We start from the raw sequence: 115343 nt of genomic DNA, 5'->3' as shown, positions 1-115343 counted from the left end.
CGTCCCCTCAGCCCTTGTTTAGTTAAATGTCCGAAGTTTTTGCAAAGTTGACCGAAGTTTTATGAAAGTTGGCCGAAGTTTTGGCAATTGACCGAAAGAAATTATGAAGTGTCCAAAGGTGGTTGAAAGTTGACCGAATATCGCTGCGAATTGACCGAACCCCTAGTCTTTTTCCACTTCATTTGTCCGAAGTGAGACGATAAATGTCCGAACCAAAATTCACCTACAAAAACTCAGCTATTTTCTATTAAATTTACGTGTTTTTCTATCAAAAACCCACTGTAACAAAGATTTGTTCACTATTTCTAACAAAGAACTATGGTGTGAAGATCCTTACTTAAATCTAACAAGAAATTCATTTGTGTTTTTTGTAGAAAATAGATACTTACCCTCTAAAACTATCCCACTAAACTATGCAAAAATAGTCGATATCACTCGACACCTTCCCATCCCCCACTTTTCAATATCAAAAACAAAATTAATCATACGTTTGTTTAAAAACAATTATTCTTGAATAACTTTCTGTACCTAATACCGTATTTCTTCTCTAAAGTGAAAACATGTCAACGTACCCCATCCCCTCACACCACCACCCCAAAAGAATAAACTCCACATTCCAGGAAAGAATAACCACATATAAAATACTGAAAAAGCGAGTTGAATCATTTGTACACGGAGATGTATCCCCTTGAGGTTAATCTATTATGGTTTTATGTTGCTGTCATGTTTTTAGCTGCTGTAATTTTTGCAGTAATGGGGTTTAAACGAAAAAAGTTGCCAAGGGCAGAATATCTAATTGCTTTCATTATTGTCGCTTGGTCTGGAACTGCTTATTCGGCAATGGCTTTGGGGCAAGGCCATGTCACCATAGGAGACAAGGTAACCTATTATGCACGCTACCTGGACTGGTTAGTGACGACACCGCTTTTACTTGTGGCGCTAGCTTTTACCGCAATGCATTATATGCCAAAAGATAAAGTGCTTATTGGAGGATTGATCGCTGCTGATGTGTTTATGATTTTGACAGGGCTGATTGCAGACTTATCTCCCACTCCTGTAAGGTACTTTTGGTATGGGTTAGGGTGGGTTGGCCTGATGTTTATCATGTATATCATCTGGTGGCCCCTTAGACGAAAGGCCATGGCACAAAGTAGTAAGCTACATCGCTTCTATCTCATTGTGGCTGGATACCTAACCATACTTTGGTTCGGTTACCCTACATTCTGGATTCTCGGCCCTTCTGGTGTTCATCTTTTTGGCCAAGTAACGGATACCATACTTTTTGTGTTTCTGCCCATTTTCTCCAAAGCTGGCTTTAGCCTCATTGACTTACTTGGTTTGCAGAAGTTAGGAAAGAATTCGTCAAAAGTACCCCAGCCGATTCAATAGCTGATTATAGGGGACAGGCACGACGACGCGGGTCACCATGCCTGTCCACTCACCCCACAAAAAATTTCTCTTGCAAAATTATTCAGAACATTATATGATACTCTTAATAGCACATGAGTTAGTGCTACGCTCAAGCTTTGAGCTCATATACTCCAAAGGGGAGTAGCTGACAGTTATGTCGACAATACGTGATAGCAATATCACCGGCTTAACTGGCAACGTTGACGTTGTTTGCGAGACCTTTGCCATTATGGTAAAGGGATATATTTGTGTATTTCCAAACCTTTACCATTCAGTTGGTAAAGGTTTTTTTGTATTTTTCAGGGAGGGATTGGCGATCTAAACAGCACGTTGATAGCAAAGTCAACCAACATCTAAAACTCATTTAAAAAGGAGAAAAACGAACTTAATTGAACCACCTATCTGAAAAAAATCTATTAATCTGGTTAACCTTTATTGTTACCTTGAAACTGTATGCCGTTTCGATATTAACCTTGGACCTTCACAACCCGCCAAGATCATTGGCGTTACCATCCACACCTTCCATTTAAATGAACCTTGTTTTACATGATGGACAAAAATAATAGAACGGAGGAAGATAATAATTGGATATTGGATTGTTACTTGAATACGGTTGGGTGTTGCTCATTCTGATTGGTCTGGAAGGAATTCTTGCGGCGGATAATGCGCTTGTCATTGCGACAATGGTAAGGCATTTACCTGAAAATCAACGGAAGAAAGCTTTATTTTACGGATTAGCAGGGGCATTTGTGTTCCGATTTGGATCCTTATTTCTCATCTCCTACCTTGTACACATTTGGCAGGTGCAGGCTGTAGGGGCATTATATCTGTTGGGGATTGCCGTATATCATTTACTGAAAAAGTATGTCTTAAAGCCTAAGCTCATCAAGCATGCGGAGGAAAAGAAAGGCTCCGGCTTCTGGATGACCGTGATTAAAGTAGAACTTGCTGATATTGCCTTTGCTGTTGATGCCATCCTTGCTGCAGTTGCACTTGCGGTTATGCTTCCGACAACAAATCTTCCGACAATCGGTGGTTTGGACGGTGGACATTTCGCCGTCATCCTTGCGGGGGGAATCATCGGATTAGTCATCATGAGATTTGCAGCCGGCTACTTTGTTACCTTGCTGGAAAAGCGCCCTGGGCTTGAGACCGCTGCATTCTTTGTGGTAGGTTGGGTCGGGGTGAAACTTGGAGTATACGCACTGTCCCATCCGGAACTGGCGATTCTGTCAGAAGGATTTGCTAAAGGGGCTCCTTGGAAAATTACGTTCTGGGCTGTACTTGTGTTGATTGGGGTACTGGGGTGGATTCTTTCGAAAGAGGAACCAAAGGTACAACAGTTGGAAACTTGATCGGTTGGGTTGCAGGGACACGAAGTTCTGCAACCCTTTTTTATTTAGGCAATTCAACACCTTCTATAAACTATCCCAACATACTATGCGAAAATAGTCGATATTACTCGATGTATTTTAAATCCACATTCACCAACTTCAAAAACGAAATTAATCAAACGTTTGTTTGAAAAAAGTTATTTAAGAAGAATATGATGCTTCATAAACCTTACTTTTTCACATTAAAGCAAAAGCCGGGCGGTGTGCCTGCCCCCCCGATACTCACATCTACCCGCGTTTGGTAAATGTCCAAAGATTTCGGGATTTTGACCGAAGATTTTAGAAAGTTGACCGAAGTTTTGGGAAAGTTGACCGAAGTTTTGCGGAAATTGACCGAATCAAATATTGAAGTGGCCGAAGGTGGTTGAAAGTTGACCGAACGTCGCTGGGATTTGTCCGAACCCTTACTCAAATTCAACTATATTTGTCCGAAGCAAGAGAATAATTGACCGAACCTAATTTAAGCAGCAAAAAATAAGCATTTTTTATTAAAATATCACTACTTTTCTAGCAGTCGCGACCATTAGCTTCACACAAAAGCCCCCCGTTAGTAGATTCACCATTTCCAACCAAAAAATATGGTGTGAAGATCCTTAGATCCTCACACCATACTTTATGTCGCTTTAAAGCTTAGAAGGGTCGTCGCGCCTGTCCCCTCTGCCCGCTTTAAGCAGCTCTTCTTCTATTCCAGAAGAATAATCCTCCACCAGCCAGAACGAAAACTAGTCCTGTCAGTAAAACATTAAACGTATTTGTTGCTGTTTTCGGAAGTTTATTACCTTTTCCTGGTTTGTCAACCGGCTTGTTGCCTGGTTTCTCTCCTGGCTTATGCCCTGGATTCTCTCCCGGCTTATTCCCTGGGTTCTCACCCGGTTTGTTACCTGGATTTCCTCCTGGCTCACCTGGTTCTCCTGGCTCTCCTGGTTCACCCGGTTCTTCCCCTGGATCTACACTTACATCTACAATTCTACCTTCAATTTCAGTTGGGATTCCGTCGCTTCCAACACTCACTAAGTGGTCGCGGAAGTTTTCCCAATCGGATAGACCTAGATCTGTTACACGGCCTTCTGCATAAGCATTTGCAAAGACGTCATAGCCGTCTCCACCTTTTGCTGTGAATGCGTTCGTAGTAATTGTGTATGTTTCTTCGTCTTTAATTTCAACCAGATGACTATTCTCATCCAGATATTGAATGGATACTACACGCTCCCCTGCAGGTTTCGTAGAATCAAACTCTATTACCCCTCCGGCTACATGCAAGAAACCGCCATTTTCTCCTGGATATTGGCTGAAACTTCTTTCGAATGCTTCTTTCAGCTCAGCACCAGTAAGGTCCATTGTTGCCAAAGTATTAGCAAATGGAAGAACAGTGATGACTTCACCGACAGTAATCGGACCTTTGTCAATTGCTGCACGGATACCGCCACCGTTTTGCAATGCCATGATGACATTTTTACCAGTGAAATCTTTTGCTTTTGCAAGCATTCCGTCCGTAATCAGGTTACCTAGGATTGTTTCGTTTTTACGTACGCTTGGCTTCGTATTGTCGCCATCTGTACGTGGATTTTCTAATTCGATTGGTGTTGTTACGCCAATTTCTTGATTAGCCACTTCATCAACATGTGCTTTGAATGGTGCCAATACTTCTACTGCTTCAGGGTCAGCTTCTTTGTCGCTAACTTTAATTAAGTATCCGTCATTTTCGATTACTACACCATTTTCATCGAATCTTACGTCTAACAAACCTAGATTGCTATTGGAGTTTCCAGTTTGTACAATGACAGTTGGTGTTTCGTCTTCCGCTACCACTACAGGTTTGGACAATGCTGTATGACTATGTCCACCTACGATAACGTCAATGCCTTCTACTTGTTCAGCAAGAACCAGGTCATTATCTACTGCTGCATTGTCGTCATATCCGATATGAGTTAATGCAATAATTTTGTTAACGCCTTGTTCTTCTAAGGATGCAACTGCTTTTTCTGCCTCTTCTAAATAATTTTCAAAAGTGATGGAGCCTGGGCTTGAGATGTCAGCTGTTTCTTCTGTTGTTAAACCGAAGATACCGATTTTCTCGCCGTTCACTTCTTTGATGATACCGTTATAGATTTCACCATTCTCATAAGCTGCTTCAATTGTGTCATTGAATAGTCCATCGAACTTCGCATCTTTTGAGAAATCAACGTTAGCACTTACGAATGGGAAGTTTGCTCCCTTAACAAAGTTAACCAGTGCTTGATGGCCATCTGCTGAAGAACCTAGGTCAAATTCATGGTTACCGAATGTCATAGCGTCAATGCCCATCAAGTTCATTAAGGCAAGTTCGGCTTCACCTTGGAATTCATTGAAATATAAGGTTCCAGTGAATGCATCTCCAGCATCAAGTAGAAGTGCATCTGGGTTTTCTGCTCTGATTTCTTTTACAGCTGTTACAGTCTTTGGCATGTTTTCCAAAGCTGAATGAGTGTCATTCGTATGCATAACAGTTAAGTCAAATAGACCTTTTACGTCTGTGATTCTGCCTTCTGTTTCTGTTGGGATTCCTTCACTGCCAATACTCACAAGATGATTGCTGAAGTTTTCCCAATCAGATAGACCTAAATCTGTTACACGACCTTCTTCATAAGCTTTTGCAAAAACGTCATAGCCGTCTCCGCCTTTTGCTGTGAATGCGTTCGTTGCGATTGTGTAAGTTTCACTATCTTTTACTTTTACATATTGACCGTCTTGATTTAGATACTTGACGGACACGATACGTTCGCCTGCAGGTTTCGTAGAATCAAACTCTACTTTTCCTCCGGCTACGTGTAAGAAACCGCCATTTTCTCCTGGATATTGACTTAAGCTGATTTCGAATGCTTCTTTAAGCTCCTCGCCAGTCAATTCCATCGTTGCCAGTGTGTTGGCAAAAGGAAGAACGGTGATGATTTCCCCTACCGTGATCGGACCTTCATTAATTGCTTCACGAATTCCGCCACCATTTTGTAATGCCATGATGACATTCTTGCCCGTGAAATCCTTCGCTTTTGCAAGCATTCCGTCGGTAATCAAGTTACCTAGGATTGTTTCGTTTTTACGTACACTCGGCTTAGTATTGTCGCCGCCTGTGCGCGGGTTTTCTAAAGTGTTAGTTGTAGACACGCCAATTTCTGTTTGCGCTACTTCATCTACACGTTTTTTAAATGGAGCAAGCACTTCTGCTGCTTCTGGATCTTCTTCCATGCTATCGTTGATTCGGATGATACGCCCATCATGTGTAGTGATAACACCATTTTCGTCAAAATTAACATTCAACACACCAAGGTTGTTGTTTGCATTACCCGTTTGAACGATTAACGTTGGTGTTTCATCATTAGCTACCACTACCGGCTCTTTTAATGCTGTGTGGCTATGTCCACCGACGATTACGTCAATGCCTTCCACTTCTTCCGCAAGAACCAGGTCATTATCTACTGCTGCATTGTCGTCATATCCGATATGAGTTAGTGCGACAATACGATTAACACCTTGAGATTCTAAATATTCTACTGCTTTTTCAGCTTCTTCTAGATAGTTCTGGAACTCGATGGATCCTGGGCTGGAGATATCAGCTGTTTCTTCTGTCGTTAACCCGAAGATACCAACTTTCTCACCGTTTACTTCTTTAATGATGCCATCATAAATTTGGCCATTTTCATATGCAGATTCAATGGAGTCATTAAATAGTCCATCAAACTTTGCATCTTTTGAAAAATCAACGTTTGCACTTATTAATGGGAAGTTTGCTCCCTTAACAAAGTCAACCAATGCTTGATGGCCTTCTGATGAAGAACCTAGGTCAAATTCATGGTTACCAAACGTCATCGCATCAAAGTCCATCAAATTCATCATGGCTAAGTCCGCTTTACCTTGGAACTCATTGAAGTACAATGTTCCAGTGAATGCATCACCTGCATGAAGAAGAAGTGCATCTGGATTGACAGCTCTAAGTTCTTTTAGTGCTGTAATAGTTCTTGGCATTAAATCCAATGCGGAATGTGTGTCATTTGTATGGAAAAGTGTCAGGTCTGGCCCTGCTAAATCAAGTTGAACCAACATAGGATCATGGTCGGATGCCTGTCCTTGTGCTTCTGTAAAGTTCGCATTGATATGGATCATATCCACTGCTGTATTGGATACTAGATTATTAGAAACTAAGATATGGTCTAATACTTGGTTGTTTCCTTGGTAGAAATAAGAGAAACGATCCTCAGCAGGAACTAAATCTACCATATTTGTCAGAACTCCGCCTTTAAGTGTTTCAAGTGCCGGTGTGAATTCGAAATCATTCATGTCTCCAGCAACAACAACATTTAATGCAGGATTTTTCTCAAGTCCAGCATCAATGAAAGTGTTAATTTCTTGTGCTAATTGAAGTCGCTCTGCTTCTGAACCTAATTTCGGTGGTTGGTTTGCTCCCCATAGAGATTGGTCTCCACCTTTAGAATTCAGATGAGCTCCGATTACAACGACACGCTCACCTTGGAATTCGAACTCAGCAGCGATTGGTTTACGTGTATCTGCGAATGCATCTGGATTAATGACACCTGGATTAAGCGTCAAGCTACCTTCTTCTGTCCAAGCATTTGCTTGAGTTGCGTTTCCTTCCGTAGCATCAGCTAATTCCACTCGTTCAGGGTTGTATAGGTAACCAACACGGATATTTCCGCCTGGTGCACCACCGTTTGTATTGTTTTCAGGTGCAACATCTGTCCATGCATACGTTGGACCACCAGCAGCTTTGATTGCATCAATCAAACGCTCATAGCTCTCGGATGCATCTGCATTACCAGAATCCGTCTGGCCATCATTATCCTGCACTTCTACTAGCGTAATAATGTCAGGAGATTTCATATTTTCCACAAATGAGTTTGCGATTCTTGCCACTTTCTCATCTGAAGTATTTGCTGTATTGTTTGAGAAGTTCTCGATATTGTAGTTTGCGACAGTCAATTTGTCGTCTGCAGGTTCAATATGAGTCACTTCTGGCTCAATGCTTGAAGGGATAACTTCCGGCAAAGTCTTCTTGTCTGTTACTAATTGGTAGCCTGCACTTGCATAAGAAAGAATACCAATAACATCACCGTCAAATTGATCGCCGGATTTGTAGTCATTTCCAACGTTATCTAGCATAATTTTTTCAGGGTTATAATCGTCAGCTGCGATATTTAATCCACCCATAACGTTTAGTTCGTTATTTGTTGTGCTTTCCACAATGATTGGAACATCGCCGTTATATGGCGGTCCAACTACAAGAGCATCAGGGAAAGACAGACGCATATATTCAACAGATTCCCAGAAATCAATGCCGTCTTCTTCAGGATCAAAAGATTCTAGTTTGTCGTTATCAATGATTTTGTTTGGAGGGATGATATCTTCTCCAACAACTAGAGGTGCAGGAAGGTCTGCTGTACCTGTCTTTTCTACTGTTAATCCAGTAATCTGTGTTCTGGAGAGGTTGGCGCCTCCACCGTATTCTGTAACTTTTCCATCAACAGAAACAGTATCCCCAACTAAAACGCCATGGTTTTTTAGGTATACTTCAATTGCTTCAGATGTTGCACTGTCCTCGTCTGCATTTTCAACGTCCTGCATGACAAAGCTACTTGTACCAAAAACATGTGTGACAACACCAGTGATATCCGTTACCGAAGAACCATTGTATTCAGAAGCATGGCCTTTTCCTTGGATATCATGGATAAAGATGCCTTCTGTATCAAGGATTTTGTACGTAAAGCTGTATACTTCGCTCGCCGTACCTTCCACAACTGCGATTGCTTTAATAGTTGTTTCACCAGTTTCTAAAGCAATTGGCTCTGTGTATTTTGTACTTTCTGTAGTTGGTTCTGAACCATCCGTTGTGTAGAAGATTTCAGCGCCTTCTGTACCGGATTTCAGTTCAATTTTCGTACCTGCTTCTACAACACCTTCTGGTTGAGTTACATACACGGCAGGTTTGTTCACTAAATCATAGCTATCTAGACCAGTAGTTTTCAAGTGATAGCCAGCACTGTTAATAGATCCAACACCCGTTAGATGTACTTTATCGCCTTCTTTGTAGTACTTGATAAGTTCATCGTAATTAGAGCCTGTGCGGTTATCGTGAATGACTGTTACGCTTTCTCCATTTTCGAATACAGCTTTGAACGTTGCTGTTCCATAAGAATCCTTCGTCATATCCGTAATCGTAACGTTTTCAAGCTTTAAAAATTCACCTTGTGTGCTCTCATCCACTTCTGTCACAACTTGTGCGGCAGGAAGTTCGTTTCCAGATGAAATAATTTCTAGATTAGTAGGCTTAATTTCCAATTCATTGTTATACGTTACTAGCTCACCTGTTATTTTAACTTTTTCACCGGGCTTTACACTTTTCGGACTACCATAAACAAACATTCCCGCAGTAGCGTCTTGCATATAGAATGAATCGCCGCCCCAAAGTCCAGTATTCGTTGTGGCAATACCTTCGATTGTGACCGTGTTGTTTTCACCCAGTTCGCGCGCTTCTGCAACAGTGATTGTCGGATCAACTGGTTCTGGGTCAGTAGGTTCACCAGGGTCGGAAGTTCCGAAAGTATGTTTTCCTATGTCAGTGAAAATATCTTTCCCTAAGTTATTCCATTCTGTGTTTCTATCAAAAGCGTCGTTAATGACGATGTCGCCTGTTGAAACATCGCTGTTTCTAACAAGAGAAACATCTGCAAGTACATTATCAACGGAGCCGACTTGGCCAATGGAATCCACTACTTGTCCATCTTTTTTCAGGACAATTTGGTCGTTTCCGTTGAAGTTGATGACTTGCTTGCTCGTGTCAATTTTGTCTGCGACAGCTACAATATCAGCATGTGCATCTTCGCGAGAAATAACGTATGTATCGCCATTTGCAAGCTTTCCTTCTAATGTTAATACCTTATCGGTTGTGGTTGCTCCTGTCGTGGCACTCCCACTATTATTGTAATGTTCCAGGGTATAGCCGCTAAGGTCAATTTCTGCCCCTGTTCCATTAAATAGTTCAATTGCCTTATTAAAAGATCCCCCTTCAATATATTCTGAAATAATGAGATCCGTGGCAACAACAGTTTCTGCATGTACTTTCGTATTAGCCGCTGGTGCAAATAAACTTGTAATCAAGAACACCAATGTGACAATACTAATACTTCTTTTGTGTTGTCTTTTCATTTTCTTCCTCCCATTTTCTTAAATTATGGACCCTTATGTTGACTCGTGGTGAATTCTTCACTACATTTTAGGGGAAATTGTCCTGCACCCATAAGGCTTATTACCTACATTTCTTTCATGCAGTCAAGCCTACCCAGACATTATTGTAAAGTCATATTATGAATCTAGTGTTAATTTAATGTGAAGATTTGTAGAATTACCGCAAAATATAAGAATGATAATATTCGGAAAATAACAGCTAGATTCCCAGATTTTCGACTTTTTCTAACCTTTTTAAACAAAAACCCCCTTCCCCATTATAGATTGGAGAGAATTATCTGTAAATACAAATTCTTCTTGATAGCGCTTCCTTTTCTTTCCTGAAGGGGTTTCAGGGGTTGGCTGAAGGGACAGGAACGACGACTTAAGTTGTGTCGTCTCTCCTGTCCCTTCAATGATAAAATGTCCGAAGATTTTTGATTTTTGACCAAAGTTTCGGGAAATTTGACCGAAGTTTTGGGTAAATTGACCGAAGATTGCCGCCAATTGACCGAACGAAATTTTGGAGTGTCCAAAGGTCGTTGAAAGTTGACCGAACGTCGCTGCTGAATTGACCGAACCCTAGTGTTTTTTCACTTTTTTTGTCCGAAGCAAGAGGATAAGTGTCCAAACCGAATTTTATCCATAAAAATAAGGCTATTTTCTATAAATAATATTCGTTTTTCTATTAAAAACGCACTAGCAACCTACTGGAACGATGCCTTTGTTTCTGAAACTTATCAGAGTACAAAGCGTCTACATATATTAGAAAGGAAAATATTCAGAGGGACGGTCCTTTGCTTCCTTACTTTACGATATTTTATGGAAAGAATTTGACTCGTGGGGTATTCACTCCCGGTTGTTAGTAAATTATTTAGTTGTTTCTACCTTGAGCAGTAATTCGTGAGTGCCACGGATAAAAGAAATAAAAAGAAGCAGAGGTCCGTCCCCCCGCTTCTCTTTAGATGTATCTACCTTGTGCAGTGTTTCATGAGTTCCACTGATAAAAGATAAAAAGAAGCAGAGGTCCGTCCCCTTGCCTCCCTCGTCCCCTTGCCTCCCTGGCCGGTGAAAGTGTTGCCAGATTATTATCATAAAATGTTTTAATGAAATTCATTTACTATTAAAAGGATGGATATGATGGATGCCTTTTTAAGTTTATTTATTGTAGTTAGTCTAACAATTTTAGTTGCTTATTTCATTTATTTTGTTGGGAAAAAAAAGTATCCGAAAATAAGCTTATATGTTCCCGCAATAACGTCTGCAGTCGGGATTCTATTCCTGTATATTAAACTGAAACTAGATTTATATGCCCAAGCACTTTCTGGAATATATGACATCTTAGGTATTATCTTTTTATCTGTGGTGTTCGTTATTTCCATTATAATGGCGCTTGTATTGGATTTTAGTAACAAATGGAGAAGTAATGCCTGATATAACTTTAGAACCCAAGTCATTTTTTGTGGCTTGGGTTCTTTAATACTTTATTTAGAGTTATTTGTCACTTCAGCTCAAATTAGCATTAGCATTTTTTTTAGCTTTTTTATCAAAAAACATGTTCAAATCGGTTTTGTCCACGTCATCGGCTAACGCTTGGTGTATGCTATTGCTTATTGAAACCATTTTTGATTTCTCGAAAAATGGCACACTAATGAAATATGGCGATCCTGCCTTTTCTATGACTAATAACGTTTGTATGCCATTTCCTGCGATTCCAATTCCAAGTAATAAGAGGACTAACCCAAGGAAAAAGTTTTCTCCTAAAGCATTCAATCCAATTAATAAGAGAATTAGGCCAAATAACATTGGCTTAAAGTAATACTTAGAGGATAGCATCGCACCTGAAATATTCTTCAGCGGTATGTTTTGCTGATCTTTACCTGCTGGGATAATGCCTAAGATAGTGTTTGACAAGTTTGTTTTAACAAACCTATTATCCACCTCTACCTTCCCCTTGATCCAAAAGAACAATAAGCTAATAGAAAATTTAACACTCCCCAAAACATCGCCTCCTACATAGGTTTTTTTAACCACTACCATAATATTAGTAAATTTCTAAAATATGTAATTAAATTCATTAACTTCAGGTTTGGTTTAAATCATTGAGCGATAAAACCTAGTTGGAGAAACTCTTTTACGGATAATTTCAATCCAGTCCCACTTTCAAGCTACTATGTATCAAGATCGCTTTTAATAAAATCTAAAAACTTATTTGCACTTGCCGATAGGTATCGACCATTGGAGATTACTCTTCCAAAATAAAAGCTCGCTGTGTGATAATCCCAGAGGTCCACCAGAATTATTTGACCGCTCAGGACATAAGGGTCACTTTTCATAGCGAAGTCTGTTGCAAAGCAAACAGCTAGATTATTCAGTATTGCTTCTTTAATCACATCGGTATTATTGGATGTAAATAAAACATCAACAGGACCATACTTATTGCTAAAATCACTGTGAAACCAATTAATAAAATCATTGTCGTATACAACAAACTTTTGGTTGTTTAATATTTCTTGAGGAGTGACGGCTCTACTAAGCGCTAAAGGGGAATTTTTGCTTACGCACAACTTCATTTTCCCTTCTACAAAAATATCGAAGTCTAAATTATTATTTTTCGTTTTGTAGTCTCCGTAAATGGTGATTATTCCTATATCGATTTTGTGCTCCTGAATAGAATTAATAATATCCTTGGTTCCCATCTGTAAAACTTCTATATTTATGTTCGGAAACTCATTCTTATAGTCAGATAGAGGTTTAAGTAATTGCTTCATATAGCCGGTAGTTGTAGCTACTTTTAAATTTCCAGTAATAGAGCCTGTATAGAGCTTAGCCTCTTCCTTTATCTTCCCTATGATCAGAAGCGCATCATAAGCATATTTTATTATTTTCTTTCCCTCTTCTGTAGGGGTCGTTCCTAATTTTGAACGCCTAAATATTTTAACCCCTAGTTCATTTTCTAGATTTGAAATGGCTCTACTAATTCCGGATTGGGATACATGTAAATTATCAGCTGCAACGGAAATAGATTCTGCTCTAAATACCTCTACGATATATTCAAGTTGATCAAGGGTCATATTACGTTCACCTCATATGCGCAAAACGCAAGTGTAGTTGCATAATTGTTATTATACATTACAAAAGTTTAAATGTAAGATAAATATAAATAATTAAAACATTCAAAAAATTATTCCTTTAGAGGAGGTGGTTATTAAAACATTAACCAAGAAAATATAGTTAAAATGATTGGAGAAAGGTTATGGCTGAATTAACTATTTACCAATGGCTTTGGAGTATCGTAGTGGTTATGGGAGCAGCTGGTGTCCAAGAGATTACAGGATTTGGTTTTGCACTCATTTCCATTCCTTTATTGCTGTTAATCTTTCCAAGTTATGAAGCTGTCTTAATCAGTATTATGTTAGCTATGATCACTCTTTTACTACAAGGGTGGAAAAATGTCCATCAACCTCGTTGGGATTTAATATGGCGACTAATTGTAATCGGACTTCCAGGTTTATGGTTTGGCATATTAATAGGAAAAAAGATGAATGTTGCCCATTTGGAAGGGTTTGTGGGAATATCCGTTCTGAGTTATGTCATAGCTCAACTGGTACAAGAAAGGCGAAAAAGAAGATTATCTCGAATAACAAATGTATCCAATGATACAGATTCCACAATTACCCGAAAACTTCCAAAGGGGTTTTACTTGGCTGGCCTAAGTTCAGGTGTTCTTACTGGAGCAGTAGGGTTACCCGGTCCCCCAGTAATCGCAACGTTAATTCCAATACTAAAAAAAGACTTATTTAGAGCAACCGTCCTTTACTATTTCATTTTCATCTATGCAATTGTGATCAGTGTTGCACTGTTTAGTTTTAAACAAGAATTTAACCAAGTGAAAATTATTACAGTGGTTATGATTTATATAGTTCCATTATTAATAGGATTTTATATTGGACAATTAATACAAAAGCAAGTTAATGATGTGTTATTTAAACACTTGGTTTATAGCCTCCTCATTCTCGTTGGAACCTTTTCATGTTGGAGTTGGTTTGCTAAGTTGATTTAAACTTAACGAAATTAATCAATGACCAAAATGAAAACGCTTACCTAAACTAATGAAATAAATTAAAATATAGAAAGGAAGTAACTAAATGAAAACAACATTATCTAATCATGAGAAGTTAATTATTACTTGCGCGACAACAGGAGGGTTACACGGTAAAGAAACAAATTCTATCTTGCCTGAACAACCAGAAGAAATTGTTCTTTCTATGAAAGAAGCATTTTCTTCCGGTGCTACTGTCGCACATATCCATGCACGCGATAAAGATGGGATAGTGACAGAGGATTTGGGCATTTACAGAGAAATTATCCAAGGGATCAGGGAAGTTTGCCCTGAAATGATTGTCCAGGTTGGGAATGGACTTGGTCAAAGACCTGATAGACAATTTACGTTAAAGGACAGGATGAATCTATTAAATTTAGATCCAAAGCCAGATATGTTAACTATTAATGCAGGTTCGTTTGAGTTTGGCCGCAAATACACCTTTGAAAATCCATATCGTTTCAATAAGGAATTTTACCAAGGTTGTAAAGAAAAGGACATCGAGGTTGAATTTGAGTGCTATGATTTGTCTCATATCTATAATGTTATGGATATGGCTGATAAAGGTATTATTGAAGGGAAGATCCACTTTAGTTTTGTAATAGGAGTACCAGGAGGAATTCAGCACTCTGCCGAAAATTTATTGCGAATGATTGATATAATTCCGGATAATTCTAGCTGGCAGGCAGTAAGCATTGGTAGATATCATGTTCCTACTTTAAATCTTGCAATCTGTTTAGGTGGGAATATAAGAACCGGTACTGAAGATACCATCTATTATCGCAAAGGTGAACTTGTTGGAAGCCAATCTCAATTGATTGAGAGAGCAGTAAGAATAGCTAATGAGCTGGATCGGGAGGTAGCAAGTACATCAGAAGCAAGAGAACTGTTGGGGTTAAGCTACATTACAACCTAAATCATAAGGTCCGTGGATTTATAGTCACTCTATTAAGAAGTTAATTATGTAATGCTATGTTTATGGTTAGTAAGAAATGACCTTCGCATAGCATTACAATCTCCAAAGAAACTCTCCAGTAGCACTAACTAAAATTGTAAACTCAGTATAATTTTTATACTCAAGGAGTGAATAAGTTTGCGCTATCTTTCCAATATGTTTACTAAATTAGTAGAAAGATATCTCCCTGATTCATTTATTATATTATTTGGTCTAACCATCATTGTCTTTATTCTCGGATTATTTCATGGTTCAAGTATTCAGGAGGTAATGGATTTATGGGGAAAAGGGCTTTTTGATATTCTAGCCTTTACCATGCAAGCTACACTTATGTTAGTGACAGGGTTTGCCTTAGCAAAAACACCTATTGTCAACAGAGTATTAAAAGTTTTTGCGCGCTTGCCAAAAACAGAAGTACAGGTTTATATCGTGACCATTTTAGTGCAGGTAGTATTAAGTTGGATTTCTTGGGGTTTCGGTATTATTGCAGGTGCAATCGTTGCCCGTGAGATGGGTATCATTCATCGTGGTAAGGTTCATTATCCTTTAGTTATTGCTGCCGCTTTTTCAGGAATGATTGTCTGGCATGCAGGATATGGAGGAACTATTCCACAACTAATCGCAACCCCTGGTCATTTCTTGGAACAACAGATGGGCATCATCCCCGTATCTGAAACAATTTTTGCTCCTTTCAATTTGATACTATTGATTGCTGTTGTTATTTCTGTACTCATTACCATCGTACTTATGCGGCCGAAAAATGAGAATGAAAGAATCAGTTTGCCAGCTTCTGCTGAAGAAGAAGTTTCAGCGGCTTCTGCTGAAAGAGATGTAAGAGGGGATTCGATTAATTTTGGTTCTCCTGTCACTCCTGCTGAACGTTTGGAAGAGAGTCGGCTCATTACCTTTATTTTAGGTTTATTTTGTTTCATGTACATTGTTATCTTCTTCCTAAACGGAGGTGCCATGAATATCAATATCGTTATTGTCTCCTTCTTGGCAGCCGGATTATTATTTACTTCAAACTCAAAAGAGTATCTAGGTTCTATTATGGGTGGCTCATCCGCATCCTTTGGAATAATATTGCAATTCCCCTTCTATGGTGGGCTTATGAGTATAGTGGCAGGAACAGGTATTGCAACAACGTTGGCAAATGGCTTACTGAACTTCGCTACTGCAGAAACATTGCCTTTATGGGCCTTTTTGAGTGCTGGTATCATTAACGTGCTGGTTCCTTCTGGTGGGGGACAATGGGCCGTACAAGGTCCTATTATTATTGAAGCAGCAAATCAACTGGGGGCAGATATACCAAAAGTGGCGATGGCCGTAGCTTGGGGAGATACTTGGACAAATCTCATCCAGCCATTTTGGACACTAGCTTTGCTTGCTATCACAGGTCTTGGCATTCGATATATCATGGGTTATTCAGCAGTAGTAATGATCGTAACAGGAGTAGTATTAGGAGCAGGTCTTCTTTTTATTTAGTTATAGGACGATACCCAAGAAGCAATCTTGTTTATTCAGAAAAATTACTTGTTAATCTTTGAAGATTTGGCATATAAAAAATAAACTAGGAGTAATTAGTATGGACAAAGTGATTAAGTTTCTATATGGTTCCATTACCGAACTAAATAAGTTAGATAATGAATTAAAAATTTTAGATGAAGAAGAATTACTACTGATTTCAGCGACATATCCATTTCATGATTATTTTCATGAAGTTGTTTCTAAGTTAAATACATGGAAAGAAGAAATCGAAAAGAACAGAGATTCTAGCTGATAAGATTATTAATAGTGGTCTACCACGAACGGCGTAGCAACATACCTTTCACCTTAAGCCAGGAAGCAAAGGTCCGTCCCTGTGCTTCCTTTTCTACCTTGTGCAGTATTTAGTGAGTTCCACTGATAAAAGATAAAAAGAAGCAGAGGTCCGTCCCCCTGCTTCTAAACCGTCACCTTAAAAATCTTCTCCCCACGCTTCCTTTGCATCCAATAACCTACGTGATAAGAACTCGTAGAAATTCTTGGCTGTGTAGTATTCATCTAGATCTCCTACTCTATTCCATGCGATAATTGGGCATTCATTATTCTCCATTTTAGATGTGTATAGACAATAAGCGTATTCTCCTGCACTTTCGATGACAACTAGATTCTCTTCCAACCCTAAATCTCTAAATCTTTTTATTCAGAGTATTAGAGTATTCAGAGGGACGGTCCTTTGCTTCCTTACTTTACGATATTTATCGAAAGGATTTGACTCGAGAGGTATTCATTTCGGGTTGTTAAAAAAATATTTAGTTGTTTCTACCTTGTTCAGTATTTCGTGAGTTCCACGGATAAAAGATAGAAAAGAAGCAGAGGTCCGTCCCCCTGCTTCTTGAGGTATTCACTTCGGGTTGTTGTTTCTACCTTGTGCAGTATTTCGCGAGTTCCACTGATAAAAGATAGAAAAGAAGCAGAGGTCCGTCCCACCGCTTCTCCCATTAGCTACCTCTTTTCATTTACTCGTACTTTAATGCTGACACAAAGTCAAAGTTTCCTGCAGATGTAATATTATTTTTGTACTCAAAATTGTAAATTAGAATAACTGCATTATATGATTTCTTGATATTACAGATTTCCTGTATTTTTGGTAAGATAATTTCTTCATAGGAACATCCATTTAACAAAAAACTGATTTCATTACTACTTTTGTTATAAACTGCTTTTTCTATAGTATCCTCATCCGTTTCATCCATATCAATTTTAAAGTCTTTAAAGAATTGGGAAGGGATTGATTCTCCGTCGTCATCATATCCTAAATCGACATACTCTCCTATTGAATTACCACTAAAATTTCCAAACCAAATAGATACCCATCCTTTTTTCTCCATTAAATGATCCTCCTAATTTAACCTTAGTCCTGATGGTAAAGATGAAATGCCACCCTCGAGTCTATAGTCGGCCCAATTATTAAGTCTTCTTATAAATGTATTATAGTCTATAGAAGTATCTATTATCGCTAGCAATTCATTATGTGCTCTAGTTGAACCTAATCCTCCATGTACACCATCTGGATTAACAAATTTTACATCTGATATAACAGTTCTTAATTCTTTGATCTCTTCTGCACTAATATTCCAATACTTAAATTGTGGAGCCCTTGAAACTAAGTGCCACTCATGTAAACCCCCAGGAGCTCTAAGCTGACGTTCAATTTTCTTTCTGACCTTTTTGTCTTTCCAAAGTGTATCTAACTCACTAGTTGTAAGAGAATTAAAAAATGGATTAAAATCTCCACTTTTTGCAGTTGGAATATCCTCTGCCGTTATATTCGTAGTTGGTTCATGAGCTTCACTTGAATTCTTTACCGAATTCACTTCAACTTTTGCAATAATATCCTTTTGTTTTTCCTTTAGTATATTATTTAAACCAAAACTATCAATTACATTCACTGGTCCACCCGCCAGAGAAGGAGCCATTTTATTGTTCGGGAACATGCCCCCCATCAACTCACGCACCCGCTCCAAACCAGCTGAAGAGGATCCCTTCACCGAACTTATCACTTTCTCCTGCTGATCTTTCAACTTGATATCAAGCTCTTCTTCCACCTTGGTACCAAGTTTCCCAGCAATACCCCCAACTTTGGAAAGTCCTTTATCTCCTACGACGGATGTTCCGATAATGGCGGCTGCGTAGCCTAACCACTCGCCCCGGCTTGTCGCATCGCCGTGAATGACAGATTCGTTGAAGGAGTTGTAGAGTTCGTGGCCGATTTCTAGCAATATGGCTGGATCCGAGATTACTGCGTCTAAGAATTCTATCGTTTCTTTCAGCACTTGGTCTGGTTCTGTGGCTAGGCGTTTAATGCCATCCCAGGTGTCTGAGGCGGCGTCGATGATTCCTGCTCCAAAGCCATTGGTGAAGTCCCAGAATGCTTCTCCAGCGGTTTTCTTCTTGGATTCCGGCCTCACGCAACTCGGGTTTACCCATTGATCAAACGATGTCGCATGCCCTATCGTAAAAAATACGCCAAGCTCTGGAAAATGTTCGCTGTTCCACCGCTGCATGACAGTTTGGTTGTACAGCTTTGTCTGCAGCTTTCCGTAGGCCTCTAGGTCCTGCAACATAACAGGCGAAAAGCTGGCCATTTTGATTTTATCAGAAGCGAACTGTTGGCTCATTTCTTCTATGTAACTATTAATTAGCGCCAGGTCCTCGATTAACGCTGTGAACGACTGGGTTTGTCGGTGGTCGAACTGGTGCAACTTGTCCACGGTTTGGTTTGCTGATTGTTTGGCTTGTTGGATACCTTCGTGGAATTGGTGATCCTGCAGCCTTGGGAGGTACACAATGTCACTGATACGGCTGAGCTGGGCGTTTGTCTCCCCTGTCAGCTCGGTCACCATTCGGTTAAGCTGATTTAAGCCATCCTCTAGCTCACCTGTTAGGAAACCTTCGTCGATAAACCCGTGTGAATTGCCTTCCAATCCGTCGAGTTCAAGTTGCAGTTGTTGAAGCTTAGATTGAAAGTTTGCCAGGAACCTTTGGAAGAATTGCAAGAGTGGGAGATGCGCGTATTCATAGAAACGCCTAATGGCACTGGCCCCTTTGCCGCGGAAGGAATCCTTTGAGGCAACAAAAGACCGAATTTCGTTCTCTATGTCATTTAGTTGCTTCTCGAGATCCGACAGTTGCCGGCTCATTCCCTTGATTCCATCGTGCAGGGAGGATACGTCTAAAACTTTCATGGTTCGCCTCCTTTCGATTTCAATTTACAGAAACTGTATATACATAAGTATGACGGTTCGACATTGGTGGGGAGATTCCTGCATGGGATTGGAAAATGAGAGGAATGGACTATGAGGGGATTAAAAAAAGAGACGATGATTGGTTCGTCTCTCTGATACATAAATCTACTTCATATCTATAATTACTGGTTCACTATCATTGTAAGGGTTATTTACATTAGAATCTTCTATAAAGAGTTTTCTGGCTACATTTCCAATTGTATTTGTAGAGACTGCATCTACAGTTCCACCAATTAGTCCGCCAGCTATTGGGACCATTTTACCTAAATTAATAGCCCCTTTTTCTCCAAATTTAGTTAACAACCTAAAGCCAACAGCTTGATTTATTTTCTTAATTACTTCGCCTGGAATCTTTTTTATACCACTTATAACCAGTTTCTTTCCTATTTGGATACCTGAATTTTTCAGTATGTCTTTAGCTCCATTACCTGCTAAACATGCATACACGAATGTTTTTACTTCATCGGACTTTAGATCATGTCCTCCCATATGAGCAATTGCAGCGACCATTCTAATTTGCACTAAAATTACACTTGTGATATTAGCTGGAATTGCAACAGGCATCATTATAACACCACCAAGACCTGATAAAAACCCACTTGTAGCACTCTTTGTATTTTGCCACCTAATTAAACTATTAACATTTTCTATTAAAGAGCCACTTTTTTGTTCATAATTTGTTGCCAACTCAATAGCGGTATCCATACCAGGTATGCCACCATTAACTGCTTTGTCGTAAGACCAGTCTAGCGCTTTCATAATAGTTTCTTGGGTTAGTGATTTGTTTGTCGACACTCTTATTTGACCTCCCTGAGATACAGCTTAAAAGAACTGTTAGTATGAAATTTTTAGAGTATATTAGAAATATAGACTTTATTATTACATGTGAGGCTAAAACATGGGGTACACATATGTCCTCTGAATATTATAGTATTTAAAATGACAACTCTCTAAGTTTCCCCAGAGATCCTTCCCCTGCTTCTTAATCAAACTTAACATTAACGGTATAGTTAATATTTTTAAAGAACTCTTTTAATACAATTTCTGCATTTTCCTCTGCTGTTATAAGTAAACCTTCCGAGATGGCTTCTTGGCGAGTTTGTTCTTGAGCCAAACTGGCTAGGTCAAATCCTTCTTCCCAATCCACATCATCACGGAAAATCCCACCATCAACAAAGGTTACTATTTTATCCATCTGCAGAGCTGGATCTTGAATGAGCTTTGCATGAGGAAGGGTGATATCTATTTCTCTTGTCTCTTCATTAATAATCATGTCCTTTGAAGTAACCCCCTTCAAATCAACACCGGCAATAACTGTCGAGGGTACGACTACTAGTATTTCTCGCTTTGTCCCAAATAGATTCGTAGAGATATTCTTACCGAAAACTTTATTATCTTCTTCTTGTAGAACAACTTTCATATGAGCTTTAACTGTCGCTAGTGTAGATAGCTCCTGGACACTTTCAACGTAAGTGACAGACTCTTGTTTGAAGGTATCACCGATAAACACCAAGATTACTCCCCCGATGAGAACTAATAGTATAAACATGGTTAAAATAATCTTTAACATACTAGTTTTTAAGAAGCTCTTAAATATCCCTCTATGTTGAGGAATATGGCCTGCACTTCGAGTTAACGCAGTTGTTGCAGCACTTTGTTGTTGGGCTCCCTGTAATTCATTTAGTAGTCTTTCTAGATGGGCAATCTTTTCATCCTTTTCTTCCATACTCTCTCTGTTAAGCATCATTTCTTTCTCCTTTAGTTGTTCTTGTTTATATTCATTAACAAATACTATTATCTTAGGAAAATTTATATAAATAAAGTAATATTTTTATGTAATAACATAAAAAAGGTAATTTTTTTAATTAACTAGGAAGCAGAGAAATGGATGGAATTTCAGAAGAACATCCCTGCAGCTCTGCAAGATTCTGATAGTATGGTAGGAATACGAGGAAATAATAATGAAAAAAAACAGGTCCTTTGCCATTTAGGGAGCTGGACCTGGTTTATATGGATTAAAGTTAAATGGCCTTCGCTACTGTAAAACAACCAAATCACCTATACCATAAATTTAATTTTACAGACGGGCCGCTGTGCCGAGCAGTGGGCTCGCCCCAGTGGTCGTTGGATCCATAATTACTAAGGTAAGATAAAAGTTATTGAAGATAATAATTTTTTAGTGTTGGTATTCAATATGTTCACATAAAGGGTTTACTTACAATTTTTCTTAGTAAAGCGATAAAGTATAAAAAGATGATATCCCGTATACTGGCTCAATTCTTGAAAGTATTAGCCTAATTCTTCGAAAATTGGAAGGATTGTGATTGGGCTTGTTTTTCTATTGGTAATTACTTTGATAGTAAATGGAAGTCTTATGGAATCTGGCATAGAACTAAATTTTTCGCATTGAGGAAGCAGCAGAAATCCGCCCCATTCTTCCTTGCTATACTCTATTTTGCTAAATCAGGTCGACTCACCTGAACCCTTAACAATTTATCTAGATTCGAAAGAGTTATTAGTACATTCTTTAAATCTTTCTTGAAGTTTTAGTCTTGCCTCATTGATAATTTTACTCTGTGCCGGAAAGGTTATAGTATATATACCTATCATTAGAGATAATATACTAATTCCGTTAAAGAACGTAACAAATTCTTGTCTCTTTACCCAAATAGATAGGTTTTCAATCGATCCTATTTGTTCACTATCAATGTGCTTAATTACAAGTAGCATCGCAAATAAAATAAAGAACAAGTATAAAAAAACGTTTATCAGTGACAAACTTAAAAAAATTTTTTGCGTATCAATGTCTATGTATTTAGATAATTTTTTAAGACTTATAATATTAGATTCCTTCTTGATCATTTCTCCCTCTTGAGGGAACATCATCTTTAATAAAACAATAAAAATTATGTTTAATACATAAAACAGGATTATCCCGATAATATACAAGTAAGCGAACAGGGGAATTGTCAAACCATAGCTGAAAATAATTGAATCTTTATAGAATGAAATCACAAAGACAATAATAAAAGTAATGCACAATAAATAAAGTAAAACGGGATAGTTATAAGGATAATTTCTCGTTTCACTATTGACTCTTTTCTTGAAAATTAAAAAGATTATTGAACACATTAACATTACAAAAGCTACAATTCTAAATATAGAAGAATGAAAAATTAGTAAAAACGGTCCTCCTAAAAAGGCAAGAAAAAAGATCAACGCTTCTACACCATTTAGTTTCCCTATTTCTGTAAGTCTAATAATTTTCCTCATTTATTTCCCTCTCACCCTTTCTTTTCTATAGAGGAATTTCCAGCGTTATTAATAATGCAGACAAAACCCAGTCCTTTAAACCTTTAACAGAAGCACCCGGTAGGCCAACAACCGCACTGGACTTCATACCATCCTTCACAAGCACCTCACTCGAATCCAATATCCCTCCAATCCCTTTTAACCAATACTAGTGAAGTTTGTGGACATAAAGAAGTCTCCTTTCATAGTTATATGAACTGTTTGGTTGAAATTTACAAATGTTTGCGGTTGGTGTTCTTAACAATATTAATGAAATTATGGTGAGTAGTAAAATAGATGAATTCACAGATGAGAAATACGAAAGTGGGAAAGCTGTTAAGAATTACCATACACTAATCATCATATAACTCTATTAATTTAAACTTATATATTAAGCTATAAGAAGGATATAAAGAGGAAGCAGAGGTCCGTCCCCTGCATCAATCAGGTGCCGTATCAAGCAACGTATTTAGTCAACTACCAAATAAGCAAAAGACAAGAATCGGTGGTGAAAATCGCTATGACACTCCGGCTGAAATTGCCGAGTATTTCGGTTTAGAAAATGACCATCTTGTTGTAGCTACAGGCTATGACTTTGCAGATGCTCTCTCTGGAACTGCGTATGCAGTGAAGACGGATAGCCTACTTGTCCTAACGAGAAAAGATAAGTTACCTGCAGAAACTGCTTCTATTATTAAAGATAGAGAGTTTAAGACTTCTACTATTTTAGGTGGGACAGAGGCTGTGTCGGATGAGGTAAAGCTAACGGTGAAAAGTTTATAGAAGTAAGTCCGGGGACGGAAGTTTTACTTCCTTCCTTTCCAAACCAAACGGATACCCAGCCTTGCTTTTCCCATCTCCCCCTTTACTTTAATCTAAGACCTGGGGTCAAAGGGACAGGACAAACAACCCGGCTACCCTTAAAAGCACAACCGGTTCGAATGTCCTGTCACCTCGAACCACTAGATATATTCTTGAAGCATCTGCAATATATCATTCTCCATTTCAATAATTTCCGTGCGCTTCGTTTCGTCCCAGCAATGCCAAGAGTCAGTTTTTGCTGCCATCATTTGCAATTTAAGGCTTTGTGTGCTGAAAATATTTCGCCAGTTTGCTAGTTTTGCAAGTGGATAGAGATTACTGAATGCAGAATTTTGGCTAGCAACTATTAAGCATAGATTTCCAAAGCAGTGCAGCAAATCATCAGATAATTTTGGTTTTCCTTCAGTCTCGTTTGGGTTCTGAGGATACCAATGCTCAATGGAACGTCTGTATGTAAAGCGGAAGTCATCAAACTTGATTGCAGGATAGTCTAAGCTTAACTTATCTCGATTTTTCCATAGTACATAATCGGTAAAGTTAAAAGCGTAGACAGGAACGAAATGGTTGTACCTCAATTTCTGAGCATCAATTCCGCTGCTATTGCATATTCTTTCATTCGCATATTTCTTAGATAGAGACTCCAGAAAAGCATAGAATTCATCACCAAAATCAACCTCATTTAACTTGTTTGCATTTTCAAACAAATATTGGAGTGTTGTATATAACCATCTAGTGTCTTTGTAGGCAGTGAAGGTTACAGCAAACATCGACTGCAACATAAGTACTTCGTGATTATTGGTCGGAAAAGAGTTTTTATCAAACCGCGTTTGAACATATAAACGTCCTTTCGCTTTTTCGTTTTTGTCTTCGCGATAGGCCTTTTGTAAAAACCATTCTCCCTCTTTACGCCTATAGGTAGTTTCAAGAGAGTTCCGAACAATAAAATTGTCAAAGATAAATTTCGCTTTCAGCAAGTTCTCCCCGAAATTCAATATCCATTGGCTATTTCTTGAAGATACTTTAAAAGCTGATTTCAGCTTTTTATCATCCAACTGGATAGAATCTGCATCTACGTTATCAGTCAAATACAAAACATAATAAAGGAAAGTATTAAAATTCACAATACAACGATATTTATTGGAATCTTCGTTCTCTACAGCTTCAAAGTCTGCAACGGCACCGTTTTCAACCGGTTCTTTAATGGCGCTTATTATTGATTTTTTGCTTTCCTTGTTAACGACCATTTCCGAATAGATGTTGTTAAGATTATATCCATACCTCCAAGAATTTTTCCCTGGCTCATATTCGCTCCACTCGCACTTAAATACTTTTTCTCTTTCTTCATCCGCATCTGACCCCTTTGTCTTTTTCTTAAAAAACTTTATGCAAGGGGTATCGAATTCAGAACAAGCATCCCAAACCTTAGCAAACTTTTGAATTTTGGTAAAAGCGATACCTTCAGCTACAAGGCGTTGCATAAGCTCCGCTTTTATTATTTCATGGTATTCTAATTGTTCACCGCGAGAGTTAAATCTCTCGAAATACAGATTTACATCTAAGTCTTGTGGCATTTCGCTAATGAAAATTTTCACCTTATCAAAAAGGTACCCATAGAAGTCTTCAATTGAAATATCTAAATAATCGCTCGAACCAATATGCTCGTTAATAGCGCTCAGTGTTTCATGATAACCACGACTCAACTCGTCGTCTGTAATTTTTCCAGTATTATGATCGTTTAAAAATAACCTACTTAACGTTTCATTCGACCGTTTTCTTGCCGAAAAGCTCAAGTTGATTTTTTTAACGAGCTTTGTGGAAGGAGAATATTCATTTTGAATGGCAAGAGCAATAAGTAGTATTGCAGTGAATCGCTGTTGCCCATCTATAATAGAATAGACATTTTCCTTTTTGTTTACCACGAGCGTGCCAATGAAATACTCGGGACGATCTTCTTTGATAGAATCGAGTACATCTATAATTAGTTGTGTTATTTCCACATCCGTCCAGGCAAAATTTCGTTGGTACAGCGGAATGGAATAACTATTACCGTTAAGCAAATCAAATATAGACAGAGGATTGTTCACCTTTTGACCTCCTCTTGAAGCTTGTTTATAATGTCTGCAGCAGTTAGATTGCCAAGCATATCTGTATCTATTCGAGCAACAAATTCACGTGGAGTAGCCGAAACCGCTAATTCTTGAAATAGCTTCTGACATTTTTTCTTCTGAAATGTCCCGCTTGCTGCATAGTTTGCAAGTGTTGTATTGTAAATTGCTTTTGCGGCAGTTCTCGGATAAAACGCCCAAACAAACACCTTCTCACACGTTTCTCTGTCAAGTTGATCCGCACCGAAACGATCAATAAATGTGGCCAATAAGTTCGTAAACAGATTAATGTTTCTTGCGTATTTGCTTTTCTTACTGTTCACTATTTCTTTGATTTCATCCGAAAGGAAGCCTTCTACTATACTGTTCTCATGAAAATTGTTTTTGAAATGCTCATACGAGAACTCAATAAACTGGAAGAAGGCGTTGCCATTAATGATTGGCATACAAATAGAATTAGGAAGAGCAATGTCGTTTTCAAGTAATTCTTTGTATAACTGCAAATAAGGGTATGACGCATTTTGAAGATTAACGCCCTTGAAATCTCCAATAAACCGCTCAGTGAATCTTAACTCACTACCATACCTTTTTCGATATAAACCTGTATCTCCGTTAATCCAGCGTCGTATTCTAAATAGGTGCTTGTCAAATAAATCGCTGAGTTTAAGTTCTTTGTCATCAACATATTTTTCCCAGTTTTCTACCGTTTGTTCAGACTCATCTTTAATTGCTCTTAAATGATAGGCTTTCAATAAATCATGAGGTTCTAAAGCCTTGCCACGGTTATTTTGCGAGTCAAAAAGCTGAAAAGCTTCTGACAAGCATTCTGACGGCATCTCTATAACAGAAACCTTGCAATGGTTCATCATAAAGTTGCTTATGACATCGACTTCTTCCTTCGAAATTAAACCACAAAGAAAGCGCCATTCATCATAGTTCTCTTTAGCATGAAGCCTTGAGATGCCTACGTAACTCCCATTTAATAGGTTACTAGCACCGTCAGGCAAATTGTCTTCTCCCACACAATACATGAATAATGAAATCGAAATCAAACGTTGCTGTCCATCCACTACATCTATGTTTTCATTGTCTTTATTATGCAAAATGATAGAGCCGATTCGATACTCACTAATGTTTCTGTCAATGGCTTCTCTTATATCATAAAAAAGGTTGCGAATATGCCTGCGTTCCCATTTGTATGGTCGCTGATACTCTGGAATTTTAAGACTTTCAATTTGCAGAACATCTGATATTGATTTCACTGAAAAATTAATTTTACTCATCGTTTGTCTCCATATAGCTCCGGCGTTTTCTCATAGATTTTCAATCATTTCAAGTTTTCCTATCATTTTCTAAGGCGTATACTTTATGTTTGGCAGCGATCAAGTTTGATGTGTCTCCCTGTTGGTAGTATTTGCGTACGGCCTCAAAGAATATGGAAGTATATAACATTATTATACTCTTAAATCCCTATATTGGAGAGAATATCTTGAAAAAGATAGTTTTTTTTGAATGGATTAAAAGGACAGGCCAAACCTGCTGCACTTTAAAGTACCATCGGGTCGGATGTCCATTCTAGGCGAAGTGGGATTTACTCTCCAAAAGGTGCAGCATTCACCTGCTTGTTCAATTGATTCATCTTAGAAAAACGCAATTAGTTCATTCCATAAAAAAAATGCCCACCATGATAATGTGATGAGCAAAATTTAATAAGTTCCTTCTATTAAAATTGCTTGAATCCATATTTTTTTTATCTTAAAATTGCATAATTTATGAACTGTAGTTAACCTACTCATCAATCAGAAAATAAAGAAGTGACAGCCAGTTAAACCCAATAGGGGATTACACCATTCAGAAAACTGGTTCAGGTTTAGGTCTTTTCAAATTCTCTTCATACATACTTTTCATCATAATAGCAATATCTTGATTAGATATTCTTTTTCCCTCGTACTCCGCTATTGCAACTTTTCTCATCACTTCAATATATGACATTGCTAATGAAGTTGTTAGTATAGATGCCACAGTTCCAGTAATCAATCCACCGGCTAGAGTCCCTATACCAGGAATAAATTTTAAGAGATTACCAACAATGTACCTTCCTAAAAATGTTGCCCCTCCGCTACCACCTATGGAGGCAACTATCCCACTAATTAAGGACTTATCTAGTGAGATTCCAAATATTGTCGTAATATGTGCTAGCATTCCAATTTGAATAGGAACTATAACTGTTGCTTGAGCAAAGGGAACAGGGGTAAAGCCAGCACCAAATGAACCTGCTATATAACCGGTTGACCAATTCCGTGCTTCCTTTACTTTTTTATCTATGTCTACCTTTTGTGCATTTATAAAAGATTTCCTCACCCCCTCAGGCAAAACTTCATAAGTTTTACCCACTATCCCTAATAAGCCATGTGCGGGTATCACTATATCTGAACTAACTTCATAAGGCTCTGCCAGGACAGCTTGAATCGCTCTAACATTAAGATTCATTTCTTCAATTTTCTTTTGAAAAGCTAGTCCACTTTTCCCAATAGTTTGAGTTAAAACAAGAATAACAGGAACATTGGATGCAAAAGAATTAATTAAATCAATTTCTAGATCTTCAATTCTATTTGAATTCGCATTGACACAATACCATATTGCATGAATATAGTCTTTTTCGTTACGAGCTAAATATAATTCGTTAATTTTATTATTTATTTCGTCCTTAATTTCTTCTTGAGTTTCAGATTTAAGCTCTAATCCCTTCGTATCATACAAACATATTGGAACATCTTCTTTTGAAATTTTCCTTAGATGCTGAGTAACTGGTCTACCGATTCCTGTTTCAGCTAAATTCTCTCTAAAAACACTATTGATAAGGGTACTTTTTCCAATGCCTGTCTTCCCTATAATCATAATGTTTACAGGCATCATCTTCTTTAAATCCTCTTTTGTTCTGTTAAAAATTTCTTCAACAATATTTGAATCCGCTCCGGTCAAAATACACGCCACTTTTCCACAACATGATATATTCCTATGTATTTCTATATTCTACAAATTTCACTAATTAAAGATATACTTTCGACATATATATACTAATTCCTCTTTTTTCAAAAAAACGTGACACTATCAATTGTCCTTAAAGCGCCGGGACGGTTCTTTGCTCCTTCTGCTAAGTAGCTACCAAAAACTCATGTATATCTGGTGTTTATCGAGTGTGAACTGAAAACAGAAATCTGCCCCCTTTTCTTGGTAAAAGGCCTTCGGTCCGACAATCATAAGGCCACACCTGTAAATTAATGCACTTACGTTCAGTAGACGTTTATCAACTTGCCTGTCAATCTCAATCGTGAAACAGAGGTCCGTCCCCTACTTTACGCCTTAAAAATTAAATTAGCTGATATTCCAAGTATTCTAGCAGCTTGCCTTTGGGAAATTCCTTCTATTCTTTTAATTTTTCGAAGGAGGGGTAGTCTTTTTTCTCTGGGTAGACTTTTTACTTGGGGGATCTCTATGGTGCCGAGGATTGTTTTTATGGCTGTTTTGGCGTCACGGTCGTTTAGTTTTCTTTTTATTTTTGTTGGTTCTTCTAGGCATTGGTCAGTATTGGTTTTTTCGTTGTATTCTTTGAAGCTGATTCTTGCTGTTAGTGGATCATGGGAGAATAGTTTGAGAACATAGCTTGTGTTGAGCATATTTCCATTGGGTGAATCCTGGCCGTAGTATCCACGGCAGCTACTCCATTTCCATTGATCGGGTTTTTGGACCATTCCTGCTTTGGTAGGGTTTTGGTGTATGTAGCGGGTGACTGTTAGGAGGTAGGAGTCATTTTCTACTTTTTCGCTATTAAAGCGGTCTTGAAAGAGGTGGCCGACGGTATAGTATTTTCTGTTATAGTAGAGGGCATAACTTACGCCAATGCGCTTCATTGTGACGGATATGTCTTCTATGCCTTCTTTTATTAATAGGTGTATGTGATTACTCATTAGACACCAACCAAGTATGGTTATCTTGGATTTTTGGTGATATTTCTCGAGGGTATCTTGGAATTTGATGCGGTCTTCGTCATCATGGAAGATGTCTTGTTTGTTGGCTCCTCTCCAGATGATGTGGTAAATATTGCTAGAGCTTTTTTCGCGTGGTTTTCTGGGCATGTTATTGAAGGCCCTTTTGCTGAATTTGAAGTGATTCACCTATCATGGATGATTTTCTAAATGTTGTGTTAGCCTTGATTTTTCTAAGGGACATAGCTTCTGCTAATGCTTCGTCTGTTATGTTTTTCTCTCCTGCTAAATCAGATATGGTTCGGGCTAAACGGATGATTTTCATCTGGACGCGATTACTCAAACCAAGTTTTATAGAAATGGATTGCAAGATTTCCAATTGAGATGTGGTAATCGAGTTTGTGAGTTCCTCCATGGAAGCACTACCATTACATCGTTCTTTTCCGTATCGTTCATATTGGTATTCCCTTGCTTTTTCAATTCTATTTCTGAGTGTGTCGGAAGTCTCAGATAGTTTGGGTTTATTCAAGCTAACTGGGTTAAGCGTTAGCAAAATGTCCATACGATCAAGAATTGGACCGGATATTCGAGTTTTATAGTTTTTGATTTGTTTTTCGGAACAGGTGCAGTAATGACGATCTGACCCTAAATAGCCACATGGACAGGGATTCATGGCTGCAAGAAAGATGAACTTTGCGGGATAGGTCACTGTCGAGTGGACTCTGCTGATGGTCACTTTTTCGTTTTCTAGAGGCTGGCGGAGCATCGCCGTGAGGACGTATGGATAAAAATACGCGAAATATATCCCCCCTTATAGCAATAAAAAATGCCCACCACGTATTGTGATGAGCAAGCTTAAACGAGTTTCTTCTATATATTGTTTACCATTTTCCTATTCACAAAAGATTCGTTAGTTCAGAAAGTCCTTTTTTACACTTCCCAACTCTTCCTTTAATGATTTCCTCATATCTTTTAGCATTTCCCTCATTCTTTTATTGTAATGTTTAACCTTAGTATCGTCTGAATTAAATGCAGCAATTAAAACAGGGATTAGTTCATATTGGAACTTGATAGATTCCTCGACTAGCTTATAGCATTCTTTCTCTGTTCTTTCATTAATGAATTCTTCACCTTCGACAGTTACAATATGTTCAAAAATTTTAGTGAACACAAAAACTGTAAAGAAACGAACAAGTAGTGGATAATTTTCCTTTTCAACTGTAAAACATAAATTTTTATCAAGATAAAAGTTTACTATACCAAAATTGCTATGAGCAAACGGAGATAGGAAACCATAAAACGTGTAATAATACTGCTTATCTTTACCGGTTTTAAATTCACTCGGATTTATTTGGTCTCCTACTTTTTGACCATCTCGGTTAAATATCTCCCCACCCTTTCGAACATTGTATTCATTAAAGAATACATTTAAAGGAAAGGTAATCAACTGGTCAATAAATTCCCCATTCTCGTTTAGATATCTGCTACTCAAATAATTTTCAAACATACTTCTAATTAATATTAATGCATCTTCATTATGGCCCATTTTCAATAATAATCTAATACTAATCAAGGTTTTGGTACTTTTTGTGAAATTAAAGTACTCATGATCATAAGTAAACTTTGAGTTTTTTTCTCCTGTCATCAACATCTCGGTATATCCAAAAAGATGTGCTGCATACTCTACAAAATCACGTGACCTCAAAATAAATTTATTTATTAACTTATCAAGGTTTGCTGTGTACTGGCCCTTGCTCATTATCATTCACCTCTTTGGCTACTGTCGAATAATTTTAACACCTTGCTTTTTACGTTCACGACATTGCTTTTTAAATTCTTTACTAGCTTCTTTATTCCCCATAATAGTTAGAGTCGTTGCAAACTCATCTTTATTGATAGAGCGATATAAAGCATTAATCTTTCGCTTAATATAGTTTGCAAAGTAAAAGGTAAGAATGGCTCTATCACACTCAAATTCTTTATTCTTTATAAACCAGTCAACTAGCCTTTCAACGTGAATTTCATCCGGCATAAGAAACGCACCATCTAAATATTGAGCTGAACCAATGACTGTATCGACTGTATTGGTTGCTGACATAACACAACTGGCACCTAGATGGTCATAGTGCTCTTGCCCTTTATATTGGATAGCATAATGTTTAATTAGTTTAGTTGCTTCATCTATATCAGCTTTAATATTTTGTATATCATCTTGTGTAAGTTTGATAGTTTCAATCATTATTATTCCCCTTCATAAAAACTGACCTTTTTGATAATTTTACCATATCAGTAGAAAGGCTTGTCTCATAATTAAACATTCCATAACAACAAAAAAAGAACCCACCAAGCGGCTGCATCAGCCAACTCAGTGGGTTTCATTACTTCTTCACCATATAATATTTATGCTTTCTTTGACGTTGCGGCAAGAATTTCTTCTGCAGCTTCCCCTCTTCAATTAATGGTAGTACTATGCTTTTTCGGAAATAGGATGCTGATATCGTCATCATCGTGTTCATAAACTCCAGGATTTCTCCCCACATCCGTGGTTCTTCACAAAACTGCAGTAAGGCGGTTACCTCTGGCCCTTTCAAAAATTCTGCTTGCTTTTCCTTTCGTTCAGCTTGCCTTTGTGCTTTTCTTTCCATTGAAATCTGCTGTTTATATTCTTCATACTTTTCATCGGTTGACCACTCTATCCCTAGACTTAATTGGTATACAACCTTTCCATCTTTATAGACCGTGGCTTGTTTAATAAACTGTTCATAAAGATCTGTAGGGAATGCCTGGTTCATATTATCGTCCAGCTTTCTTATTTGTTTCATCAGCTCTTTAAGTTCATTCCTGTAATGATCCGCCAGCTTTTTGCGGTCAGAGAAGTCTTTTAATTTCTGGTGTAACTTCACTATTTCTTCACTTAGCTCGTCCACCCTTTGGTGATCCTGTCCATCTTGATTCAGCTCTTCATCCACCGCCTCATATAGTGCTTGATTCAGCTGTTCCATCCTTTTCTGGATCGCTACTTCTTGTTGTAGCTCCTCAGCACTTAACTCTGTTTGAGCAATTACCTTTTCTACTTCTTGCTGAAATGCCTCATTTTGTTCAAGCCCTTTTAATAGATTAATAAAGTGCTTTTCAAGATAATCCTGATGAAACCGTTGAGAGGAGCATCCGTTCACAGCATAATACTTCTCAGCCAGCCTACACACCCACCGGTTAATTTCTCGTGTGCCCCTTGAGCCCCTTCGTTCAAAACTCCGTTCATATCCCACCCCTCTTCCACATTCTCCACATATTAACTTCTCAATGAAAGATGAGTTTTTACGTTGGTCTTTTGAATACCTTTGATGGTTCCGCTGCTCGAAAGCTTCGCTGCGTTGTTGGATAATGGTTTGGACCTTCTCCCATTCTTCTGGATCAATAATAGGTTCGTGATGTCCTTCAATATAATACTGCGGTAATTCGCCCTGATTTGTAGCTGTCTTTTCTTCTAATGTATCCAGGGTGAAATATTTTTGATAGAGGTAATCTCCCTTGTAGACCACATTCTGCAGGATACCCTTCACCGTGCTAAGGCTCCATACCTCTTTTCCTTTTGGGCTAGGTACACGATCGCTTGTTAATCCTGTAATGATTTGGGTGTAGTTTTTCCCTGCCTGAATATCAGTGTAAATGCGCCTTACGACTTTGGCTTCTTCCTCCTGGGTGATCCATTCATGATGCTCTCCAATACGATATCCATAATTGGCGTTTCCTACTTTAATGATGCCCCGCTTGGCCATACTTCTTTTTCCCCATGCGATAGAGTTGCCAATATTAATACTTTCCTCTTGAGCAATGCTACCGAAAATTGTAATCAGCAATTCGCTATCAGCATCTTCTGTATGGATGTTCTCTTTCTCGAAATATATGTGCACCGGTCGAGGGAGATACTTCAATAACCGCACAGCTTTTAACGTTTCTAAAGTGTTCCGGCTAAACCTTGAAATGCTCTTACAAAGGATCAAGTCGACATTCCCATGTGTACATTCATCCATCAGCTTTTTGAAGTCTGTTCGATTTTTAAGGGATTTTCCTGATATCCCCTCATCCGCAAATATCCCAGCAAATTCGTATCGAGGATCTTTGAGGATTAAATACGTATAGTAAGCTACCTGTGTTTTATAACTGGTTAGCTGCTCTTCACGGTCCGTTGATACCCTACAATAGGCAGCAGTTCTAAGTGGTTTTGTAACCGGCTGGTTTGGTGTTGAGGAGGGATGGTCACGCAAGTTCTTTTCTATCGTCTTCAACATGCTTTGCCCTTTTTTAGGTTCAATTTTGATGACTTCTCTTTCCATAAGTGCTTGCATGCTTTCCTCACTCCTTTCTTTCAAATGTCCTTCTGCGTCTATGAATTGATACAGTGGCTCATGCTCTTGTTGTTTTTGAAACTTTTTGTTTGGTTGTCTTTCAAGAATCTCTTCTTTCTGTAGATTATCAGGCATCTTTCCTACGATGGTTTCTGTCCCATCGACCCACTCAATGCGATAATCATCGGGAGAATAAATGACCGCTCCCATCAACCAAGCCCTAAGATGTTCAATCGTAATGGTTTCTAGAAACTCCTCTATATTTTGGACTATCTCCAGCCAGCTCAATGTTTGGTTCCGAAAGATTCGATCATCTTCAATTCTGGCGATGTGTTGCTCAAAATCTTTATAGGCTTGTTCTACTTTGGCCAGCTCACCCTTCCCTTCTTTTGCTAACTCCAGTTCAGCCATCCACCTTAATCGGTGAAACTCAAAATGATCCTTCTGATTAACCTCTTGGAGCAACGTTCTGGCCACATCAAGAACGGAAGGGTTCGTCATATCAAATTTCTGTTTGAAGCCCTCCAGCAAAATCTTTCGCAAACGATCTTCTCTAATCGATGTAAAATTACAAGCGCCGATATCACTCGCTTGGCACTTCCAATAGTTCACCCTTCTTGTTGGATAGTTGTTCAACCGATAGCCACAGCGGTGACAGTTCATTCTTCCTGAAAGACAATGTTTATTCCCTTTTGGTCCTGTGGACTTCTTCTTAGGCTTAATTTCTTCTAAGCGCCTTTGCGTCCGCTCAAATACTTCCATACTGATTATAGGAGGGTGGCAGTTTTCAATCGCAATTTCATCCCTCATATGTTTGGTGGTTTTATTCGTGAAAAGGTCTTTGGTTCGAACTCTCGTCAGTTTGTTTCCGGTATAAGTTACGTTCGTTAGAATATGTTTTACGGTCGACCCTCTCCACAGTTCTTTGCCAACTGATGTCTTTATTCCTTGACGCATCAGCTCCCGTGCTACTTCAGCCATGGTCATCCCTTGCAAAAACAAGTCAAAAATAAGGCGAACAATCGCTGCTCCTTCTTCATTAACTTGAAGGGTATTTCGTCCGTCTTTTTCTACCAAATCATAACCAAGCATTTTATTGTATCGAGGGAGGCCTTTCTTGAAGTTCTTTTCAAATCCCCACCTGGTAGATGTTGAAATGGTCTCAATTTCTTCTTGGGCAAGTGCTGCATAGGTACTTAGGAGGAACTTATTATATTGGACGGATGTATCAATATGCTCTTTTTCAAAGAAGATCCCTACTTTCAATGCATTCAGCTTTTCAACGATCGTCAGCAATTCCTCTGCATTTCGTGAAAGGCGTGAGACATTTTTAGTTAGAATAAAATCCACTCTTCCTTCTTCACAATGGCGAAGCAGCCGCTGGAGTCCTCGCTGTCCTTTAGCACTAGCTCCACTCTTCCCGTTATCGACATACACTCCAACAAACTTCCAATTCGGCTTTTCTCGAATCAGATGGGTATAGTGGCTCACCTGATTTTCAATGGAACGTAATTGTTCATCAAATGTAGTACTCACTCGACAATAAGCTGCGACTTTTACCTGCTTATCTCCAAGGAGTGGACTTTCTTCTCGAGCCTTCACTGGATCCCATAACGTCCGGACCCACATTCCTTTTTGGAGTTCATTCAACATAAAAACCCCTTTCCTATAAGTGATAATGGTTCGTGTCCATCTATCACTCACATCCCAAGAACATTCAAGTTCTTTTTACGGGTGGAAAGAGGTTAATGTTTATTCCATTAGATTTAGCTTATTTCTTCTTCGGAGTTTTACGTTCTCTTACACAAAGGGTTCGTTTCACCCCGCATTTAAACTGAAATTCAACTATTCGTTCCTTATAAATAATGCCTCGCTCGATTAATTTTTTGAAAAGCGATACATCAAAATCCTCTAGTTCTTCCGTAATTTCTAGTAAGTCTAGGAGGGACTGCAGTTGTTTTTCTAGATAAAGCTGCTCCTGCATGTTTTCCTCCAGACTGTCCCGCTCCTGTTGAAGAATCTCTTGTTCATAAATCAGATGCCTTAATGTCGCATCGTAGATGGCATCTCTTGTGGCTGATTCTTTCGCAGCCAGGTCAGTAATGCGATCGGTTATAGCTTCAATTTGTGTGTTCAACTCCTCTAACCTTTGTTGTTCCGGTGGCGAGAGGGATGCTTTTTCAATAGCTTGTTTCGCTTCTTCTATTACATCATCTATATTATATTTCATTTCCCCCATTATTTTCATAAATGCATTTTCAAGGTCAGTCTCATGGACATAGCTTGTTTTACAATTCTTGTAGTCAGGATCTCGTCCAGCGGTGACTCGGCATTGCCAAGCAGAAATATAATACTTCTCACCCTTCCTGCTTGAAGTCAGCCGCCTTCTTATCACCGGCCTTCCGCATTCTCCACAAAAGTATTGATTGGAAAATGGGCTGTGTCCACTAAAGTGCTGCCGATATTTGTTATCCGGGTCCCTCATCATCAAGCTTCGCCTTTTTATCTCTTGTTGAACTGCTTCAAAGGTTTCTTCGCTGATAATTGCTGGATGGGTATTCTTCACAAAATATTGTGGCTGAATATCACGGTTGCGAACGCGTTTATGGGTTAAATAGTCGATCGTAACAGTCTTCTGTGCTAAACAGTGGCCTTGGTACTTCTCTTGTTTTAAGATTTTATAAACCGCATCTGACGTCCACGTTTTATTCCCCTTTCCTGTCTTTAATCCGTCTCTTGTTAGGCCTTTTGCAATTCTTGGACACCCTTTACCTTCTAGGAATTCTCGAAAAATTCTCCTTACCACTTCTGCTTGTTCTTCATCTATAATGATTTCTCCATCTTCAGTTGTGTCATAACCCAGGAAGAATGTAGTCGGCATATGAACAATTCCTTGTTGGAACCTCTTTTGAACCCCCCATTTCGTGTTTTCACTTACGCTCCTGCTCTCTTCTTGTGCCATCGAAGATAAAATGGTTAAGAATAACTCTGACTTAGAATCCAGTGTGTCGATATTCTCCTTTTCAAAGTAGACACCTATCGGATTTTTCCGTCCTTTCAATTTGCGGATTACTGATATGCAGTCTAAAGTGTTTCTTGCGAAGCGACTGATTGACTTTGTTAAAATATAGTCGATCCGGCCCTCTTCACAGTCTTGAATCATCCGATTGAACTCTGTTCGGTTTTTTGTTGAGGTTCCTGATATCCCTTCATCCGCATATACATCAGCTAGTATCCATGAAGGGTTTTTACTTACATATTCTGTGTAATGAGCAACTTGTAGATCATAACTGCTTGCCTGCATTTCTGAATCTGTGGATACCCTGGCATAGACTGCAATCCGTTTTTTTTGCCCATCTGGATTTGCTTCCGTTCTGCCTGTTCTAGCTTTCGCTGGAATAATCCGTACCCTTGATGAACTTTGTCCACTCATCTTTGCTTACTCCTTTCTTAAGTCGATGTTTGTTTCCTTATCATCAATCCATTGCATACAAAAGGACATTGGTGATTTCGCTTTTACACGCACTACCCATGCCCTTAAGAATGAAATGTCTTTAATTTCTTTCTGTATTAGTTTAGCTGGAGCTCTTACTGCATCTATTTCCTTGAGCTTTGCTATCGCTTCTTCTCGAAATGTGAAATCCTGATCCAACAGCTCCCACCACTTTTCTTTTATCTTTAAATCTTTTTCAATCGATGCTCGCTGTCGTGATAGTTGTTCGAGTTTCTCATCTGTTTTATCTGCTTCATCCCCATTTGCGTTAATAAGTGCAATGTTCTCCTCTAATAAAATTTGTTCTAAGTCCAGGCGAAGTCTGTTGTAAGAAAAGTCCCTTGCCGCTACAGCCCTTGTCAAATCCTTTTGCATTCTCTCCATGTCGTACATGAATCTTGCTATCCGGTAACGCCCAAGAAATGCTTCTTGCATCGCTTCCTTTAGTACCTCTTCCTTAATGCTTCCCATGGTACACAGGTCTTTGCTTTTTACGTTGTTCTCACACCGCCATCTAACAATCCCTTTGCAAATGAATCGGTGAAAATTCCCTCCGCATTTCTCACATTGAATCCTGCTGGAAAGTGGGTATCTGTTCACCTTTGTACTTCGATTTGGTTTTCTACGTTTTTCTAGTTGTCGTTGGACCGCTTTAAATGTTTCTCTGCTGACAATTGGCTCATGATGGTTTTCTATAAAATATTGATTTCTTTCTTCATCATTGACCAATCTTTTATGTGAAAGATAACTTTCTGTATAGAACTTCTGGCAAACCACATCTCCGGTGTAGTCCCGATTGAGTAATATCAATCGAACTGTGGTGGAAGACCAGTCTGTTCGCCCGTTAATTTTCTTATATCCCTTTTTGATAAACTGCTTAGCAATTTGAGCAGGTGTCTTTCCGTTCAATGCCTCTTCAAATGCTTCTCGAACAATTTTCGCTTCTTCCTCTATGATAATCCATTCCTTTTGTTCATTCCTTTGATAGCCATGCTTTCTAACAAAGACCGGTTCTCCTCTTTCAAATCGCTTCGCTAAAGCCCAGTTTATATTTTCTGAAATACTTCGGCTCTCTTCCTGTGCTGTTGCAGATAACATGGTGAGGATAAACTCACTCGCCATATCACCTGTATCAATATTTTCTTTGTCAAAAATAATTCGAACCCCCAACTCAGTCAGCTCTCGAATTGTGTTAATGGCATCGAGTACATTCCTTGCAAATCTTGACACTGACTTGCAAAGAATAATATCAATTTTCTTCTCAGTTGCATGTCTAATCATTCGGTTAAATCCAGGTCGCTTGGCCATGGAAGTCCCTGTTCGTCCTTGGTCTGTATATATGTCTACCATTTTCCAACCCGGTGTCGATCGGATCAATTGTGTGTAATGTGTTTTTTGGTTATCAAATGACCCTTCTTGTTCATCTGAAAGGCTGCTGACTCGTACATATGCAGCCACTCTTAACTTCTTAGGTTGTTCTGTAGGTGAATCCATTAATGAAAGACCACCTGAGCTTTTTCCAAATGAACCAAATAATGCTTCTTCCATGTTTTGGCCTCCTTTCAAATTTTATCCCTTTTTCGTAACACCTGGACGCTACTATTCAATCATGGTCACCAAAAAAAGTTCTGCTGAAGCCGCTCTGTTTCAGGGTTCTTCAGCTTTTTTGGTTATTGTATATATCACTTAATTTCATCCTAATAGCAAGTAAATAAGAGGATAAAAACAGTTGTTTTTATGCAGTTTCACCGCCCTTTTGTATCTCATACAGACATTAAAAATGCACCTAAAAGTCCGCTCATAAATTTAAAAAACGGACAATTAAGTGCAAACAAATCATTCATCAATTCATTATTAATCTTGCTTAATATAACCTTCAAATCCAGCTTTCTTTACTTTCTCTAGCAATTCTTCTGCATTCTCTTTCTTAGAAAACGCCCCTACCTGCACTCGGTAGTATTTGTTGGTTACCTTTTCGCTCTTAGACGATTTAGTGATAACGGTTAAAGCACCCACGTTAATCCAACTCATAATTCCCGACGATTCTTTTCCTGTCTTCTTATCTACTTTTTTACCTAATAGAACACAGGCCTTGCCACCTTTAACAACCGGCTTTCCATTTGAGAAAATCTGAGTCACTACATGATAAGTATCTTCTTTAACCCAGTTTGGAATTTCAGCTCCACCGGGATAATACTTGTCTACCGATCCTTTGATTCCTACTAAGTCCCCCACCTTAATACCTTCTGGCAAAGTGGAAGATGGATTTGTTTCATTTAATGCTGACCTAACCGCAGCACGAAAAGTATCCATATTCTCACCATGCTTAGGGAACCAATGCATAACATCAGCATGGTTACTTGCGATTCCTTTTTTATGGCCTTCAGAGTGACAGATGATGTCCCGTTCAGTCAGACCGTAGGTTTTACAAAGAGAGACACAAAGCTCAACCGCAATTTTCCAGGCCTGTCTAAAATAGCTCTCATTCTTTTTGGTATCATAACCAACCATCGCAGATCCTCTTCCGTAAGAAAATCCACCCGGCTCACAAATTTCAATTCCAATATGAGTGTTGTTTGCCCTGCCACCAGAATGCCATCCTCGGTGATTCCATGGTAGGTACTGCCACACTTCTTTATCATCAACAAAGGCATGAACACAAACCTGCCTGCTTGTTTCACCCGCTTGATATGATTTATTCCAGCGACTAAACCAATCTGCAGCCATTACACCTGGCGTTGCTGTGGAATGTATCATAATGCCTTGGGGTGAAATCTTCCTCCCGGATTTATAACAATCGTTTTTTGTCATGAATCTAGTATTTAGTTTCATCTTTACCATCTCCCTTTTTCCCTTTCAGCTGGGCCAATATATCCTTGAGCTTTTCAGGAACAGGTAGCCCAATCCTTGAGGCATTTTCGATAATGCTAATCCCCTCATTTGAAAGATAAAAAAAGATGACTGCTGTGCGTATGGCACTACCGTCACCAATAATCTGGCTATCTATGATATGAGCCACTCCTACTAAGAAGAAAATCAGCACTTTCTTGAAGATTCCTTTAGCTCCAATTTCACTTGAAAGTCGCTTTTCTATAATTGCACTCATAAGACCGGTAATATAATCAATTACTACAAAAGCAATAAGTGCGTACAAAAACCCATCAAAGCCACCAAGAGCCCACCCAAACCAACCACCAAATGTAGCAAGTACAACTTGTAAATATGTCCATAGCTCTTTCATTCTCAAATTCCCTCCCCACTATCTAACTTCGAATCTATTAAAAAAAGAACCCCACAAGGTTCTTGAGTTTTCCATTCTAATACTGCGCATAATAAACATAACCACTAGCCTTCACATAAAAACCATCCCCAGGAACATAGATAGCACCACCAAAAGTATCGTAAGTCGATGTCGTAAATCCCGGTTGCTCTACCCCTTCCCATGTTAATCCATCAGCCGATACATGAAGCATGCTCTCATTAAAGAGTGCATATTTTCCCCAATCCTCCATCCAGATGATATTCTGCGGATTAGCAATGTTATTATTGGCTAAATCACCAACATGAGAGAGATTCGTTTCAGTAATCTCGGTAGCACTGTCATTCATCACACACAGTTTCACATCATAGATACCATTAACATATCGGTACTTCATTACAAACAACTTGTCGTTTACTGAACGGATAAACATATAAGAAGTTTCATTTAAATCTTCTGGAATGGTAGTTGTCCATGAACCGGGACTTGCAGAACTAGCAATTGCAATCGACTTGTCACCACCAACAATTCCGACAAAGTTGCCCTTGTGTGTTGTTAAGTATTTAAAGAACGGAACCGATGATCCATCAGAACCTACCAATGTCCATGCTGTTCTTTCCGTTAGTGAATCAAAGCTGTAATAAACCGGCGACTTGTAATACCACCAGCTGACAACTCCAGACCCTCTGGCCATATCATATGCACCAGTTGTCATGGCATTCTGTGCATTTTGACAGTATCCCCCGTTATGCCAAGTGATACCATCAAATGATGCCATGATATTAGCAAATCCCGTAATTTTGGCTAAAAATACACCTCCACCTGAATAGAGGATTTCTGGTTCACCGTAACTCCACCAAGATACATCTACTACTGTCCATTGGCCAGTCGCCTTATTGTAATAGGACATATAAGGCGTTTTTGCATGGTAGACGGCAATCTGTGCGTTGCCATTATCGTACACATTGATCTGCTTTTCACTTCCATACTGTGTATAGCCAAAACTACTATACGTTTTCTTTGTCCAATTCAAAGTGGGGATAGGAAGAACGAGGCCACCCCTGCCACCAAAGGCAGTCCAGATGGCTAATGTATTATTAAAATTCCGATCGTAGCTCATCCTTATCCCACCACCTTATCAATTGCCGTAATTCTTCCACTGCTATCTGTCGTGTAATTATAGCTTGCTGTTTCTCCATCTACGTAGGTGACATCAAACCTTGTTGTATCAACCGTTAATGAAGAAACTTCTTTGAGCAATAACTCTGAAAAAATATTATCCAGTGTGATACTTGTTATTCGCCCACCAGTGTCTGTAGTGTAACTGTATTGAGCGTGGTATTGATGTGTATCACCCTTTTCAACCTCATACGTCACATTAATAAAACTTGTATCTATCGAAAGGCTTTTAACGATTGTATAGGAAACTCCTAAGTCATTTACTTGAGTTTGGAGGCCATCTACTGAACTACCAACTTGTGTTAAAGACGTTTCTACTGAATTCATCGAGCTTTCAATTCGGTAAAATGTATCTGAAATACTTGGCCTGTATCGACCAACTTCTACTCGAATGTCATAACGATAGAATGGGTTATATTCCAGTGAAATAATTCTCGTTTTCACATCAATGCCAAGCGGTCTAAAAACAATGTGAACATTATCCCCAACGGAGAGGCTTAAGAGCTTAAAGAAGGAAATGTGGTAGGAAGATGCGTTCTCCCTTGAATCATGGGAAACAGAAACATCAGTAACGTTTTTAGTATCCATGACCACTTTATATTCGCTGCTCCCTCGATGACTTTTAATGTTAATTTGATAGCCATCGTACTCTATTTCACCACCCAAGATGGCAATGTACTGCATAAGAGCGGACCTTCTTGTGACCTCTTGGTTGATCTTCATGGTACAACTTTCAGTAAACTCTACAATCCCAGCTGAAAAAGGAGTCCCAGACAATAACTGGTTTAATCCAGCTGTCGGGTCTCCTGTAAAATCAAACGTATCAATTTTATAAATCTCATCATTTAAGATGTACGACACATGCTCGCAAGTTACGGAACAAACAGGAAGACTGCCTTGCAGTGACTTTGTTATTTGGACGATTTCAAAATACTGATCATTTAATTTGGCTAACTGTTTTGTCTTTAAAGCAAGGGCGGATTTGGCCAGCACCGTAAACGATAGTATAAATTCACCTTCAAGTGTTTCTCGCAAATTGGCGGACATCACTTTTCGGATGGTTTGTAATAATGTAGCTCCTGCATAAATTTCTATCATGACCCTGCAACCCCTAAGTTTCTTACTGTCACAGCATTTTGATTCCATTGTAGCTGGGCAATAATCCGAGTTAAAACAGTCCCATCAATGGTAAGTGGAATCGTAACATCTAATAATGAACCGTTAGCTCCATTTGCTGTGGCATTGATTTGACTGTTCAGATCCATATCAAAGTCAGTTGGAATTGCCCCTTCCATATCCTTTTCAACGCCACTCATGGCATCAGAGAAACCAACACCGATTCCCTCACCCATGTTCTCACCAATACCAGCAAAGACCTTTGAAGGAGACCTAATACCTAGAACACCCTTCACATTGCTTACAATTCCACCAACAAAATTACTTACTTTATCTCTTATCCAACCAATCATCGACGATATTCCATTCCATAGACCTCGGACAATATTCCGTCCAACTTCTCCTAAGGAAACTACCGCTTTTCCAAGACCAATAACAAGTGCAGACACAATCTGTGGTAATTGAGCCACTAGCTGTGGAATTGCCTGAATAAGCCCCGCTGCTAACTGAATAATTAACTTAATTCCCATCTCAACTATCTTAGGAAGGTTACTCGTTATAAAGTTAATAATCGTCGATATGATCGTAGGAAGAGCTTCTATTAATCTAGGTAATGCATTTAATAGCCCCATCGCTAAACCTTCTATAATTTTGAATGCTGCATCTAACACTAGGCCCAGATTGTCTATCAATGTTTGTACGATTAAAATGACCGCCTGAACGATCGACGGAATTAGGTTTGGCAAGGCTTCAGCAATACCAGTGGCAAGAGTAACAATCATCGTAAGTGCCGCTTCAATCAATGCTGGAAGGTTGGCAATAATGCCATCTACCAAAGTTAAAACCAGATAAAGTGCACCTTCTGTGATTTGAGGTAGAGCCTCAATCAATCCTTGAAGTAAGGTTGTTACAATTTGCATGGCTGAATCAATAATCGTTGGGAGGTTTTCAATAATTGCTCCTGCTATGGACATTACAATTTGCAGCCCTAAGGTTACTAATTGAGGCAACTGCTTTGCAATTATTTCCGTTATACCTGCAACAGTCTCCCCAATGACCTCTGAAATTTTATCGAAATCTCCATCGGCTGCATTAATACCATTAGAAAGATTTGAGAAAAGGTCCGTTATTCCTGACGACACTTCACCTACTGCCGGCAAAAACACGCCCTGCAAAGAACGTTTCACACCCTCAATACCATCAGTTAAATTGTCGTACTTCACTTCTGTTATTTGGGCTAACGCATCTCCGCTTGCCAGCGTACTATCCTTCATATTTGCGAGAACCGGTAGTACACTTGCCTCTAAATCTTCAAATTGAGTACCAAACAGCTGCACACCAACTGTATTTTTTAGCAGGGGATCCTCAATTTCCTGAAGTCTCTGAACAACACTGTAAAAAGCATCATTAGCAACGTCGCCACCCTGAGCAAACTTACTGGTCATCTCTTCAGCATTTAGGCCTAAAGCAGTGAAAGCTTCCATGCTCGTTTTGCTTCCGTCTTTTGCCCGAATATTGAACTCTTTAACGGCATCCCCGACCTTATCAATACTAAAAGCTCCACTTTCTGCACCATTTACTAAACTAGCAATGAACTCATCTGCGCTAAGCCCGAGTGCAGAATATTGAACAGAGTATTCATTAAGCGTATCTAAAAGATCACCATTCTTATCAGCACCATTTTGAGCACCTGTTGCAATAATGTTGTATGCTTCATCTGAAGATATACCGAAGTTTTTCATCAAAGAACTTGCTGCCCTGGCAGACTCCTGCATTTCAAAGCCAAAAGTATCCCTTAAAGCAAAACCGGACTCAGTAGCTTTTTCTAGTTCTTCACCCATGAGTCCAGTTATCTTTTTAACTTCTGAAATACCTCCAGCAACCTCTTCTAAGTTTTCACCGAAATTATGCTTGTACACGTTTTGGGCGATCTCACCTAACTCTTCTAATTCAGCACCCGTTGCTCCAGTTGAAGCAGAGATCTGATTAACCGCCATATTATACTCGTCACCAAGCTTGATAAGGCTAGCCCCAGTTGCAACAGCAGCTGTTCCAATAGCGGTTACTGCAGCACCTATCGTCACTCCGATTCCCTTTAGCACACCACCTACTTTTTCAAAGCGGTTAGCTGCGTCTTCTGTTTGCTTTGCTGCATTTTCAACTTCATCAGCAAACTCTTCTACTTCACCTTCTGCAGCATTAGCACTATCGCCCATTTCATCAATTGATTGATTAGTTTTATCTAATTCCCGCTCCATCTTGATTAGGTCAGACTTAGCGTTATTAAGTTGAATTTGCCAGTTTTGAGTTCGTTTGTCGGTTTCACCAAAGGAGTCTGCAGCATTTTTCAAAGCCTTTTCTAAGGTACCGATTTTGTCTTTCTGGGCATCAACTTTCTTGTTTAGCACATCACTTCTAGCCGTTAGTGCCTCCATCGACTGGTCCTGCCTATCAAACTGTGAAGTTACTAGATTCATTTCGCTTCCTAAAACTTTGAAACTGCGGTTGATATCTCTTAGGGAATTCTTAAATTCCTTCTCACCTTCAACACCGATTTTCAGACCAAAATTATCTGCCACGATTCCACCTCCTTCCCTCAAAACATAAAAAGACACCCATACACTGAGTGCCTTCTTCTATATTCCAATTGGTATTACATCATCAATAGATACATCTTTCCTTGGTTTTGCTATTCCATTAAACTGCTTGTGACATTCCCATAAATCCATCAAGTATCCTAAAGGCATCAACCAAACTTCATCTTCCCTACGGTTTAATAATGCCGTTCCATAATAAATAAGTCGGATAAACAATTCTTCATCGCTTACCCGACTTCCACGTTTTTTGATGGTTCACTCTCGATATGTCGTTTTGTACCTTTCATCATGCTAGCCATAATCGCATTCTTGTACTCTGCCAATTCAAAAGGAGTGGTCAATAGTTCGATTTCTTCTTCCGTTAACAGCTCTTTCTTTGCTTCTTTATTTCTCAAGTTATGAATAAGAATTGATTGATTCGCTAACAGAGTAATTAACCATACAACTTCATCTAAAGCCAATTCAAAGTCCTTGGTATTCATCAGTTTGTTTCCAAGATTCTCAAGACCGCCATATCGTTTCGCAATTTCCTTTGTAGCCTTCGTGGTCAATATCAACTTATAGTCTTGTCCACCTATTTCTATCACAGCACTTCGTTCATCCGCTGCGGAATCTATATCCAAAGATGTAGTTTCATTTCCCATCATTAATCCTCCTTAGCTTAAGATACGGTTACTGTAGCCACAGTCGTTGTGACATCAGAAGCACCCGTTGAGCTCAGCACACAGTAATAGTAGTATGTTCCAGCAACAAGAGTTGTCGGGATATCAAAGCTGGCAGATGTTTCACCATTGATAACCGTTCCACCGGATGCACTATCCAATGTGTTTTCATACCATTGATATGTTACTGGATAGCTTGTATTTGTTTCTGCTACAACTGATAGACTTCCAGAAATGCTACCTTCCGTTACATTTGTTACATCAGCTGGTTGTGTAGTTATTGTGATCGTTGGTGTTACTGGTGTAAAATCTGGCTCATAAACAGTAGTAAACCAGTTGGTAATCGTGTCTTGAGCAACGCCATTATCACCTTCTGTGACTTCAGCTTTCCAAGGGTGTTTACTTTCTGCATCCAGTTTATTTCGTCTAAAAACGGTGCCTTCTATGGTGGGATTACTAAAGGTAATCGAATCGCCTTTTGTCGCAAGACTCGTTGTAGGAATACTAAAAATAACTCGGTATAGCCAAAAATAGCGGTACTTTCCATTCGACTTTTTAGCACGAAAGCCAATCGCAACTGGATTCCCTCCATCCTCACTTCGTGATACGACAACATTATTGCTATCAATCTTTGAACCTGTTAAATCCTGAGCCACTATCGAACCAATATCGTCGATCCCAAGACTTAATGTTCCACTTTTAAATTCCTTTACTACTTCAGATGCTCCATCATCTGCATAAAGAATTGCTTCAATGAGCTCAACACTTAGTTCAGCCGTCATGGCTTTAGCTAGTATTTTAGGAGTCCCATAACTTTCAATACCATTTGCATCTTCTGTAATTTGGGCATAATACAATCGATCAAGTCCTATTGTAGCCATCTACATTCCCTCCATTTCATATTCTTTCATTACATCAATTGCGTAATGATGGTATTTTGTATCATTCTCAAAACCGATATATTGTCGGTCTGTAATCGTTATTTCTCCCGATAAAATCGCTCTAGTCAGTTGTTCCTTAAGAGATAAATAATTTCTCTTTGAAAACAAGGATAATCTTGCTTCAGCGATAACCGTGTGCGCTTGGTTATCCGCATAGAATTCTAATCTATCTGCCATGGGTGTAATGACTACATATTCATCAGGTGGTTTTCCCGAGAACACACCCGTTTCAATCGGAATACCGATAGGTTCGAGTAAGCTATTAAGTTCTTTTAATAGACTCATAATTTCTGTATCTCCTTATCCAGCGCTTTCTCCATCGCTTCTGCACAGACTTTTCTTGTAGCCGACTTTGTGGGCTTTAACCAGGGTTTAGGCTGTTGACCTGACTTTCCATACTCAAGCACAGCTGCCTTCAATGCATTCGAAACTCCTTTACTATCTTTCGTTGTTGGAATTCCTACTCTTAGGTTCCAATCACCTTTTGCATCTTGGATCGGCTTTGTCGTTTCAAGTGAAGCTATTAATTCACCTGTAGCCTGAGAAGGTTCTTTGGTACCCTGCCCAATTCTAGTAGCAAGATTCGTTTTAGCTTTCTGGATGACCGGCTCTGCACCTTTCTCTAACACTCTTGGTACAATGTCATCAAAGCGATTATTTAGTCTTGAGATTCTTTCTAAAAAGTCATCTGGCATTTTCACTGCTGCTCTAGCCATAACCTCACCCCTTTGACCCTGTAACTTTTTCAGCTAATACTTCTACATACATTCCACGCTCTTTGATATCCTCAACACTCAAAATGTTGTATCGTTCATTATTACAGCGAATGTTTAATTCTGTAGTCAGCTCTAGTCCCCGAGGTTTTCTAAAACGAAAAAGAGAGCTAGCCTCAGTAAAGCTGGCCCTATTTTTCCAAGCCTCACTACCATGCCGATTTTCTTTATAAGCTCGCATGGATGTTAGAATCTGTTCTTCCTTGGTGGCAAACCCTTCTGAATCCTTAATAGACTCCTCTTTGACAATTTCAATCGAGACATTCATCTTCCCAAGGCTCATATGATCACATCCTTATTAAGTCGAAGGAGCATATTGACCACATTCCATACTTGTTTACTCGCTTCCACATTGTCAGCAAAAAAGCCACCAGTACTACCATCTCGACTTTCATAAAAGTGAGACGATAGCATGATGACTGCTTGTTCGGTCGTTGGATGCATAGGGTTTTCTTTATAATAACCATCTGGCTTCTTTTGATAACTTTCTGCATAGGAAATGGCAGCAGTGATGAAGCCAGAAAGCAGAACATCGTCTTCATTATGATTTAAAATAAGGTTCTGTTTTACCTTTAATAGCAATTCCTCCATCACCACTTACCTCCCTATACAGATTTCATTAGCCCCGCTGCTTTCAGCTTTGCTAGTAGAGCATTAAAATCAGTAACAAGCCCAGCTACATCTGCAGCATTACTATTTGCTTGAAGTGTAGCTGGACTTAATGGTGTTCCATCAAAAGCTAACTTACCTTCAGGAGTGATATCTAATTCCCCACCTATGACGGTTCGATCTCCACCTTGTTCGGTATAATTTTTTACATTACTCATGAACTACCACCTACGCTTTCTGTTGAAGTACTTTGATTGCTTCAGGAAGAATTAACTTTCCATCCACCCGCTGTGTTGCCTTAAATCCAACTTGTCCTGTTGCAGCATACAGTTCGTTTAATCTTTGGAAAGAGCGTCCTTGTCGATCAGCGACCCAGTAGTACCCGAAATCACCAAATGCAATCGACTTAGCACCCGCTGCAACAGTTGGCACATAAGCTGACGTTTTCACCGGACGATTTAAAATCGTATCAGGTTGCCCCGCTTGCACTGAAGGCTGCCATAAGTATTGACCACTTCCGTCTTTTAACTTTCGAAGCAATTTAACTGTTGCATCATTCATGACAAAGACGGCCTTTTTACGGTAAGGCGATTTCAATGAGTAGAATAGATCCATAATCTCGTCGACTGAAACAGCGGTTGCTGAAGTGGCTGTAACGCCAAGTTCCGCTCCACCGGTTGCATTAAAAATGCCAGTCGGTTTTCCGGTACCATCTCCAACAAAGAAAGCTTCTTCTTCTCTGGCACCAATCCGTCTGGCAAATTCTTTTGAAATATACGATTCAAGATTAAATACACTGTCATTTAAAAGTTCTTCAGAAACTTTAATCATGGTGGCAAGCTTATAAGCCCCAATGGAAACCTGGCCAAAGCTATCATCTGATTCTGGAATCAATCCTTCTTCATCTACCCAAGAAGCAGTTCCTTTTGAAGCAACTACAGGAATTTTCCGATCTCCTGATGAAGTCGTAATGACCTTGGCTAATGAACGAAAGATATTTTCCTCTTCCAAGGATTGAATAAGTGTTCTTTCAAACTCGTCCGGAGCAAGGTAGCCCCCTTCTGAATCCGTTCCAACCTGGAGCGCATTCTTTACATCATAATTACTTTTGTTTCGCATTACCTTCCAGAACGATTCTCTGTATTCATCAGTAGCTCGTCCTGTTTTTTGCCCTTCAACACCCGTTGGTTTTGATGTAATTGGTTGATTAACCGGTTTTGAAAGTTCCAAATCGATGGCTTGTTGTCTTTCCAGCCTATCAATCTCTTTCCCTAAATTAACAACTTCCGCTTCCATCTTCTCATAGGTGGAAGTATCCTCAGCAGATAGGATCCCATCTTCCCCTCTTTTCGAATCAAGAAATGCTTTTGTTTGCTCCCATACTTTTGCTCGTTTTTCACGCAGTTCTAATACTTTACTCATCCAAATCTCCTCCTTAAAATTTCAAGAGGTCTAGCCTCTTGTCCAATATGGTGATGTCTGTTCCTATTTTCTTCTGAGGTAGTTTGTGTAAAAAGGAATTCACAACCGCCATCTTGTTATAAATAATCCCTTCATCCGATGAGTCTTGCTGGCTTTCGTTTTGGAACATGATCTCATCAGCAAAACCAAGCTCCACCGCTTTTTTTGAATTAAACCAGCTTTCATCATCCATCATGTGTGAGAGCTTAGTCCTTGAAAGACCAGTCTTCAGTTCATAAGCATTAATAATGCTTTCTTTTACCTCGCTTAACATCTGAATGGCTTTTTTCATTTCCGCTGTATCTCCAAAGGCAATTGTCATCGGATTATGGATCATCATCATGGAGACGGGTGACATGTGAACTTCCCCACCTGCCATCGCAATGACTGATGCAGCACTTGCTGCAATCCCATCAATTTTTACTTTTACATCTCCCTTGTAATCCATGAGCATGTTGTATATTTGACTTGCTGCAAACACATCTCCACCTGGTGAGTTAATCCAAATGGTAATATCCCCACCATCATTGTTTAGCTCTGATTTAAACTGTTTAGGTGTTACTTCATCGCCAAACCATGATTCTTCAGCAATCACTCCATCTAGATAGAGCGTCCTGCCATCTTCGTTCTTAACCCAATTCCAAAACTTCTTCACGGCTTATCCCTCCTTATATTTCTCTGTCCATGCGCCTGCTTTCGACATGTCGACAAAATTTCCGTTAACCAAGTATTTATCGCCACCTTGTTCCTCAGGGATCATATTTAACTCTTCAAGTTCTCGGATATCATTGGCTGACATTACCCCGTTTTGTCGCATGATTTGATAGAATTGTGCCCTTGATCCTGCATCTCCTCGGAGTCGGCCATTCAGATTAAATTTGATAAAGTACTCTTTCTTATCCGTTTCACTTAGCAATGCCTTTTTCATGGACTGCTCGATTCTTGTAACCCAAGGCATAATCGTGTTATCTATGAAACTAATAGACTGGTGTTCAATATTACTGAAGGTTGCTTTATCCAAGTTGGCTACAAGGTGAGGTGGAACACGAAAGATTCTACAAATCTCCTCTGTTTGAAACTTCCTCGTTTCCAGAAACTGCGCTTGTTCAGGTGGAATACCGATGCTTTGAAATTTCATCCCTTCTTCAAGGACTGCAATACGATGAGCATTTCCACTTCCTTGATAGACCGCATTCCAACTTTCTCGAATTTTCGCAGGATCCTTGACCACGCCAGGATGTTCTAACACACCACCGGGGTTTGCTCCATTAGCAAAAAACCTGGCCCCATATTCCTCGGTTGCAAGGGCCATTCCAATCGCATTTTTGGCCATAGCAATCGGTGAATACCCCACAAGACCATCAAAGCCAAGCCCTGGAATATGAAGAACCTCTTCACTCCGAAGGATTACCGAGCCTGTGTCTTTTCTATATTCGTAGAAAAGTTCACCAGTAGACGTTCTATCCACTGTCATCCGATCGGGCAATAGAGGGTAAAGAGAAAGCACATTGCCTCTGCCATCCCGGATAATCTGGGCATAAGCATTTCCCCATAATAAAAGATGACTCATCAGTGTTTCTCTAAACACGAACGAAGTCATCTCGGCATTTGGCTCATCATGGAGCTTATAATATAAATTGTTTTCTACTGCTTTTTCCTTCCCATTGTCAGTGTATCTGTATAGATGCAATGGAAGGCTGGCGATGGTTTCCGCGAGGATCCTCACACATGCATAAACTGCAGTGGTCTGCATCGCCGTTCTTTCATTAACTGTTTTTCCACTTGTAGTACCGCCAAAGAAGAAGCTATAAGTATTTCCTAAAAAACTATTTTTTGGACCATCTCTTGATTGAAAAAGTCTAGATATCAGTGGTATTTTCATTCACACTCCTCCTCATTTGGCAGCATTTATAAGATTAAAATCCCCCGACCATCATAAACACTATCTTTATTTTCATTTCGAATTGCCCGATCCAGCGCCATAATTAACGCAACAGCACCATCAATACGTTCTGTACTTTTCTCTTTATCAGGCTTTATGTTTCCTGCAGGGTCGGTTTTGACAAAGATGTTATCCATCATCCATCTTAAAACTGGATTTCCACCGTGAACGATTCTTTTCTCAAGTGTAATTTTCATCAACTCTTTAGATGCTGGCGACATATCCTTGTACCCTTGTCCAAAAGGAACAACAGTGAAGCCCATTCCTTCAAGGTTCTGAACCATCTGTACAGCGCCCCATCGATCAAAAGCAATTTCCTTAATGTTGTACTTCGTTCCTAGCTCTTCAATGAAAGCCTCAATGAATCCATAATGAACAACATTTCCTTCAGTCGTTTTGATATATCCTTGCTGCTCCCAAATATCGTAAGGAACATGGTCTCTCCTAACCCTTACTTTCAGGTTTTCATCTGGAATCCAGAAGTAAGGAAGAACAATAAATTTCTCATCATCTGTTCTTGGTGGGAAAACCAATACAAAAGCCGTAATATCCGTTGTGCTTGAAAGGTCAAGTCCTGCAAAACATTCTCTTCCACGGAGACTATCAAGATCGACTGGATCATCACACGCATCCCATTTCTCCATTTGCATCCAACGAGTCGATTGTTTCACCCATTGATTTAGTCTCAGTTGTCTAAAGATGTTTTCTTCAGCTGGGTTTTCCTTCGCACTAATAAATGCATTTCTAACTTTCTCTATGTCAATGGTATGGTCCAATGATGGATTGGCCTTATACCAGTTCTTTTCATTAGTCCAATCGTCATCATCTTTAATTCCGTAGATGACTGGATAAAATGTGGGATCAATCTTTCTTCCCTCCATAATGTCCACCGCTTTTTGATGAATCTCATAACAGATTGAATTTCGGTCTGTACCAGCTGTTGTAATTAAAAAGAACAGTGGCTGAAGACGAGCATCCCCAGAACCTTTTGTCATAACATCAAATAGCTCTCGGTTTGGTTGAGCATGCAATTCATCAAAGACAACCGAGTGAACATTAAGACCATGTTTCGTGTATGCTTCAGCAGATAGCACCTGATAAAAACTATTAGTAGGTTTATAGACTAGTCGTTTCATTGACATAATGGGCTTGAATCTCTTCCTAAGGGCTGGTGACTGATCCACCATCTCCACCGCAACATCAAACACAATGGAGGCCTGTTGTCGGTCAGAGGCACAGCCATAAACTTCTGCTCCCCACTCACCATCAGCACAAGTCATTAATAAAGCTACAGCAGCTGCGATTTCACTTTTACCATTTTTCTTTGGTATCTCAATATAAGCAGTGTTGTATTGACGATAACCATTTTCCTTAACCGTTCCAAATACATCTCGGATAATTTGGTCTTGCCAAGGCAACAGGTCGAACGGAACCCCTCGCCATTGACCTTTCGTATGTTTTAAGCAGTTGATAAAGTTGACGGCATGTTGGGCCTTTTTCTCGTCATACACCCTTACCACCACCTTGAAAGAGCATAAATTCCATCGGGTCATCTGCATCACTTGGTTTGTCCGCCACAATTCTAGTCCTTGATGAAGGGGTTAATCCAAACTGCTCACAGAAACGATTCATGATTTTTAAATAGCTCTGAGCAATGGAAACCTGCGGCACCTGTTGCCAATATCCTGAAGGGGTTTTGACAATGGTTCCGTGCTTGGTGATAAACTCTTCGGCCTCTTTCCATCTAGCATAGGCTTGGCAGTATCCGGCAAAGGCAGCCATATCCACTTCAGTCAAGATTCCTAATTGCTCTAGTTGTTTAACCATTCTTCGCCACTCTTTCTTAGCTTCCGGTTCCAGCCAAGATGGGCATCTTGGTGCTTTCTTCTCTGGTTTTGGTTCCTTCTTATTCAAATCTCTCTTTCCAGGATTGCCTTCCAATGCTTTCAGTGCAGTTGGCTTTGGTTTCCTTCCACGTTGAGCCACAGGCGCCACCTCCTTTCAAAATTGGCATAAGAAAAGAGCCTACCTTCTGATAGACTCCAATTGATTCATTCCTTTAGTTCTTCCATATTTCCATCTTGAACTCGCCTTCGAAAACCATCCAGCGTACTTCTCCATCTTCAAGTTGCAGGACTAGAATTCCCGGCAGAAGATATATCTCATCTTCTTGGTATCCTGCTTCTATCAATTCTCGTTTTTGCTGGAGCAGTAGTTCCATTCCCCTCACCGCATCAACGTTCCCTTGCAACGTCTGAATCATATCTCTGGTCATTCAAACAACCTCCCTGTGTTTTGGTATGTCTATACATCACTCTAAACACAGGGATTATCAAGTTAATTATCGCCCTTAATTCCTTTATAATTGTAATTGCCCTTCTTGATTTCCTCATGGTCTGCTTTGACCGCCTCGCCATAGTCGTCCCGTTTGGATTCCTTATCCTTGCAGCTTAAACAAATGCAATCCGTATTGTACATGGACATAATCCGTCCGCCTTTTAAACTGCCTCCACAGCGATCACAGTGCGTTTGTGTGAAGAACTTATCCATTCGGTTCACTCACCTTTCTAAAGGCTCCACTTCCTTCAAGGTTGGCGAGGAGCACCTTCCTTGTTGTTTTATATTCACTACCGTTCATCCCAAGGCGAATGAGCCAGGTTCTGAAGGCGTATTTTGGATTGTCATCCTGAACTTGCTTGAAAGAAGCTCGTTTCTGCTTTTGGGCATTTTTATTGATTAATGAAGCTAGGTCTTGGAAGGCTCCAATCTTCTCTGCATCTAAGCTGTCCGTTGCTAGTTTGATAGTGAATTTCTCGTTTTCAAAATCAAATGTTAAACCCGGGAGTCGCTCGAATCCAAGTTCATCTAAGGCTTCCTTGAACTCTTCGAAAGTGCTTGTTTCTTTCATACTTAAATCCTCTGCAAAGGTTCCATCCATGAGTGGTCCTTCTAAATCAAAAGCCTTCATAACCAGGTGCTGCTTACTAAAAAGCATGTTTACTAGATTCCTTAGTGTTATTCCTGTGTGGCCTTCCAATGGAAGTGTTAGCTCCATCCCATCAAGGTTTAATCCTTCTGCTGCAGGCTCTTTATTGTTCACATTCTCTAGGTCTTCCCTCGTTGCTGGCGGGTTAATAATCTCTTCGAAAGTCTGCTCTTCCCCAGTTGAAATGGTAATCTCGCCAAATCTGTCGATGGTGTAGGTTTCCTCTTCGGTTACAATTTCGTAGTTAAATGTGGGTGCATTGAGAAACTTTGGTTTTACTCCTAAAAATTCTCCTAGCTTTTTGACCATTTCTTTTCGTTCCATTTTCATAACCTCCTGTGTTTTGGTGTAGTACATATATCACTCTAAACACAGGTAATAGCAAGTCATTCCGAAAGAAATACGTATATTTATAGACCAATAGAAAAAGGCCTTTTTAGGCCCACTCTAGTTGTTTTCAATTGCTGTGTATCTTGGATAACTGTAACCTTCGCTGTTTACTAAAACTGTTTCACCAGTTTCTTTATTGATGACTCTGATGCAGCGAGCCTCTCGATTCGTATTCACTCCGCCATCTTCTCGTGTGATCCAAGGCTGGTCGTTAAAGAAGTCACTTGCAAAGTTATGAAAATCCCTATCTTCTAACTCCACTTCTTTTGTTACGATGTATGTTTGACCTCGCTGCCCTTGTTTCATAGCTTCTTCCGTGATTTCCTTTAGTTCCGCTAGACTACTAACTTTCCTTCCGAACAGTACTTTCATTCCTCATCACTCCACCTCTACGTATTCCATGATGATTTGGAGGGCTTCACCATAGGAGCTAGATGCCATTACCTGCTCCCTTACCTCTTTAGCTTGTTCCTCTTTCCCGTCTTCTTTTAGCGTTTTGCTCACACGCCCAAGGATGGAAAAGATATTGCCATCTTCGCCGATAAGTTTGCATGGTGGTTTTTGGTTTTCTACCATCGCTCTGCCTCCAATCTCTTCAAGGTAGTAGCATATTGCCATACACGTTGGAGCATAGCAACTTTCTCCATCTATAATATTTCGTCAAATACAGGTTTCGGAACATCTGAATACGCTACCTTATCTCCATCCCGTTGTAAGAACACATTGGCATCCGTTCCCCCATGCTCGATATATCTTTTGACTATTGCATCTGCATATTTTTCATCGAGTTCAATCGTATAACAAATTCGGTTTGTTTGTTCGCAAGCCATGAGCGTGGACCCACTCCCACCAAAAGGATCCAGTACGATACAATTGCTCATACTGCTATTCTGAATTGGATAGGCGCACAAGCTAACAGGTTTCATCGTTGGATGAAGCGCATTTTTGGAAGGTCTGTCGAAGTTCCAGATGGTACTTTGCTTTCGATCGGCATACCAGTTATGCTTGCCATTCTTTAACCAGCCAAATAAAACCGGTTCATGTTTCCATTGGTATGGACTTCGACCAAGTACGAGACTTTGCTTGGCCCAGATACAAACACCAGATAAGTAAAAGCCTGCATCCTTGAATGCCTTTCTGAAGTTATAACCTTCCGTGTCTGCATGGAACACATAGATGGATGCATCCTTTTCCATGCTAGCAGCCATATTTTTATAGGCTTTAAGCAGGAAGTTATAAAACTCTTCATCTTTCATGTTATCGTTTTGGATGCTACCTGCTTGAGATGAGTAGTTTACATTATAAGGCGGGTCCGTAACTACTAGATTTGCCTTTTGGCCATTCATAAGAATTTGATAAACGTCTGGATCTGTACTGTCTCCGCATACTAAACGATGCCTTCCTAATAACCACACATCACCTTTTTGGGTTATGGCTGGTTCAGCTAATTCCTTTTCCACATCAAAGTCGTCTTCCTTAATATCTTTATCATGAACCTCGTTAAAAAGCTGATCGATTTCAGGTGGATCAAAACCGGTAAATGAAACATCGTAGTCTAAGGATTGCAAATCTTGAATAAGGTCAGCTAATAGCTCTTTGTTCCACTCGCCGCTAATTTTATTTAAAGCAATATTGAGAGCCTTCTCTTTTGTCTTATCAACATCGATAACGACACAGTCGATTTCTGTAAATCCTAATGTTTTTAAAACCGATATTCTTTGATGCCCACCAACAACCGTCATATCCTTATTTACAATGACAGGTTCTACATATCCAAATTGCTCAATGCTATTTTTAATCTTTTCAAATTCACTATCTCCTGGTTTCAATTTCTTCCTGGGGTTATAACTCGCAGGAATTAATTCATCGATGGGCAGCTTTTTAAATTCCATCATCCTCACTCCTAAATCTCGATTTGATGTAACAATCATGACTGCAGAACTTCCGGTTCTTGTTTCCGTAGCAACTGAACGTTTCACCACATTGTGGACACGTATAGGTGTAAATAGCTGCTTCTCTTTTCTTCCTTGCTTGGGGATTTTCATTCCACCATTTTCTGCGGCAGTCATCAGAACAAAACTTCCGAACCCTTCCTCTTTTCTTTTGCTTAATAGGCATTCCACAGGAGGAGCAGAGTACATGATTTTTCATTTGTTCTTTCACATTTAATGCAACCACTTTTGCATCACCATCAAGTCCATTGCGTTTGCAAAAGCCACGGACATTATCTCGGGATTGCCCCAACACTGCAGCGATCGCTTGGTACCCGACTCCTTTAATGCGAAGGTCATAGATTTGTTGCTTTTCGTATTCAGTCATCACTCCCACTCCTTTCTGCGTAAACCGTGTGCAAAAGTGCAATAAAAAAGCGCATAATTCAGCTTTTCATTAGGCTAAACATGCGTTTTATTCGTATTTTTTATTTATTTAACAAGAAGGCTTTTAACCCAGTACTGACAAGGGTTGAACGCCATTTTAATCATTCCCTCAAACAAACCTTTTCGCAAAATAGTGAGTACCCCAAACCCTTACCACTATTAAGGTTAAAGGTGTTTCCAAGCTCTCAAGAGTAACCCCCCTTGTGTAATTCCGCGAAAATTCGCATGAAGGGGGCGCGCGGTCGCCATATAAAAGGTTGTAGAGATTTGACCTCCCCTATGGGTCTCTCAAAAAGAGTAAACTGGATACTGATCTTCTGTTCTTGTCTTTCTGTCATGACACTTCTTACATAATGGTTGCCAATTGCTTTCATTCCAGAACAGTCTCTGGTCTCCACGATGAGGTTTGATGTGGTCCACCACCGTTGCTTGAGTCAGCTTTCCTTTCTGTTCACAGTGTTTGCAAATAGGATGAGCGTTTAAGAATCGTTTGCTCGCTTTCCTCCATCGGTTATCATAACCACGCTCGCTTGCGTTTGCTCTATCATCAACATGAAGCTTTGCATGAAACTCACAGTACTTGTCATCCGTTAACAAAGGACAACCGTTGTGTTTGCATGGCTTCTTTGGTTTCATTGGCATCTTTCTCAACTCCGTATTTCCTTTAAATTAAAGAAAGCCCAAGAAGATATTCCTTCAAGGGCTGTTGTTTAAGCTATTTCTACAGTTTATACTTTAGCACACTTCCAACATGGCTTATAATGGCTTTTCATGGCTTCTTTTAAAAAATAAACAAAAACCCTTAAAGGACATCACCTTCAAGGGAGCTATTCAAAGACTCAAATGTATTCTATTGTGGTATCTTCTAATATCCGATTCGCTTCTTTCAATGCTTTCTTATGCAATCGGTAAATCCAACTCACCTCATAACCCATCATTGCAGCTACTTCATCCCAAGTTCTCCCACTTAAATAACGAAGTTCAAGAAGTAATCTGTAAGAAGGATTATCAATTCTAGCAATGAGACTTGCCAACTCACGCTTTAAATCTACTAAGCTATCAATATCAGTATTTATTTCTTCTTCAAGACTCATCAACTTAACTAGGGCATTTTCCATCGGGGAACGTTGCTTTGTTCCTTGAATTTTATCAGTCTGGAGAACCGATGTTGTTTTCAAAGCTAGGTCTCTTAACACTGCGACTTGTTGTAACTTACTATTTATAGTTTCATCCAACTTGGCCGACCGAGAAAAATACTCTTTTGCATCCACCATAGTTCCCTCCTGTCTAATTGCTATACTAGCTACCATCACCACCACTCACCCCACTAATTTGTTTTTCAATATCTAGCTTGTAAAGATTGATAATCTCATTCCGATTAGTAGCATCGAGTGCTTGAATATGCTCGAGTGCTTTTTGTCTATCCATTTGTAATTCGGGTAAGGTTTTGTAGAAACTGCAATTAGTTCCTTCGCATGTAAGAACTCTTAAAATCTTGCACTTTCCATTCTTGTAAGCGAAACAGTCCTGTTCACGCTTCACTACTTGTTCAATACTATCCATGAGGAGCAACCTCCTTGTATCTATTCACTCTCGCCTTCACTGCTTCAATGAGAGCAGATTGACTTGTGTCTTTATCTTTTAATGCTTTCATCACTCGTTCGTCGATTGAATCTTTCGCAATAATGTGGTGGATCACAACCGTTTGCTTTTGTCCCTGTCGCCAAAGTCTAGCATTTGCCTGCTGGTAGAGTTCGAGACTCCAAGTAAGGCCAAACCAAATGATAATGTTCCCTCCTGTTTGAAGGTTCAGCCCATGTCCAGCTGATGCTGGGTGGGCTAAAAGAACCTGAACCTTTCCTTGATTCCAGTCCTTAATGTCTTGATCTGTTTGAAGGATCCTCGGCTTTAATTTCTTTAAATGGTGTAAAAGCCTGTCCTTGTCATGTTGGTAGCCATAAAATACAAGCACTGGTTTCCCACCTGCTGCTTCCACCAATTCATCCAAAACTTTTAATTTTTCATCATGTATATGTTTCACTTCTCCATCTTCATCGTAAACAGCGCCATTAGCCACCTGTAATAATTTATTGGCTAGAACTGCAGCTGAACCTGCCAACACATCTGTCCCCTCCAGTGTTAGAATCAATTCCTTTTCCAAAACCTCATATTGTTCCTTCGTCTTCTTGGGAAGTTCCACTGTAATGACATTGTCCATTCTTTCAGGTAATTCGAGGTAATCTTTGGCCTTCATACTCACGCAGATATCGGAGAGCTTTTCATAAATGGCATCTTCCGCTCCATCTTTTAACTTCCAAGTGTAAACAATCATTTGATTACGCTTATCCGGAAGAAAGTATCTTTCTCTATAACCAGTGACTGTTTTACCTAATCGTTCTCCACCGTCGAGTAAATAAATTTGTGGCCACAAATCAATTAAACCGTTTGGTGCTGGCGTTCCTGTTAATCCAACCAATCGCTTAATAAAGGGCCTCACCTTTTTTAAGGATTTAAATCGCTGAGCCTTTGATGATTTAAAGCTAGATAACTCATCAATGACCACCATGTCAAAAGGCCAATCGGAATCAAACCAATCCACGAGCCAAGTGACATTTTCTCTATTGATAATGTAGATATCTGCTTTTTTATATAAAGCTGCTACTCGTTGTTTTTCACTACCGAGCACTTTGGAAATTCGGAGCTCATTTAGATGATCCCATTTCTCCACTTCTTCTTCCCAAGTTGTACTTGCTACTCGGAGCGGAGCAATGACCAGAACTTTCGCCACATCAAAGTAGTCATACATCAAATCTAAAATTGCCGTTAAAGTTGATACTGATTTTCCCATCCCCATTTCAAGAAAAAGAGCTGACTTCTTTTTATCAATAATCCACTGGGTGGCATAGGCCTGGTAATGATATGGTTTATAAATCAAAGGACCATCTCCTCTAGCATTCGATCGACCGCTTCATAGCTATCAATCTTATAAACTTTAAACCCTAGTGCCTCAAGCTGCTTTTTTCGTTTTCGCTGCAAGGCTCGTAGCTTTTTAGCTGGTGCCTTTAATTCCGCAAAAGCAACCTTTGAACCATTAAAGAGCACCAGCCTGTCTGGCACACCTGCAAAACCGGGTGATACAAGCTTTAATGCCAGCCCGCCATGTTCCTTTACTTTCTTGTTTAGCCTTTGTTCAATCCTCACTTCATTCATCAAAGAGCCACCCCTAATATTTAATGTTTACACCCAGACCCCTATCAGACCAAGGTTTCCACCCTTTTTGTAAACAAGTAAACAACAAAATCGTTAATTTATACTTATAAGCGTATATGGACGTATAGGTTATATGTATTATTCCCCATACTCTCTATTTCTTCTTATATAGATATATATGTTTATCATGTTTACAAAGTATATAGAGTAAGAGAGACAAGGGTTAAGGTGTAAACAATGAGAAAATTTCAAAGTTTACATGTTTACAGTTCTTCTCTTCTAAAACCTCTTTGAATTCCATAATTCGTACCAAACCGAATAGAAGTCATTCTTTTCCAACCTGATGTATGTTGGATAATCGTGTTGATTTCTTTCGCATCGTACCTTGTCATCATCGACACATCTTTTTGAAAAAGCTCTTCCCACACCATCTGAGCACACACTTTGTTGAGCTTCATAGCCTTCTCTGTTTCGTCGTTTGGTTGATCCATATGCAAATATGTTCGTCTCGTACCAAGATCTAGCTCATACCAGTTGGTTGGTACTGTCGTTTCAAGATAGCTTCTAATGCTCTCCGTGATTGGATTTTCCTGCGTATGGGCTGCTTGAAGTTCTCCTGCTTTCTCTTCGATTTCTTTGCTTAAAGCCAAGGTCTCTCCCTTTTCAAACAATACCTTTGCCTCCGCCCATATTTGGTCCACTTCCTCTTCCGTTAAATCGTCCCACATGTTTTTAGTTCCTCCACCATTCACTACTATCGGTAAAAATCGGCGGTTCCCTGTTGGGTCATTCAAAAAGTCATAATCATTTGTCGTACCAAAAAACACGCACTGCCTCTTAAACGTTTCATTATGTCTTCCATAAGCAACTCGAAAGGTATCCTCAGACTTAGAAATAAAATGCTTTACTGCTTCGATATCTGCTTTCTTTGTTGCTGTTAATTCTGCCATTTCTAAAATCCACGCTCCCTGAAGTTGCTCGTAGGCTTCTTTGCCCTTGACGGTAATCAAGGAGTCCGAGTGCCATTCCTTACCTAGAAGCTTAATAATGTAACTTTTCCCCACGCCTTGTGGACCAACGAGAACAACACAGTAATCAAACTTTGCCCCAGGACGATAAATCCTTGTAACTGCGGCTGATAAGATTATTCGGGTAAAGGTCCGCACACAATCGTTATCTTCCGCTCCAAGGTAATCGATCATGATCGTTTCAATCCGTTCTTTCCCGTCCCACTCAAGACCATTTAAATAATCTTTGATCGGGTGAAACGCATGTTTCACTGCGACTTCACTCCATGCATCCCCAATAATTCCGGCTCCCTTAATGCCATAGACAGAGTAAAGATAATTTCGTAAACTGGCGTCATCAGTATCAGACCAATAATCTCCTCGTTCCGCACTTCTCCAAGGTAAATCATCTTTGATAACTACCCGGTGGACAAAGTCATTTAAAGCAATCCGATCTTTTAATGCTGGATCGTTCTCAAGGATAAGAATGACGTTGGGTGCACTCGAGACGATATTGCCTTTTTGATCTCTTGATAAATCCGTTAACCATTCCATCTCCTCATCGTCAAAGTCTTCAGCTGCAAGGCTCAACTGCTCTTTACCGAGTGTCAATTTTACCTGCTTGTCCTTCAAAGCTTCTTCAACCATTGCTTTATAAGATGGCAGTCGATTGATAGGCGTTCCTTCTTTGGCTGTTTCATCAAGCTCACCAAATAAGTGGATACGAACCAAGTCAAAAGCGTTAGATAGCTTTCCACCGACCGGGTCAGTTGAATGATGAGAATAGGCAAAGTCTCCATTTTCATAAACCACTAACCCGCCAGAAGTTGAACCCGCTAAATATGTGTAACGGTTGGGATCCTCACAAGTACTGTAGACATCACCTAAGTACTTCTCTATTACATCCGTAACCGAGTAAGTCCGACAAAAGGCACCGACAACTCCTTCTTTGGTTTTTGGGTCACCTTGCTTATCTGCTAGCTTCTTTCGGTCTTGAACGGTTCTTGAGCTTTCCGGCCAGTAAGATGAATCCTGCCAGTCCGGATACCTTGCCAATACAATATCTGGGTCCACCCAAGGCTCGTCCAACACTTTAAAAACAAACTCACCATCTGATGGTGTTGAAGGCCAATACATCAATCGATGGACTTGGTAAGTTGTATCATCAAAGAAATCAATCCCAAGGTCAGCTGCAATCCTCCTCGCAATCGGTACATATTCATCAGCAGTAACAGGTCTTGATAAAGGAATCACTAATCGTAGCCTTGGATTTTTAGTATGATGTTTATGGGTAGAGTAGATGGCACATCCGTGGCCAAACATTGTCTCCACGGATGCCCATAAATCTCCTTTCACGAAGTCGGCATCAAGGGTGACGAGCTGACGCCAAACAACACTATCATGCTTTCTTCTGCCACCCTTTATCGTTCCACCAACAAAACCACCGACATCTTTAATTTCATCTTGCTTTGATTTAGATAGCTTTTTGTACTCTTCATAGGTTTCAGGGGTTCTTACCGTTTGGGTTAGTTTATTGACGAGTTCAATCCAAGGCATTTCACGGTTTTTCCAACCTGTCTCTTTCCTTGACCTACCAACCGCAATAGATAACATCCCATCATGTTTTAAAGTTTTCACCTTCTTTGGTTGTGCAATCATAAGCTCACCTTCCATGGCTGGTATGCATTACGCAGTTTTATTTGTTCGTTCAATTAAAGGTACTAATCCCTTTTCTCGTTTTAATAACTCATAAAGAAACAATCTTCCTTTTTGTGTCCAATAGGTATGCATGACACTTCGCTCCGCATCAATGGCATGAGTCTTTGATTGCGTATAGCCCATTTCCGCATACTTTTGATAAAGGAGCCACGTTTTACCCATTTTATATTGAACACCCAGCTCATGAAGTAGAGCATTTAACTTTCTCGCAGACAGTCCATAATCTTTCGCAATCAGGCTGATTGGTACAACCGATTTATTCTGAAGAACTAAGTCGTAATAAGATGCTTTCGGCTTTAGTTCACCAATGATTTGTTTATGTTGAGCATTTTCAAGCTCCAATTTCTTAGCTCTATCTTTTGCTTCTTTGTACTCTGTGAAAATCTTAATGCCTAAATCTGGATTTTTAAGAATATCATTAAGAAGTGACTCAGAAGCATACAGCCCATGTTTTCGGATATCAGGCAGTACTTCATCAAAAATCCAATGTTCGAATTGCTCCGCCTTTTTCTTTACCTGCTTATTCTTACTTTGAGATGCAGCACCAATAATTAAGCGATATACATCTCCTTCAGGAATAAAATTCTTTTCAATAGTCTTTCCTTCACTTTGCGGATGAGGTACCTCCCTTTTTGTTAGGTACCTACAATGATTGGTTAAAGCTTTGTGAGGGTTACTATAATTAAGCATTTTTGCCACATCTGTCGCAGGAAAATACTCTTTCCCATCAATCACCATAATTTCTAACTGACCAAATTCTGCAGAACTAAACACTCGTAAGTTATTCATCTTTTATTTCCTCCTGTTCAATTTAATCCTTCATGTAATAATCCGTTTCAAAGCTATCTGCTCCTAACGGTAAACCCGGAGCCCATTTAATCGGTTGCCCCATTACTTTCTCTACTTCTTCCTTAGATCCAGTGCCAATTGGTATATCCAATACGACTTCATCATGAACATGAAAGTTTATTCGGTAACCAACATCATTCAACTTCACCATCGCTTCAGCAAGGCAATCTCTAGCAATGGCTTGAATGATATTCTCCGTCAGCTTCCCGCCATAAGTAGGAATCCTGCCCCACTGTTTGGATCCTTGTTCCGTTCCCTCGTAGGTCAATTGCTCTTTACCAAAGCGCTCATCAATACCAATTCTCGGTCTTACATAGGCAAGTGAGCGCCCTGACGATAAAGTAATAAATAAAATTCCCTTTTTATAATGGAAGGTGAGACCGTATTGCATTTTTACAACTGCTTTTTCTTTCACTGCTTTGATTGCTGCCGCTTCAACTTTCCACCAAAGCTTCACAATCTTCGGGTTAGCCTCACGCCATGCAGAAACTAACTCTGGAAGTTCTTCTTCAGTTAAACCCATTTCTAAGGCTCCCATTTGAGTTAAAGCACCTTTTGAGCCACCGTATCCAAGAGCCAGCTCAGCAATTTTCCCTTTTTGCCTTAATGGACTTCCTTTATCAATTGTTTCTATAGGAACCTTAAACATTTGAGCTGCTGAAGCTTCATAAATCTTCCCATGAGACTGAAACACTTCCATCCGCCATCGTTCTCCTGCCAACCAAGCAATCACTCTCGCTTCAATTGCCGAGAAGTCCGCTACAATAAAACGATGACCCTTTGACGGAATAAAAGCTGTTCGAATCAGCTGAGATAACACATCTGGTACACTAGCAAATAGAATTTCCAAAGCTTCATAGTTCCCAGATTTCAAAAGTTCCCTTGCTATGTGTAAGTCACTCATACTGTTTCTTGGCAGGTTGTGAATTTGTACGAGCCTACCAGCCCAACGTCCTGTTCTATTTGCACCGTAAAATTGGAGCAACCCTCTAATTCTTTGATCCTGGCATACGGATCGTTCCATAGCTTCGTACTTCTTCACTGAGGTTTTGGACATGGCTTGTCTCAGTTCCAACAATCGTTTGACCTTAGGGTTTTCTACTTCACCTATTAACACTTCAACATTTTTCTTCGCTAAACTATCCACTTCTACACCTTGTTCAAGTAGCCAGTTCTTTAATTGTGCAGGGCTATTCGGATTTTCTAGCCCGGTTAAACGAACTGCTTCTTTTAAAAGATTGTCCTGATAGGTTGTGTCTGCCAAAATGGCGTGTTTCACTAACTCTTCATCCACTTGTACGCCCTGATCATTGATATGTTGATCCAGTTCCCATAGCTTTTGTTCTACCGTTGTTATTGGGAATGCTTCTAGTTTCTTTCGAATCTGTCTTTCCACTTCAACGTCTTGCTTACAGTAATCTTTGAATTTATTCCATTTTTCTGCATCGTGCTTCGGTAGATTACGAGTTCTTCCTCCATTCACTTTGGTAGCTTTGCACGGGATCGAAAAGTAACGGATTAAGGCTTTTCCTTCTTTCATTTTCTGTTCATGTAGCTTGAGGGACTTGGCTACTCCATCAAGATGTCCTGGTAAGCCAAGCATTAACGCATGAACGGAAGAACAACGCCACTGCTCAGGTGGCATGGCTAATTGAAAGTATTTTGACAAACAAGTACGTTCAAAATTAGCATTGTATGCTGTTTTTATAATTGCTGGATTAACTAGTGCGTCTAATATTTTACTAGGCATCTCTTCACCAGAAGCAAGGTCAATGATTTGTACTTCTTCATCATCAACTGCATATGCAAGAAGTAATATTTGAAAATCTTCTGACTCACAGTAGTTGTAAACCCCACCTTTCGTGAGGTCCACAATACTGTATGTTTCAATGTCGATGGACAAGATATTCATAAGGATTAACCTAGAATGTCATCATCGTCATCGCTATCATCAGCAAAATCATCTTCAGCACTTCTACGGCCACCAAGTGGTTCCCCATCATCCGTCTTCATAATGTTTTGAAGCCCTGCAGCAATCCCGCGATTACCATTTACATTGAACCCATAAAAGGTTAGGCTCACTCGTCCATAACAACCGGAATAAAACTCACTTTGGTCCATGATTGGATTCAACTCAGCATCGACAATCCCTGGCTTCATTTTGCTGTTGGCATTAATGAAATAGGAATCTGCATAAGCCTCGTCATCTTCACGATCCACATCACCATCACGCAGAGGTGTCTTCAGATTTGAAGGTACTTTACCACCAAACTTGTCCTTATTTTCTTGAGTGGCTTTTTGAATCGCATCTTTGATTTTTTTAATCGTCTTCTTATCTGATTTTGGGATGATAATGCTCACCGAATACTTTAGGTCACTTCCATTTACACTTACCGGTTGATGTACATTCGCATAACTAAAGCGTACTGGGTTTTCATTTGTTCCAATCGTAATTTTTACCATAATTTATTTTCCTCCTCGTTATTGAAAATCTGCTTCTGGTGAAGCTTTTATTTCCGGTCGCTTGTCCTCTTCTGGCACGAGCTTTACTTTCCCCTGTGCTTTTGTAATGAAAGACCCAAGCAACTCTTGGAATTTCTTTTTACCAAGTTCTTTTTCCAGTGTTGTAATCGTATTAAGTGATTTCTTATAAATCACATCACCGTCATATCCAGCAGCAGTAAGTGCATCAACCACTGCATTTTCATCACTATATTTACGGCTGCCTCTGCCCTCGACCAATTTCATCCCTGGCCACTGCTTGTTTTCATCCATTGCCATGTTTAAAGCATATTCTTGTACATCTTTTGCCCAGCTCATCAGCTGATCAATTGAAGTTAACACTTCCACTACTTCATCATCTGTCAGTAACGGAGGTTTCTGAAAATCCATACAAGCAAGTTTCAGGTTTTCTTCTGCTCTCGCTCTACAGGTCGCTTTCACCTTGCAAAAACGACAATGCTCGCCAGCCATGAAGTCACCTTCACCCTTAAATGCTAATTCCGCCTTTGGCTTGACTATTGTTTCTGCCCATTCCAATAATTCATCCACTTTCATTTCATCCGTGGAGATATTGTCTAATCTGGGTTGCACAACGGTCATTAGTATTTTCTGAGTATCATAGAGTACACCAAAGTTGTTTAATGCACCTAAAGCGTACAGTCGCATTTGTGGGTTTTCCACTGCAGAAACCTTGACACCTTTCCCACCCTTAAGGTCAATAACTTCTAATCTATCACCATAAATCAGAATTATGTCCCCCGTACCGAAGGCAGCTGGCACCCACGGACTAAAATCTACTTTTTCCTCAATAAGGATGAGCGGGTCCTTGCTAGTTGCCTTAGCCTCATTCATTTTTTCAGTAGCAAAATCTACATATGTTTGGACAGCTTGTTCGATTTCTGCGTTATAAAACTCATTTTGTTTCATCTGCTTCAGCCTTTTGTTGAACTGAGTTTTTGTCATTTGTTTTAGGTAATAAGACAAATAGAGTTCTGACAGCTCATGCATGAAGGTACCTTCTTTGGCAAAAACACTTGTTGTTTCTTCGTACTGCTCTGACAGTCGAACACTCGGTGGACAAGCTAACCAACGACTTGCTCCAGAAGCACTTAAACTAGCATGTGCTCTTTCAGCATGGTTCTTGGCTTTTACTGTTGTTTGATTCATGACAATTTTTCCGCCCGTTGTAAGACTTCGGGATATTGATCAGTTGGAATATCACTCAGTTTCTTTACACCAAAACTGGTAATTAACTCTTTCACTTGTGCTTGCTTCCCGTCTTGTGATAAACCAGCAAGTTTTGCTCTTACATCCTCCAAGGTAGGTGGATTTGTTTTGGCTACTTGTTGCGTTTTCTTCGGCTTTTCTTTTTCCTTCGGTTCACTTTCTTGAGGCGTTGCCGCCTTTTTTGGTGTGAGGTTTTCCATTGCCGAAATTAAAGCTTCCATACTTTCAGCAAGGTTTCGTAAATCCTGCACCACATCTAGTGCGAGCTTGGTTTTACTCATACTTTCGCTCTCCTTTCTTTTCCTTTGGTTCATGCAACTGCCTTAATTGCTTGGTTAAATTTTAAATGTCCAACAAATAGCAATTAAAAACCAATCTTGTTTGAAGTACTTCATTATTTGTAGCTACAAATTATTCTTGAATTGTTGCAAAACCTAAATGGTTCCAAAATTTTGAATGTGATAAAATAGGTAATTATAGGGAGCAATCGAAATGGCCATTTGATTTGTTCCTTACGAGTTAAAGTTTATCTGGATATGGTTATTTTGTAGTTTGGATAAAGTCAGGATGAATTTAGGGAGAAATTAGGGTCTAATGAAAGGAGAAGCTGGGAGTGATATTAAATTTTTCATCTTATGCACAAGCAATAAAGAGGGCAATTCCGAAATCCACCAATAAGGAAGTTACGAATCTATTAATTGGATTTATCATTAAAGATGAAAATGTTCTTAATAAGAATGGGGAGCCTTATAGTTTAAATAGCAACACCATATTCCAATGGTGGCACCAAAATGAGGATATTCCGAGTGGAATTAAAACAGCCGCAGCTTCTCCAGCAATTTCATCAGAAGCTATAGATTATTTTGAAAGTAACATCATCCCTAAAATAAGCCCTCAAAAGGAACTTGATTTATATCATGAAATGAGGAGCATCATTGAAGCAGACACTGAAATCTCAGGTGATACACGTAATGATTTTCTTACACTTCATGAGAATAACAATCTAACAGAATTTCTAGTAGAAGTTTTTTTATACGCTATACAAAAGGACAATAAAAAAACTGGTCAAGTTAAGCAAAACCCTAAAGCGAATGAAGCTGTTAATATAGAAGAAAATTTAGCTAATTTACAAAAACTAATTCAAAAATTCAAAAAACCTGATGCGCAAACACCTCCTAAAAATTTTGATAAAAAGGAAATGACTTACGTAAGCGAACTTCTGGCAGCTTATGCAGATGACAATGGTAAAAAAGTAATTAGAAAAGAAGACATAGTAGAACACCCTAAGTACGGTGAAAATTTTCAGAGACACAGAAAAGATTACTATGCAGCTGAAACAATTCGACAATCTGCAAGAGACATACTACTAGATACCGAAAAAGATGAGTTTAGCATTTTAACAGAAGAGACTTACGATGGGATAATAGATGTACACGAGGATGACTATAATAACGGATATAAGCGTCTTAAAAGTGTAATGAAGCATGTAACAACCATCCAACTTAATAAGTCCATATTAAATAGTTTTCCAGGTTGGATCAGTACAAGTGAAAAAAAAGGTGTATGTCACATACTAGTAAACGATGGAAAAATAAAGTGGGTGAATCAAGATGAATAATCTGTTTAATTCTACATTTGAAACTTCATTAAGAATTCTGATTATTATGAGTGAATATCAAGATACCCACATTTCAGCTGATACGATTGCAGCCATTGATTTTATTTCTATTTATGGCGCTGAATTTAAGATTTCTGATACAAATCTTCACGGAGACAATCTCTTTATGTTTAGTGAATTCACAAGTCGAAGAACGCTTGTCCAACAAGGTGTAAAAAAGCTCGTATTGCAAAATCTAATTTCTGTTCTACCTAGTAAAGAAGGTTTTACTTATCGCATTAATAGTAATGGCATAAAATATATAAATTCTTTTGAAAGCCATTATGCTCACTCATATAAAGAAATGTGTCATAGAGCTCGGCAATACATTTTAAATCGAGCAGAAAAAGATGTTTTTAAAATGATAAATGAACACTCCATCCGTTCATTAAAGAGAAGAGGAATCTAAATGGCCAATTTTTTCATAAAGCAAATATACCTAACAGGGAATAATGTCGAAACTTCTTCTATTCAATTGGATAAAGGATTAAACATTATATACGGGCCATCAAATACCGGGAAAAGCTATATAGCAGAATGTATAAATTTTTTATTCGGAAGTAAGACAAAAGAATTCCGAATTGGGAATGATACGGGTTATAATTGTGTTTCAATGGAGATATCAACAAAGGGCGGAAGTATTATCCTTGATCGTAAATTTGATGATAGTAAAATAATTGTTAACAGTTCTAATCCAGACATTCCTTCCGGAAACTATAGTACTGGAAAAACTAAGCTAAATATTAGCAATTTATGGCTCCAATTAATGGGCATCGAAAATCCCCCGCAGATATTAAAAAATGAGTCTTTTGAGAGACAAGCATTAACCGTTAGATCATTTTTACATACATTTCTAATCGAAGAGGATAATGTGTTTCAAAAAGAAAGTATTCTTTTCAAGAAATCTGTCTTTTCTAAAACTGCAATACTATCAATACTACTATATTTCATAACTGGGAATGCGTTTGAAGATTTTGATCCACGGGAAGAAAAAAAGGTGAAAGAAGCAAAAAAGAATGCCGTTATTAAATACATTAATAATCATTTAACTGCCTTAGCAACTCGAAAAAATGAATTATTTAATCCTAGTCTAAGTGTCTATGAGACTCGCGAAAAAATTGATGCTATATTAAATGCAATATCGCACACGGAAGAAAAACTATCTATTGCCATTAAGCGAAGCAAAGATTTATCGAATGAAATATATAATTTAAACGATCAACTTGCCGAATCTAATATGCTTCATAACCGCTATAAAGTTCTGCGTGGACAATATAATGCGGATATTAGCCGATTAACATTTATTGTTGAAGGTGAAGTCCATAAAAATGAGGTTCAAAAGGTTTCGAGGTGTCCATTTTGTGACGGCAGCTTAGCAAAGGAAGAAGAAGAATCTTGCATAGAAGCAGCAGGAGCAGAATTACAAAAGATTGTTTCCCAACTTAAGGATCTAGAAGAAGCTGAGCATGATATTATTAATGAAATAGATAGTCAATACACCAAAAGATCGCGACTCGAAAATGAGCGCTCTGAAATAGAAGCTGTTATCAATTCAGAATTAAAACCAAAAATTGCAGAACTTCAACATTCTCTAAACGAATATCGACGTTCTATCGAGAATCAAAATGAAACCAATGTTTTAGAAAGATTTGAGAAAGAAATGCTCTATGATTTGCGTCAATTTGAAGATGAAGAAGAAAATGAGATTAAATATAAACCTAAGGACCATTTTGATCTACAAATAATGCATCAAATTGATGAAATACTAACAAATATTCTAGAAGAAAGTAATTTTGATAATTTTAGCTCTGCGTATTTCAGTAAAGATTCCTTTGATGTAGTCGTAAATGGCCAAGATAAGTTTACATTCGGTAAAGGATATAGAGCGTTTCTAAATACTGTTGTTGCTTTAACATTTATGGAGTATTTAGCTCAACATGGTGTTTTTTCAGCAGGATTACTTGTTATTGATTCACCAATCTTATCACTAAAAGAAAAAGGAAGTGAACAAGCATCTCATAGCATGAAAAAATCATTATTTAAATATTTGTTAGAAAATCAAAATAACGGTCAAGTTATAATCATCGAAAACGAAATTCCTCAATTAGATTATAGTAACGCTAACCTTATACATTTTACGAAAGATGTGAATAATGGTCGTTATGGATTACTAAATGGTGTGACCGAATAGTTGAAGTTAATTCAAATAACAGTAACACAAAAAAGCCCGCCAAGCTGTCATTTAAACAACTTAGCGGGCAGAACTTTACTTCACCTTATAATAATCAACATACCAATTAGCAAATTGCTGTAAACCATCTTCAATAGATGTTTTTGGTTTAAATCCAACAGCTTGCTGCAATAATTCGGTTGAAGCATACGTAACTGGGACATCTCCTGGCTTTATTGGTTCAAACACCTTTTCAAACTGCACTTCTCTTCCTAAAGCTTTACTTAATGTCTTCTCCAGTGTATTAATAAATGTCATCAGCTTTTCCGGATTGTTATTACCGATGTTAAACACCTTGTGAGGAACGGCATAAACTGGTGGTTTCCCGATAAGGCGTTCTATGCCCTCTACAATATCATCGATATAGGTAAAGTCGCGATAGAGATCATTATCAAAATCACCATTGTTAAAGATCTTAATTGGTTCACCAACAAAATATTTTTCCGTAAACCCAAAGTAGGCCATATCTGGTCTTCCCATAGGTCCATAAACCGTAAAGAAACGAAGTCCAGTAGCCGGTATTTTATACAAGTGGCTATACGTATGAGCCATTAATTCATTTGACTTCTTCGTTGACGCATAAAGGGATACAGGAGTATCTACAAAGTCTGTTTCTTCAAATGGTACCTTTTTATTAGCACCATAAACAGAGCTTGAAGATGCATATACAAGATGGTCCACTGGGTTATATCTACACGCCTCAAGAATATTATAAAAGCCAATGATATTACTTTGAATATAGACATCCGGATTCTCTATTGAATACCTTACTCCTGCTTGAGCAGCAAGGTTTACTACAACATTAGGCTTGTACTCTTCAAAGGTTCTCATTACCATATCCTTGTCTGATATGTCCCCTTTAATAAAAGTAAACTTCTCATAAGGTTCCAAATTTCCTAAGCGAGTATGTTTAAGATTCACATCATAGTAGTCATTGACGTTATCAATACCAATCACCCGGCACCCCTGTTCTAGTAGTTTCCTAGATAGGTAGTATCCGATAAAACCAGCTGCTCCAGTGATTAAATATGTTTTACTAGAATCAAGAGTTTTGTAATTCAAGGTTTTTCGACTCCTTAACAGCTGCTCTAATTGCAGGTTTTCTTCCGATTGAGTGGTACTCTACTCCTGCTTCTTGCATATCTTCAACACGATAAATATTTCTGCCATCATATACTAAAGGAGTTCTCATTAACTTTTTATAAATTTCCGGCGTTATTGCTTTTACTTCTCCCCATTCAGTGAAGATAAAGCAGACATTTGCATCTTCCAAAGCAAGCTCGATGTTTGAAACATAAGTGATGTTACCTTTGCCATTCTTACCCTCTGGATGAACTTTGGCAAAGTTTTCAGCACCAGCGGGATCATAAGCATAAATATTTGCACCTTTTTCTAATAATAAAGGCACATTCTCAAGAGATGCTGCCTCTCTTAAATCATCCGTTCCAGGCTTAAATGTTAGGCCTAACACCGCAACCTTAAGACCGTTAAATGTAATAAGTCTTTTACTGGCTTTCTTGTATAACATTGTTTTTTGATCTGTATTCACATCAATAGCCGCTTTAACTGTTTTGAGTTCATAACCGTTCTGTTTAGCAATATACTCAAGCGCTTTTGTATCCTTAGGGAAGCATGATCCACCAAAGCCAATCCCTGCATTCAAGAACTTACTTCCAATACGCTCATCAAAACTCATTCCCTTAGCTACATCCTGAATATCCGCTCCAACCAATTCACAAAGATTAGCTATATCATTCATATAAGAAATTTTTAATGCAAGGAAGTCATTTGACGCATATTTTATCATTTCTGCCGATCTCCTATTTACTGAAACAATCGGTAAAAGAAACGGCTCATAAATTTTCGTTAACAAATCTTCAGCCCATTTACTTTCTGTTCCGATAATGATTCTTTCAGCATGAAGAGTATCATGAACGGCAGATCCTTGTGCTAAGAATTCTGGATTTGATGCTACTTCTACTTTTACATCTTCGACTAAAAAGTCCTGAATAAACTGTTCGACTTTATCATTTGTTCCAACTGGTACTGTAGATTTAACAACAACTAAACAATCTTTCTCTACCGATTCAGCGATTTGTCTAGCAACTGTAGCAATGTATGATAAGTTTGCAGAACCATCTGGTTGCTCCGGTGTCCCAACCCCGATAAAGATTGCATCAGCATCTCGGTAAGCCGATTTGTAATCTGTTGTATAATCAATTCTTCCAACGTCGTAGTTTTTTTGCATTAGCTCTTCTAAACCAGCTTCATATATTGGAGAAGTCCCAGACTTCATTAGGTTCACTTTATCTTCATCTATATCAACACAGGTTACTTGATGACCCACTTCAGCAAAACAAACACCGGCAACTAAACCGACGTAACCTGTTCCAGCTACTGCAATTTTGTACATTATTACACCTTCCTACTATCATATATATTAAAAGTATGCTTAGTGACTTTGTAAACAAACTAGTTATTTCCCGCCTATAAATATTGGGGGAAGTGTATTTCTATATTTCTCTTCTTTTAACTTAAATTTATTTAATTTCGACGAAGATTTAATTTTGCTGTCACTACTTTAACAATTAACCCAACTTCATCTATTTTCATAAAATACAATATAATTAAATAAACTATTAAACCTATAACAATAGATAAAAATAGTGCTATAGTTTGGCTAGAAATAACAGTTAAATAGCTGAAAATAAACTTAGCAGTTGCACCCATAATAAATGCAGAAATTGAGATTTTAATAAATGTATTTAATAATGACTTCATACCAAAATGACCAATTCTCTTTCTTAAACTAAAAAACATTAACATTGCTGTAGTTATTGCAGCAAGACTAGTAGCCAAAGCAAGTCCACTTATACCTAAATACTTTGAGAGAGTAATATTAAGAATAATATTTAAAACCATTCCTATCGCTGCATTTATCATTGGTGTCTTTGTATCTTGAAGAGAATAAAACACTCTCGCCAATACTTCGCGAAGACCAAATCCTATTAGACCAATTGAATAAAAAAATAGCGCCGATGATGTTAATGACATTGCATGTAGATCAAAGGCCCCCCTACCAAATAATACTTCAACAATAGGTTTACTAAATATCATTGTACCTATTGTAGCAGGAATGATAATTAATGCTATTACAATAATAACTTCTTTCAAAGATTTCTTTAAGCCTTTAAAGTCTTTTTCTACCGCCAACTTGGAAAATGTAGGGAAAACAACAGTTGCAATAGACATTACGAATATTCCAAGAATAAAGTGATTTAACCTACTAGAATAATTCAGTGCAGAAATCCCTCCAACAACGATACTTGAAGCAATTGTTCTATCAATCAATACATTGATCTGATTAACTGATGTACCCAATATTACAGGTAGCGATAAATATATCATTGTTCGTAGATTATCACTTTTATAGTCAAGAACGAAGGAATACTTATACTTTTCTTTAATAAGAGAAGGGACTAAAAATAATACTTGAAATATTACTGCTAATACAAATCCAAGCGCTAATATCTTGGTTCCATAAACTGTACTTAATAAAATCGATAAAATTATTGTTATATTAAATGGTAACGTAGTTAGGACTGGTAGCAAAAATTTCTTTTTCATATTTAAGAAACCAGAGAACACATAATAAAGGCAATAAAAATAGATTCCCATAATACTTATTCTGGTATAACTTACAGCTAAATCTAGCGTTTCACCTTCGAACCCAACTGCAAATACTTTCACTATCTGTTCAGTAAAGCCAATAGTTAATATTACAATTAGCGTAGATACAATCAGAGTAAAATTTACAACATTATTCATAAAGCTTTTTGCTTTTTGTGCACCATCAATTTCCATAATTTTTGTATACATAGGTATGAAGTTCGTTGTGAGTCCTACACCTATAAAAGCAACTATTGTTCCTGAAATTGTTAGTGAAATTAAATAAGCATCACTTATATGTGATGCCCCATAATAGTAGGCTAGAATTAGTTCTCTAGAAAAACCCAAAATTTTCGAAAAAATAGTAAGTAATATTACTAGCCCTGCAATTCTTTTCATTCTTTATTCTCCATTTATTATTTATTTAATTAAGTAAATTAACCTTAGATATTTTTTTGGTTATTAAGCATTATATTTGCAATTAAAAGTTGTGACCACAAGACACTTTTAAAATCTCTTCTTCATAATTAGAACATTTTTGTGGCAACTTAGTATATGACTGCATTTCTTATGAAAACTAATCCGCGTTTGTTTCGAGAACTTTATTCAGAAACATAAATTGATTTTTCGAACTTGGAATCAACTTATTGTTAGCATATTCAGGTTGGGATTGTAATGCCGATATTACATCACTAATACTCAAATCATCAATTTGATTAATATTAATATTTGGTATATTGTTCCCTAAATCATTAATTGCATTTTTGGTTTTACTACTATAAATAATATTATACATAGGTTTGTTCATTACATAGGCTAAGACAAAAGAATGAAATCTAGTTGCAATTACACCGCTACTTTTTGCAAGTGTTTCTAATGAACCTTTTATACTATCATGCATATATACAGAAGTGCTACTCTTATATTTTTCAGGAAGTAATTTTATTAACTTTTCAATTCCTACATGATCCCTTTCATTCTCACAAAAACCCATTAAAACAATTCGCTTACCATCATTAATTAATCCAATAATTATATCCCTTAATTTATCTAGATATTCTTTCTCAAATGAGCTTAATCTATCTCGACTTTCGAGATCAATAACAGAAATCACAATATAATTCTCTGGTTGTTTCATATCATACTGTAGTTGAAATATCAGATCTGACTCTACACGTATATTCGACATGTCTTTAAATAGGTCATAAGAATAAGAATCTCTAAAACAAACATCTCTGACGTTACTAAAGACTGTTTTACATTCGTTTATAAAACTTTCGTTTTTATACTCACCCATACTGCAACTTAGGTAATAAACATCTTTAAAAAAGCTAGTATTGTATTTCTTCTTACGCATATTCTTTCTATAGTCACCACGTTCTTCAAAAATACTTCCAGTAACTAATATATTTAACTTAATAAATCTTGAAATTATAAAGTGCATGATAAAATAAAATACTTCAATTCTATTAATAATTTTCGACACATAATGATTAAAACCTATATAGCTTAGGTTTTCTATTTCTGAAAAGTAACTCTTGTATTTATTTGAGCCCAATATAAAAAATTGTACGTTAGGGTACCTCCTGCATAAAACATCTATAAAAAGATCATCCCCTAAATTTCCTGCTACGTATGCAGAAATAAAGGCTTTATTATACTTCATTTGAAATTGCCCCTCTCTTTTATTGAATAAAAGGTGTTCTATTACGTTTTTGTTTTTTTCATAAGCCCTTTAGGGAATACTAGTTAGTCTTCATAAGGTCTAGTGCTTGGATGAAGACGATCGTTGATGGTTTTGTATGACTACTTAAATAAAATATTTTCATATAAATTATTCCAATTTTGCTGTAAGCCAAAGATGAAAAAAGCGATAATTATTAATAAAAGTAGTGGATACCTAATGTTTTTTTGAAAAGAATACAATACTCTAGGCAACATATAAATAAGTGCAAAAATAAAGAGTTCATTAAATCTGTAAATATAAACATAAGCCAGTGAAGAGATATTAATGAATAGAAGTAGCACAATTATATTTGTACAATAGCGATCAACAAGATTATAATTTTTAATTTTGCTTTTAAAAGTTAATATAAATATATATATACTTGAAAAAATTAGCGTTCTTAGGATACTGACTCCGTAGACTTCATCACTATTAATATGACTTAAATAATGTCCATATGGTGTTTTGGGTAAAATAAAATTTGCTATACTTTCAAAGAAAATCATAAACAATACAGAAATAATGAACCAGACAGGAGTGGCTTTTGAGAAGGATTTTTTAGTTAGAATAAAGTACAATGGCAACATTACCCAGGCACTAAAATGTATGCCAGCTGCAACAAAAATAACCAGAAAGTATTTGAAAAAATTTCTATTTGCTGCAAATTTTATACCCGAAAATAGAATTGCACCGGCTAGCACACTCGTTGTCCCATTCATTTGAAAAGTAAAAACTCCAACCGTTATATACAAAAATACCCCAAACCAAAGTGGTTTTACGTATTTTCTAATAGTTTTTACAAACAATATATTGGTTAGTAAAGCATATGAAAATACCCACACTTGAGAATCTTTAAAAAAATTCGCTAAAGTCCAGTCAAATAGATAACGTCCCCATTCAAATGAGTTTACGTTAGATAAAGAGAATGGTGTATTTATCAATTGATAAAATGCTTGCCTATAATTATATTCGTCACTTTGACGTAATAGATCAACAGATATCGTAGCAGTATCTCGTAATCCTGTAATTATTACAAATATAAATACAACGTACCACATGACTATAGTATATTTTTCATTTCTACCTTTTGAATCCTTACTAAATAACTCCCGCAGCACTAAAATAGGTACTACGAGTAATAGAGCTAAAAAGTATGCTGTTATCATAAGATCTCCTCTTGTGTAAATTGTAAAAAAATTATTTATTTAGATATTTTGACTTCCAATATAAATATAGGAAGAAACCAAAAGGTATATTTATAATAAAATATACTTTCATTGGGCACTCTTTGAACATATCTTTTATTCTCATTTTTGCAAAAAACCCATAGCAGATGAATAGCCACATCTTTTTTGTTTTCATCCGCCAATTAAATTCTTTTGATAATGTTACTTTAGCTCCAAACATACCTCCAAGAGGATTTTTGACTCGTAAACTTTTCCCTGCTCTTGTAAGGCCGCCTTCTTCATATTCATATATATAAATAACTTTGTTTACGAACAACATATCTTTTTCTTTTGCTATCATACACCAGATTGAACCTTCACCTACATAGTTTTCACCCTTATATACTGGAAAAGGATACTTTTTTAATACATCCGTGACCCAAACCTCTGCTTTTTCACTTATATCATTCCTATTAATTCTCACATCAATGAAATTTCCAATAAATTTATCCTCAGGAAATTTTAAACCACTGATTCCTCCAACTTTATCCCCCTTTAAAAAACTTACACCACATAAACCTTTATTACGAACGGGAATCCACTCATTATAAATTGATTGTATCGCATCACTTTTCAGGATATCATCGCTATCAACAATCATAGTTAGCTCTGTATCAATTTGTTTTATACCTTCATTATGTGCGGTATGTTTACCACCATTTTCTTTTTGAATATAGGTTATTTTAAAATTATCATTTTTAAATTTTTTCACAATTTCTTTGGTATCATCAGTGCTTCCATCATCAACAATTAACCAATCAAAATTAAAGTTTGTTTGACTTAACAAACTATTAAGGAGATCAGGTAATTTATACGCTCTATTAAATGTCGGTGTTAAAACAGTTACCAAATTTTTATCTGACATACATTTTCACCAACCTTACTTAATTTTTCTTTTATGCAAATATAAGTTAAGTAATCTACACGTGTATCTGAAACCTATAGTTTTATTTAGTATTTTAATCAGGTTACTACGAGGTTTATTTCTATAATCTAACAGCCAAAAAAGATCTTTTAACTCAATTAGATATCTGTCACGAATTCTTTTATCATAGTCAAAAAAGGTAGCAAGTAATATTTCATATTCATATCCAATCATGTAATAAAAGTAGTCCCTTTCAGCTTCATCAATCTTCTCACTAGTTAATTTTATCCATTTGTTTAATATATAAAGATAATCTGCGATTCTCTTTTCATTAGTGCTCCGTGAAGCAGAGCTCTTAAGAATTCTATAACAATAAAATCCTCCATCATATGTTACAAAGCTATTCGCTACCGACACAAGTTTAAAGAACCAGTCAATATCTTCTGCCAACAATGAGTCTTTAAAATACACTCTTTTATCTGAAAAAATTTTCTTGTTGATTACTTTCAAGCATGCACTCACAGCAACTTTATCTTGAGTTGAAATATATCTTAGTAATTCTACTCTATTAAAATAGTCGAACTTATATCCTTTAAAGTCTGTAAGACTCCCATTTTCTTTAATTACAGCATACTTCAAAAACATAACATCGACTTCTTTTTCACTCTTCTCAAGTTTACTTATAATTTTTCCTAAACAACCGTCAACCCAAAAATCATCACTATCCAAAAACATTATATATTCACCAGTAGCATTATCTATACCTTTATTTCTTGCTGTTGAAGCGCCACTATTACTCTGATGAATAACCTTTACTCTTTCATCAACCTTTTGGTATTTATCGCAAATGTCAGCACTTTTATCAGTTGAGCCGTCATTAACAAGTATAACTTCAATATTTTGATACTCTTGATTTAAAACACTATCAACACAATAGTTTAGATATTGTTCAGTATTATAAACGGGTATTATTACCGATATTTTTGGGTTAAAAATATTTTTCATTTTTTTCTCCTATTATTAAAAATTCAATTCTTAACTTAATCTTTTATAACTTTATCAATTGATAGACTTAGGTAATACGAATTGTTTTCCTAATTCGAAATCAAACTCATCAGGTACATACCCTTTATATCCACTACCGTTATAAAACGTTAATTCGCCAAAATAAATAACTCCATCAATATTATATAAATCGACCCTCACATGTGGAAAATCTACTGATAAATCTTTAGCTATTTTTAACATTCTTTCAAAATTTCTGGGCTTTTTGATGTCTCTTTTTAAAGCGGGTATATCTATTCTTTTATAAGGAAGTTTGTTAAATGATGTATCAAAAATCCCCAATTTAATACCATCTTTAAGAAATCTCTCAACAATGACATAGAGAGAAAAAGGTTGTCCGTTAAAGCAAAAAAACTTATAATCGACTAAATCATTATTTTGGTCTTTCTCTAATAGCTTTTCACAAATAATCTTTGGTTTTATTTCGTGATATGCCCATTCTCTTCCAACCTTACCTTCCCACGCATTCAACCATTGATTTAATTTTTTCTTTGCAACTTCAATGTCTAATTTTGATTTATCTTCACAAATTATATTAGTATGGCTCCCATTTGTAGTCTTTAAAACAAATTGGTTGGGTAATTCATCAAAAACTATATCCTCTGCTCTATCATAAACGCCATATAATGGAACTAATATATCGCTATATCCTTTTGATGCTACGTACTCTCTTACATCATATTTATCAGAACATTTAACCATTAGCTGCTTACGATAAAAAAGTTTATACCATTGTATTTTTTCAGTAAATCTTGTTGGCTTTTTAATGTTTAACCTTCTGCCAGTGCTTAATCTATATTGAAGTTTAATCATTAATTTATCCGGTAAAAAATCAAGAAATTTTAAAAGTTCCAACCTTAATTTTTGACTCGGAATTAATTTTTTATAGTTCAATCTATGTCACCTCTATCTCATTTACTTCCTTTAAATATGCATCTATAACAATATTTCTATCAAATTCTCTTTCGACTTTCTCTCTTCCAGCTAGACCCATTTGCTTTTTTTCTTCATAATCTTTCTCTAAGAAACTTTTAATCTTTTCAGTTAAGCTTTCAGAAACTCCTACTTCAAATAAATAACCAGACAAACCATCATCAACAACATCCATAGAACCATTAATTTTAGACGCGATACAGACTCTCCCCATCGCTGCAGATTCTAAAAGGACATTTGGAACTCCTTCTCCACCATGTGACGGGAGTATTGTACAGTGGCATTTTTGTATCCATGATTTTATATCTCTTTGAAAACCGATATATTTAACAATCCCTTTGGAATGGAAATCCTCAATGATTGTCTTATACCTTTCTTCTTCAATAAAACCGGCAATGTAGAAGTTAGTGTTAGGATTGATTTCTTTAATTTTTCTAGCAGCTTCAAGGTACTGATCAATGCCTTTTAATTCCATAACTCTTCCTATAAAAATAAAGTTAATATTATTATCTAATGGCAACTCACATAATGAATACTGTTCTAAATTCACTCCAGAACCCGGAAGCATTGAAAAATTATTTTTTACCATACTATTTTGTATAAAGAAATCTTTATCTCCGGTATTTTGGAAAAACACTTTATACGAGCTCTTAAGTGAAATTTTGTATAACACCTTTGCGATCTCACTAATGGTATTTTTGTTTAAAAAAGTTGCACCAGTACCGGTAATATTGCTTATTTGTCTAATTTTCAAAAGATTAGAGGCTATACTTCCATAAATATTAGGTTTAATAGTGTATGAGAAAATAATATCTGGTTTTACTTTTTTCATGATCTTGATATATTTTTTAATGAGTCCAAAATCCCTAATTGGACTAACCCCTCGGCGATCTACGGGCGTTTCAATAATTCTGCAACCAATGTCACTAAAAAAAGTGTTCTCTTCAGATTTTGGCATTGATATGAAGACTTCATGGTTATCCTTAATAAGTTTAGTAATAAGTTCTCTTCTGAAATTATATAGAGTTATAAAATGATTTGATAAAATCAATATTCTCTTTCCCATATTTAATCCCCCTACTATCTATTTAAATACTCCCTAACTTCTCTAGCTATTCCAATATCAAATGGTTCAGGGGTATATCCAAAGTCTCTTTTAGCTTCCTCATGTGAGAAGCACCTGTCTTCACTCATTCGTTGTACTTTTTCAACGTAATCAACTTTACCAAACGTTCCAATTTTTAAACACCTAGCTAAAAATACTCCGAAACCCAATGGAAAACTTATAAATATGTTTTTTCGCCCGAGGTTTCCACTAATCAGCTTAAATGCTTCAAGCATTGTTATAGGCTTTTCTCCCGAGAGATTATATTCTGATTTAGCATTCTCTACTGGAAGCATAAGTACTTCGTAGTAGGCTTTACCAAGATCACGGGCATTGACTGGTTGAATTAAACCTTTCCCTTGATTAATGACTGGAAAAATTCTAAACTTATCAACCATCTTTATAAACCGACTCATATTATGGTCACATAAGTCACCATATATCATAGTCGGGCGTAATATAGTTACCTTAATTTCAGTTCCAACCAGTAGTTTTTCAAGTTCCGTTTCAATAATTTTATATTCCTCAGATGCAATTTTAAATTTCGAGTAGATTCCTGTTGTATGCACACATATTGCCCTCGATACTTTATTATTCATAGCTGCTTTGATTATTGGAAGTGTGTGCCTGATATTTACAATATGGATTATTGTATCTATACCTTTCATACATTTATCTAAAAATTCCTCATCTGTTATATCTCCAATCACTTTTTCTATCTTTAACCCGCTAGAATCTAATATTGAAGTGTCAGAAGTTTCTCTGACAATACAGCGAATACGACCTTCATATTTATTTTCAGTAAGTTCTTGTAAAAAATATTTCCCGGTATGACCAGTGATCCCTGTAACTAATATCATTTTTACACCTCTATATCTTTATTTACTTTCATTTAGATATGCTCTCCTTGCTACTAGCAACTTCCTCCTTAACTCCAGTCCCACCTTCAACAACACCGTCACTCTTCACTACACTAACGATGGTCCCAAAGAAGCACTTTACATCCATCCAGAGGCTAATCTTCTCAACGTATTCTCCATCCAACTTCGCTTTCACTTCAATAGGAAGCTCGTCTCTACCATTAATCTGTGCCCAACCAGTTAATCCAGGTGGCACATCATTAGCACCATACTTATCCCGTTCAGCAATCAGATCATACTGATTCCATAGTGCTGGTCTTGGCCCAATAATACTCATCTGCCCCACAAATATATTCCAAATCTGCGGAAGCTCATCAAGTGAGGTTTTTCTAAGGAATTTACCCATCTTTGTGATATACTGTTCTGGATTACCTAATAAATGAGTTGGAGTGTCCTTAGGCGTGTCTATTCTCATAGTGCGGAATTTCAAGATATTAAAGTGGGTCTTGTTAATACCAACACGCTTTTGCTTAAACAGAACCGGCCCTCTTGAATCAATTTTAATAGCAATAATTAGAATTAAAAAAATTGGAGATAAAACAATAAGTCCAATTAAAGAAAGAATGATATCTATTGATCTTTTAACCTTCATATACATCCAGCTACACTCCTTAAAATTTGTTCTTTAGTAGATTTAGGACTTAATTAGAATCTTTTATTCTTGAATTCCAACCAACTACTAAACCACTAAAATTGTTATCTACTACTGATAGCCACCTCGTAATATCTATTCAATCTACCAAGCAAATACGAAATAGATATTCACTTCAAAACCACCCTATACCGAGTTCCTTCCTATTATATATACCATTCAATCAATCTATAACTCTCACTAAAAACGCCTCAAACCCTTATCCCGCAAGGTTTATAGCACTCAATCTAACTACGATAGTCAGTTCCACAACACCATTTAATCAAGAGAGCACATTTATCTAATCTCTATGTAGCACTTTCTATACTCTCCTCAATCCTCTACAAAAACGGAACATCTCCTTCATCTTCCTCATGGGCTACACCCCCATGCTCACTACACTCCACTTCCTCATCAACATAATGGTAAGTTCCACCTACCGGACACACATACTCATCATGCTCAACCAAAAACGAAGTGAATTCTATATCACTATGATCCTTGCCTTTCAGCATTAGTTGTTGATGGTAACTCTTTTCTAGCTCTGAAGAATTAACATAACATACATCACTTTCTGTCTTTTCTATATGACCAAGTACCGAAGGTACTGCTATAGCAGCCAATATCCCCAAAATCACCAAAACAGCTAATATTTCTACTAGAGTTAAGCCCTTATCTCTCTTAACAAACTTCTTCAACATGCACCTACACCAACCTTCTGATGTATTTATACACAAAAAAATAGAGGGGCATTTAACCCCACCTCACACCACACCATTGATAACCCCTCGTATCTAAGGTGGAGATCGCTCCCCACCCACAGTGCAACCGAGTGCCCCCATTGATAAAGGTAAGGAGACATCACCTATTCTCTTCAATCAATAATCTACTATATCGGGCCGCAAGGCACCAAAAACAAAAATATTCTTCTAAATCGTCGCCTTCGCTTTCTCCACCAACTGTTCCATATAATCTACGATCTGCTCTCGCAAATCCTCTCGCTCCAATGCAAAATCCAACTGCGCCTTAATAAATCCAAACTTATCCCCAACATCATGGCGTACTCCACTAAACTCATAAGCAACAACCATCTGCTTTTCGTTTAATTCTTTAATCGCATCCGTCAACTGAATTTCTCCACCAGCACCAGGAGCTTGTGTCTCTAAAATCTCAAAAATCTCCGGCCGAAGGACGTACCTACCCATAATCGCATGATTAGAAGGCGCATCCTCCATCTTCGGCTTCTCCACCAAACTATCAATATGGAAACAACCCTCATCAATTGCGCCATTTTTAATTGAAATTACACCGTACTTGGATACATCCTCCATCGGAACTTGCTGCACACCTAATACAGAAGAATTAAACCGATCATACACCTCAATCAATTGTTTCAAGCAAGGCTTTTGAGGAGAATGAACAATATCATCCCCAAGCAATACCGCAAACGGCTCATCTCCAATAAAACGCTTCGCACACCCAATCGCATGCCCAAGCCCAAGAGGCTCTTTCTGACGAATATAATGAATATTTGCCAGCTTACTTATTTCCTGAATCTCTTCAAGTTGCTCAAACTTCCCCTTCTTCGCCAAAGTTTCCTCTAACTCATAGGACTTATCAAAATGATCCTCAATTGCACGCTTGCCACGACCGCTGACAATAATAATGTCCTCAATTCCAGAAGCTACCGCTTCTTCAATGATGAACTGAATAGTTGGTTTATCAACGATCGGCAACATTTCCTTTGGTTGAGCTTTTGTTGCAGGAAGAAATCTTGTTCCTAAGCCTGCCGCTGGTATAATAGCTTTTCTAACTTTTTGCATGTTGTATTCCTCCTTTTAAACGGGAACTTTTTGTGCAAACAAATGCTTTAACTCATCTTCTTTGTTATTCGCAACAGATAGAAGATAACTTCTCAATTCTGCATCGCTCATCTGTTCAAAATTATTTAAAAAGTAACTTAATATCATTTCATCCTTTAATGGCGCTTTCCCAATATGGATCTTCGGGAAAATATCTGCTTTATGGATTTCATTTTCATTTAGTAGTTCTTCATACAATTTTTCACCTGGTCTGATACCTGAATAACGGATGCCAATTTCATCAACAGAATAGCCCGAAAGGGTGATTAGGTTTTTCGCCAAATCAACAATCTTAACCGGCTCCCCCATATCCAACACAAATACCTCTCCACCACGTGCAAGCGTACCTGCCTGAATAACAAGTCTTGAAGCTTCCGGAATTGTCATAAAGTAACGAGTCATATCCGGATGTGTCACGGTTACCGGACCACCAGCCTGAATCTGCTTCTTAAATAAAGGAATAACACTCCCCCTACTCCCCAGCACATTCCCAAATCGCACAGCAACAAACTTCGTCTTGCTTTCCTGCGCTAGCTGCTGAACCACCATTTCCGCAAAACGCTTAGTGGATCCCATAATGTTCGTCGGATTCACTGCTTTATCAGAAGAAACAAGCACAAACGTATCAATACCGAAGGTATCCGCCGCTTCCGCAACATTCTTAGAACCAAAGATATTATTCTTCACTGCTTCTTCCGGGTTGCGTTCCATCAATGGCACATGCTTATGCGCCGCTGCGTGGTAGACAACGTCTGGCTTGTACTTTTCCATGATAGAGAAAATCTTGCTTCTATCTTGAATATCTGCGATTTCTGTATAAATGTTAATGGTTGTATCGTAAGTTGCACGAAGCTCCAACTCGATGGAGTAAATACTGTTTTCCCCGTGACCAAGTAAAATTAGGTTTTTTGGAGTGAAATTTGATATCTGACGACAGATTTCAGAACCTATAGAACCCCCTGCTCCTGTCACAAGAACTGTTTTTCCTGTAATGGATTCGGAGATGCTCGCCATATCAAGCTTTACCGGTTCTCTTCCTAGAAGATCTTCTACTTCGACGTCACGGAATTCATTGACAGATACTTTTCCAGACATGAGATCCTCTAACATAGGGATAATCTTCGTTTTGGCATCTGTTTTGACGCATTCTTGGTAGATGGTGTTGATTTCTTTTTTTCCAAGTGACGGGATGGCGATGATGATGTTGTCGATTTCCATCTTTTCCACAACCGATTCAATATCACTGACTCCACCGTTTACTGGTACATCTAGTATTTGTAATTTTTGTTTTTTAGGGTCGTCATCGACGAATGCTACCGGAATCAACTCTGCATCTCTGTTTTGAAGCAGTTGTCGTGCTACCATTGTACCCGCTGCACCTGCTCCGACAATAAGGGTACGTTTTTTGTTCTTGTTTCTTTTATAATAAAAATCACGGTACACACGCCAAGAAAAACGGGAACCACCTATAAGTAACATATGTAACATCCAAGTGATGATAAGTACGCGTACGTATATGTCTGCGTCTACTATTAGCTGAACAAAACCTGTAACAGTGACAGAGTAGGTTACAGCCTTTGTGATGCCCATTAATTCTCCAATACTTGCATATTCCCAGGCTTTATTGTAGAGCTTGTAGGAATAAGCAAATAAATGATGCCAAATGATAAGGGTCAACGAGCTATAAAATAAAGTTTGGGAGCTAAAGACACTCTCATTCGGCATAATCATCCAAAAACTGAAATAAATGCCTGTCAAAACAATGAGCGAGTCGACAAATATCAGTAATGAAAGACGTTTTTTGTAAGTCAAGGTGGTACCCTCCTTTTCTTTTGAATTTTATGTAAAAATTATAGTGATATAGTCATGCTTTCAGGCCGAAAAATAGGAGGATGAAATATCCTCTTATTTTCCTCCGTAGTAATAGTAATACGAACTGTCATTTTGTTTTTTCATGTTTAAGACTACGCCAAGCAGTTTTGCCTTCGCGGAGTTTAACAATTCTTTCGCTTTAATAGCGCTATCCTTATCCGTTGTACCACTTGCGATTACCAGGATCGTACCATCACATTGGTTAGCAAGGATTTGTGCATCTGTTACCGCAAGAACAGGCGGTGTGTCGAAAATCACGACATCATATTCATGATATGCCGAAACAAGTAGCTCCTCCATCATTTTAGAACTTAATAGTTCTGCTGGGTTTGGTGGAATTGGACCACTTGTCAATATATCTAAGTTAGGAATTCTTGTTGGAAAGATGGTTTCTAGTAGTGTCGACTGTCTAGTAAGGACTGTGGTCAACCCTTTAAAGTTATCCTGTTGAAATGTATAATGCGCTGTCGGTTTCCTTAAGTCAGCATCCACAAACAACACTTTCTTCCCTTGTTGTGCATTTACTACTGCCAGGTTACTTGCCGTTGTAGATTTCCCTTCAGAAGGACCAGATGATGTAACCATTATGGAGCGTAATTGTTTGTCAACAGAAGAGAATTGTATATTTGTTCGGATGGTTCTATATTGTTCCGAAATTGGTGACTTTGGTAATTTATCGGAAATTAGATGACGGCTAGTCGTTGCTTTTGCCTTGTTCTTGAGTTTGTTTTTCTTAAGAGCCAACCGTCTCACCCCTTGTTCTAGCTTTCGTTTGTCTTTGTTGCCTGATCGCTTCCTGAACATCTTTATCTTCAATCACCGTGATAGATCCTAGTACCGGTAATCCAAGTAGCTTCTCCACGTCTTGTTCGTTTCTAACTGTGTTATCCAAGAACTCTAGTAGAAATGCTAGTCCCACCCCTGCCATAAGACCTACAACGAAGGCAATTGCCATGTTAAGTACTGGTTGAGGCTTGATTGGAGATGGATTATCCGAAATTTTAGCAGGTGTTATGATGGTTACGCTTTCGACGTTCATATTCATTAATTCTGTTACTTCCTTTTGGAAAACCTCTGCTGTCGTGTTGGCGATATTGGTTGCCATCACGGGATCTTCGTGTTCCACTGTGATCTTTAACACTTGAGAGGTTCCCTCAGGCCCTACCGTAATCTTGGAATCCAGTGATGGAATTGATTCTTTCCCATCTAACTCTTGACTTACTTTTTCTAGAATTGCATCGCTTTTTATTATGACATTGTATGTACTGATTATTTCTACATTGGATCGGATCTGGTTTACGTCTACCATACCTTGTTGATTAGATTGATTGACTAGTAGTTGTGTAGAAGATTGATAGATTGGGGTTAACAAAAAATAGCTCACGACTCCACTGGCTGTAGTTGCTAGAACGGTTAAGAGTACGATAAGCCACAGACGCTTTTTTATCGTTTGAAATAGTTCTTTTAGACTAATAGTTTCTTCCATGATGACCTCCGACATAATATTGGTAAACTTTATGGTTCCTACATATTTTTTCATATTCTGTCATACAGAAACTATTATAGTTGAGATTACCTATCTTATCTACATATTAATTGTAATTTCTCTGTAATAAAAGAGGGAATTCTTTGAAAGCGCCATAAAATCCCGTGTAATTTTTTACAAATAAATCGTATTTTGTCGAAACAAGGGTGGAGTTTGTCGAATGTTTAATAAGTTGGGTAATTCTGCATATAAATGGTTGTATCTTAATGGACAAACTTAGGGGAGATATTTTATGCGGAGACGAAGAGGCAATCCGATTATTGTGTTACTGGTTGGTATTGGAGCAACTGTTTTGCTAATGTTTGTTTTCTCATCCATCTTTATGGGATCTGAAAGAAAGGCGAAACAAATTGTCCATGAATTTTACAAATACGAAAGTAATGCAGAATACAGTCATTCGTGGGAACTGTTACATAGCCAGATGAGGGAGAAGTTTACAAGGGGAGGGTATGTGCAGGACCGGGCGCACGTGTTTAACGGACACTTTGGGGCAGACACTTTTTCATTTGATATTGGCAAGGTAAAGGAGATAAAGAATTGGAAGATGGAGAAAGGCGGGGAAGCGTTTGGGTCTGTGTATGAATTCGAAGTGAAGCAGGATTACCACGGGAAGTACGGCCATTTTGTTTTTGTGCAATTTGTGTATGTTGTTCAGGAAGACGGCGAGTGGCGGATAGTTTGGGACTATAAGAAGTGAAGCTTTGTTCGTACGTACAGAAGGGACAGTATGAACTGTCCCCCAATGTATGAAAGAGATTACTGCTGGTCTTCTTCCTCTTCCATTTCCATATCTTCTTCCATGTTCTCTTTGTCTTGCTCCATATCTTCTTCCATGTTTTGATCTTCTTCCATTTCAGGATCTGCAGGTTCTTCCATTGGCGGCTCTTCTTCTGGCGGAGGAACATCCTGATTGTTTGCTGCACATCCTGTAATTAGCATTGCTGCTAAAGCAGTACCAGTTAATTTTAATAACCATTTGCTGTTCATATAAACCTTCTCCTTTCGTAAATGGAATTTCAAGACCTTGTTAGCTCATGTTGCTTGGTCCCTTTTTATATTCCCCATTTTTCGAGAAAGCTTGCATGATTTTTGCAAATTTCTTCAAATTACTGCTTTGGTCCTAGCGCAAACATCATTTCCAGTTCGCAGACGAGTTGTCCGTCAACTGTTGCCGTACCTTTTCCTTTGCCGATACTGCCGCGTACACGTGTCATTTCGACTTCTAGGCGAAGCTGGTCCCCAGGGACTACTTGTTTTTTGAATCGGCAGTTGTCAATTCCTGTGAAGAACGCAAGGCGGCCTTTGTTTTCTTCTTTTTTAAGCATGGCTACTGCTCCGACTTGTGCTAGTGCTTCTACGATTAATACGCCTGGCATTACGGGGAACTCAGGGAAGTGTCCGTTGAAGAACTCTTCATTGGCAGTTACATTTTTGATGCCGATTGCGCGTTGGCCCTCTTCCAGTTCGATGATTCTGTCGACTAAAAGGAATGGGTATCTATGTGGAATGATTTCTTTGATTTGGTTAATCTCAAGCATGTTTTTGTGACCTCCTACTAATAGTTACTTACAATTATATAGGAAGGCATAAAAAATAGGAAGTCCTTTGTCGGACTCCCTTATTGTTTGTTGACCAGGTCTAATATATGCTGCCAGGTTTCTTTTTCGAGCACATCCATTGGATTACCTCCACCGAGTACGCCGTAACCGAACATGGCGCCGGCAACGACAGCTACTGCCATGACGATAACGAGGATGATGAGGCGAAGCCATATTGGAATGAGACGGATTCGAAATTTGTATTTTTTTGGTTTTTCTTCTTGTGTTGCAGTTATTTCTTCTTGTTGGCTTGCTTTATTTTTTTGAGCTTTGCGCAATTCTTCCCTTGATAAGCTCTTTTTGCCTGTTTCTTGCTCCATTGCGCAACCTCTCCTTTTTCGTTGGATTTACTACTTTGTTGGTGTGACTTGAACACCGCTGGTGATTTCCGCAAATGGCTTCGCTTTCCTAGGGGCGGTGCTTGAGCCTCCTTGGCTACGCCTGCGGGGTCTCAAGCTACCGCTATCTCCCTCAGGAGTCTTCGCCTTTTGCTCCAATCACCAGCTAAAGACCACATTTATCTTTAAGATTTCAGTCCGTTTACGAGGCCCATCATCTGGTCTGCGAATTGGACGGATTTTGCGTTGAATTGGTAGGATCGTTGCATTAAGGTTAGTTCCGTCATTTCTGATGCAAGGTCAACATTGGATTGCTCGAGCATTCCTTGTTGCATGCTGATAACTTGGCGTGCTCCACCTTGTAAATAGCCTACTACCGCTTCTGGATCCTGTACATTGGCAAGTGGTATTGCATAAAGAGAACCAGGCCTTGACTCTAGCATTTGCGGTCTAATGACTTCTGCTATTCCAAGTTCACGTGCGATGGCTTGTCCGTCTGTCATCATGGCAGAAAGAATGCCACTTCCTTGAAGTTTAACTTCTTTCACATCTTCCGGTAGTATGATCGGCTGATCGTCACTATCCAGCACTGGATGTCCTTCTGAAGTAACGAGCATTACTTCGGCATTATTGATCGGCGACAAATAGAATACACCATTTCGAGTAAATTGTGTACTAGTTTGCCCATTTTCCGTCACTTGAACCGTAAAGAATTGATCTTCCTTTGTTAGTGCGAAGTCTAACATACGATCGGTGGCTTTCATAGGTCCCTGTGTTAGGTGTAGTTGTGTTTTACTTAAGCCTGATCCTGAGCCAACGCGGATCCCAAGCTCTGATTGACGTGCCGTTTGGTTATCATATTGTGCCAGTGGCTGGTTGTTTGTTTGTTGTGCAAGCAGTTCTTGGAAGGTGGCACTTCTTTGTTTGTATCCGACTGTGTCTACATTCGCCACATTGTGTGAGATTAGGTCTAACTGCTTTTGAAGCTGGTTCATTGTATTGGTTGCATTGAGCATGATTCTGTTCATTTATTTTCTCCCTCCATAAGAGGCTTAATTTATTCGGCCGATTTCATTTGCTGCTTTTTGCATGCTCATATCATACGCTTGAATGATCTTCTGATTCGCTTCGAATGCTCTGTAGGCAGCCGTCATGTCACTCATTGCTTGAGCCGTGTCTACATTCGATCGTTCGATATGTCCTTGTGACACTTGATAGTTCACTCCAGCCGCTCCTGTAGCGTCTTGAAGAGGTGCTACGCCTTCTGCAGTTCGGTAAAGGCCGTTCCCTTCACGCACTAACTCATCCGGGTTGTTTGCAAGCGCCATTCCAAGTCGGGTATTTCGGATATCTCCTTCAAGGATTGTGCCGTCCTGTTGAACCAGCATGGAACGGGATCTAATCTGGATTCGGTTACTATTTTCATCAAGTACATAAAGCCCGCCGTTTGTTGTTAAGAAGCCCTCAGGATCAATGGAGAAGTTCCCGTTTCTTGTATAGCGAGGTGTACCGTCTACTTGCTCGACTGTGAAATACACCGATGCATTTTCTGGCAGGTTTTGATTTAGGATTGCAAGGTCAGTATCATTTCCTGTAGGGCGCAAATCACCCTGTGTATGCTTAGGCTTTGTTTCTTGGAGGTACACACCTGTGCTTAGGCGGACCGGGTCATTCGGGTTCGACATAGGACTGAATGTTTTCGTACCGTTTGCTTGCTCCATCCGTTGTAGGAGTAGATCAGGAAAGGATCTTAATGATCCTTGGTCTGCTTTATAGCCAGGCGTATTGGCATTTGCCAGATTGTTCGACATCATTTCCATGCGGCGCTGCTGAGAAATCATCCCCGCTGTTGCAGTATAGAATCCACGTAACACTCGACTTCACCTCAAATTTTTTAACGTACAGATTTTTCTAATTTCTATTATAGTACAAATGTGAGTTTGTCGATATATGTAATTTTATGATTATTGGATTTTTTTAGGAATAGGCTGGTGAATACCGCTGTTCCTTTCCGCAAACGGCTGCGCTTTCCGCGGGGCGACCTTGAGCCTCCTCACTTCGTTGCGGGGTCTCAACAATGTCGCTTCTCCCCCGCTGGAGTCTTCGCCTTTTGCTCCAATCCACAGCTGGGTTGTTTCATAAAAAGAAGCCCTTTCCATTACTGGTAGGGGCTTAGTTGGTGCATTTCATTTAGTTTTTGTCTATGGTAGTTGAGTTTATTGATTAACGTTTTGCGTAATGTTTCATCTAAGCAATCATCAATGAGAATTTCATGATAACTCGCTCTGTAAGAATGCCATATTTTCAAAAGTCTTTGGTACATGTCAGATGCACCTCCACGGTTTTGTGATGTATTCTTTCTATACCCTTCGTGGAGGATTTGTAACATAAGAGGGTGGCGATCAAGAATGGGAAAGAAGAGCCATAACTGTTTTACGGCCTAGCTCTTCTGGATTACTTATTGAGCACAGCAAATAGTTCCTTTTTCAGGATAGGAGCTATCGTCTTCACATATGTCGCAGTAATGTGGTGTTTGTCACGGTAGACAAGGACATTTCCTCTTACAGGTTTGCAATAGTCCTCCTCACACAGATAGTCGGTAAGGTCCACGTAGTTCACATTTGATGGGACGGTCTCCAATTTACTGAATGGACTCTCAGATGGCAGCGCCTTTTCCCTTTCTTGTGCACATTCCAGGGAATCGACTCCCTTTTCTTCCAAACAAGACGGTACATCGAATTCGAACCAGGCGTTGTCTCTAAGTGCGAAGACGGGAATGTCTGCTTTGTTTAGAGTTTCCCACTGTTGGACAAATCCTTCTGGCACCTCCGCTTTTCGGCCAACATCTGCAATGGTGAAGACAAGGTCTGGTTTGGTTGATAGGAGGGTTTGCATTAATTCTTTGTTCCATTTGTAACAAGATTCGGATGTGGCAGGGTTCACTTCTTCCGCTGTGAAACGGCAAGAACTTTTTGTATAGTTTATGACCTTGATTTTTTCCTCTTGAGCAAACACTTCTAGTGCAGGTAACCATTGAGCGGAATGAGATCCCCCAACAAGGGCGACTGTATAGATTGGGTTATTGGTTGCGCCATATTCGCAAGCAATTACTTCAGAGTCCTCCAAATTTTGATGGCACTGGTCCTCATATACTTTCGGAAGATCGTTCTGTGCCTGTAGTGGTGTTGGCAGGACAGGCACATCTTCCACTACGTTATTGGAGAAGACTTCAAGTGCTCCAGGATATTCCTCGTTCTGTATTAGGTTAGCAAGTTCCGATTCTGCTTTATTAATTTGGTTGGCCCAAAGTGATGCCGTTGCCACAACTGGCAGCATACAGGCAATGACCACTGATCCCCGCTTCCATTTTGGCGTTTCTTTTCTCATTGTTCGAATTGGTTTTTCGATCAGGTTGGTTGTAACGTAAGACAAGATGATAGAAGCAATGATGATTGCTAGTCCATCTAGTAATGAAACTGTCTCTTTGCCTGATAAGATGAAATAAAAGACCAATATTGGCCAGTGCCAGAGATAGAGGGCGTAAGATAGATTGCCAAGGCTTGTTAGTGGTTTCAGACTTAGAAATCTGTGTACGCCAAAGGTTCCTCCGTTGTTGCCGGCCAAGATGATGAAGATGGCCGCAAGGGTCGGCCAAAGTGCGGCGTACCCTGGGAAGACGGTGGATACTTGGAGAATAATGCCGCATAAAACAATAGCAATTAATCCGATCCAGCCTAGGATGAAACTGAAAGGTTTTCGTAAGACGACGTGCGAACCAAGTACAGCGACTATTCCTCCAAGTGCGAACTCCCATACTCGTGTGAAGGTGTGGAAGTAGGCAAATGCTTGGTTGGTGGATGTAAGGTAGATGGAATAGGTCAGTGATGCTGTGAAAACAGTTAGTAGTGCTGTGGTTAGAGTCGCTTTGAAGTTTATTTTGGTTTTTTTGGTTATTAGTATGGCAAGTCCGAAAACTACGGTCGGCCATAGTAGGTAGAATTGTCCTTGGATCGACATTGCCCAGAAGTGCTGGACTGGGCTTGCTTCGTTGTTTTGTGCGAGATAGTCGACTGCATTAAAGGCAAGTTGCCAGTTTTGATAATAGAAAGCGGACGCAAATATTTCTTGGAGTGTTTGTGCCCATTGGACTTGCGGGAGCCAGAGCATGCTTGCTAGTGTGACGACGAGCAGGACAAAGAAAGCTGCCGGGAAGAGGCGTTTTGCTAGGCCGAGGATGAAGTCTAGGATGTCTATTTTTCTTTGGCGTTGGACTCTTCCTAGTAGGGATGTTGTGATGAGAAAACCGGAGACAACGAAGAAGACGTCTACTCCCCCTGAGACGTTGCCCAACCATATATGGTAGATTGCTACTAGGAGGGCTGCGACGGCGCGGAGCCCTTCTATTTCGGTGCGGAATCGCTTTTTGGTTGGTGGTTGGGATTGAGTGTTGGATGGCATGGTGGTGCTCCTTTTTACGGTACTTATGGGATAAATATTTTTTTGGTTGTTTAATTAGTTTTATGATAGCGGAGATTTTTTGGGGTGTAAACTGGTGTGTTGTTTGGTGGTTGGTTGGGAGCTGTGGAAGAGCGTAAGGACGGGGTCAGTCCCCCGCGTGGGGGATTTAATTATTTTATGTCGTCTTTTAAGGGGGACAGACCCCACAGACCCCTTTAGTTTTTGCTGTTTATTTTGGTTTGTTAATGTGCAAAAGGAGCTGCCCTGAATGGGTGCTCCTTTTGTTTTTGTTTTGTTGTGTTAGGCGAAGCTTTTGGATGGTAGGCGGTCGATGTGGTCGAGCATGATGCCTGTTCCGATTGCTACGCAGTCCATTGGTTGTTCTGCTACTAGGACTGGGACTTTTAGTTCTTCTGCTAGGAGTTGGTCCATTCCATGCAGGAGTGCTCCTCCGCCTGTCAGGATGACGCCGCGGTCGATGATGTCTGCGGAAAGTTCTGGCGGTGTACGTTCTAGGACGCTTTTCGCTGCTTGCACGATTACTTGAACGGATTCGCGCAGTGCTTCTTCGATCTCTTCAGATTTAACCGTGATGGTTTGTGGCAGACCGCTAACCATGTCTCGTCCGCGGATGTCGATAGATTCGCTGCGGCCGCCAGGGAATACAGTTGCTATTTCGATTTTGATGTTTTCGGCTGTGCGCTCACCGATAAGAAGCTTGTACTTCTTTTTGATGTATTGAAGGATTTCGGCGTCGAACTTGTCTCCGGCCATTTTAATAGAAGACGCAGTTACGATGTCGCCCATGGAAAGGACCGCTACGTCTGTCGTTCCGCCCCCGATGTCGACAACCATGTTTCCGCTCGGTTGGAAAATGTCCATGCCCGCTCCGATTGCTGCCACTTTTGGCTCTTCTTCTAAGTAAACTTTTTTGCCGCCGCTCTTTTCTGCCGCTTCTCTGATTGCTTTTTGCTCAACGGACGTGATGTTAGTTGGGCAACAAATAAGAATGCGCGGCTTGGATAGGAAGCCCTTAACGTTTAGTTTTTTTATGAAATGTTTAAGCATCGCTTCTGTTACTTCGAAGTCTGCGATCACTCCGTCTTTTAGCGGTCGCATCGCTACGATGTTTCCTGGAGTACGCCCGACCATTTTACGAGCTTCTTCCCCTACCGCCAATACTTTTCCTGTGTTCGTGTCCAGTGCTACTACGGATGGCTCGTTTAGGACGATGCCTTTTCCTTTTACGTGGATGAGTACGTTCGCCGTACCCAGGTCAATTCCAATATCCCTTGCAAACATCTTACTTTTTTCCTCCTTGCACGTATGCTTTTATACTCGCGACTTTTTATCTGAATGTTCTTTGATTGTTTAATTGCTAATGAACACTATCTTTAGTCCTAATTGTATATTCTATCACATTTTACTAAATAAAGGTTGAATTTAACAGTGGATGTGTGTCATTTTTTTGAGTATTTTGTCGAAAGGGAAAGGTGTTCGGAGGAATGTGGAAATAGGTTAGTGGGATGAAGACAATTTCGACTGTAATTTTCTGTTGGGAGTGTCTTCATAGCAGCTATGAAGACACTTTCGAAGCAAAATTCGTGTTGAGATTGTTTTCATAATGGGGATGAAGACAATCTCGTTGAAGTTTTCTTGCTCAGATTGTCTTCATACTGTGGAAATATGATAGATGGTGGGTACACGCAGTTCACGAAAACCAAAAATACCAGAGCTTCTCCTCCGCCCTGGTATCTCTGTTTTATTTTACGGCTTCTTCCTCTTTCTTGTACTTCATCTTGGTTGCTTCGCCGCCCCGTAAATGCCTGATGGATTTATGGTAATCAAGGATTGTTTTGACTTCGTTTGCTAAGTCTGGGTTGATCTCTGGCAGCCTTTCGGTCAAGTCCTTGTGGACAGTACTTTTGGAAACGCCAAACTCTTTCGCTATCACGCGAACTGTTTTCTTTGTCTCCACGATATACTTTCCAATCTTGATAGTTCTCTCTTTGATGTAATCGTGCACACCACTCGCCCTCCCTAAATTGTGGATGTTGAGAAGTGTGAAATGAGACTCGCTTATACCGATGTAACGAAGTGCATATATTTATAGTTGTATATGAAACAAAAGTAGGATGGCTGGTGTAATTCTTCGAGACAATCTACGATCCCTCACCTCAAACACTCTCTTTGTATGTTTGGTTTGTATCAGTTTATTAGCTTGGTTGGTTGTTTATGCCAGAAATGTCTTGAGGGACAAGGCTTTTGTTTGATTTTTTTGAAAATGGAGCCATTCGACGCCCCCAAGTGCTATAATTGGGTCGAAAACCATTATTTAGGGGGTCCTTGTTATAAATAAATTATTCGTACTGTGTTGTTCATTGTTGTTTCTTGCGGGTTGTCAGGGTAGTTCTAGTGAGGGTGCACCAGTAGCAGGCAAGGAAACTACTTTAGAGGAGAGTGTTCCATTGACTGATAAATGGCAGGGTGATTGGTTTACTTCTTCCGAGCCAGCCATCATTGGCCAATTAAATACATATGATGAAACGGAGGAAGGCTTTTCTTTTAATATAAAAGTATCTAATGATGATCCTACTCCAAAATCCGAGGATTCGTCCGAGTTTTTCGTTTCTGTAAAGAGTATAGGTAGTGGGTACGCAAAAAAGAATGGATCTATTGCTGTTTCCGAACCAGGACAAAATGGCTGTGTGCTCACTTTTCAAATGGGTGCAGAAGGTATAGAAGTGAAAGAGTCAGAGGAATGTGCTGACCCGGAGCTATCGGTCGACTTTAACCATACATTTACCCCTGCTGACACATTTGTCATCGATGAACATTTCCTAGCAAGCATAAAAGAAGGCAAGTTTACTCCAGATGGCTATGGTATCGGAACACCGATTAGGACGATCACCCATGAGTTGGGGGAACCAGATGCCGAGATTCAACGAAATGAAGCCTTTTATCATATTTATTCCAATACCGGCTACGGAACAGCGGCAGGAGAAAATACCGTTGGATTGCTGACTGTCATTCGCCCTGAACCCCTGACACCAGAGGACGTTAAGAAACTGATGGGCGAGCCGGAACAAGAAGGACTAAACGAAATGGAAGGTCTATATTTCTATTACTACACAATTGACGATAAATATGAGTTGTATTTCGAGTTTTTACCAGAAGAAAAAACACTATTACGCTTCCACTTACGGGAATTAAAGCTGATGTAGTCCAAAAAAATACTCCAATTGTCTTTTATGTGTTCAATACCCTTTTTTCCTATTCTCCAATCATTAGAGGTATAGTCCTAGTTTTGTCGAATAGTTTAGTAATGGATTAGATTGCGATGGGAGTGTTGTAGCATGGGTTTGGAAGCAAAGTTGACGTATTCAGAGAGTGGTCCCGATTCGGTAATGTTGCACTTTGTCGTAGAAAATAATAGTGATGCTTCGGAGATGGTTACCTTCCGTAGCGGGCAGCGATATGATTATATCTTGTATCGGGATGGAGTACGTATAGAACAGTTTTCTGAAGGAAAAATGTTTACGATGATTTATGAGGAAATCATGGTGGAGCCAGGACAGGAATTGAGTTTTGATATACCGTTGAAGGATCTTCAGCCTGGTCGGCATAAAGTGATTGTGTGGCTCGCTGATTCAGCTTGGCCAGGGGTTAGGGATCGGTTGGAATTTGATATTTAAACGATTGGGACCCGTCGGTGAGGACGGTTTTTTTTATGTTGATTACGTGGCTGAGTCTGTTTGGTAGTGAGTGAGCCTAATAGCTCAGAAATTTCCCGAGAAATTTGTCGATTAAGGTTAATGTATTTATGGAAGGTGCTCTCTTAGATAACTTGAAGTTTCTTTATTTCACTGCACCAAATTCTATTAGTCTGTAATCCCTCGTAGAAACCTGTTGTATCGTTATCGAAGAAGCTAAATTTCTATTTGTCGACAAGTGTGGAAAGCGGGATGTTTTCTGCTAAATTGCTCGGGAAATAATGCTTTTTTGCGAATAGGAACATATTTTGTATGAACCTTTATGTCTAGGTGCTTTGGAGAGATAGAGTTTTTTATATCTAGCAATGTATCGGGTGGCGATACGGTAGTCTAATTGCAAAAAAGAGGAGCAGCGTAGTTTGGCGCCGCTCCTCTTTTTTATTTAATTTAGTTGTCCATCCAGACGTTTCCATTTTTGTACGACATTTGTTCCGGATAACGAAGGTCCACCACTTCGTCTTGAATTTTTTGTGATGGCGCTTTTGTTCTAAGCGATACGACGATGATGGTAATGATGGCTGCCGTCGCTCCAAATACACCGGCTCCTGTATCGATAATACCAAGGACGGTGAAGCCGCCGTATTTTGCTGCGAAAATATAGGATAGCGTAACGGCAAGTCCTACAAGCATTCCGGCGATGACTCCTTGTGCGTTGGCACGTTTCCACCATACTCCAAGGAGGAGTGCCGGGAAGAAAGTTCCGGATGCGAGCGCGAATGCCCATGCGACGATTTGGGTGATGGCCCCAGGTGGGTTAAGCGCTACAAGACCCGCAAGAACGGTTGCGGTGACGATAGTGACACGGCCAACCATAAGGCGGTTTTTTTCGGATGCATTCGGTCTCATGACACGGTAGTAAATATCATGGGCAAATGAGGACGAGATGGCAATCATTAGTCCTCCTGCTGTGGACAGTGCCGCTGCCATAGCGCCTGCCGCTACGAGTCCGATGACGAAAACACCAAGGTTGGCGATTTCCGGTGTGGCCATAACGACGATGTCATTTGCGATGATCAGTTCGGTCCATTGGAGGATACCATCCCCATTTGTGTCAGCAAGCTGAAGTTTCCCTGTATTGACCCAGGATTGCGTCCATGCCGGAAGCTGGTCAATTGGGCTTCCTGCTACTTGTTTCATTAAGATGAAGCGTGAAAATGCCGCATATGCCGGTGCGGACAGGTATAGGAGACCGATGAAAAGCAGGGCCCATGCGCCTGACCAGCGAGCTGCTTTCATAGTGGAAACGGTGTAGAAACGCACAATAACGTGTGGCAGACCCGCTGTTCCCGCCATCAGTGTAAACATGAGTGCTAGGAACTGCCATTTAGTGCCGTTTGTAAACGGTGCGAAGTATTCGGACAAACCAAGTTCACGGTCGAGAGCCCCCAGTTCGTTAACAAGGTTCCCATAGGTTAGCCATGGTAAAGGGTTGTTTGTCAGTTGCAGGGACATGAAAATTACCGGGACTAGGTAAGCGATGATTAGGATGATGTACTGTGCCACCTGTGTCCAGGTAATCCCCTTCATCCCACCGAATGCGGCGTAGAATGCTATTAGGACTACCCCAATTAAGGTCCCGATTCTTGCGTCCACTTCTAGCAAGCGGCCGATTACAACACCGGAGCCTGAAAGTTGGCCGATGGAATAGGTGAAACTGATAATAATGGTACAGATTGCCGCGATCACGCGGGCGGTGTGGCTGTCAAAGCGGTCGCCGATGAATTCTGGCACAGTGTAGCGGCCGTATTTTCTCAGTTGCGGGGCAAGAAGGAAGGTAAGGAGCAGGTATCCGCCTGTCCACCCCATTATGTATGCAAGTCCGTCGTATCCTAGTAGCATAATGGTCCCGGCTAGTCCAATGAATGAGGCTGCACTCATCCAGTCGGCGCCAATGGCCATTCCGTTAAAAATTGGTGGAACGCCGCGGCCAGCTACGTAGAAGTCGGAGGTTTGGCGTGCTTTATTGTAGATGGCAATTCCGATATAAAGTCCGAAAGTGATCAGGATCAGGGTGAGTGAGACGATAAACTGATTATCCAAACGTTGGGCCCCCTTTGGGTTTAGTGGGATTTCTTTTTATAAGTGCTTGAGTGTGTATTTTTCGTGAGATTCATGTTGTGTGAGATTCTTGGATGTGAGACTTTCGGGTATAAAAATTTAATTGTGTGAGATTCTAGGTGTGGTGTGGTCTGTCGGATTAGTGATCTAGGGTTTTTCCTGCGCTTAGGACTTCGTTGGCCTTTTCATCGATGCCGTATTTTGCGTCAATTTTGTCGCTGACTTTGGCGTTGACGAATAATAGAATGATAAAGACAATGATGGATCCTTGTGCGCCCATGAAGTAATGGAATGGGAAGCCTCCGAAAATGGTGAATTGCAGGGATTCGGCAAACAGGACAATGCCAAATGATACCCCAAGCCAGATAGCTAAATAGATTAAGATAAACTTGTTCTTCTCGCGAAAATAAGCATCAGCAACGGACTTTTCAATTTTTTTCAAAGGTTAGCCTCCTTTTAGTTTTGGAGTGGGGTTCGACGCGGGTGGTGAAATTCCTGCCGGGGTCTGACCCCTTTTGGGTTAAAATTTTTAATGTTGTTATCTTAGGCTGAAGATGAATTTGATGGTGTCGAGGAAGGGTGCTGGTACTAGGGCGATTTCCACGACGGCGTAGGTGATTAGGGTTGCTATTGGGACTGATAGTAGGATTGGTTTTTGTTTTTTGATTGCCAGAAAGATGCTGGTGACGGTGATGATTAGGAATAAGTAGAATAATAGCATATCGTGTTTGTCTCCTTTTTTGTAAGCGCTTTAGTTTTTTGTGTCGAATATCCCTCCCTTTTGCTTCACGGTTTATTCTGTATTAAGACAGAATTTTGTAATAATTCTAATAACTAGATTATGGTATATGGGTGGTTTCAAGTCAACTGTTTGTTTTGGAATAGAAATCTACAATTTTCGAGGTTTGTTTTTCGGTGTGTATTAGTACAACACGTTTTTTAGTTTTAAAGAAATGGTTTATTGGTTAAATATGTTAATTTTCTTAGTCTTTTGATTTAGCTAGATAGAATTTTTATTAATATGTGGATTCCCGATTGGGGTGAAAAAATTTTTTCTATAAGGGGAATTGAATGTATCGGCAGGCGATATGATCTGGAGCGCTATGGCGTATCGGGCGCTCCAGATCGTTTTGAAGTGGGGACTTTGTGTGTTATAGGATTTCTTCTTCCCATTCCACTTCGTGGGCTTCCATTAGTTCTTCTAGTTCGTCTTGAAATTGGCGGAGTTTGGCGCGGCCTTCGTCGAGGAGTTCGTTGGCTTCTAGGATTTTGTCGTAGCTTTGGAGTTCGAGTGCGATTAGGATCATTTTCATGGCACGAAATTGGGTGTTGCTGGCGTCGATGTAAATTTCGTGGACGGCGCGTACTTCTTTCGTTTCTGGTCGGATGCTTTCTAGTTTTTCAATAAATTCGGTGTAGGCTGGAATGGTGACGGTGTCCATCGTTTCGTACATGGTCCAGTCGTCTGTGTAGTTGTTGCCTGAAACGCTCGAGTAGGAGTCAACGGCTTCTGCTTCAAGTTCAAAAATGCTCATCAGGTCTTCGTTTACGTAGGTCATCAGGTCTTCTTGGACGGGATCGGCGCTACAGGCTGAAAGTGCTAAAAGGGACAGGATTGCCAGGAAGCACAGGAGTTTTTTCATCGTTGGGTTTGTCATGGTGGCCCTCCATGGGTGTTGGTTTTTGACACTTTAGTATGGTATTCGGGGTGGACGGTATTTAGCACGTGGTGGTGTTGTACTTTTTGAGTGGTGAAAGTGTATCGTTAACACCATTTTCATACTTGCATAACAGTATTTTTTTTAGGAATAGTATGTAGTGAATAAAGTTCGGGTATAGACAGTATAAATCTGTTAAGAAAGGAGCTATATATGGACAAATTCTATAAGCTACCCTTTGAAGAAGTGTTGAAGAATATTGAGGTTACAAAGGATGGCCTTACTGATTCGGAAGTGAAAAAAAGACAGGAGCAGTATGGTTTTAATGAACTTGGTGAAGAACAGCGAAAAAGCACCTTTCAAGTATTTTTGGAACAGTTCAAGGATTTTCTTGTCATTATTCTAATTGTAGCAGCTTTACTTTCTGCCTTTTTAGGGAAATTCGAAAGCACCATCGTCATCATGTTCGTGGTTATCCTCAATGCCATTCTTGGAACCGTTCAGCATGTAAAAGCGGAGCAGTCGCTAAAGAGCCTGAAAAACCTGTCCTCGCCCACTGCCAAGGTTTTAAGGAATGGAGATAAAGTTGAAATACCATCCAAGGAAGTCGTGGTTGGAGATATACTCTACCTTGATGCAGGGGATTACATAAGTGCAGATGGCAGAATCATCGAAGCCCACAGCCTTCAAGTAAATGAAAGCTCCTTGACCGGTGAATCCATCAGTGTAGATAAAACCCTTGATCCGATTAATGAGGATGATGTTTCCATTGGCGATAAGACGAACATGGTATTCTCCGGGAGCTTTGTTACATACGGAAGAGCTGTCATTGTGGTTACACAAATTGGACAGAAAACGGAAATCGGTAAAATCGCCAACTTGATGGAGAGTGCTAAAGAGAAGAAAACGCCACTTCAAATGAATCTTGATAATTTCGGTAAGAAGCTTGCCGTTGCTATTATCATCATTGCTGTTCTCATTTTTGTGGTCGATATCATTCGGGGACGGACATTGATTGACTCCTTCATGTTCGCCGTTGCCCTGGCAGTCGCGGCCATACCGGAAGCATTAAGCTCCATCGTGACAATCGTGCTTGCGTTTGGCACTCAAAAGATGGCAAAGGAAAATGCCATTATTCGAAAACTTCACGCAGTGGAAAGCCTCGGCAGCATCTCTGTCATTTGTTCAGATAAAACCGGTACCCTGACACAAAATAAAATGACTGTGCAAAAAGTGTTTCTGGATTCAGAGGTCCATGAGCATGACAAATTGAGGATGGATCAGGCGCTGCATGAAAAATTCCTGCTTATGCAGATTTTGTGTAACGACGCAGAGACCACCAAGGATAAGGAGATTGGAGATCCTACTGAGATTGCCTTGGTTGATTTTGGAGAAAAAGTCTATGAATTGGACGAAATAGAAACAAGGAAATCCTATCCTAGATTGAAGGAAGTTCCATTTGATTCTGACAGAAAGCTGATGAGTACTGTCCAAACCCTAGATTCCAAGCAGGTACTAATCACTAAGGGTGCCGTTGATGTTTTACTGGATCGGGTAGTAAAAATAGAAACTTCAGATGGCATATCCGATTTTTCAGAAGAGGAAAGGAAGAAAATCGAGAAAGTAAATCATTCCTTTTCAGAAAGCGGACTGCGTGTGCTAGCCTTTGCTTATAAAGAGGTGGCGAATTATGAGACTATCTCGACCGAGGATGAACATGACTTAATCTTTGTCGGATTGACTGCCATGATGGATCCTCCCCGTGCGGAGTCTAAGGAAGCGGTCGAACGATGCATTTCAGCAGGCATCAAACCGGTGATGATCACAGGAGACCATAAAATAACCGCTTCTGCGATTGCAAAGGAGATCGGGATTTTCCGGGATGGCGATAAAGCGGTGGAAGGATTTGAGCTCGAAAAGATAAGTGACGAGGATTTAAAAGGCATGGTAGAGGACATTTCCGTTTATGCACGAGTATCCCCGGAGCATAAAATCCGGATTGTTCGAGCTTGGCAGGAAAAAGGGAATATCATTGCCATGACCGGCGACGGAGTCAACGATGGTCCCGCTTTGAAACAGGCGAACATTGGTATCGCCATGGGAATCACAGGAACGGAAGTGGCCAAGGATGCCTCGTCCATGGTTTTAACAGATGATAACTTTTCCACCATCGTTAAGGCGATTGCCAATGGAAGAAGCATCTATGCCAACATCAAAAATTCCATCCGGTTCCTGCTTGCCGGTAACACAGCAGGAATTTTATCGGTTTTATATGCTGCTATAGGCGGATTACCTGTTCCATTTGCGCCAGTGCATCTGCTGTTCATCAATTTGCTGACAGATAGCCTGCCAGCAATTGCAATTGGACTTGAACCTCATAATAAAAAAGTGATGGATGAAAAACCGAGGGATGTGGAAACCCCGCTTCTAAATAAAGTGTTTGCAGCACGGCTCCTTAGTGAAGGATTCTTGATTGCCGTGGCTACGCTGATTGCTTTTCATATCGGACTAACCATGGATGATCCTTTGACAGCCAGTACCATGGCTTTTTCCACACTATGTCTTGCCCGACTGTTTCATGGCTTCAACGCACGTTCCAGACAGTCGATATTCAAAGTTGGATTGTTTTCCAACCTCTATTTAATAGGGGCAGTCGTCATAGGCATCGCGCTCCTGCAGCTTGTTCTGCTGGTGGATCCTTTAAAAGGGCTTTTTGAAGTTGCCACACTAACTTCTGCCCAGTTCGGCTATGTCTATGCTCTGGCACTTATGCCACTTGTGCTGATTCAACTGTATAAGTTGATATTTGTGAAGGATTGAAAAAGCAATGAGCAAAAACCTGTACTCCATATGGAATACAGGTTTTTTGCGTTGATTGATTGGACCCTTCACTCACATCGTTTCAATTGTCAGTTTGATGGCTGCAGTAAGGTCAGTCTGGGACCAGCTTGGTGTGTTATTGAGCTGTGTCGCGAGCTGGTGTGAGGCTGGAATATGGATGAAGCCTGCCGGGATTTGGGCTGTGTTTGGTTCATCTGTTTCAGTATGGTTAGCCGCTCCACCTGCCGCCTGTTGCGCTAGCTTGTGCAGGGCCGCGTACATGACGTTATTACATAAGTAGGTCCCTGCTGTATTGGATATTTTTGCAGGAAAACTATTTTCATTTAAATGGTTTACCATCGCGCGGATCGGCAACGTGGAGAAGTAGCCGTCGGGGCCATCTGGGTTGATTGGTGCATCTTGAAGCACTACTCCATTATTGTCTGGAGCCCCTCCGGCATCCTTGCAGTTGATGGCAATTCGCTCCGGTGTTATGTGCGCCCGACCCGCAGCAAGCCCAAGGGAGACCACGGCATCTGGTTGTAGCTCCTCCATATACTCCAATAACAACTTTTCCGATTCGGTGAAATCAACAGGCAGCACTCGGCTTATGACTTGGTATTGCCCAATTATCTGTTGATCCAATTCCTTGACAATCTCCTCTGTGGGATTGATCTTAAAATTCAAAAACGGTTCAAATCCTGTTAAAAGTAGGGTTTTGGTCATGATGGAAGACCTCCTAATATTTTGGATGCGGAGGGACGGTTTTGGCTTTTGGCGCCTTGATCTATGTTCGAAGGAGCTAGTGAACCGTTCCCACCTGCTTATTTAAAGTAATATTGCTCCGTAAGTTAATGCTCCCACAATGACGTATGCGGGGTGCACTTTCCATTTTTCAAGAAGTAGGTAGCTTGCGATAATGAGAAACACTGTTTGGATGGTGCCGCTTGCTTCGTAGGATTCAGCGAAGAATCGGTAGGCCATGACACCAAGCAGGAGTGCGATGGTTGGTCGCACGTAGTTGGACATTCGTTTTACTTTTGGCGAGTCTCGGAATTTGTATAAGAGGCTCATGAGTGCAATCATCAGGATGAGTGATGGTGCGACGGTGGCGAATACGCCTACGGCTGCGCCCAGTATGCCTGCTTGTTCGTAGCCAATGTAGCCGGCCATTTTGGTTGCGATAGGCCCTGGTAAGGCGTTTCCGAGTGCGAGTACTTCACTGAACTCTGAGACGGACAGCCAGCCGTAGCGGTGGACGACTTCGTTCTCCACTAGCGGAATAGATGCGGGGCCTCCGCCGTACCCCAGGATGCCCGGTATGAAAAAGGCGAGGAAGATCTCCCAGTAGATCATGCTTGGGTCCCTCCTTTTTCCGGTTTTGGTTTGTCTTTTTTCAGGACTGCCGCAGCAAGTAGTATCGCAATGACGATTCCTGGATGGATGCCGAGAATCTCAATGAATAGGAAACTAGCTAGGATTAGGAAGATGGCGATGGGCCAACCTAGTCCTTTTTGTGATTTTGATAGAAAGTCCCATGTCAGGACGGCAAGTAAAACGCCGACAACAGGGAGGACTGCTTTGGTCATGCCTTGTACCCACGCTTGGTCTTTGAAGCTTGTTAGCGTGGTGAGCAGGACGATCATGAGTATGATGGTCGGGATGGTGGAGGCTAGGATGGCGTTCATCATGCCTGTGTAGCCGCCGACGCGGTACCCGATATAACCGGCCATTTTAGTGTTGATTGGCCCGGGCAGGGTGTTGGCGAGTGCGAGGATGTCAGAGAAATCGTCGTCTGAGAGCCATTTGTACTTGCCTACTACCTCTTTATGTACAAGCGGAATGCTGGACGGTCCTCCGCCGTAACCAAGCATCCCAACACGGAAGAATGCGATAAATAAGTCCCATTGCTTCATGGTGTATGGTTTCCTCCTTTATGAGGAGGGGCTGACGGACTCTACGTTGCTTTGGTGCTTTAGTGGAGTGAGGGTCAGACCCCTCTTTAGTTCTTTAGTGCTTTAACGGAGAGCGGGTCAGACCCCTCTTTAATCATTTACCTCTTTACCTCTCTACCACGATGCAATGCAGCCGTCGGTTCTTGGTTCGGTGCCTCCGGTGAGGGTGCCGGTTTTTGGGTCGCGCCAGATGATTTGGCCGCGGCCGAAGCTGCCTCCGTCAAGTGTGACTTGGATGTTGTGGCCTTTGCGCTGGAGTGCTTGGGCCAGGTGTTGCGGGAAGTGGTGCTCGACGTGTACGGTTTTGCCTTCCATCCACTGCCATCTTGGTGCGTCCAGGGCTGCCTGCGGGTTGAGGTGGAAGTCGACGGTGTTCATGACGACTTGCATGTGACCCTGTGGCTGCATGTATCCTCCCATGACGCCGAACGGTCCGACGGCTTCGTTGTCTTTTGTCAGGAAGCCAGGGATGATGGTGTGGTATGTCTTCTTCCCTGGTGCCAGCGCGTTTTCGTGTTCTGGATCAAGAGAGAAATCATGTCCCCTGTTCTGCAAGCCGATCCCGGTTCCTGGTACGACAACACCGGATCCGAAGCCCATGTAGTTGCTCTGGATAAAGGAGACCATATTCCCTTCCCCATCGGCGGTCGCCAAATAGACAGTTCCCCCTTTTGGCGGAGTTCCTGGCTCTGGCGTGAGAGCTGTGTCGGTGATGAGGCCCCTTCTTTCTTTTGCAAAGGAATCGGACAGTAATTCTTCTGCGGTATGTGTCATGGTCGTTGTATCTGATACGTATTTTTTAGCGTCAGCAAATGCGAGTTTCATTGCTTCGATTTGTTTGTGATAGGTTTCGAGACTGTCGCGTTCGGTGAAGGTTTCCTCTTTTAGCATGTTTAGTGCCATAAGCGCGACAATTCCTTGGCCATTCGGCGGGATTTCCCAGACGTCGTAGCCTCGGTAGTTGACTTTGATTGGCTGCACCCACTCAGGTTGGTAGGCTGCTAGGTCATCATATGTAAGGAAGCCGTTGTGCTGCTTGGAGAAGTCCGCAATTTTATGGGCTAGTTCGCCGCGGTAGAAGGCTTCTCCGTTTGTTTCGCCGATTTGTCTTAAGGTGTCGGCGTGGCCTTTGGAGGACCATGTTTCACCGATTTCTGGCGCACGTCCGTCTGGTGCGAAGGTTTCGAACCAGTGAGAAAATTCTTCGGTTGTGCAGGATTTTTTATAGGCGTTGCAAGCGCCCTTCCAGTACTTTCCGAGTGTTGGCGAGACTGGGTAACCTTTTTCTGCGTACTCAATGGCAGGTTGTAATACTTCTGAGAGTGATAGTTTGCCAAATTTCTTGGATAGCTCTGCCCAGGCGGATGGTGCTCCAGGGACGGTGACCGGGATAAGGCCCATTTTCGGCATCGTTTCGTGGCCTCTCTCTTTTACCGCTTCGATGGAAATGGATTGAGGTGCTGGGCCGCTTGCGTTGAGACCGTGAAGTTCCCCTTTTGTCCAGACAAGTGCGAATGCATCGCCGCCGATTCCGTTGGAGGTTGGTTCTACGACAGTCAGGCATGCTGCTGTTGCAATGGCCGCATCTATGGCGTTTCCTCCTTTTTTCAAGATATCAAGGCCAGCTTGTGCGGCTAGTGGCTGCGATGTAGCAACCATGCCGTTTTGAGCGAAAACGGTGTTGCGCTGGGATGGATATGGGTTGTTAAGATAGTCGAGTTTGAGTGTCATGTGTTAATCCCCCTATTATTTCGTTATGCGAATTATTTTCTATTATACGTAATTTTCTTTATTTTTTCAAAATAAGAAATTTTGCTTTGTTGTTGGGGGTGAAATGGATTCGGGTGTTTGGGGTGTTGACGTAGTGTGGGTAGGATTCTTGGTGGTTGGTGATGGAAAAGTACTTCAGGATGTCTTTTGTGGTGACGAGTGGGTCGTGTTGGTTGTTGTAGAGGTATTGCTTGTAGCTGCTGAATGGGTAGTCTTCGGGGTTGTGGACCATCTGGGCGGCGACCGGGTTGAGGTGGATGTATTTGCTGACGTCGATTTGGTAGTCGATGTCGTCGATGAGGCTGGATTTGAATCTTCCTTCTAAAAGGTGGCCGGTGAGTCGGTATTTGCGGTTAATGTACTGGGCGTATTTCGTGTTGATTTTTTGCATGATCAGGCTGATGTTGGTGGTTTCGGTTTCGATGAGCAGGTGGGTGTGGTTGGTCATGAGGCAGTAAGCGTGCAGTTTGAACGGGTATTTGTACTTGATTTCGAGGAGGATGCGCTTGTAGGTGTGGTAGTCTTGTGGGTCAAAGAAGATAATGCTGCGGCGGTTTCCTCTGGTGGTGACGTGGTACATGGCTCCGGGGAACCAGATTCTTCGGTTTCTGGGCATAGTGGGTGGTGCTCCTTTCGGGGTGGGATTTGGGTTTGGTATTTGTTGACTAGCGTTGGCATGCGGCTTAGTGAAAAGTGCGTGCGGAGGTCTTGTTGTGGGGGAATGGGTGGAGTGGGCCAACTTATATAGTATTCGACATGAAGGGCAAAACACCTTTAGGGGTCTGACCCCTTTTGAGAATTTTTTTCAAACCAAAAAAAATACCGCCAAACGGTACCTTCGTTTGGCGGTTTTGACATTCTCTTGTTTTGCGCTGTTGTGTTGTTTGTGTATCGGTATTGTTAGTATACCCAGGTGGGCATGGTTTTATTCCTTGTTTTGGGTGAAGCAGATAAAAATTTTGCATAGAAAAAGAGCAGCTTTCCGGAGTTGTGTTTCCCGTTTGTAAGCTGCTCTTTGGCTCAATAGAGTTTATCGTTCTAGCATTTATTTAATTAACAAGACTTTAGATTATGTTAGATAGCTAACGGATTCTTCTTCTTCGTCAGAAGATCCTTCGTCGCCGTCTTTGTCTTCTCCGTCTTCAGGCTTATCTTTGCCCTCTGCTGGAGTTTCTTCTTTTTCTTGTTCACCAGCTGGCTCGCTTCCTTCTTCAGAAGCTTGTCCTTCTTCCTCTAGTAGGGAAGTGACTGGTTTGTTAAAAAAGCTGCTCGGATTCACTGCTACATTGTCCTTGCGGATTTCAAAATGAACGTGTACTGCGTCTTTGTTCAGTTGGTTTGTGTGTGCTTTGGCGATTGTTTCACCTTGCTCTACGAAATCGTTGACTTTGACTTGTACGTCAGTCAGTGATTGATAGATTGTTTTCACACCATCCAAATGCTCAATTTCTACGACGTTTCCTAGTAATGGATCATTTTCAACATGCGTTACAGTTCCACTTAAAGAAGCGACTACTTCGAATGTTTCGCCGTCTTTCATTGCAATGTCGATACCTGTGTTTGGTTGGTAAATACCATTGTACTCAATGAAAGCTGCTTCTTGTTCTTCTTTAGATGCATTTGCATCCCAGAATGGTCTTTGGATGACAGAAGAGTTAACATCTGTTACCGGCATTACAAAGTTTTCTACCGGGCTGTTTACTTCCATGGAATCCTGATCACCATAAGAAGTGGTAGGTCCTTGCCCTTCTGTGTTTCCTGGATTACCTTCTGATTCATTACCTGATTGGGATACTAAAACCGCTGTCAAAATGATTGCTGCGCACCCAAGATAGATTGCTGGGAACACCCAACGCTTTTTCATTAAGCGTTGCCAATTTGAATTTTGAGAAGTCCGTTTCTTTTCTTCCTCTCTCATTGTATCATCACCTCAGCAATCATTCTGAACAGATTCACAGAATAATATACATGCAGGCTGAAAAATTTTTTGAAATGCTTATTTTCCTTCAATAGAGGGGGAATTATGCATGGAAACTGAAAAAAAGTTTGAAAAGGGGTCAGACCCCGGCAGGAGCCGGGGTCTGACGGGTGAACCTCTATTCGACATAAAGAGGGGAAATCCTTTGGGGGTCTGACCCCCAAAGGGTTATTTTTTTCATTTTTTTATGTTTTCCCCTTCTCTATCTCTTCGCTGTCACTTTATTTAGGTACTGTTCGGCGCTGGCGATTTGGACGTCTTTGTAGTAGTGAGAGATGATTTGGGTATGGTTTTTGCCTTCTAGGGCCATGCCGTTGGCTCCGTATTGGCTCATCCCGACTCCGTGGCCAAAACCTTTGGTGGTGATGACAATGTTGTCTCCTTTACGCTCCCATGTAAAGTCGCTAGAGCGCAGCTTAAGGATGTCACGCACTTCTCTTCCGCTCAATGTCTTCCCATTAATATCTACCGTCTCCACTCGGTTCCCAGTTGTGCGCGAGATGATTTTCCCTACAGCACCGTCACTTCCCAAGCTTACACCAAGCTTGGATTGAAATTCTTGTACCGGCAATGATACTTGACTTAAGTATTTTTCAGAATCTACATCCCAAGGGCTTTCTACACTTCGTAAATATGGAATTTCGTTTGGCCAGTATTCTTCCGAGTTTTCTGTGTAGCCATTGCTAGTGGAAAAGTAACTTGCATCAATTGGTGCATTATTATAGGTAAGGACGGATCCGGCTGTTTCCGCGACCGCCTGTTTTATTTTTTCCATCTTCCAGTTAAAGTCTTCCGCTGCCCAGGCGGCTTTTAGTTCCTCGGGGCTTTTATACACCTGGTGCTGTTCGGTATCTGTCACATCAGCGCCTTCTGGTGTGCCTAGTTTTTCTTCCGCCATTAGCTGCCTTAAAATATACGTCCGCGCTGCCAAAGCCTGTGCTTTTAGCGCCTCTAGCTCAAAGTCAGCCGGCATTTCCGAAGCGACTACGCCAACAATATAGTCCTCTAGCGGTATTTTTTCAATCATCTCCAGTTTATGTCGATAAACCGCTACATCAATCGGAGAGTCGATTGAATCTACTTGGTTTTGGATTTGCTGGTTCGGTTGGAGTTCTTCTGCTAACTGGCCGCTTTCCTTATCGACAAACGGCATGACTAATAACGTTGGTACCATTAATACCATGACAAATAGAATAGAAGTGAGTACGATGATTGGTTTCAAGTTTCTCATAGCGCCGAGCCTCCGATAACAATAAAGTAGTAGTTGTTTGCTGATGGTTGGATACCTTTACTCTTCATTCTTATGGAGGCGGACAAGCAATTATGACTAAAATATGGGCAGGTTTCAAGGATTCGTGTAGCAGCCTCAAACCCTAAAAAACTCCTAAAAACTTCTATATTATATACACATAACCTACAACTATCAGAAAACAATTCTATATCCCACAAAAAAATGGTCTGATAGAAAAAAAGATGGAATATTAATAAGTAGTGAAAAAAATGCTGTGCTGGGGTCAGACCCCAGCAGGAATTTCCGCCCTCATGTCGAAGGCTCAAAAAAAAGTTCAAAAAAGGGTCAGACCCTTAAAGGAGTCTGACCCTCAATGTAGAATATAAATAAATGATTGGCTGTTTTGGTGTGTTTAGGCTTCTTTGATTTGCTCTAGGATGATTGTTTGTTCTTGTTCCATGGAGCTTACGCGTTCGATGTCTGCGCCAAGTGCTGCTAGTTTGTTGTGGAAGTTTACGTATCCACGGTCTAGGTGTTTTAGCTCGGTTACACGAGTGTATCCGTCTGCAATTAATCCTGCTAGGGTTAATGCTGCTGCTGCACGAAGGTCTGTTGCTGCCACTTCTGCGCCTTGTAGTTTGGAAGGTCCATTGATGACAACGGAACGTCCTTCGATCTTGATGTCGCCGTTCATACGACGGAACTCTTCAACGTGCATGAAGCGGTTTTCAAATACAGTTTCCGTAATCATGCTCGTGCCTTCAGCTGCTAATAATAAAGACATCATCTGGGATTGCATATCTGTTGGGAACCCTGGGTGAGGCATCGTTTTGATGTCAATTGACTTAAGTTTTTCTGGTCCGATAACGCGTAATCCGTTTTCGACTTCTTCAAACTTAACGCCCATTTCTTCCATTTTGGCGATTAAAGAGCTGGAATGTTCCGGCACTGCGCCTTCAACGATAACGTCTCCGCCTGTGATTGCAGCTGCTACCATGAATGTACCTGCTTCAATGCGGTCAGGGATGATGTTGTGTTGGCATCCATGTAACTCGGAAACCCCTTCAATTCTGATAGTACCTGTACCTGCTCCACGAACTTTAGCTCCCATAGAGTTTAAGAAGTTCGCCAAGTCCACGATTTCCGGTTCTTTTGCAACGTTTTCCATGATTGTTGTACCTTCAGCAAGTGTTGCAGCCATCATGATGTTCTCTGTTGCTCCCACACTTGGGAAGTCGAGATATATTTTCGCGCCTTGTAATCTTCCGTCTACTTCGGCATCGATATAACCATTTCCAACCTTCACTTTCGCACCCATCGCTTCGAATCCTTTTAAATGCTGATCGATTGGTCTTGATCCAATTGCACAGCCTCCAGGTAGAGCAATTTGTGCTTTTCCGTTACGTGCAAGCAATGATCCCATTACTAGGACAGATGCGCGCATTTTTCTTACATATTCAAACGGTGCTTCTGTGTGAAGCTCTCTTGTTGCATCGACAATTATACGATTATTTTCAAAATCAACATCGGCATTCAAATATCGCAAAACCTCGTTAATCGTATAAACGTCGGAGAGCTCAGGTACATCTAAGATTTCGCATTTGCCTTTGCTAGCTAATAAAGTTGCGGCGATGACAGGTAGTACTGCATTTTTTGCTCCCTCTACTTTTACAGTACCTGTTA

106 protein-coding genes and 1 pseudogene (1 of these 107 only partly in view) are annotated in these 115343 nt (G+C 39.7%); 15 read left to right on the top strand and 92 right to left on the bottom strand.

Features of this window, described 5'->3' with window-relative positions; all coding sequences use genetic code 11:
* Positions 1–666: 666 nt before the first annotated feature.
* Together FZC76_RS05925 and FZC76_RS05920 are read left to right on the top strand one after the other, a co-directional pair.
* Positions 667–1389 carry a bacteriorhodopsin gene (locus tag FZC76_RS05925; protein WP_148987328.1) on the top strand — a complete coding sequence of 241 codons (723 nt, stop codon included), beginning with the start codon at positions 667–669 and terminating at the stop codon, positions 1387–1389.
* A 605-nt stretch (positions 1390–1994) separates the two neighbouring features.
* Entirely contained in the window at positions 1995–2765 is a 771-nt protein-coding gene (locus FZC76_RS05920) for a TerC family protein (protein WP_148987327.1), read from the top strand.
* Positions 2766–3470: 705 nt separating this feature from the next.
* On the opposite strand, the gene FZC76_RS23405 is transcribed toward FZC76_RS05920, so the two are convergent.
* Positions 3471–9998, bottom strand: a complete 6528-nt coding sequence (locus FZC76_RS23405) for a 5'-nucleotidase C-terminal domain-containing protein (protein ID WP_262372443.1) — start codon at positions 9996–9998, stop codon at positions 3471–3473.
* A 1155-nt stretch (positions 9999–11153) separates the two neighbouring features.
* On the opposite strand from FZC76_RS23405, the gene FZC76_RS05895 reads away from it, so the two are divergent.
* The gene (locus FZC76_RS05895; protein ID WP_148987326.1) at positions 11154–11450 is read left to right on the top strand and encodes a hypothetical protein; all 297 of its coding nucleotides are present in this window, start codon (positions 11154–11156) and stop codon (positions 11448–11450) included.
* 72 nt (positions 11451–11522) lie between these two features.
* On the opposite strand, the gene FZC76_RS05890 is transcribed toward FZC76_RS05895, so the two are convergent.
* Both FZC76_RS05890 and FZC76_RS05885 read right to left on the bottom strand, forming a co-directional pair.
* Positions 11523–12017 (bottom strand): hypothetical protein, encoded by a 495-nt coding sequence (locus FZC76_RS05890; RefSeq protein ID WP_148987325.1) that lies wholly within the window; start codon positions 12015–12017, stop codon positions 11523–11525.
* 170 nt (positions 12018–12187) lie between these two features.
* The gene (locus tag FZC76_RS05885; protein ID WP_148987324.1) at positions 12188–13090 is read right to left on the bottom strand and encodes a LysR family transcriptional regulator; all 903 of its coding nucleotides are present in this window, start codon (positions 13088–13090) and stop codon (positions 12188–12190) included.
* Between the two features lie 182 nt (positions 13091–13272).
* On the opposite strand from FZC76_RS05885, the gene FZC76_RS05880 reads away from it, so the two are divergent.
* The 4 genes from FZC76_RS05880 to FZC76_RS05865 all read left to right on the top strand — a co-directional run bounded on the left by FZC76_RS05880 (position 13273) and on the right by FZC76_RS05865 (position 16853).
* Positions 13273–14079, top strand: coding sequence for a sulfite exporter TauE/SafE family protein (locus tag FZC76_RS05880; RefSeq protein ID WP_148987323.1), 807 nt, complete (start codon positions 13273–13275; stop codon positions 14077–14079).
* 85 nt (positions 14080–14164) lie between these two features.
* Positions 14165–15034, top strand: coding sequence for a BKACE family enzyme (locus tag FZC76_RS05875; protein WP_148987322.1), 870 nt, complete (start codon positions 14165–14167; stop codon positions 15032–15034).
* Positions 15035–15211: 177 nt separating this feature from the next.
* Positions 15212–16558 carry a short-chain fatty acid transporter gene (locus FZC76_RS05870; RefSeq protein ID WP_148987321.1) on the top strand — a complete coding sequence of 449 codons (1347 nt, stop codon included), beginning with the start codon at positions 15212–15214 and terminating at the stop codon, positions 16556–16558.
* 100 nt (positions 16559–16658) lie between these two features.
* Positions 16659–16853, top strand: coding sequence for a hypothetical protein (locus FZC76_RS05865; RefSeq protein WP_148987320.1), 195 nt, complete (start codon positions 16659–16661; stop codon positions 16851–16853).
* 177 nt (positions 16854–17030) lie between these two features.
* On the opposite strand, the pseudogene FZC76_RS05860 reads toward FZC76_RS05865, so the two are convergent.
* The 6 genes and pseudogenes from FZC76_RS05860 to FZC76_RS05835 all read right to left on the bottom strand — a co-directional run.
* Positions 17031–17249: pseudogene (locus FZC76_RS05860) on the bottom strand (SMI1/KNR4 family protein); the annotation flags it as partial.
* Between the two features lie 325 nt (positions 17250–17574).
* Positions 17575–17946 carry an immunity 22 family protein gene (locus FZC76_RS05855; protein ID WP_148987318.1) on the bottom strand — a complete coding sequence of 124 codons (372 nt, stop codon included), beginning with the start codon at positions 17944–17946 and terminating at the stop codon, positions 17575–17577.
* Positions 17947–17958: 12 nt separating this feature from the next.
* Entirely contained in the window at positions 17959–19803 is a 1845-nt protein-coding gene (locus FZC76_RS05850; protein ID WP_148987317.1) for a ribonuclease YeeF family protein, read from the bottom strand.
* Positions 19804–19968: 165 nt separating this feature from the next.
* Positions 19969–20658 carry an EcsC family protein gene (locus FZC76_RS05845; RefSeq protein WP_262372437.1) on the bottom strand — a complete coding sequence of 230 codons (690 nt, stop codon included), beginning with the start codon at positions 20656–20658 and terminating at the stop codon, positions 19969–19971.
* Between the two features lie 187 nt (positions 20659–20845).
* Positions 20846–21610 (bottom strand): DUF4230 domain-containing protein, encoded by a 765-nt coding sequence (locus tag FZC76_RS05840; protein ID WP_148987316.1) that lies wholly within the window; start codon positions 21608–21610, stop codon positions 20846–20848.
* A 746-nt stretch (positions 21611–22356) separates the two neighbouring features.
* Positions 22357–23136 carry a hypothetical protein gene (locus FZC76_RS05835; RefSeq protein ID WP_148987315.1) on the bottom strand — a complete coding sequence of 260 codons (780 nt, stop codon included), beginning with the start codon at positions 23134–23136 and terminating at the stop codon, positions 22357–22359.
* Positions 23137–23589: 453 nt separating this feature from the next.
* Between FZC76_RS05835 and FZC76_RS05830 the strand changes: the two genes are divergently transcribed.
* Positions 23590–23937 carry a cell wall-binding repeat-containing protein gene (locus FZC76_RS05830; protein ID WP_148987314.1) on the top strand — a complete coding sequence of 116 codons (348 nt, stop codon included), beginning with the start codon at positions 23590–23592 and terminating at the stop codon, positions 23935–23937.
* A gap of 179 nt (positions 23938–24116) precedes the next feature.
* On the opposite strand, the gene FZC76_RS05825 is transcribed toward FZC76_RS05830, so the two are convergent.
* The 46 genes from FZC76_RS05825 to FZC76_RS05600 all read right to left on the bottom strand — a co-directional run bounded on the left by FZC76_RS05825 (position 24117) and on the right by FZC76_RS05600 (position 68997).
* A complete protein-coding gene (locus FZC76_RS05825; RefSeq protein WP_148987313.1) occupies positions 24117–26060 on the bottom strand; it encodes a GmrSD restriction endonuclease domain-containing protein in 1944 nt (647 codons plus the stop codon).
* Positions 26057–27364, bottom strand: coding sequence for a DUF262 domain-containing protein (locus FZC76_RS05820; protein ID WP_148987312.1), 1308 nt, complete (start codon positions 27362–27364; stop codon positions 26057–26059). The genes FZC76_RS05825 and FZC76_RS05820 overlap by 4 nt, the downstream gene beginning before the upstream one ends.
* A gap of 568 nt (positions 27365–27932) precedes the next feature.
* Positions 27933–29063 (bottom strand): YcjF family protein, encoded by a 1131-nt coding sequence (locus FZC76_RS05815; RefSeq protein ID WP_262372435.1) that lies wholly within the window; start codon positions 29061–29063, stop codon positions 27933–27935.
* Positions 29064–29437: 374 nt separating this feature from the next.
* On the bottom strand, positions 29438–30217 hold the full coding sequence (locus FZC76_RS05810) for a transposase (protein ID WP_148987311.1): 780 nt from the start codon (positions 30215–30217) through the stop codon (positions 29438–29440).
* 1 nt (position 30218) lies between these two features.
* Positions 30219–30833 carry an ATP-binding protein gene (locus FZC76_RS05805; protein ID WP_148987310.1) on the bottom strand — a complete coding sequence of 205 codons (615 nt, stop codon included), beginning with the start codon at positions 30831–30833 and terminating at the stop codon, positions 30219–30221.
* 144 nt (positions 30834–30977) lie between these two features.
* Positions 30978–31826, bottom strand: a complete 849-nt coding sequence (locus FZC76_RS05800) for a DUF5677 domain-containing protein (RefSeq protein ID WP_148987309.1) — start codon at positions 31824–31826, stop codon at positions 30978–30980.
* An 18-nt stretch (positions 31827–31844) separates the two neighbouring features.
* Positions 31845–32306: a hypothetical protein gene (locus FZC76_RS05795; protein ID WP_148987308.1), complete on the bottom strand. Its 462-nt coding sequence runs from the start codon at positions 32304–32306 to the stop codon at positions 31845–31847.
* A gap of 139 nt (positions 32307–32445) precedes the next feature.
* Positions 32446–36069, bottom strand: a complete 3624-nt coding sequence (locus FZC76_RS05790; RefSeq protein WP_148987307.1) for a recombinase family protein — start codon at positions 36067–36069, stop codon at positions 32446–32448.
* Positions 36070–36187: 118 nt separating this feature from the next.
* Positions 36188–37849 (bottom strand): recombinase family protein, encoded by a 1662-nt coding sequence (locus FZC76_RS05785; protein WP_148987306.1) that lies wholly within the window; start codon positions 37847–37849, stop codon positions 36188–36190.
* A 6-nt stretch (positions 37850–37855) separates the two neighbouring features.
* Positions 37856–39457 carry a recombinase family protein gene (locus FZC76_RS05780; RefSeq protein WP_148987305.1) on the bottom strand — a complete coding sequence of 534 codons (1602 nt, stop codon included), beginning with the start codon at positions 39455–39457 and terminating at the stop codon, positions 37856–37858.
* A 306-nt stretch (positions 39458–39763) separates the two neighbouring features.
* The gene (locus FZC76_RS05775) at positions 39764–40741 is read right to left on the bottom strand and encodes an N-acetylmuramoyl-L-alanine amidase (RefSeq protein WP_148987304.1); all 978 of its coding nucleotides are present in this window, start codon (positions 40739–40741) and stop codon (positions 39764–39766) included.
* A complete protein-coding gene (locus tag FZC76_RS05770) occupies positions 40725–41150 on the bottom strand; it encodes a phage holin family protein (protein ID WP_148987303.1) in 426 nt (141 codons plus the stop codon). The genes FZC76_RS05775 and FZC76_RS05770 overlap by 17 nt, the downstream gene beginning before the upstream one ends.
* A 76-nt stretch (positions 41151–41226) precedes the next feature.
* Entirely contained in the window at positions 41227–42288 is a 1062-nt protein-coding gene (locus tag FZC76_RS05765) for a hypothetical protein (protein ID WP_148987302.1), read from the bottom strand.
* 2 nt (positions 42289–42290) lie between these two features.
* Complete coding sequence (locus FZC76_RS05760; RefSeq protein ID WP_187441959.1) at positions 42291–43445, bottom strand: phage tail protein; 1155 nt, start codon at positions 43443–43445, stop codon at positions 42291–42293.
* Positions 43442–46042 carry a phage tail tape measure protein gene (locus FZC76_RS05755; RefSeq protein ID WP_148987300.1) on the bottom strand — a complete coding sequence of 867 codons (2601 nt, stop codon included), beginning with the start codon at positions 46040–46042 and terminating at the stop codon, positions 43442–43444. Before FZC76_RS05755 ends, FZC76_RS05760 begins: the two co-directional genes overlap by 4 nt.
* 57 nt (positions 46043–46099) lie before the next feature.
* Entirely contained in the window at positions 46100–46276 is a 177-nt protein-coding gene (locus tag FZC76_RS05750) for a hypothetical protein (protein WP_187441958.1), read from the bottom strand.
* Positions 46277–46287: 11 nt separating this feature from the next.
* Entirely contained in the window at positions 46288–46707 is a 420-nt protein-coding gene (locus FZC76_RS05745) for a hypothetical protein (RefSeq protein ID WP_262372433.1), read from the bottom strand.
* Between the two features lie 14 nt (positions 46708–46721).
* Positions 46722–47603 (bottom strand): major tail protein, encoded by an 882-nt coding sequence (locus FZC76_RS05740; RefSeq protein ID WP_148987298.1) that lies wholly within the window; start codon positions 47601–47603, stop codon positions 46722–46724.
* Complete coding sequence (locus FZC76_RS05735; RefSeq protein WP_148987297.1) at positions 47604–47948, bottom strand: hypothetical protein; 345 nt, start codon at positions 47946–47948, stop codon at positions 47604–47606. It abuts the gene before it with no gap.
* On the bottom strand, positions 47945–48379 hold the full coding sequence (locus FZC76_RS05730; RefSeq protein ID WP_148987296.1) for an HK97 gp10 family phage protein: 435 nt from the start codon (positions 48377–48379) through the stop codon (positions 47945–47947). The genes FZC76_RS05735 and FZC76_RS05730 overlap by 4 nt, the downstream gene beginning before the upstream one ends.
* 4 nt (positions 48380–48383) lie before the next feature.
* Complete coding sequence (locus tag FZC76_RS05725) at positions 48384–48719, bottom strand: head-tail adaptor protein (protein WP_148987295.1); 336 nt, start codon at positions 48717–48719, stop codon at positions 48384–48386.
* Positions 48716–49027, bottom strand: coding sequence for a head-tail connector protein (locus FZC76_RS05720; protein ID WP_148987294.1), 312 nt, complete (start codon positions 49025–49027; stop codon positions 48716–48718). Before FZC76_RS05720 ends, FZC76_RS05725 begins: the two co-directional genes overlap by 4 nt.
* 14 nt (positions 49028–49041) lie before the next feature.
* Complete coding sequence (locus tag FZC76_RS05715; protein WP_148987293.1) at positions 49042–49263, bottom strand: Head fiber protein; 222 nt, start codon at positions 49261–49263, stop codon at positions 49042–49044.
* 10 nt (positions 49264–49273) lie between these two features.
* Positions 49274–50467, bottom strand: coding sequence for a phage major capsid protein (locus FZC76_RS05710; protein WP_148987292.1), 1194 nt, complete (start codon positions 50465–50467; stop codon positions 49274–49276).
* A 13-nt stretch (positions 50468–50480) separates the two neighbouring features.
* Positions 50481–51161 (bottom strand): head maturation protease, ClpP-related, encoded by a 681-nt coding sequence (locus FZC76_RS05705; protein ID WP_148987291.1) that lies wholly within the window; start codon positions 51159–51161, stop codon positions 50481–50483.
* 3 nt (positions 51162–51164) lie between these two features.
* Complete coding sequence (locus FZC76_RS05700) at positions 51165–52382, bottom strand: phage portal protein (RefSeq protein WP_148987505.1); 1218 nt, start codon at positions 52380–52382, stop codon at positions 51165–51167.
* 32 nt (positions 52383–52414) lie between these two features.
* Complete coding sequence (locus FZC76_RS05695; RefSeq protein WP_392396816.1) at positions 52415–54001, bottom strand: terminase large subunit; 1587 nt, start codon at positions 53999–54001, stop codon at positions 52415–52417.
* On the bottom strand, positions 53952–54434 hold the full coding sequence (locus FZC76_RS05690) for a phage terminase small subunit P27 family (protein ID WP_148987289.1): 483 nt from the start codon (positions 54432–54434) through the stop codon (positions 53952–53954). Before FZC76_RS05690 ends, FZC76_RS05695 begins: the two co-directional genes overlap by 50 nt.
* 73 nt (positions 54435–54507) lie before the next feature.
* Positions 54508–54723 (bottom strand): hypothetical protein, encoded by a 216-nt coding sequence (locus FZC76_RS05685; RefSeq protein ID WP_148987288.1) that lies wholly within the window; start codon positions 54721–54723, stop codon positions 54508–54510.
* Between the two features lie 62 nt (positions 54724–54785).
* A complete protein-coding gene (locus FZC76_RS05680) occupies positions 54786–54998 on the bottom strand; it encodes a gamma-glutamylcyclotransferase (protein WP_148987287.1) in 213 nt (70 codons plus the stop codon).
* Positions 54991–55758 (bottom strand): virulence-related protein, encoded by a 768-nt coding sequence (locus tag FZC76_RS05675; RefSeq protein WP_148987286.1) that lies wholly within the window; start codon positions 55756–55758, stop codon positions 54991–54993. The genes FZC76_RS05680 and FZC76_RS05675 overlap by 8 nt, the downstream gene beginning before the upstream one ends.
* Positions 55759–55881: 123 nt before the next feature.
* On the bottom strand, positions 55882–56196 hold the full coding sequence (locus FZC76_RS05670) for a DUF6329 domain-containing protein (RefSeq protein ID WP_148987285.1): 315 nt from the start codon (positions 56194–56196) through the stop codon (positions 55882–55884).
* Positions 56197–56202: 6 nt separating this feature from the next.
* On the bottom strand, positions 56203–56400 hold the full coding sequence (locus tag FZC76_RS05665) for a hypothetical protein (RefSeq protein WP_148987284.1): 198 nt from the start codon (positions 56398–56400) through the stop codon (positions 56203–56205).
* A 71-nt stretch (positions 56401–56471) separates the two neighbouring features.
* Positions 56472–57716 carry a site-specific DNA-methyltransferase gene (locus tag FZC76_RS05660; protein WP_148987504.1) on the bottom strand — a complete coding sequence of 415 codons (1245 nt, stop codon included), beginning with the start codon at positions 57714–57716 and terminating at the stop codon, positions 56472–56474.
* On the bottom strand, positions 57706–58143 hold the full coding sequence (locus FZC76_RS05655; RefSeq protein WP_148987283.1) for an RNA polymerase subunit sigma-70: 438 nt from the start codon (positions 58141–58143) through the stop codon (positions 57706–57708). The genes FZC76_RS05660 and FZC76_RS05655 overlap by 11 nt, the downstream gene beginning before the upstream one ends.
* 347 nt (positions 58144–58490) lie before the next feature.
* A complete protein-coding gene (locus tag FZC76_RS05650) occupies positions 58491–58844 on the bottom strand; it encodes an HNH endonuclease (protein WP_148987282.1) in 354 nt (117 codons plus the stop codon).
* Positions 58845–59041: 197 nt separating this feature from the next.
* Positions 59042–59512, bottom strand: a complete 471-nt coding sequence (locus FZC76_RS05645) for a DUF1492 domain-containing protein (protein WP_262372466.1) — start codon at positions 59510–59512, stop codon at positions 59042–59044.
* On the bottom strand, positions 59502–59765 hold the full coding sequence (locus FZC76_RS05640; RefSeq protein ID WP_148987281.1) for a hypothetical protein: 264 nt from the start codon (positions 59763–59765) through the stop codon (positions 59502–59504). The genes FZC76_RS05645 and FZC76_RS05640 overlap by 11 nt, the downstream gene beginning before the upstream one ends.
* Positions 59758–61137: a DEAD/DEAH box helicase gene (locus tag FZC76_RS05635; RefSeq protein ID WP_148987280.1), complete on the bottom strand. Its 1380-nt coding sequence runs from the start codon at positions 61135–61137 to the stop codon at positions 59758–59760. Before FZC76_RS05635 ends, FZC76_RS05640 begins: the two co-directional genes overlap by 8 nt.
* Positions 61134–61412 carry a PDDEXK family nuclease gene (locus FZC76_RS05630; protein WP_148987279.1) on the bottom strand — a complete coding sequence of 93 codons (279 nt, stop codon included), beginning with the start codon at positions 61410–61412 and terminating at the stop codon, positions 61134–61136. Before FZC76_RS05630 ends, FZC76_RS05635 begins: the two co-directional genes overlap by 4 nt.
* A gap of 263 nt (positions 61413–61675) precedes the next feature.
* A complete protein-coding gene (locus tag FZC76_RS05625) occupies positions 61676–64078 on the bottom strand; it encodes a virulence-associated E family protein (RefSeq protein ID WP_148987278.1) in 2403 nt (800 codons plus the stop codon).
* A gap of 27 nt (positions 64079–64105) precedes the next feature.
* Positions 64106–64927 (bottom strand): phage antirepressor, encoded by an 822-nt coding sequence (locus tag FZC76_RS05620; protein WP_148987277.1) that lies wholly within the window; start codon positions 64925–64927, stop codon positions 64106–64108.
* A 22-nt stretch (positions 64928–64949) separates the two neighbouring features.
* A complete protein-coding gene (locus tag FZC76_RS05615) occupies positions 64950–66899 on the bottom strand; it encodes a DNA polymerase (protein WP_148987276.1) in 1950 nt (649 codons plus the stop codon).
* A 5-nt stretch (positions 66900–66904) separates the two neighbouring features.
* Positions 66905–67450 (bottom strand): DUF2815 family protein, encoded by a 546-nt coding sequence (locus FZC76_RS05610; RefSeq protein ID WP_148987275.1) that lies wholly within the window; start codon positions 67448–67450, stop codon positions 66905–66907.
* Positions 67451–67468: 18 nt separating this feature from the next.
* Complete coding sequence (locus tag FZC76_RS05605) at positions 67469–68656, bottom strand: DUF2800 domain-containing protein (protein WP_148987274.1); 1188 nt, start codon at positions 68654–68656, stop codon at positions 67469–67471.
* On the bottom strand, positions 68653–68997 hold the full coding sequence (locus tag FZC76_RS05600) for an rRNA biogenesis protein rrp5 (RefSeq protein ID WP_148987273.1): 345 nt from the start codon (positions 68995–68997) through the stop codon (positions 68653–68655). The genes FZC76_RS05605 and FZC76_RS05600 overlap by 4 nt, the downstream gene beginning before the upstream one ends.
* A gap of 332 nt (positions 68998–69329) precedes the next feature.
* Between FZC76_RS05600 and FZC76_RS05595 the strand changes: the two genes are divergently transcribed.
* The 3 genes from FZC76_RS05595 to FZC76_RS05585 are packed head-to-tail and all read left to right on the top strand — an operon-like array spanning position 69330 to position 72564.
* Entirely contained in the window at positions 69330–70334 is a 1005-nt protein-coding gene (locus FZC76_RS05595; protein ID WP_148987272.1) for an ABC-three component system protein, read from the top strand.
* Entirely contained in the window at positions 70327–70782 is a 456-nt protein-coding gene (locus FZC76_RS05590; RefSeq protein WP_148987271.1) for an ABC-three component system middle component 2, read from the top strand. Before FZC76_RS05595 ends, FZC76_RS05590 begins: the two co-directional genes overlap by 8 nt.
* Positions 70783–72564, top strand: a complete 1782-nt coding sequence (locus tag FZC76_RS05585) for an AAA family ATPase (protein ID WP_148987270.1) — start codon at positions 70783–70785, stop codon at positions 72562–72564. It begins immediately after the preceding gene.
* Positions 72565–72639: 75 nt separating this feature from the next.
* Here the strand turns inward: FZC76_RS05585 and FZC76_RS05580 are convergent, their stop codons facing one another.
* The 16 genes from FZC76_RS05580 to FZC76_RS05505 all read right to left on the bottom strand — a co-directional run bounded on the left by FZC76_RS05580 (position 72640) and on the right by FZC76_RS05505 (position 89963).
* Positions 72640–73665: an SDR family NAD(P)-dependent oxidoreductase gene (locus tag FZC76_RS05580; RefSeq protein WP_148987269.1), complete on the bottom strand. Its 1026-nt coding sequence runs from the start codon at positions 73663–73665 to the stop codon at positions 72640–72642.
* A complete protein-coding gene (locus FZC76_RS05575) occupies positions 73646–75016 on the bottom strand; it encodes a UDP-glucose dehydrogenase family protein (protein WP_148987268.1) in 1371 nt (456 codons plus the stop codon). Before FZC76_RS05575 ends, FZC76_RS05580 begins: the two co-directional genes overlap by 20 nt.
* 131 nt (positions 75017–75147) lie before the next feature.
* A complete protein-coding gene (murJ, locus tag FZC76_RS05570) occupies positions 75148–76671 on the bottom strand; it encodes a murein biosynthesis integral membrane protein MurJ (RefSeq protein WP_148987267.1) in 1524 nt (507 codons plus the stop codon).
* A gap of 178 nt (positions 76672–76849) precedes the next feature.
* Positions 76850–77938: a polysaccharide pyruvyl transferase family protein gene (locus FZC76_RS05565; protein WP_148987266.1), complete on the bottom strand. Its 1089-nt coding sequence runs from the start codon at positions 77936–77938 to the stop codon at positions 76850–76852.
* A gap of 140 nt (positions 77939–78078) precedes the next feature.
* Positions 78079–79164 carry an EpsG family protein gene (locus tag FZC76_RS05560; protein ID WP_148987265.1) on the bottom strand — a complete coding sequence of 362 codons (1086 nt, stop codon included), beginning with the start codon at positions 79162–79164 and terminating at the stop codon, positions 78079–78081.
* 31 nt (positions 79165–79195) lie between these two features.
* A complete protein-coding gene (locus FZC76_RS05555) occupies positions 79196–80089 on the bottom strand; it encodes a glycosyltransferase family 2 protein (RefSeq protein WP_148987264.1) in 894 nt (297 codons plus the stop codon).
* A gap of 15 nt (positions 80090–80104) precedes the next feature.
* Entirely contained in the window at positions 80105–81094 is a 990-nt protein-coding gene (locus FZC76_RS05550; protein WP_148987263.1) for a glycosyltransferase family 2 protein, read from the bottom strand.
* 54 nt (positions 81095–81148) lie between these two features.
* The gene (locus FZC76_RS05545; protein WP_148987262.1) at positions 81149–82048 is read right to left on the bottom strand and encodes an ATP-grasp fold amidoligase family protein; all 900 of its coding nucleotides are present in this window, start codon (positions 82046–82048) and stop codon (positions 81149–81151) included.
* A gap of 1 nt (position 82049) precedes the next feature.
* On the bottom strand, positions 82050–83153 hold the full coding sequence (locus FZC76_RS05540; protein WP_148987261.1) for a glycosyltransferase family 4 protein: 1104 nt from the start codon (positions 83151–83153) through the stop codon (positions 82050–82052).
* A 14-nt stretch (positions 83154–83167) separates the two neighbouring features.
* Complete coding sequence (locus FZC76_RS05535) at positions 83168–84052, bottom strand: SDR family oxidoreductase (protein WP_148987260.1); 885 nt, start codon at positions 84050–84052, stop codon at positions 83168–83170.
* Between the two features lie 28 nt (positions 84053–84080).
* Positions 84081–84710 carry a sugar transferase gene (locus tag FZC76_RS05530; RefSeq protein ID WP_148987259.1) on the bottom strand — a complete coding sequence of 210 codons (630 nt, stop codon included), beginning with the start codon at positions 84708–84710 and terminating at the stop codon, positions 84081–84083.
* A gap of 374 nt (positions 84711–85084) precedes the next feature.
* Positions 85085–85444 (bottom strand): type II secretion system protein, encoded by a 360-nt coding sequence (locus FZC76_RS23620; RefSeq protein WP_148987258.1) that lies wholly within the window; start codon positions 85442–85444, stop codon positions 85085–85087.
* 228 nt (positions 85445–85672) lie between these two features.
* A complete protein-coding gene (gene galU / locus FZC76_RS05520) occupies positions 85673–86566 on the bottom strand; it encodes a UTP--glucose-1-phosphate uridylyltransferase GalU (RefSeq protein ID WP_148987257.1) in 894 nt (297 codons plus the stop codon).
* Positions 86567–86581: 15 nt separating this feature from the next.
* Complete coding sequence (locus FZC76_RS05515; protein ID WP_148987256.1) at positions 86582–88417, bottom strand: polysaccharide biosynthesis protein; 1836 nt, start codon at positions 88415–88417, stop codon at positions 86582–86584.
* Positions 88418–88510: 93 nt separating this feature from the next.
* On the bottom strand, positions 88511–89221 hold the full coding sequence (locus FZC76_RS05510; protein ID WP_262372426.1) for a CpsD/CapB family tyrosine-protein kinase: 711 nt from the start codon (positions 89219–89221) through the stop codon (positions 88511–88513).
* The gene (locus tag FZC76_RS05505; RefSeq protein ID WP_148987254.1) at positions 89211–89963 is read right to left on the bottom strand and encodes a YveK family protein; all 753 of its coding nucleotides are present in this window, start codon (positions 89961–89963) and stop codon (positions 89211–89213) included. Before FZC76_RS05505 ends, FZC76_RS05510 begins: the two co-directional genes overlap by 11 nt.
* Before the next feature lie 292 nt (positions 89964–90255).
* On the opposite strand from FZC76_RS05505, the gene FZC76_RS05500 reads away from it, so the two are divergent.
* The gene (locus tag FZC76_RS05500) at positions 90256–90720 is read left to right on the top strand and encodes a hypothetical protein (protein ID WP_148987253.1); all 465 of its coding nucleotides are present in this window, start codon (positions 90256–90258) and stop codon (positions 90718–90720) included.
* Between the two features lie 59 nt (positions 90721–90779).
* Here FZC76_RS05500 and FZC76_RS05495 read toward each other — a convergent pair whose 3' ends face one another.
* From FZC76_RS05495 to spoIIID, 9 genes are all read right to left on the bottom strand, one after another.
* Positions 90780–91010: a hypothetical protein gene (locus FZC76_RS05495; RefSeq protein ID WP_148987252.1), complete on the bottom strand. Its 231-nt coding sequence runs from the start codon at positions 91008–91010 to the stop codon at positions 90780–90782.
* A 119-nt stretch (positions 91011–91129) separates the two neighbouring features.
* A complete protein-coding gene (gene fabZ / locus FZC76_RS05490; RefSeq protein ID WP_148987251.1) occupies positions 91130–91561 on the bottom strand; it encodes a 3-hydroxyacyl-ACP dehydratase FabZ in 432 nt (143 codons plus the stop codon).
* A gap of 80 nt (positions 91562–91641) precedes the next feature.
* Positions 91642–91941: a DNA-directed RNA polymerase subunit beta gene (locus tag FZC76_RS05485; protein ID WP_148987250.1), complete on the bottom strand. Its 300-nt coding sequence runs from the start codon at positions 91939–91941 to the stop codon at positions 91642–91644.
* A gap of 203 nt (positions 91942–92144) precedes the next feature.
* The gene (locus FZC76_RS05480) at positions 92145–92987 is read right to left on the bottom strand and encodes a flagellar hook-basal body protein (protein ID WP_148987249.1); all 843 of its coding nucleotides are present in this window, start codon (positions 92985–92987) and stop codon (positions 92145–92147) included.
* A gap of 24 nt (positions 92988–93011) precedes the next feature.
* Complete coding sequence (locus FZC76_RS05475) at positions 93012–93833, bottom strand: flagellar hook-basal body protein (RefSeq protein ID WP_148987248.1); 822 nt, start codon at positions 93831–93833, stop codon at positions 93012–93014.
* A gap of 284 nt (positions 93834–94117) precedes the next feature.
* Positions 94118–94282: a hypothetical protein gene (locus FZC76_RS22890; RefSeq protein WP_187441957.1), complete on the bottom strand. Its 165-nt coding sequence runs from the start codon at positions 94280–94282 to the stop codon at positions 94118–94120.
* A 131-nt stretch (positions 94283–94413) separates the two neighbouring features.
* Positions 94414–96417, bottom strand: coding sequence for an acyltransferase family protein (locus tag FZC76_RS05470; protein ID WP_148987247.1), 2004 nt, complete (start codon positions 96415–96417; stop codon positions 94414–94416).
* Between the two features lie 300 nt (positions 96418–96717).
* Positions 96718–97719: a rod shape-determining protein gene (gene mreB / locus FZC76_RS05465; RefSeq protein ID WP_148987246.1), complete on the bottom strand. Its 1002-nt coding sequence runs from the start codon at positions 97717–97719 to the stop codon at positions 96718–96720.
* 460 nt (positions 97720–98179) lie between these two features.
* The gene (spoIIID, locus tag FZC76_RS05460; protein ID WP_010200304.1) at positions 98180–98443 is read right to left on the bottom strand and encodes a sporulation transcriptional regulator SpoIIID; all 264 of its coding nucleotides are present in this window, start codon (positions 98441–98443) and stop codon (positions 98180–98182) included.
* Positions 98444–98885: 442 nt separating this feature from the next.
* Here spoIIID and FZC76_RS05455 point away from each other — a divergent pair, with 442 nt between their 5' ends.
* Both FZC76_RS05455 and FZC76_RS05450 read left to right on the top strand, forming a co-directional pair.
* Complete coding sequence (locus tag FZC76_RS05455) at positions 98886–99641, top strand: DUF4309 domain-containing protein (protein WP_148987245.1); 756 nt, start codon at positions 98886–98888, stop codon at positions 99639–99641.
* Between the two features lie 132 nt (positions 99642–99773).
* A complete protein-coding gene (locus tag FZC76_RS05450; protein ID WP_148987244.1) occupies positions 99774–100112 on the top strand; it encodes a BsuPI-related putative proteinase inhibitor in 339 nt (112 codons plus the stop codon).
* Between the two features lie 465 nt (positions 100113–100577).
* Here the strand turns inward: FZC76_RS05450 and FZC76_RS05445 are convergent, their stop codons facing one another.
* The 4 genes from FZC76_RS05445 to FZC76_RS05430 form a co-directional block, all read right to left on the bottom strand.
* Positions 100578–102230 carry a sodium:solute symporter family protein gene (locus FZC76_RS05445; RefSeq protein ID WP_148987243.1) on the bottom strand — a complete coding sequence of 551 codons (1653 nt, stop codon included), beginning with the start codon at positions 102228–102230 and terminating at the stop codon, positions 100578–100580.
* A 157-nt stretch (positions 102231–102387) separates the two neighbouring features.
* Positions 102388–102690, bottom strand: coding sequence for a DUF4212 domain-containing protein (locus tag FZC76_RS05440; protein ID WP_148987242.1), 303 nt, complete (start codon positions 102688–102690; stop codon positions 102388–102390).
* Between the two features lie 96 nt (positions 102691–102786).
* Positions 102787–102969, bottom strand: a complete 183-nt coding sequence (locus tag FZC76_RS05435; protein WP_148965326.1) for a hypothetical protein — start codon at positions 102967–102969, stop codon at positions 102787–102789.
* Positions 102970–103399: 430 nt separating this feature from the next.
* The gene (locus tag FZC76_RS05430; RefSeq protein ID WP_148987241.1) at positions 103400–103906 is read right to left on the bottom strand and encodes a hypothetical protein; all 507 of its coding nucleotides are present in this window, start codon (positions 103904–103906) and stop codon (positions 103400–103402) included.
* Positions 103907–104119: 213 nt separating this feature from the next.
* Here FZC76_RS05430 and FZC76_RS05425 point away from each other — a divergent pair, with 213 nt between their 5' ends.
* Positions 104120–106726: a calcium-translocating P-type ATPase, PMCA-type gene (locus tag FZC76_RS05425; RefSeq protein WP_148987240.1), complete on the top strand. Its 2607-nt coding sequence runs from the start codon at positions 104120–104122 to the stop codon at positions 106724–106726.
* Between the two features lie 72 nt (positions 106727–106798).
* On the opposite strand, the gene FZC76_RS05420 is transcribed toward FZC76_RS05425, so the two are convergent.
* The 8 genes from FZC76_RS05420 to murA form a co-directional block, all read right to left on the bottom strand.
* On the bottom strand, positions 106799–107452 hold the full coding sequence (locus FZC76_RS05420; RefSeq protein WP_148987239.1) for a pyroglutamyl-peptidase I: 654 nt from the start codon (positions 107450–107452) through the stop codon (positions 106799–106801).
* A 102-nt stretch (positions 107453–107554) separates the two neighbouring features.
* A complete protein-coding gene (locus tag FZC76_RS05415) occupies positions 107555–108082 on the bottom strand; it encodes a chromate transporter (protein WP_148987238.1) in 528 nt (175 codons plus the stop codon).
* Positions 108079–108642, bottom strand: a complete 564-nt coding sequence (locus tag FZC76_RS05410; RefSeq protein ID WP_148987237.1) for a chromate transporter — start codon at positions 108640–108642, stop codon at positions 108079–108081. The genes FZC76_RS05415 and FZC76_RS05410 overlap by 4 nt, the downstream gene beginning before the upstream one ends.
* A gap of 153 nt (positions 108643–108795) precedes the next feature.
* Positions 108796–110412 (bottom strand): gamma-glutamyltransferase family protein, encoded by a 1617-nt coding sequence (locus FZC76_RS05405; RefSeq protein WP_148987236.1) that lies wholly within the window; start codon positions 110410–110412, stop codon positions 108796–108798.
* 58 nt (positions 110413–110470) lie between these two features.
* Positions 110471–111067, bottom strand: a complete 597-nt coding sequence (locus tag FZC76_RS05400) for a transposase (RefSeq protein WP_148987235.1) — start codon at positions 111065–111067, stop codon at positions 110471–110473.
* A gap of 453 nt (positions 111068–111520) precedes the next feature.
* Entirely contained in the window at positions 111521–112369 is an 849-nt protein-coding gene (locus FZC76_RS05395; protein ID WP_148987234.1) for a M23 family metallopeptidase, read from the bottom strand.
* A gap of 262 nt (positions 112370–112631) precedes the next feature.
* Positions 112632–113660 carry a stage II sporulation protein D gene (gene spoIID / locus FZC76_RS05390; protein WP_148987233.1) on the bottom strand — a complete coding sequence of 343 codons (1029 nt, stop codon included), beginning with the start codon at positions 113658–113660 and terminating at the stop codon, positions 112632–112634.
* A 412-nt stretch (positions 113661–114072) separates the two neighbouring features.
* Positions 114073–115343 carry the 3' portion of a UDP-N-acetylglucosamine 1-carboxyvinyltransferase gene (murA, locus tag FZC76_RS05385; protein ID WP_148987232.1) on the bottom strand. The gene runs 34 nt beyond the window's last position, so 1271 of the gene's 1305 nt are visible here — the last part of the coding sequence; its start codon lies beyond the right edge, outside the window; the stop codon is at positions 114073–114075.

The sequence above is a fragment of the Sutcliffiella horikoshii genome, assembly GCF_008180725.1.
Taxonomy (GTDB): Bacteria; Bacillota; Bacilli; order Bacillales; family Bacillaceae_I; genus Sutcliffiella_A; species Sutcliffiella_A horikoshii_B.
Note: the sequence above shows the minus strand (reverse complement) of the source record. Positions and strands in the feature narration are given on the sequence as shown.

Excerpts from the sequence above, each read along its gene's own strand:
- FZC76_RS23405 (WP_262372443.1), bottom strand. The coding sequence starts at position 9,998 with ATGAAAAGACAACACAAAAGAAGTATTAGTATTGTCACATTGGTGTTC.
- FZC76_RS05895 (WP_148987326.1), top strand. The coding sequence starts at position 11,154 with ATGATGGATGCCTTTTTAAGTTTATTTATTGTAGTTAGTCTAACAATT.
- FZC76_RS05885 (WP_148987324.1), bottom strand. The coding sequence starts at position 13,090 with ATGACCCTTGATCAACTTGAATATATCGTAGAGGTATTTAGAGCAGAA.
- FZC76_RS05880 (WP_148987323.1), top strand. The coding sequence starts at position 13,273 with ATGGCTGAATTAACTATTTACCAATGGCTTTGGAGTATCGTAGTGGTT.
- FZC76_RS05875 (WP_148987322.1), top strand. The coding sequence starts at position 14,165 with ATGAAAACAACATTATCTAATCATGAGAAGTTAATTATTACTTGCGCG.
- FZC76_RS05865 (WP_148987320.1), top strand. The coding sequence starts at position 16,659 with ATGGACAAAGTGATTAAGTTTCTATATGGTTCCATTACCGAACTAAAT.
- FZC76_RS05855 (WP_148987318.1), bottom strand. The coding sequence starts at position 17,946 with ATGGAGAAAAAAGGATGGGTATCTATTTGGTTTGGAAATTTTAGTGGT.
- FZC76_RS05850 (WP_148987317.1), bottom strand. The coding sequence starts at position 19,803 with ATGAAAGTTTTAGACGTATCCTCCCTGCACGATGGAATCAAGGGAATG.
- FZC76_RS05840 (WP_148987316.1), bottom strand. The coding sequence starts at position 21,610 with ATGATGCTTAACAGAGAGAGTATGGAAGAAAAGGATGAAAAGATTGCC.
- FZC76_RS05835 (WP_148987315.1), bottom strand. The coding sequence starts at position 23,136 with ATGAGGAAAATTATTAGACTTACAGAAATAGGGAAACTAAATGGTGTA.
- FZC76_RS05820 (WP_148987312.1), bottom strand. The coding sequence starts at position 27,364 with ATGAGTAAAATTAATTTTTCAGTGAAATCAATATCAGATGTTCTGCAA.
- FZC76_RS05810 (WP_148987311.1), bottom strand. The coding sequence starts at position 30,217 with ATGCCCAGAAAACCACGCGAAAAAAGCTCTAGCAATATTTACCACATC.
- FZC76_RS05805 (WP_148987310.1), bottom strand. The coding sequence starts at position 30,833 with ATGCTCCGCCAGCCTCTAGAAAACGAAAAAGTGACCATCAGCAGAGTC.
- FZC76_RS05800 (WP_148987309.1), bottom strand. The coding sequence starts at position 31,826 with ATGAGCAAGGGCCAGTACACAGCAAACCTTGATAAGTTAATAAATAAA.
- FZC76_RS05795 (WP_148987308.1), bottom strand. The coding sequence starts at position 32,306 with ATGATTGAAACTATCAAACTTACACAAGATGATATACAAAATATTAAA.
- FZC76_RS05790 (WP_148987307.1), bottom strand. The coding sequence starts at position 36,069 with ATGTTGAATGAACTCCAAAAAGGAATGTGGGTCCGGACGTTATGGGAT.
- FZC76_RS05785 (WP_148987306.1), bottom strand. The coding sequence starts at position 37,849 with ATGAGTGGACAAAGTTCATCAAGGGTACGGATTATTCCAGCGAAAGCT.
- FZC76_RS05780 (WP_148987305.1), bottom strand. The coding sequence starts at position 39,457 with ATGGAAGAAGCATTATTTGGTTCATTTGGAAAAAGCTCAGGTGGTCTT.
- FZC76_RS05775 (WP_148987304.1), bottom strand. The coding sequence starts at position 40,741 with ATGAAACTAAATACTAGATTCATGACAAAAAACGATTGTTATAAATCC.
- FZC76_RS05770 (WP_148987303.1), bottom strand. The coding sequence starts at position 41,150 with ATGAAAGAGCTATGGACATATTTACAAGTTGTACTTGCTACATTTGGT.
- FZC76_RS05765 (WP_148987302.1), bottom strand. The coding sequence starts at position 42,288 with ATGAGCTACGATCGGAATTTTAATAATACATTAGCCATCTGGACTGCC.
- FZC76_RS05760 (WP_187441959.1), bottom strand. The coding sequence starts at position 43,445 with ATGATAGAAATTTATGCAGGAGCTACATTATTACAAACCATCCGAAAA.
- FZC76_RS05745 (WP_262372433.1), bottom strand. The coding sequence starts at position 46,707 with ATGATGGGAAATGAAACTACATCTTTGGATATAGATTCCGCAGCGGAT.
- FZC76_RS05740 (WP_148987298.1), bottom strand. The coding sequence starts at position 47,603 with ATGGCTACAATAGGACTTGATCGATTGTATTATGCCCAAATTACAGAA.
- FZC76_RS05735 (WP_148987297.1), bottom strand. The coding sequence starts at position 47,948 with ATGAGTCTATTAAAAGAACTTAATAGCTTACTCGAACCTATCGGTATT.
- FZC76_RS05730 (WP_148987296.1), bottom strand. The coding sequence starts at position 48,379 with ATGGCTAGAGCAGCAGTGAAAATGCCAGATGACTTTTTAGAAAGAATC.
- FZC76_RS05725 (WP_148987295.1), bottom strand. The coding sequence starts at position 48,719 with ATGAGCCTTGGGAAGATGAATGTCTCGATTGAAATTGTCAAAGAGGAG.
- FZC76_RS05720 (WP_148987294.1), bottom strand. The coding sequence starts at position 49,027 with ATGGAGGAATTGCTATTAAAGGTAAAACAGAACCTTATTTTAAATCAT.
- FZC76_RS05715 (WP_148987293.1), bottom strand. The coding sequence starts at position 49,263 with ATGAGTAATGTAAAAAATTATACCGAACAAGGTGGAGATCGAACCGTC.
- FZC76_RS05710 (WP_148987292.1), bottom strand. The coding sequence starts at position 50,467 with ATGAGTAAAGTATTAGAACTGCGTGAAAAACGAGCAAAAGTATGGGAG.
- FZC76_RS05695 (WP_392396816.1), bottom strand. The coding sequence starts at position 54,001 with ATGACCCGATGGAATTTATGCTCTTTCAAGGTGGTGGTAAGGGTGTAT.
- FZC76_RS05685 (WP_148987288.1), bottom strand. The coding sequence starts at position 54,723 with ATGACCAGAGATATGATTCAGACGTTGCAAGGGAACGTTGATGCGGTG.
- FZC76_RS05680 (WP_148987287.1), bottom strand. The coding sequence starts at position 54,998 with ATGGATAAGTTCTTCACACAAACGCACTGTGATCGCTGTGGAGGCAGT.
- FZC76_RS05675 (WP_148987286.1), bottom strand. The coding sequence starts at position 55,758 with ATGGAACGAAAAGAAATGGTCAAAAAGCTAGGAGAATTTTTAGGAGTA.
- FZC76_RS05670 (WP_148987285.1), bottom strand. The coding sequence starts at position 56,196 with ATGAAAGTACTGTTCGGAAGGAAAGTTAGTAGTCTAGCGGAACTAAAG.
- FZC76_RS05665 (WP_148987284.1), bottom strand. The coding sequence starts at position 56,400 with ATGGTAGAAAACCAAAAACCACCATGCAAACTTATCGGCGAAGATGGC.
- FZC76_RS05660 (WP_148987504.1), bottom strand. The coding sequence starts at position 57,716 with ATGGAATTTAAAAAGCTGCCCATCGATGAATTAATTCCTGCGAGTTAT.
- FZC76_RS05655 (WP_148987283.1), bottom strand. The coding sequence starts at position 58,143 with ATGACTGAATACGAAAAGCAACAAATCTATGACCTTCGCATTAAAGGA.
- FZC76_RS05650 (WP_148987282.1), bottom strand. The coding sequence starts at position 58,844 with ATGCCAATGAAACCAAAGAAGCCATGCAAACACAACGGTTGTCCTTTG.
- FZC76_RS05645 (WP_262372466.1), bottom strand. The coding sequence starts at position 59,512 with ATGGTAGCTAGTATAGCAATTAGACAGGAGGGAACTATGGTGGATGCA.
- FZC76_RS05640 (WP_148987281.1), bottom strand. The coding sequence starts at position 59,765 with ATGGATAGTATTGAACAAGTAGTGAAGCGTGAACAGGACTGTTTCGCT.
- FZC76_RS05630 (WP_148987279.1), bottom strand. The coding sequence starts at position 61,412 with ATGAATGAAGTGAGGATTGAACAAAGGCTAAACAAGAAAGTAAAGGAA.
- FZC76_RS05625 (WP_148987278.1), bottom strand. The coding sequence starts at position 64,078 with ATGATTGCACAACCAAAGAAGGTGAAAACTTTAAAACATGATGGGATG.
- FZC76_RS05620 (WP_148987277.1), bottom strand. The coding sequence starts at position 64,927 with ATGAATAACTTACGAGTGTTTAGTTCTGCAGAATTTGGTCAGTTAGAA.
- FZC76_RS05615 (WP_148987276.1), bottom strand. The coding sequence starts at position 66,899 with ATGAATATCTTGTCCATCGACATTGAAACATACAGTATTGTGGACCTC.
- FZC76_RS05610 (WP_148987275.1), bottom strand. The coding sequence starts at position 67,450 with ATGGTAAAAATTACGATTGGAACAAATGAAAACCCAGTACGCTTTAGT.
- FZC76_RS05605 (WP_148987274.1), bottom strand. The coding sequence starts at position 68,656 with ATGAATCAAACAACAGTAAAAGCCAAGAACCATGCTGAAAGAGCACAT.
- FZC76_RS05600 (WP_148987273.1), bottom strand. The coding sequence starts at position 68,997 with ATGAGTAAAACCAAGCTCGCACTAGATGTGGTGCAGGATTTACGAAAC.
- FZC76_RS05590 (WP_148987271.1), top strand. The coding sequence starts at position 70,327 with ATGAATAATCTGTTTAATTCTACATTTGAAACTTCATTAAGAATTCTG.
- FZC76_RS05585 (WP_148987270.1), top strand. The coding sequence starts at position 70,783 with ATGGCCAATTTTTTCATAAAGCAAATATACCTAACAGGGAATAATGTC.
- FZC76_RS05575 (WP_148987268.1), bottom strand. The coding sequence starts at position 75,016 with ATGTACAAAATTGCAGTAGCTGGAACAGGTTACGTCGGTTTAGTTGCC.
- murJ (WP_148987267.1), bottom strand. The coding sequence starts at position 76,671 with ATGAAAAGAATTGCAGGGCTAGTAATATTACTTACTATTTTTTCGAAA.
- FZC76_RS05565 (WP_148987266.1), bottom strand. The coding sequence starts at position 77,938 with ATGAAGTATAATAAAGCCTTTATTTCTGCATACGTAGCAGGAAATTTA.
- FZC76_RS05560 (WP_148987265.1), bottom strand. The coding sequence starts at position 79,164 with ATGATAACAGCATACTTTTTAGCTCTATTACTCGTAGTACCTATTTTA.
- FZC76_RS05555 (WP_148987264.1), bottom strand. The coding sequence starts at position 80,089 with ATGTCAGATAAAAATTTGGTAACTGTTTTAACACCGACATTTAATAGA.
- FZC76_RS05550 (WP_148987263.1), bottom strand. The coding sequence starts at position 81,094 with ATGAAAAATATTTTTAACCCAAAAATATCGGTAATAATACCCGTTTAT.
- FZC76_RS05540 (WP_148987261.1), bottom strand. The coding sequence starts at position 83,153 with ATGGGAAAGAGAATATTGATTTTATCAAATCATTTTATAACTCTATAT.
- FZC76_RS05535 (WP_148987260.1), bottom strand. The coding sequence starts at position 84,052 with ATGATATTAGTTACAGGGATCACTGGTCATACCGGGAAATATTTTTTA.
- FZC76_RS05530 (WP_148987259.1), bottom strand. The coding sequence starts at position 84,710 with ATGTATATGAAGGTTAAAAGATCAATAGATATCATTCTTTCTTTAATT.
- FZC76_RS23620 (WP_148987258.1), bottom strand. The coding sequence starts at position 85,444 with ATGTTGAAGAAGTTTGTTAAGAGAGATAAGGGCTTAACTCTAGTAGAA.
- galU (WP_148987257.1), bottom strand. The coding sequence starts at position 86,566 with ATGCAAAAAGTTAGAAAAGCTATTATACCAGCGGCAGGCTTAGGAACA.
- FZC76_RS05505 (WP_148987254.1), bottom strand. The coding sequence starts at position 89,963 with ATGGAAGAAACTATTAGTCTAAAAGAACTATTTCAAACGATAAAAAAG.
- FZC76_RS05500 (WP_148987253.1), top strand. The coding sequence starts at position 90,256 with ATGCGGAGACGAAGAGGCAATCCGATTATTGTGTTACTGGTTGGTATT.
- FZC76_RS05495 (WP_148987252.1), bottom strand. The coding sequence starts at position 91,010 with ATGAACAGCAAATGGTTATTAAAATTAACTGGTACTGCTTTAGCAGCA.
- fabZ (WP_148987251.1), bottom strand. The coding sequence starts at position 91,561 with ATGCTTGAGATTAACCAAATCAAAGAAATCATTCCACATAGATACCCA.
- FZC76_RS05485 (WP_148987250.1), bottom strand. The coding sequence starts at position 91,941 with ATGGAGCAAGAAACAGGCAAAAAGAGCTTATCAAGGGAAGAATTGCGC.
- FZC76_RS05480 (WP_148987249.1), bottom strand. The coding sequence starts at position 92,987 with ATGAACAGAATCATGCTCAATGCAACCAATACAATGAACCAGCTTCAA.
- FZC76_RS22890 (WP_187441957.1), bottom strand. The coding sequence starts at position 94,282 with ATGTACCAAAGACTTTTGAAAATATGGCATTCTTACAGAGCGAGTTAT.
- FZC76_RS05470 (WP_148987247.1), bottom strand. The coding sequence starts at position 96,417 with ATGCCATCCAACACTCAATCCCAACCACCAACCAAAAAGCGATTCCGC.
- mreB (WP_148987246.1), bottom strand. The coding sequence starts at position 97,719 with ATGTTTGCAAGGGATATTGGAATTGACCTGGGTACGGCGAACGTACTC.
- FZC76_RS05450 (WP_148987244.1), top strand. The coding sequence starts at position 99,774 with ATGGGTTTGGAAGCAAAGTTGACGTATTCAGAGAGTGGTCCCGATTCG.
- FZC76_RS05435 (WP_148965326.1), bottom strand. The coding sequence starts at position 102,969 with ATGCTATTATTCTACTTATTCCTAATCATCACCGTCACCAGCATCTTT.
- FZC76_RS05430 (WP_148987241.1), bottom strand. The coding sequence starts at position 103,906 with ATGACAAACCCAACGATGAAAAAACTCCTGTGCTTCCTGGCAATCCTG.
- FZC76_RS05425 (WP_148987240.1), top strand. The coding sequence starts at position 104,120 with ATGGACAAATTCTATAAGCTACCCTTTGAAGAAGTGTTGAAGAATATT.
- FZC76_RS05420 (WP_148987239.1), bottom strand. The coding sequence starts at position 107,452 with ATGACCAAAACCCTACTTTTAACAGGATTTGAACCGTTTTTGAATTTT.
- FZC76_RS05415 (WP_148987238.1), bottom strand. The coding sequence starts at position 108,082 with ATGATCTACTGGGAGATCTTCCTCGCCTTTTTCATACCGGGCATCCTG.
- FZC76_RS05410 (WP_148987237.1), bottom strand. The coding sequence starts at position 108,642 with ATGAAGCAATGGGACTTATTTATCGCATTCTTCCGTGTTGGGATGCTT.
- FZC76_RS05405 (WP_148987236.1), bottom strand. The coding sequence starts at position 110,412 with ATGACACTCAAACTCGACTATCTTAACAACCCATATCCATCCCAGCGC.
- FZC76_RS05400 (WP_148987235.1), bottom strand. The coding sequence starts at position 111,067 with ATGCCCAGAAACCGAAGAATCTGGTTCCCCGGAGCCATGTACCACGTC.
- FZC76_RS05395 (WP_148987234.1), bottom strand. The coding sequence starts at position 112,369 with ATGAGAGAGGAAGAAAAGAAACGGACTTCTCAAAATTCAAATTGGCAA.
- spoIID (WP_148987233.1), bottom strand. The coding sequence starts at position 113,660 with ATGAGAAACTTGAAACCAATCATCGTACTCACTTCTATTCTATTTGTC.